This window comes from Neorhizobium huautlense, assembly GCF_030811685.1.
Lineage (GTDB): Bacteria > Pseudomonadota > Alphaproteobacteria > Rhizobiales > Rhizobiaceae > Neorhizobium > Neorhizobium huautlense_A.
The window spans coordinates 461374-576716 of record NZ_JAUSRF010000001.1 but is presented as its reverse complement, the minus strand read 5'-3'; the positions used below and the strand labels follow the sequence as shown (position 1 = coordinate 576716).

Below are 115343 nucleotides of genomic sequence, written 5' to 3'. Positions count from 1 at the left end.
AGGGGGGTAATGCTGGCGCAAATACCGCTTGTCCTGTCTTCGCCGCGCCGTTGCTCACCCCCCTCTGTCACCTTCGGCGACATCTCCCCCTCAAGGGGGGAGATTATTGGGAGCAAGCGGCCCCACCCCAACTCCGTAGGCGACAACCCTGCAACCTGCGAGGAAAGGACGTGAACCTCAACGTCAGGACAAATTACTGCCCCGCATCCTTCACCTTCTGGGCGATATCCGAATCGATCCGCGTAAACGCATCGTCGATCTTCATTTCGCCCGCCAGCGTCTGGCCGATACGCGTCACGATCGCGGCATAAACGGTGTCGGACCAGCGCCAACCCGGCAATTTCAGCGCCGCTTCCGATGTCGTCTTGGTGGATTCCACAAACACATTCAGCGCTGCCTTGGCCTGCGCATTGTCCGACTTGAAGTCGAGACCGCCCTTGTCGACCACACCCTTGTGGCCGGGCAGGAACAGCGTGCGTTCGGAAAATTCCTTGACGATTGCTTCCTGCGCGAACCAGTCCATCACGGTCGCGACATCCTTCTGGTTCTTTGTGTATTTCACCGCAACGAGCGCTGCACCACCGGGCAGGCCGGTGCAGGCGACCGGGCCGCAGGGGCTGCCGACAGCCACCCAATCAAAATTGTCGCCGATCTTGGTGGCGAGGTTCGCCACCTGCCAGGAACCGGAATAATAGAAGGCAAGCTGGCCGTTGATGAAATCGTCCGCCGCAGCGCGATAGGTATTGCCCGCCGCAGACACCCAGACATCCTTGCTGACCGTACCATCTTCCGCCCAGCCGACAAACTTCGACAGGTAATCCTTTGCGCCCTTGTCGAGCGGAGCAGGCTTGCCATCAGAGCCGATATAATTGGCGCCGTAGGAGACAAGCGGCGCGGTGATGCGATGGCCGGAACGGTCGATCGCCATGGCAAACGGCACCTGCTGGCTCTCCTGCACCTTCTTCGAGGCGGCAGCCCAGTCTTCCCATGTCGCCTTCGGGCCGGGGATCGGAACGCCCGCCTGATCGAACAGGGTCTTGTTGGCATAACCACCGGTCAGGGTGATCTGCGTCATGAAGCCGGAAATCTGGTTGGAACCGTCCGGACTCATCCAGTCCGCCTGGAGACCAAAATTGTCGTCCCAGTATTTGGCATCCTTCACCAGCGGACGAAGATCCAGCCAGTGCCGCGCCAAATCCTTGATTGCTGTGACACGCGCAATATCCGGGCCGTTGCCGGCCTCAAGCTGCACCGGCAGCTGTTCCTTGATGACGCTGTAGGCGACATTGTCGAGAATGACGTTGATGCCGGGGTTTTCCTTCATGAAACGCCCGACGAGGTCTTTCATGACCTCACCTTCGACGCCATCGGAATACCACATGATCCGCACGTCACCGGCATGAGCCGCTGTCGAACCGAGAAGTGCGAGCGCCAGGCCCGCGAGAAGCGATTTGGTCTTCATGCGCATTTCCTCCTCTTAAAGGACTAAGGCCTCCCAACCCGTCCGTTCACCACCCAAACATCGGCCTGTTTTGCAGGCTTGCGATGCGCTCTCGAAGTGACACCTGTTCTGTCATCTCAGGCCTGAAGCAGTTTTGCCTCGCCCTTTACACGATAGTCCGACCGCGCAATGACGCGACCTTCCGCCTCGACGCTGCCATCAGGCAGGAAGCGTACGCTACCATAGTCCGGGTCCTCGATAATGATAGTACCATCGGCTGCATGTTCGGCCGCAAGGCCACCGAAACGGTTTTCCACGGAAGCCAGATCACCGGCCTCGCAGACCCTCACGATCCAGCGGGTTTTCTGGCCATATTGGCGCAGTTCGGCACCGGCAGACGGGCCCTCCGTCGTCGCATGAAGCTCGGAGCCGGCGCGCAAAAGCACCGCGCCCTCACCCGAACGGGCCAGCGCCAGACTGCCCGAAACGCGGCTTTCATCGAATTCGGCAACCGGGAACCAGGCATGGGTAAAGTCCGGCTGTTCCTCGTATGTGGTGAATTCCAGCACTGCGAGGCTACGATATTGCTGCACGCGCGGAATGGTGCCGCAACCGCCCCAATAGGACGGGCGACCATAACCGAACTGGATGGTTTCGCCCGGATGATTGATCCAGATCGCCGCTTCCAGCTTGTTCCCGATGCGCAGGTGCAGCACGGTTTCCTGATACCCCCATTCGTCCCAGCGGTAATGCACCGTCGAGCCCATGGCGAAATTTTTGCCCTTGTAGTGATAGAGCGCGGCAAAGGAGTTTTCACCCTGCGCAAACCGCCATTCCTGATGCTGATCACCCTGATGATCGGCTATCTCGGCAAACTCCTCCGGGATCACCAGACCATGGTCACGCAGGCACACCGCCATCTGCGGCAGGCAATGCACGCGGCGGCCATAGAATCCCTTGCCCCACAGCAGGCGGGCAACCGCTGACAGTTCCAGCGAACGACCAGCGCACAGCGTGTGTTCGTAAGACCGGCCCTGCGCCGCCGTCACCATGCCATGATGCGCCGAACGCGCGATGATTTCCGCAAGCCGCACGATCCCGGCCTTGGCGCGGTCGGCGATATCCTTGTCCGGCGAAAGCGCCGCCAGCGCCGTCAGGCCCTTCAGATCGATCGGGAAATAGGGAGCGGAATTGAACTCTGCCATTTCCCAATGCTCGAAATGGTCGAGCCAGGCCCGCACTCTCGCAGCACCAACCTTTGCCTGCTCCGACCCCTTGCGGCCGGAACGGACAAAAGTGGATTCGGGGAGAAGATGACCGGCAAGATAGGCCGAGGTATGAAACAGCAACGCGTGGTTTTCCGAAAAATACCACTGCACGTCATTGCCCGGCTCATCCATCCAGTACCGATAGTTGAGGATGGCGGCATCGATGCGGGCACGCGTCTTTTCGTTGATATCGCCGCCCCATGTGGTGCGCGACCAGATCAACGGCACCAGCGAAAAATCGGCGCAGTCGTGGCAATCCTCGATCGACGGCAGGATTTCCTCGATCATCGCATCGGTATCGGCACCACCACGACCGCTCGCCAGCCGGGCAAAAGCGCGAACAGTGTCGCGCTCGGAATAATCCGAAACCTCGGTCAGCGTGTCGGTAATCCGCTGTGCGAGTGAGGCAGATGCATCGCCCTGGCGCGCCGCGTGGCAGATTTCCACGCCGACCGAACGCGAGGCGATAAAACCGCCGGCATTCAGGGTCACGCGCAGATGGCGAAAATCCGCCGGCGCATTTTCCGACGCGCCGACATTGAGGCTGGCGACACCGGCGGCCAGTTCGAAATCGTAATCGAAGCGTTCACGCGACATGAAATCGCCTTCGATGGCGACATTGACCTTGGCCTCGACCGGCAGGGCCTTGGCGAACAGCACGGTAATATCGCCGCCAAAATAATGCTGGCGGTCGAGATGCATGCCGTCCAGCGCCTCTTCCAGACTGTCCGCCACGTTGCCTTCCACGGGAACAGGCAGTGCGACGTTGACGGCGGGGCCGGAGAGATAATCGAACTGGTAGAAATAGCGGGCATCACGTTCGGCAAGATCATCGAAGAACAGCACGATCTCGTTCAACCCGGCCGTCAGTTCCAGCTCGAATTCCTGCTTGGCTTCGAGATTGCGGCTATAGGGCGCCATCCAGCCGACTTCCGAACCGTTCAGCCACAGAACAGCACCACCGCAGGTGCCGAGCCGGATTTTTGCCGTGCCCGCCGCCTCAGCCTCGATATAGGTGCGTGTCCATGTCGCGAGCCGCGTCGGGCGAAACCAGAAGCCGGACAGATCGAGCCGTGGCGAACCGAAGGGCAGCCACCAGCGCGACGCCTCGAATTCACCGCGCACATCCGGCCTCTTGCCGCGATAGGTGTCGGCAAAGATGGTGCGGCAGGGATATTCGTGCGGAATGAAATTCTTCACCTTGGTGAGGAAGAAGAACGGGTCCATCTCGCCCTTCATCGGCGCGTCGGCCACGTCGAACCGTTCCTCGGCGATGCGGCCAAGCTGCCAGTAACGCAGGGCGTCACCCGGCTTCAATGTCTTGCGCATCCAGTTCTGTTGCGGGTTCATGATCGCCTGCCGCCTTATCTGAGTTCGCTCAAGGCCACCGGGGCCACGTCGTTATATTCCTGGTTTTCGCCGGTCATGCCCCAGACGAAAGCATAGCCGTCCGTGCCCGCCCCCATATGGATGGACCATGCCGGCGACAGCACCGCATCGAAATCCTTCACCAGCAGATGCCGGGTTTCCTCCGGTCGTCCCATCAGGTGAATGACACGTTCTTCCGGCGCGAGATCGAAATAGCAGTAGGCCTCCATGCGCCGTTCATGCAGATGCGGCGGCATGGTGTTCCAGACCGAACCTTCGGCCAGATCGGTAATGCCCATCAGAAGCAGGCAGGAGGGCGCCACCTGCGGATGGATATACATCCGCAAATTCCGCTTGTTGGAGCGTCTGGCCTCACCGAGATCGAGCGGCTTGGATTCCGCCCTTTTGATCAGCCGATGCGGGATATCGGCTCCGGCCGGAACCGAATTCATGTAAAACCGCGCCGGCTTTTCCGCCGAAACGCTGGCGACCGTAATCTCCTGCGCACCCCGGCCGATATAAAGAATATCGCGATTTTCCAGCTCGAAATTTTGGCCATCCACCGTGATCGTGCCGGCACCACCGAGATTAGCAACACCCATTTCACGCGCCGAGAGCAGATATGGCGTGCCGATATCCTCGCCCGAACCGAAGGTCAGCGCCATCGTGCCCGGCACCGCACCACCAAGGATAAGCCGGTCGACATGGGTATAGGTAAAATTCACCTCGCCCGGAACAAAAAGGTCCTCGACCAGAAATTCCTTGCGCAGCCGCGCGGTATCGAATGTCTTGATGTCATCCGGACCGGCGCCATAAAGAACCTTCATCGTCATGCTATCTCCTCGACATGGTGCAACGCCTCGGACAGGCAGAGGATCGCCAGCGCCTGACCGTAACCGGTCGGCTGGATCGGGATGTCGCGATAAAACTGCAGGTCATGACCCATGCGGGTACCGTAGGACACGTTCAGCACCGTGCCGCTCTCATCGATATTGGCAAGCAGCGCCTCGACGGCGCGCAAACCCGCCGCCCGCCATTCCGGCGTGCCCAGAGCCAGTCGGTGGCCCTTGAGCAGGCCATAGCCAAAACCGGCCGTCGCGGAAATTTCCTCATAGGAGGTCGGATCGTCCAGCAGCGTGCACCATGCGCCGGATGCGGTTTGCGTTGTCAGCAGCGCATCCACCTGCGCCACTAGAACACCGGTCAAAAAGTCTTTCACCGCCACGGGCAAGTCGGCCAGATCGAAAAGATCCAGCATGCCGGCGGTGATCCAGGCATTGCCGCGCGCCCAGCGCGCCTCGGCAAAATTGTGGTGCCCCTGAAACGTCCAGCCATGGAACCAAAGGCCGGTCTTCCTGTCGGCCAGATATCGCGTATGGACGAGAAACTGTTTGACCGCCTCATCGACCAGTTCGGTGCGGCCGCTCGCCTGACCATAAGAGGCAAGGAACAGTGCCACCATATAAAGCGTGTCGTCCCACAGCTCGTCGTCATTCACCTTGTCGGAGACGTGATGCGCAAAGGCGCCCTCCTTTGTCCGGCCCATTTCGCTCACGGCACGGTTCGCCCAAACATCCAGAACAGGCTGCCACCGCGGATCGCGGGTTTCGCGCCAGAGAACCGAAAGGCCCAGCATCGGCGCCGTGGTGTTGACGTTCAGTTTTGGCAGACCAGCATCTATACGCGCGGCATACCAGTTCTCGATCACGACTTTCAGGTCATCGCGGCCGGTGAACTGCCACATGCGGATCAGGCCATAAAGGCCCACACCCTGCGGCCATTCCCAGCTATCGAAGGAAATGTAATCGCCGGCCGAGCCATCGAGATTGGGTTCGTGAAAACGGCCGTCATCGCGCAGACCGGTCATGCCGGTGACGAGCAGATCGAGTTTCTCACGGATATGCCGGGCTGAAAGGCCCATCGTCACTCCTCCTTCCACCCTCTTGCGAAGGCAGTCCTCCAATCCGCTTCTCCCGAGCGGTGACAGGAATGTAATCACCGGATTTGCGATTGCGCAATCTGAAAATTTTTTGCAGTCTGATGCCAATTTTCGGAGAGGATCGATGGCGGACGCGACAATTCCCAACAAGCGCGGCAAAAAAAGCCGGCGTGTGCGGCTGGAAGATATCGCTGAAAAAGTCGGCGTTTCGCTAAGCACCGTGTCGCGCGCCCTGACCGGCGAAAAGGGTGTGCGCGACGATATCCGCCAGCGCATTCTCGAAGCCGCAAAAGACGCCAATTATCCGATGCCCGCGCCCGTTCCCGGCAAAAAGATCATGATTGCCGCCTCCAGTGCGGCGATGATCGATTACGTGCGCAACCAGTTCACCCTGCATGTTCTGGAAGGCGCCCGCGACCGCGCCCAGATGCTCGGCCTTGATATCATCACCCGCCCGATTGCCGATGCCAGCGACGAACGCTCCGTTCTCGACGAGGCGGGCAGCGATCCCGACGTGACGGGCCTCCTGTTCCTGACGGTGGATGACGAACGCATGCTGGCCGCCACCCGCGCCTTCGACAAGCCTGTCGTGCTGATCAATGGCGACGATCCGCATATGCGGCTCTCGAGCGTCACGCCCTGCAACCGCTCGGCAGCACAGCTTGCCACTGACCGGCTGCTCGATCTCGGCCACCGCCGCATCCTGTTCCTGATGCGGCCGGGACGGCGCACGATCGAACGCCGCCAGGAAGGTTTTTGGGACGCGCTTCGCCATCGCGGCATCACCCCGACACCGGACATGACCGTCACCGTCGACGATTGGCTGCCGGAACTGGCGACACAGGCGATCGCGGACCGCATCGCAGCAAGCGGCCTCGATTTCACCGCCATCCTCACCGCCGGCGACAGCCTAGCGGCCGGCGCGATGATGGCCGTGCAACAGGCAGGTTACAGCGTGCCGGACGATGTGTCGGTGATGGGCATGGACGACCTGCCGCAGGCCGCCTTTCTCAATCCGCCGCTCAGCACCGTGCATATCCCCATGCGCGAAATCGGCATGACGGCGGTCGACCTCCTGCGCGATCTCTGCACCGGCGTGCCGGCACTCTCACGCCGCATCGAACTTGCCTGCCATGTGGTGGAAAGGCGATCTGTCAGTGCGCCGGCGGGGATGCGGTAGGTTTTCGGCTCATACAGTGGCGACCGTCGAAGCACGCCGCGCAGTGTTTCTTATCCGGCTCGCTGTCGCTCCGCCGGTCTCTCCCCGCTATGGAGGAAATGCCCACGGTAAAACGCCTGATCACGCCAAGGGGGCATCAATGCGCCAACAGCGTCCATTGTGCCTTGTCGGAAATCCCCTAATCTCTTCTCGCCTGACCTTTCGAAATCAGACAGAGGATCAACCTATGGCTGGGATAGATGCCGAATACGCCGATGTTGTTGAATGGCGACGTGACCTTCACGCACATCCGGAGCTTCAGTTCGACGTCCACAGAACAGCCGAATTGGTAGCAACAAAGCTCAGAGAATTCGGCTGCGATGAGGTTGTGACAGGCATCGGCAAGACGGGTGTCGTGGGGGTAATCCGTGGGCAGAGGCAGACCAGCGGAAAAGTCATTGGCTTGCGTGCTGATATGGATGCCTTGCCAATCGACGAGGAGACCGGAGCCAAGTGGGCATCGACCAACAAGGGGGTTATGCATGCCTGTGGACATGACGGACACACAGCGATGCTACTTGGTGCCGCGCGTGCTCTTGCGCGAACACGCGCATTTGACGGCACAGCGATAGTCATTTTCCAGCCTGCAGAGGAAGGCGGTGGTGGTGGTAGGGCAATGGTTGACGATGGTCTGATGGATCGCTTCAAAGTCAACGAAGTCTATGCCATGCATACGGAGCCGGGATTACCAATTGGCCAGTTTACCACTGCGAGTGGCCCTCTAGCAGCATCCGCAGACGGCTTTAGGATCAGGATAGATGGCAAAGGTGCACACGGGGCATCACCGCATGTCAGCGTTGACCCGCTCGTAGTCGGGGCGAATATACTTCTGGCCCTGCAGACAATCGTATCGCGCAACGTCCACCCGCGCCAATGCGCGGTCGTCACTGTTGGTTGGATAAGTGGCGGCAAGGCCGGAAACGTCATTCCCCAGTCCGCCGAAATGGGGGGAACGGCAAGAACCTTTGATCCTGCGACACGCGACCTGATTGAGAAGCGTGTGACTGAAATCGCCACGCATGTCGCGGAAGCTTATGGTGCAAGGGCTACGGTCACATACAAGAGGATGTTTCCGCCAACCGTAAACCATCCAGATGAGACTGCCTTCGCAGTCAATGTGGCGAGATCGATGGTCGGAGCAGAAAACGTGAACGGGGCCATGGAGCCACTAATGGGATCAGAGGATTTCGCTTTTATGCTGGAAGCTCGTCCAGGCAATATCATGCTCATTGGGAACGGAGATGGACCGTCCGTTCACGATGCCCGGTTTGACTTCAACGACGAGGCGATTCCGTTCGGAGTGTCGTATTTCAAGGCCATCGTGGAGCAGGGGCTACCGTTCGCATGACCGGTTTGGGCCGACAGCAGACTTACACATTCCATGTACGACTTCGATGTCGTAAAAAGAACATCATCGAAGCAAAATCCGCTCGCCCTGAAAATATACCCAAGCTAAATCAATCACTTGTAAAATAGTTGGCAACAACTTCGTCCACCCTCCCAAAAGCCATGCCGACAATTCTCCCGTTCCATCGTGGATACACCGGGAGGCGTCCCGGCGAGTTGGAGCCGGCGCTGGTGTTGGAGAAACGACGTAAGTCTCCATCCTCAGGGTTCGCGGAAACTGGTTCTCCTCCGGCGACACGGGGGAGGTGTTGCGGGCGTTAAAACCTCGCAATGCCTCTGAGGCCCGAAAGAAGCGCGCCGGGCGTGCCTGTGCGGCACACATGATCGCCAGTCGGTGGAGCCACCGGGATGGCTTTTGCAGAGGAACCGAAGTCGCGGACAAAAACCGTCGAACGGGGCACTGAGAGGTGTCAATTACTAACTCAATTACGAGGCAGCTTTCAGTGCCCCGACCACATGCCCCGCCCAGAACACAAAATCGCCGCGGGTGTTTTTTGAAAACCGAAGATCACCAAGGGGTGAGTCCGCCCTGTTTGAGCGTGCCCCCATTTCCCCTTGAAAAGTGCTAGGCGATCTCGGACAGCACCTCTTCCAGCGCACCGAGAAACACATCGGCATTGTCTCGACTAAACGGCAGCGGCGGACGGATTTTCAGCACATTGCCTTCTTTCCCCGATGCGCTGATCAGCACGCGCCGATCCCGCAACGCGTTGACGACTTTTAGCGCAAGCGCTCCATCCGGCGCGCGGCTTTGTCTGTCCGTCACGAATTCCAGCCCGAGAAACAGGCCGATGCCCCTGACATCGCCGATCGCCGCGAATGTTTCCTGCAGTTTGCGCATGCCGGCCAGCATGTAATCGCCGGTCGCTGCCGCATTTTGCATCAGACCTTCATTTTCGATCACATCCAGCACAGCGGAAGCGGCGGCAATCGACACATTGTTGGCGCCAAAGGTGTTGAAATAGCGGATATCCTGCCCGAACCGCTCCTGGATTTCCGATGTCATCACGGCAGCCGCAATCGGCATGCCGTTGCCCATCGGCTTGCCCATCACCACGATATCCGGCGTGACGCCATGGCGCACGAAACCCCACATATGCGAACCCAGACGCCCGAAACCGGGCTGAACTTCGTCGGCGATGTAAAGCACGCCTTCGTCTTTCAGCAGGCCTGCGACAGGTTGCAGGAAACCAACCGGATCGGAAAAAATGCCATCGGTGGAGAAGATGCCATCGGCGATAAAGGCCGCCGGCGTGATGCCGCGACGACGAAAATGCGCGATCGCCTTGGCCACATCCTGCGCCAGCGCCATGCCGACATCGCGGCCATCCGCCCGATAGGTATCGGGCGCCGGCACGGTCAGCACATGCTGGCCAAGCGGCATGTTTGGCCCGAGCGACGGCGAGATCTCAGCCGCCGAAGTGGTGACGCCGTGATAGGCGTTTTCCGTGATGATGATGCCGGTGCCGCCGGTGTAATAGCGCGCCAGCCTGAGCGCCAGATCGACCGCTTCGCTGCCGGTGCAGGTATACATCACACGGTCGAGTTCTGCTGGAAACGTCGCCAGAAGCCGTTCGGAATAATCGAGGATCTGTTCGCCGAGATAACGCGTATGCGTGTTCAGCTCCGCCGCCTGACGCGCAATCGCCTGCGTCACATGCGGATGGCAATGGCCGACCGACGGCACGTTGTTATAGGCATCAAGATAGGCCTCGCCATCCGGACCATACAGCCAGACACCTTCGGCGCGTGTGACATGCACCGGCGTTTCGTAAAACAGCCGATAGGATGGCCCGAGCAGCGCCTGCCGCCGTTCGATCAGTTTTCGCTCACGCTCCGGCAGGCTGCCCAGCCGCGAGGCATCGAAACCGTTGACCATGGTCGCAGTCTGTTTGCCGGAAACGGGCTTGTTCATCGTATGGGTCCTTATCGGTTCGCCGCGCGCAATCGATCGATTGCCTGCGACTTCGGAATGGCGTCAAGCCTGGCCAGCTGTTCCCACACGCTGGCACTGCGGATGGTCAATCGCTCCGCATCCTCGGGAAACAACCTTGCCCGCCATTGCGGAATGGCAAGCCGCATGACCAGCCGCATCACGGCGGCGGTATAAACGAGATCGATTTCAACATCGGACAGGGTGCACTCACTGCGATAGCCTCTGATGAGATCGCACATCGCCTCCACCGGATCAGCCTCGGCACCCATCTGATAGGCCGCCGCAACACCGACATCGAAAAGAACCGGAGCAAACACCATGTCACCGAAATCGATGATGCCGGTAATCTCGTCCGGCCTGTCGGGATCGAACAGAATGTTTTCCATGTTGAAATCGTTATGGATCACCTGCGCCGGCAAAGCCGCCATCACCGGCACGATCTCCGTCTCGAAATCGTCGATAGCCTTTTCCAGCCTTGCCCGCTGGCGCGCACCCGTGAAGGCCGGCATCAGATCGTGCATGCCCATCGCATGGGTCATGTCCCAGGTGATGCGATGCGAGGCTGCTTCATGCGAAAAGCTTTTCAGTGCCTTTTGCATGCGCCCCAGCAACACCCCGATTTTCTGGCGCTGCACCGGCGAATGCGGCGCGGTGCGCTGCGCCATGCCGGGCACGAATGTCACCATGCGCACGCCACGCTCGCCGCCATCATCGGCGACGAAACGGAAATCGGCAGCGCCGTCGCGGGTGCGGATGATGCGCTGGACCGGAATGCCGGGGTCCATCGCCTCCACATGCAAAAGCGCCTGGGTATGCATGGAGGTCACCTTCGGATCCTCTGCCGGGTTGAGGATTTTCAGGAGATAGGCCGTGCCATCCGCAAGCGTCAGCCGGTAATTGCTATCCTTTTCGCCCCACAGCCATTCGGCCTTGCCGGTGAGACCATAATGATCGCGCGCAATCCGTTCCGCCTGATCCGGCGGCACGGCAACGGCACCGGTTTCAAGCTCGGCACCGAGAACGCGTGCGGCGGCAGTGTTTGTCATGGTCGTTGCTCCCGCTTGTCCTGCCAGTACACTGGTCGGCAATCAGACGTGCTGGCCACCATTGATGTGGATTTCCGCACCATTGATGTAGGACGATGCCTCGGTGCAGAGGAAATAGATGGTCTGCGCCACTTCACGCGTCGTGCCGAGCCTGTTCATCGGCACCTGCGCGCTCACCAGATCCGCAGTGCCGGGGGACAGGATGGCCGTATCGATTTCACCCGGTGCGATGGCATTGGCACGAACGCCCATCGGGCCGAACTCATGTGCGAGTTCACGCGTCAGCGCCGCCAGCCCTGCCTTGGACGCAGCATAGGCAACGCCCGCAAACGGATGCACGCGCGAGCCGACGATCGAGGTGACATTGACGATCGATCCCTGCGCCGCCTGCAATTCCGGCATCAGGGCGCGGGCGAGAAGCGCTGTCGAGATCAGGTTGACGTTAAGCACGCGGGACCATGTCGAGGCATCCGTATCGGCCACACCGAGACGCGATCCGCCCGGCCCCTTGGGCGATATGCCGGCATTGTTGACCAGAGCGGCCAGTTTGCCGGAGGGCAAACGCTCCCGGACAATTGCCGCCAAGGCTTCGATGCTGCCGAGATCCTCGAGATCCGCTTGAATGTGGCTTTCGCGCGCGGAAGGCCAACGGCATTCCTCCGAAAACGGCTGCCGCGACACAGTCAGGATGCGCCAGCCATGCTCCATGAAAAGTTTCACTGTCGCGTGGCCGATACCACGGCTGGCGCCGGTGAGAAGCATATAGTTGGTGGTCATGGGCACTCCGCATTGCATGCAGTTTAACTGCGATATGTGCATGCTAGCGTGCGGGCTTTCCTTCTCAAGATATTTCTTTACGCGGCTGCGAATGAAAACAACCACAGGAAGTTCGCAACCGCAGCACACACACCTATGAGAGAGCATCAAGCCACAGGCCGTTCGTCGACAACTCAGAAAACCATCCCCAAACGACACCATAAAATTCGCGTTCGCAGAAAATTATTATTCTTTAAAAGGATTAAATGGCAATTTATTGCCGCCAAATGCAGTAGGATTATCAAAAAGAAATTCTAAACAGTCGGTAGATTTTAGTCGTTGGACCCCTCCCGGCACGCTGCATATCGTTCCCCTAACAACAAGCAAGGCCCAAAGCTGACAAGGGGAATACCGATATGAAACGCATTTCCAGACATGTCCTTTCTGCCACGCTTTTCGCAGCGACAATGCTGTCGGGAGCTTATGCGAACGCCGCCGATATCACCGTTATGGGGTATCGCGGACCGTTCGAAGACAATTACAAGAAGGCCGTCATCGAGCCCTTCATGAAAGCCCATCCCGATATCAAGGTGAACTATTACGGTGTCCAGAACGCCGCCACCTCGCTTGGCAACATGCGCGCCCAGCGGGATGCGCCGCAGGTCAACGCTGTGATCTATGACCTTTCGGTCGCGAAGATCGCCAAGGAGGAAGGCCTCGTTGCCGACCTCGATACATCCAAGCTTTCGAACTATGCCGACGTCTCCGATATCGGCAAGGATCTTGGCGGCGCGGCCATTCCGCTGACCTATGACACGTTGACGCTGATCTACAATTCCAAGGCTTTTCCGACCGCACCGACCAGCTGGGAAACACTTTGGGACAAGGCGCAGGCCGGCAAGGTCGTGCTGCCGGCACAGGGTGGCGGCGACATTCAGGCCATCCTTCTGACGATCATTTCCAACCGCCTTGCCGGAGAGCAGGATTACAAGAACACGATCGACCCGGGCGTCGACAAGCTGGTGGAACTGGCGCCGCGCGTCCAGACCTGGGAGCCGAAGCCGGACGCCTACACGCTGGTCGCCAACGGCACCGCCACCGTCTCCATCGGCTGGAACGCCCGTTCGCAGTTCTATTTCGACCAGACCGAAGGCCGCATGGGTTCCGTCGGCCCGACCGAAGGCACCGCCTCGCAGATCAACGTCGTCAGCGCCATCGAAAAGGCATCCGAACCGGAAGCGACGCAGACTTTTATCAACTACGCCATCGGCCCGGAAGCACAGGCCGCCTTTGCCAAGGCGATGTTCTACGCTCCGGTGAACACCAAGACGCAGGTTGACGAAGCAACAGCCAAGCGCATTCCGATGATGGACCCGGCCCAGCGCGAAAAGCTGATCCCGGTCGACTGGATGACGATCGGCGACATGCGCGACGACATTCTGCAGCCGTGGCGCCGCAAGATCATCCCGGCCGGACGCTGAACCCAACACTCCGGGCCTGCAAAGGCCCGGAATCCGTCCACTTTCCCAAGAAAACCCTGCGGCACGCGCCCCCCTGCGCGTGATCGAGCACCCACGCCATCGTGACGGGATTTTTGTCCCGTCGCCCTCGACGACCTTACATCCGCAAACGGTGACGACATGCAAACTCAGGAACTGCGACAGGTAATCCCGGCCGCTGAAACCAACACCGGCGATCAGGCCTTTCTCAAGCTGAAGGGCATCACAAAACGCTACGGCGTCGATTACATGGCCGTCGACGATCTCGATATCGATGTGCCGAAGGGCAAGCTGCTCGGCCTGCTTGGCCCTTCCGGTTGCGGCAAGACCACGACGCTGCGCATGATCGCCGGCCTCTTGGATATCACCAGAAGCAAGATCACCATCGATGGTGACGACATTTCCCACAAGCCGCCGCACAAGCGCGATATCGGCCTCGTGTTCCAGAACTATGCGTTGTTTCCGCATATGACAGTCGCGCAGAACGTCGCCTTCGGCCTCGAAATGCGTGGCGTCGGCCGCGTGGAAGCGCGTGACCGCGTTGAGGAAGCGCTCGAAATGGTGCGCCTGCCGGGTTACGGCGAGCGCAAGCCGAAGGAAATGTCCGGCGGCCAGCAGCAGCGCGTGGCGCTTGCCCGCGCCCTCGTCATCCGTCCGCGTCTGCTCCTTCTCGATGAGCCGCTTTCCAACCTCGACGCCAAACTGCGCGACGACATGCGCATTGAAATCCGCGAAATCCAGCAGCGCCTGCAGATCACCACCGTCTTCGTCACCCACGATCAGGTGGAAGCGCTGACCATGTGCGATCTCGTCGGCGTCATGCACAAGGGCAAGCTTGCCCAACTGGGCACGCCGGAAGACATTTATGAACGTCCCGCCGATCTGTTCGTCGCCGATTTCGTCGGCCGCACCAACATTCTCGACGGCGAGATCGAGGCGCTCGACCGCGTGCGCATCGGCGCCTCGGTTTATCCCTGCAACACGCGCGGCCTCACCTCCGGCAAGGCAAAGGCCGCCATCCGTCCACACCGTATCAGCCTGACACCCAGCCGCGACCGCTCGCTGGTCAGCATGGCCACCAACGCCGCGCACGGCAAGGTGACCCGCGTCACCTATATCGGCGACGTCGTGCAATACGACATCGATATCGGCGGCAACACACTGACGACCGAAGTGCACACCGCCAGCGCCGGCCACAGTTTTCAGAGCGGCGAAAAGCTTCTCTGTGAGTGGAAGCCGCAGGACATGCAGGTTTTCGCTCAAGGCTCAGGGAACTGAACCATGGCAGCGATCACCTCATCCGTCCCGTTTGCAGAGGCACCCGCCCGCCGGAAGACATTTCCCTTCCTGCTGATCGCGCTGCTTCTGCCCATGGCGATCATCAATTTTGTCGCCTTCGTCCTGCCGGTCATTCGCCTCGGCATGATTTCCTTTATCGAAAGCCGCAGCGGCGGTGTTCTGACCAACAATTACACGCTGGAAAACTACGCCGATTTCTTCACCGACAGCTTTAGCATCGAACTTGTCTCGAACTCGCTCATCCTCGGTTTCGGCGTCACGCTGATCACGCTCTGCTGCGCCTATCCCATCGCGCTTTTCCTGCACCGGGTTTCTCCGAAATGGCGCAACATGCTGTTCGTCATCACCGTGTCGCCGCTTCTCGTCAGCAGCGTGGTGCGCACCTATGGCTGGATGGTCATTCTGGGTGATCAGGGCGTCTTTAACGGCATCCTGATGTCATCCGGCATCATCGACAGCCCGCTGCGCCTCACCAACAACACGCTGGGCGTTTTTATCGGGATGGTCGAGGTACTGATCCCCTATATGGCGCTGTCGCTGATTGCCGGTTTCGGCCGCCTCGAAAACGTCTATGAGGAGGCCGCCGCTTCCCTCGGTGCCAACAGCTGGACCCGCTTTCGCCGCGTGATCCTGCCCTTGACCGCCCCCGGTATCGCGCTCGGCTGCCTGCTCTGCTTCGTGTTGTCGATCAGCTCGTTCATCACCCCGAAGCTGCTCGGCGGTGGACGTGTCTTCCTGCTGGCGACCGAGATTTACGACCAGGCCGTCATCCAGCTGGAATGGCCGACGGCCGCGGCAATCTCCGTCATCGTGCTCATCATCTTCGGCCTTGCGCTCGCGGTCTATTCCCGCGTCGTCAAGCGCTTCGATTAAGGAGGAACCTGACATGATCGGCCAACTGACCCTTCCGTTCAGGCTCCTCGTCGCCTGCATCTATCTTTTTCTGCTCGCGCCCATCCTGATCGTGCTGCCCTTGTCCTTCAGCAATGACAGCTACATCACCTTCCCGCCGGAAAGCTGGGGCCTTCGCTGGTATGCCGCGATGTTCTCGCATGCCGGTTTTGCCCAGGCGCTGTGGATCAGCTTTGTCATCGCCATCACGGTGACGATCCTCGGCCTTGCCGCCGGCGTGCCCGCCGCCTTCGCCATCCGTCGCCGCCAGTTCATCGGCCGCGAGTTTCTGCTCAACCTGTTCACGGCGCCGCTTCTGCTGCCGTCGATCGTGCTCGGCCTCGCCATCCTTCTGGTCTTTGTTCAGGCCCGCCTGCTCGGCACCTATACCGGCCTGATCATCGCCCACCTGATCATCACCACGCCTTATGTGATCCGCATCATGCTGACGGCGTTTTCCACCCTGCCGCCATCGGTGGAGGATGCGGCCACCATGCTCGGTGCCTCGCCCTTCACGGTGGTTCGCCGCATCACCCTGCCCCTGATGATGCCGGGTTTCATCGCAAGCGCCGCCCTTTCCTTCCTTCTCTCCTTCGACGAAGTGGTGATCTCGCTGTTCATCACGGGCCCGCGCCTGCGCACCCTGCCGGTCGAAATCTTCGACTATGTCGAAAGCCAGACCGACCCGATGACGGCCGCCGTTTCCGTCGTCCTCGTCGCCGCCACCCTTCTCATCATCTTCCTGATCGAACGCACCCTTGGCCTCTCGAAGACCATCGGCAAGTGACCAAAATTGCAATGGAGACACCTGAAATGGACAATATCGCGCTCTGGATGTCGCAGCCGCATTTCGGCTTTCTGGAAATCGCCAAGACTTGCGGCGTCAGCCAGCTGGTCATCGAACTGGAACACGGCACATTCGACCTCGCCACGCTCGACCAGTTCCTCGCCTTTTCCAAATCGCTCGGCATTCCGGCCCTGACCAAGGTGATCGCGCCGACCACCGAAGCCATCCAGCAGGCTCTCGATTTCGGTTCGGATGGCGTCATCCTGCCGCATATTCTCGGCGTCGATCACGCCCGCGAAGTGACCAAGGCGGCCAAATACCCGCTGCTCGGCATCCGCTCCTATGCCGGTGGTCGCGTGTTCGGTTACGCCCGCCCGTCTTCCGACGCGTTCGAGAAGGAAAACAAGCGGACCAAGTGCTACGCGATGATCGAAACGGCCGAGAGCCTTGCCGATGTCGAGAAGATCGCGGCACTCGAAACGGTCGACGGCCTGTTCCCCGGCCCGTCGGACCTCGCACTCGCCTGCGGCCGTGGCGCCTATGCCTTCAACGATGAAGACCGTCGTGACCTCTCCCGCATCGCCAAGGCCGCCCGCGACGCCGGCAAGACGTGGATCATGCCCGCCTGGACGCCTGCGGAGCGCCGCTTCGCGCTGGAAGAAGGCGCGGAAATGCTGGTCGTCGCCACCCAGAACATGGCGCTGCGCGCCGGCATCATGTCCACCATCAACGCACTCAAGCAGGAAAAGATCGTCGCCTGAGCGACATCACAATTGGAGGAATTTCCCATGAAAATCAGCCTGATCCAGACCAACCCGCAGCAGGACCGCGAAGCCAACCTGAAGATCACCCGCGATCTGATGACGGAAGCCCTGAAAAACGACCAGCCGGATCTGATCGTCCTGCCGGAATATTTTGAAGTCTACGGCACCACGACGGAAGAAAAGCTGGCGCTGGCCGAACCGGCCGGTGGTGCCGCCTACACGATGGCGCAGGATTTTGCCCGCGACAACAAGGTGTTTGTGCATGCCGGCACGATCATGGAAAAGGTCGAGGGCGAAAACCGCATCTACAACACCTCCTTCGTGTTCGACCGCGAAGGCAAGGAAGTCGCGGCTTACCGAAAAATCCACATGTTCGACATCGTCGCACCCGATGGCACGGCCTACAAGGAGTCCGCCACCGTCAAGCCGGGCGAGGATATCGTCACCTATGAGATCGACGGCATGAAGGTCGGTTGCGCCATCTGCTACGACATCCGTTTCTTCGAACTGTTCCTGCAGCTCGAAAAGGCCGGTTGCGACGTCATCGTGCTGCCCGCCGCCTTCACCCTGCAGACCGGCAAGGACCATTGGGAAGTGCTGGCTCGCGCCCGCGCCATCGAAACCCAGACCTATTTTGCCGCCTGCGGCCAGACAGGCAGCGTCACCGTCAATGGTGAAAAGCGCGCCTGCTACGGCCATTCGCTGGTCTGCGATCCGTGGGGCCACACGATTGCCCGCGCTTCCGATCCGGTCGGTTACGTCACTGCCCGCATCGAGCCCAAGGAAATCAAGCGCGTGCGCAACCTCATCCCGATGACCCAGCATCGTCGCCTCGCCTGCGCTTAAACCAAGGAGAATTCGATCATGTACGTCATCAAGGACATGCCCGAGCAGATCCCCCAGGAAGATCTCGATCTTCTCTCCGGCGTCGAAACCGCAACCGTCGGCCATTGGCGGCTGATGGGCTTCATGGACCGGCAGATCCAGCCGCTGCTTCCCGGTCGTCGCGTTGTCGGCACCGCCGTGACGCTCGCCATCGCTGGGCCGGATTCAACTCTGCTGCATCACGCCACCGGTCAGTTGCGCCCCGGCGACATTCTCGTTGTCGATCGTCTCGGCGATGACAAATATGCCTGCTGGGGTGGCGGCGTCACCGTTGCGGCAAAGGCATCCGGCGCGGTTGCCGGCATTGTCGATGGCCCCTGCACAGACCTCACGGAAATCCAGGATTCGGATTTCCCGATGTGGTCGCGCGGCCTCTCGCCGATCACGACGCGGCTTTACGATCTCGGCGGCGGTTTCAACATTCCGGTCAGCTGCGGCGGTGCCGTGGTGATGCCGGGCGACGCCATCCTTGCCGATGAAAGCGGCGTTCTGGTCATTCCGCGTGACGAGGTGCGTGCTGTTTCCGAAGAAGCGCTCAAGCGTCAGGACAGCGGCAAGAAGCGCGAGGCCAGCGTTCGCGACAAGGTCCAAAAGCTCGGCGACATGACGGGTGCCACCGCGAAGGTTCTGGCCAAGCTCGCCTGAGCTGTTTGACAAACGAGGTCCGAGCGAAAGTCCGGGCCTTCTTTTTGCGATGAATGAGCATTCTCTACCGACCCGGCGTTGCCATATCGCCTCCACGGTGTAACCTGACAACCGGGAACATAGTCTGTGTAAAACAACAGCTTACGACAATCTGGACGCGAATAATGCGCATGATCGGTCGATAAAACGGTGAGGCGCGTTCACGCGATGAATATTCGTTTCCTTGAAACCGTGGTCTGGCTTGCGGAACTTCGAAGTTTTCGCGTCACCGCCGACCGCATGAACATCACTCCAGCCGCGATTTCCAACCGCATTTCAGCCATCGAACAGGAACTCGGCATCCGCCTTTTCGAACGCGATACGCGCGACGTGCACTTGACCCGTGAAGGTCGATCCTTCGTGTCCGGCGCCCGCGATATCATCGCCCGCTACAATCGCCTTGTCGCGGATGTTGCGCCACCCGAAACGGTCGAAGGCACCGTGCGTATCGGCCTCGTTCCTTCGATGGCATTGGCCATTCTCCCCGGCATCATGGAAACGCTGAAACAACGATTTCCGCGCGTGCGCGTGTCGGTGACGACAGACGCATCCCAGACCATCCTCTCAAAACTCGAAAAGCGCGAACTCGACATCATCCTCGGCTTTCACGGTCCGGCACTGGAAAAATTCAGGATTGTCGATCTCTGTACGCTCGGCATGTTCTGGATCGCCAACAGCGCCTTTCCTTCCGACGAAGACGCAATGACCCGCGCCGACCTGATGCTCAACCCGATCATTTCCTATGAGGTCGGCACGCAGGCTTACAAGCGCATGGTCGAATACCTGCCGACCAATTCGCTGGGTCAGGGCGTGGTGCATTATTCCAATTCGCTGGCAACGACGATCAGCATGGTGGCCGCCGGTATCGGCATCGCCGTATTGCCGCCAATCGTCATCCAGAACGAGTTGAGGCTCGGCACGCTAAAGGTGCTGAACGTCCGCCATCCCTTTCCGGCAACCGATTATTTCGCCGTTTATCTCGACAATCCGTCGTCGCGGCTATCTCCACTGATTGCCTCGATCGCCTCGAATGTGTCGGCCGAATTCTGTTCCCTCTACGACAATGCGCTCGCCGTTCACCGGTGATATCCATCAAGGAGAATTTCATGGCTCACGAACTGAAAAACGTCTCCAGCCCAGCCGTTCTGCGTAACCTGACGCTGGACAGCAACGCCATCCGCGAAGCCCGCATCGATCTCGCCGCATCCTTCCGCATGGCGGCGAAACTCGGATTACAGGAAGGCATCTGCAACCACTTTTCAGCCGTGGTTCCCGGCCACGAAGACCTGTTTCTGGTGAACCCCTATGGCTGGGCCTTTGCGGAAATCACCGCCTCGCAGCTTCTCGTCTGCGATTTCAACGGCAATGTCATCGCCGGCAGCGGCAAGCCGGAGGCGACCGCTTTCTACATCCACGCCCAGCTTCACAAGACCCTGCCGCGTGCCACCGCCGCCTTCCACACGCATATGCCTTATGCGACGGCGCTTTCCATGCTGGAAGGCGAACCGCTGGTCTGGGCCGGTCAGACCGCGCTGAAATTTTACGGCCGCACGGCGATCGACGAAAACTATAACGGCCTTGCGTTGGATGACAGCGAAGGCCTGCGCATTGCCCGCGCCATGGGCGACGCGGATATCGTTTTCCTGAAAAACCACGGCGTCATGGTGCTCGGCCCGACCATCGCCGAGGCCTATGACGATCTCTATTATCTGGAACGTGCGGCCGAAGTGCAGTTGCTTGCCATGTCCACCGGCCGCGAGCTGAAAGCCGTGCCGCCGGAGATTGCCCAGAAAACCTATCTGGAAATGCGCGAAGGCGACCCGGAAAGTGCGCGCCTGCACATGGAAAGCATTCGCCGCCAGCTGATGCGCACCGAGCCGGAATTCGCCGACTAAACAGATGAGTGACGGAAACCGTTACTCTTTGGCGGATACGGCAAACACCTCATCATGGGTGGCGACAAAAAAATCGCCATCCGAGGTCACCCAGCCGCGGAACATGCCGGCAGTGTTGTAAGGCGCGGCGACCGAACCGTCCGCGCCCACCGCCACCAGACCGGCGCCGATGTTGTACGGCTTGAGTTCTTCCATGATCAGCCCGGTCGCGGCCTGATCGACGTCTTCGCCGAGATAACGCACGCGGCTCGCCACCTCATGGCCGACCGCATAACGGATGAAAAATTCGCCCTTGCCGGTGCCCGATACGGCGCAGACGCCGTCGCGCGCATAGGTGCCCGCGCCTGCAATCGGCGTATCGCCGATGCGACCGGCCGGCTTGTTGTTGTAACCACCTGTCGAGGTCGCAGCGGCGAGATGACCGGATGCATCCAATGCAACAGCACCGACCGTGCCGTGTTTTTCGGATTCGCTGGCCTTGGCGGCCGTGCCGGCGGCAGCATGCGCTTTCATGGCGGCCAGTGCCTTCACCCGCTTGTCGGTGGTGAAATAGGATTGATCGACAACGTCGAGACCTTCGGCCTTGGCAAAAGCGTCGGCAGCAGGACCACCGAGCAGAACGGCATCACCCTTTTCCATGACACGACGGGCTGCCTTGACCGGATTGCGGATATGCCGCGCCAGCGTCACTGCGCCGGTTTCAAGGTTGCTGCCATCCATGATCGAGGCGTCGAGTTCGTGTTCTCCATCGGTGTTCAGCGCCGCCCCATGACCGGCGTTGAAATGCGGGCTGTCTTCCATGACCACGACCGCCGCCTGAACCGCATCGAGCGCCGATCCGCCGGATTTCAAGACTGCCCAGCCAGCCTGCAGTGACCGGTGCAGATCGACCCGCGCCGCCGCCCATTCAGCCTCGCTGAGGTCGTCCTTGGCCATCACGCCGCAGCCACCGTGTATCGCGAGTGCAATCTTTGTCATGGGTCCGTCTTCCACATCTATGCCGGAACATCCGGCCTGCATTGAAAAACACCCCGCACTTTCATGCGGGGTGCGGAATTACGATTTCAGGCCAGTTCGATATCACCGATAACCCGCACACGCACACGCCGCGCGCCACCCGGCAGATAGGCGATCGGGATATCCTCGACCTCCAGCGTCTTCAGGCTTGCACGGCTGGCACCGGAAGCGACGGCTGCGGCCTGTGCCTCGGCTTCCGCCGTGGCCAGAGCTTCGTCGCGGCTGATGCCGGAAAACACCTGGTCGACTTCACCCGAGACCTGCGCCATCGCCGCACCCAGCGCATTGGCGACACCGGCGTTTTCCACACGCAGCACTTCGGAAGCGCCCAAAACCTTTTCCGGGATCAGGAAGGCGCCACCGCCGACAGCGATCAACGGCACGTCCTCGGCAGAGGTCTTCATCTGGTCAAAACTGTCGGTGACCATATCGCGGATCCGCTCAAGGCTGGCCTTGACGAAGGCCGGATCGAGACCCTTCACACGGTCCTTGTCACCCATTTCAATCAGACCGGCGGCAACGGCAACGTCCGATGTCGTCAGCGTGTTGCCGCCGAACACCAGCGCTTCCGAGAGAATGCGGTAACCGACCGAACGCGGACCGATCTTGCCGGTTTCCGGATCGATGATCGTGCCGCCGCCGAGCGCGATCGGCAGCAAATCCGGCATGCGGAACAGCGTGCGCACACCACCGACATGCACGATATTGTTCGCTTCGCGCGGGAAACCGCCGACAAGGCAACCGATATCCGACGTGGTGCCGCCGACATCGACGACCATGGCATCGGTGAGGCCGGTGAGGAAGGCTGCGCCGCGCATGGAATTGGTCGGGCCGGAAGCAAAGCTGTGAACCGGATTGGCCGCAGCCACATCCGCCAGTGCCACGGTGCCGTCGTTCTGGGTGAGGAAGAACGGGGCTGCAATCGAGGCTTCCCGCAGCGCATCCGAGAATGCCTGTACCGTCGTTTTGCCGAGCGATTGCAATGCCGCATTCAGCAGAGCCACGTTTTCGCGTTCCAACAGACCGATGCGCCCAAGCGTGTGCGATAGTGTGATACGGGCTTCCGGGATGATCGAACGGACGATTTCGGCCGCAACCGTCTCGCATTCGGTCGTCAGCGGCGAAAACGTCGCGGAGATCGCGATGGAGGTGATGCCGGCGTCGCGGATCTTCATCGCCGCTTCGCGGATCTCGTCCGGGATCATCGGCACGATCGGGCTGCCGTCATATTCATGGCCGCCATGCACCATGAACACCAGCGGATCGACGGCGTTGCGCAAATCTTCCGGCCAGTCGCACATCGGCGGCAGGGAAGAACCGCTCGGCAGCGCGATACGGATCGCCGCCACACGCTCCAGCCGGGCGCGTTCGACGACGGCATTGGTGAAATGGGTGGTGCCGATCATCACCGCATCGAGCGGGCGCGGCGTGTTGCCGATGGAGCCGGACACATGCGCGAGTGCCGCCTTGACGCCGGACATGACGTCTTGCGTGGTCGGAACCTTGATCGAGGAGAGGATCGTGTCACCGTCGATCAGCACGGCATCCGTATTGGTGCCGCCAACGTCAATACCGATGCGTTTCATGGGAATACCGATGTGAATTCGATGTCATAACCGAAGGCGCGGGGGCCGACGGCGGCGATGCCTGCAGGCGTGGTCAGAAGCTCGGGCGCCGGAAGGGCGACGACCGTGACACGTTGGCCGTAACGCACGGATTCTGTGCCGATGGCGCCGCCGGAAACCGTATCGAGCAGGCAGAGCAGATCCGGTGTCATGGCGACGGGCTGGCCATCACGGAAGGCAACGGCCCATTCGTTCTGGAAGGCCAGTTCCATGCGCGAGCCCTTGTCGGCGTCGATACCCTCGATGACCGTCTTGCCGCGCAAAAAGCCGCCGGTGGTTTCACGTACCACATCGACGATCTTGCCGCGAAACAGCTGCTTGCCGCCTTCATGATCGAGCACGGCCTTGACCGGATCGTCGTGACGCGCACGTGCCTCGATGACGGCGCGGCCGAGTTCGGTTGCCTTGGTGACGGTGTAATGAATGCCCCAGTCCTTGACCTCGCGGCCGGTGCGGGGCGCCTTGCAGGTGGCGGCGGTCGAGCCGACTTCCGTGCAGACCTTTCGGGAAATGCGTTCCATCCACTTCCACGAGGCGGCGCGGGTGACAATCACCTCGTTGTCGCGGATATCGACCAGCGACAGCGGGAACATCGGCAGGTTTCCGATCGCAAACGAGGTCATCTGCGCTTCGGGATAGGCACGGCCCATCGCATCGGCATTGACGACCGGGCGGTCGAGCATGGCCCCGGCAAGGAAGGACGACAACGCGTTGGAACCGCCGATCTCGACGCTCATGATGGCGCGGAACGGGCGGCCGAGATAATCCTCCATCACCTCGACGGCGCGGGCAAGATGGACGGGATCGCTCAGACGTTCCTGACCGACGAGAGGCGCACCCATTTTCGAGACGACGGCGACCATGTCGTCATCGGCGAGATCCATCGGATCGATGATCTGGACGCGACGACCTTCGGCATAAAGCCGGCGCAGATTGAGCGTGGAGATATAGGGATTGCCACCGCCGCCGGTGCCCAGAATCCAGGCGCCCGTGGCGAGCGGTTCGATATTTTCCTCGGGGAATTCCTGAAGCATTTTTCACCCATGCAGTCGATGGCAGAAGCCGGTCCGCACAAAAATGCGGACCGGAAATTGGTCAGAGCAAAACGAAATCAGTTCGCCTTGCAGTCCCAATGGAAGTTCGAAAAATTCAGGTCCCAGCTCTGCATCGGAATGAAGGCGTAACCCTGCAGGCACTTGTTGGCGCCGTAACGACGGTTCGGAGCAACGGCCCAGACATCCGGCTGCAGATCGGCGATCTTGGTCTGCAGTTCCTTGTAGGTGGCATTCTGGGCAGCCACGTCGGTTTCACCGCGCGCCTTGTCGATCAGCGCGTCGACTTCCGGATCCTGCAGCCATTCCATCGACCACCAGGTGCCAGCAGCCTTGGAGTGATACTGGTTGTAGAACATCGCATCCGGCGAAGGGTAGCTCGGCGAGACGTTGACCTGGGTCGAGGCTGGTGTGGTTTCGACCTTGGACGACATTTCGACGATGCGGTTCCATGGCTCCGGCTTGATATCGAGCTTGATGCCGATCTGTTCGAGATTGGCCTGCATCAGCAGCGCCACTTCCGCCTCGAAGGCGAGCGAAGCGACATAGCTGTTGACCAGCCTGATCTCCTGACCGGCATATTTGGACTTCGCCAGTTCTTCCTTGGCCTTTTCGAGATCGAACACGCCCGGCGCGATGCCGTCGTTATGGGCGTCCTTGAACGCATCCGACAGCGGTCCCTTCATGTCGAAGCCGGGATAGATGACTTCCTGAATGGTCTTGTAATCGGTGGCATAAGCGATGGCACGGCGCACATGCACGTCGTCTGTCGGATAGACCTTGGTGTTGAGCTTGATGACGAAACCCCCGGCGGTGCGGGTCTGGATCAGCTTGTAGCCGTCCATCTTGCCGATCGCCTCATAAGTGTCGTTGCCGAGGCCGTGCGAGGTCAGGCCAAGCTCACCCTTTTCGGCCAGCGCCTTGACGGTGGCATCGTCGCTGGTCTGTACGAAGCGCACTTCGTCGATCGGCTTGCCCTTGGTCCAGCCGAGGAAATAATCGGCATTACGGGCGATGACCATGTCGGCCGAGCGGTTGTAGCTGACCAGCTTGTACGGGCCGGAACCGGCGGAATGTTCGCCGACATAGGCTTCGCCCCACTTGTCTTCGGCCTTGGTATTGGCCTCGATCAGCTTCTGGTTCATCGCCATGAAGATCGGCGTCACCGACATGAACGGCGAGAACTGGCGTTCCAGCTTGAAAACGACGGTCTTGTCATCCGGCGTGGTGATGTTTTCCGGCTTGATCAGGCCTACAACGAGGTTGGACGGCCCCTTGTTGATGCCGATCAGGCGCTGCACCGACCATGCGATGTCGGAAGCCTTGACGGGTGTGCCATCCTGAAATTTCGCATCGTCGCGCAGATGAAACGTATAGGTTTTGCCGTCCTCGGACACATCCCAGGATTTTGCCAGATGCGGCACGATCTCGCCCGACGGGCTGACGGTGGTGAGGCCGTCATACATGTTCACGATCGCCATATAGCCGGTGTAATCGGTCACCTTGGCCGGATCGAGCGACGAGAAGATCTGCATCGTGTTGACGGCGATCGACACTTTTTCGTCGGCAGCCGAGGCAGATGCGGAATGCATCGTAAGCGTAAGCGCGGTGCCAAGCGCAAGCGCTGTCAGCCGGGACATTTTCGAATTCGTTTTCATGCCAGTTCCTCTCTTGGATGCGGAACGCCCGCTTATGTTTAGGCTGCCTGAGATGCGATCGACGGCAGCGGAGAAAAGGTGAGTTCGGGATAACCAAATGCTTTTGGCCCGACGACCTCGAGCGCCTGGGCGCTGCGCAGCAGGTCGTGGCAGGGAATGGCGAGCACCGCGACACGCTGGCCGTAACGCAGCATTTCGGTGGTGATCGGGTAACCGGTATCGACATCCAGCAGCACGATCAGGTCCGGTACGGTGACCTCGACCTTGCCGTTGCGGCGGAAGATCAGGAACTCGTTCTGGATGGCGACGCCGGCGGTCTGGCCGGTGCAATCGTCAAAGCCTGCCAGTTCCATTTCACCGACGGCAAAGCCGCCGCGCAGATGGCGCTTCAGATCGGTGATCTTGCCGTTGAAGACACGGCGACCGCCTTCAAGCGCGCAGACGGCGGCAATCGGATCTTCCTGTGCCTTGCGTGCATCGATAACGGCCTGACCGAGGGCAATCGCCTTGGTATAGCTTTTCGGAATGCCGTAACGATGCACGAAATGCGCCTGCATCGGTGCCGTTGCCAGCATCGCGCCGCCGCCCTGCGCCACCACGCAGGCGCGGGCCATGCGTTCGTGCCAGACTTCGGAAACGGCGTGGCTGAAGATGACGGCATTGCCGTGCAGGTCGCACATGACAGATGGCGTCGAGCTGTGGCCGTAGATGGAGAAGGTGGTCATCTGCATTTCCGGGAAAGCGCGGCCCATGCCGTCGCAATCGAGGATCGGCAGACCGCCGAGTGCTGCCGTCACCAGCGGGTTGATGGCGTTTGCGCCACCGATTTCCTCGCAGACGATGGCATCGATCGGCTGGCGGATCAGGTCTTCCATGGCGCGCAGGCAACGCAGGCCCTCACGGCCTTCACGCAGACGTTCCGTGCCGACGACAGGCGCGCCGATACCACCGATGGACATGCACAAGGCGTCCGGCTCGATCTGGTCGGTGCCGAGAATCTTCAGCTCGTAACCGGCCTTTATGGCTTCCAGCGCCAGAAGCTTGCCCTGATAGGGATTGCCGCCGCCGCCGGTGCCCAGAATGCCGGCGCCGATTTCCAGCGCATCGAGATCCCCGACGGTCAGCGTGCGCAGATTGGCTTCGTCGTATTTCAGCTTGCGCGGTTCAGCCACCATGGCCTCCCATTTCTCCAACGACCTTGACGTGAATGCGCGTGGCATTGCCGGGCAGATAGGCCAGCGGCGTGTCCTCGCGTTCGATGACTTCGAGTGTTTCGGCAACGGCACCGGCAGCAATCGCCTTTTCGCGGGCCTCGGCTTCCGCTTCGGCCAGCGCGCTTTCGCGGGTGCGGCCATCGATCAACGAAAACACGCGGTCGGTTTCACCGCTGATCTGGGCAATCGCTGCGCCAACCGCATTGGCAACGGCAAAATTATCCGGGCGGATGACGTCGAGATCGCCGATCTTGTCCGGCATCAGGATCGAGCCGCCACCGACGGCGATCACCGGAACCGGGGTCGAGGAAATGCGGCTGCGCTCGACGCAGGCTTCCAGCATGGCGTCGATCTTTTTCGCCGCGGCTTCCACCAGCGCCTTGTCCACGCCGGCAACGAGTGCCTTGTCGCCGATATCGGCCTTGCCGGAGGCAACGGCGATATCGGTGGTGGTGAGGGTCGAACCGCCGAAGCAGAGCGCATCCTGACGGACACGGTAACCGACCGATTTCGGGCCGATGGTCACGCCCTTGTCGCCTTCAACCACCAGCGAACCGCCACCGAGACCGATGGAGAAAACATCCGGCATGCGGAAATTGGTGCGTACGCCGCCGATATCGACAGTCGTGGATGCCTGACGCGGAAAACCGTGCGACAGCGAACCGACATCGGACGTGGTGCCGCCGACATCGACCACGACGGCATCCTTGAGGCCGGTGAGAAAAGCCGCGCCGCGCATGGAATTGGTCGGGCCGGATGCGAAGGTGAGAACCGGGAAGGAACGCACCACATCGGCTGCCATCAGCGTGCCGTCGTTCTGGGTGATGTAGAACGGGGCCGTGATACCCGCTGTTTCCAGCGCCTTGCCGAAAGCGGCCACCGTGCGGTCGGCCAGCGACAGAAGGCTGGCATTCATGATCGCCGCACTTTCGCGCGCGAGCAGACCATGGCGACCGATATCCTTCGACATCACCACCGGCAGGCCGGGGCAATGTTGCTGCAGGATTTCCTTGGTGCGCTGTTCCATCGCATCGTTGATGCCGCTGAACACGCAGGTGACGGAAGCAGCCTTCAGGCCCTTGGCGCGGATATCGCCGGCGATGCGGACGATTTCGTCTTCATCGAGCGGGGCGATTTCGCGACCGTCGAATTCATAACCGCCGCGCACCTGATAGCCGTGATTGCCGACGATTTCGCGGATATCATCCGGCCAGTCGACCATCGGCGGCAGACCGGCGCCGGAAGGCAGGCCGAGGCGGATGGCCGCGACCTCTTCCATATGCCGGCGCTCGATCACCGCATTGGTGAAATGCGTGGTGCCGATCATCACGCCGGCGATGCGCTGCCGATCGATGCCGGAGGCCTCGATGACCTTTTCCAGCGCTTCGATCACGCCCGAGGTGACATCCTCGGTGGTCGATGCCTTTACGCCGGCAAGAACCGTCTTGCCTTCCAGAACGACAGCATCCGTATTGGTGCCGCCAACGTCAATTCCAACGCGATACACGTCAGCTCCTCTCAATCAGTCGTCTTGACGAGGAAGCGCGTGCGCTCTTCTTCGGTCACGACAGGTTTCTGGCGCTCCTCCTCATCGCTGACGACCGGGATCGCCGCGATGAGCGCGCGGGTATAGGGATGTTTGGGGTCCGCGAAGACGTCAGGCGTCGCGCCTTCCTCGATGATCTCGCCGCGCAGCATGATGGCGATACGCGAGCAGAAATTGCGCATCAGCGACAGGTCGTGGGAGATCATCAGGTAGGTGAGGCCAAGTTCCTCACGCAGCTGCAAAAGCAGTTCGATCACCGTCTTCTGCACCGACACGTCGAGTGCTGCCGTCGGCTCATCGAGGATCAGGATCTTTGGTTCCGCCGCAAGCGCACGCGCAATCGCCACACGCTGCTTCTGGCCACCGGAAAGTTCGTGCGGATATTTGCCGAGATAGGATTGCGGCAGGCGCACGAGACCCATCAGCTCGATCATGCGCGCCTCGCGGGCGGCGCTATCGAGGCCGATCGATTTCAGCGGCAAGCTGAGCGTCTGCTTGACCGTGCGCTTCGGGTTCAGCGAGGTACCGGGGTTCTGGTAGACGATCTGTGTCAACCGTTTGCCCTTGGCAGGCGCCGGCGCATCAATGGCGATCTTGCCGGTGGTCGGATCGATCAGGCCCATGACCATGCGGGCGACGGTGGTCTTGCCCGAACCGCTTTCACCGGCAAGGCCCAGAACTTCGCCTTCGCGCAAGGTCAGGTCGACATTGCGCACGGCGTGGAAACCGGGGCGTTTTCCGTAGATCTTGTTGAGGTTTTCGACCGTGACGATGGGCGGGTGTTCGCTGCCCTTCTGGTCGATGACCCGCGATCCGTAAAGCGGCGGCACAGCATCCAGCAGCGAGATCGTGTAGGGCTCTTTCGGTGCCGACAGGATTTCCGCGCATGGGCCGGTCTCGACGATATCGCCGTGATGCATGACCACGACCCGGTCGGCGACCTTGCGGACGACACCGAGATTGTGGGTGATCATCAGCAGCGCCATGTTCTCCTCGACCACCAGCTGGTTGATAAGGTTGAGAATCTCGTCCTGCGTCGTCACGTCGAGCGCGGTGCCCGGTTCGTCGGCGATCAGCAGTTTTGGCTGGTGCAGGAGCGCCAGACCGATCAGCACACGCTGGCGCATGCCGCCCGACAGTTCGGACGGATAGGCGTTCATGATGCGATCGGTATCGGCCAGCTGCACGCGGCGCAGCACGGCGGCGATGCGGGTGCGGCGTTCGGAGCGCGACGACGACTTGCCCTCGCGCTTGTCGGCAAACCGCATGACGTCATCGAGATGCGTGCCGATCTTGAAGACCGGATTAAACGACGACAACGGGTCCTGCATGATCAGCGAAAATGCGCTGCCCTTCATGCTTTCGCGTTCGCCGCGCGGCATTTCGAACACATTGCGGCCGCCAAACGAAATGGCGCCTGATTGAATGGAGGCGTTTTTCGCCAGCGTGCCGATGATCGCCTTGGCCGTCACCGATTTGCCGGAACCGGTCTCACCGATCAGCGCCACGCGCTCGCCGGCGGACACGCTGAAGGAGACATTGTTGAGAACCTGACGCGTACGGCCATAGGTGGTGAAGAAAACCGTCAGGTTCTCGACATTCAAAAGGGGCAGAAGAGGTGCGGTCATCGCTCAGTTCTCCACATCGAACATGTCGCGCAGGCCATCGCCCAGCAGGTTGAAACCGAGGGTCGTGTAAAGGACGGCCGCACCGGGGCAGAGAACCTCCCACCAGAAATCCGGCATGAACTGGCGGCCATCAGCCACCATCGATCCGAGGTCCGGGATCGGTGGCTTCACGCCGAAGCCGAGGAAGCTGAGGGTTGCGCCGAACAGGATGACGAAGGCGGCATCGAGCGTGGTCTTCACCGAAATGACCGGTACGCAATTGGGCAGGATTTCGCGGAAAAGGATGTGCATCGGACCGGCACCGGCCAGCCGCGCCGCCTCGATATAATCTTCGGACGCGATCTGTTTGGAGACGGCATAGATGAGGCGCGCATGCCAGGTCCACCACAGAAGGGTGATGGCGATCATGGCGTTCATCAGCGTCGGTTCGAGAAGGTTGGAGACCGCCAACGCCATGACGAGAGGCGGCATGGCCAGCATGACGTTGGTCAGGCCGCTGATGAACTTTTCCGTCCAGCCGCCGAAATAACCGGCCATCAGGCCAAGCACCGCACCGATCGGCACGGAAATGCCGAGCACGCCGATGACCAGAAGCAGCGAAATACGCAGGCCAAAAATGGTGCGGGTAAAGATGTCGCGACCGGCCTTGTCGGTACCGAACCAGTGGGCCGCATCCGGCGGCAGATGGCGGGCGCGAAAATCCACCACAGCGCCGACATGTTTCGGATAAGGCGTCAAAAACGGTGCGAAGACCGCCAGAAAGATCACCGAAAAGACGATCAGCGCACCGATGACGGCCGCCGGATTGCGGCTGAAGCGATACCACATCATGTAACCGGCGCTGAGGCCCCGATCACTGGCATCGAGCATCTTGATATCGGCCATCAGCGGGCCTCCTTGCGGCGAAGGCGCGGGTCGATCATCGTGATGAGGACATCAACGATCAGGTTCGCGACGATGAAGAACAGGCCGGCGACGAGCACCACGGCGGTGACGGCGTTAAGATCCTTCTGCAGGATCGACTGCAGGCCGTAGGAGGCAAAACCACCCCAGGCGAACACCATTTCGATGACGAAGGCGTTGCCGATCAGCGAGGCGAATTCCAGCCCCATGATGGTGAGCGGCGCAATGGACGACAGTTTCAGCAGATATTTGAAGATGATCACGCGCTCCGGCACGCCAAAGCTTTTCAGCGTCAGCACATGGTCCTTGCGCTGGTTCTCGATCATCGCCGAACGGGTGATGCGGGTGATCTGGCCGATACCGGCCATGGAGAGCGCGAAAGCCGGCAAAAGCAGATGCTGGAATGCATTCAGCGACACATCCGGGCGCCCCATCAGCAGACCATCGAGGATCAAAAGCCCGGTCGGGCCACCGGTCCAGCCGAGACTGTGGTCGAGCCGGCCGATGATCGGCCAGCCGGACAGGAAACGCGCGGCGATGAGCTGCAGCGTGATGGCGAACAGAAAACTTGGAATGGTGACGCCGGTGAGCGACAGAAGGCGTCCGACATGATCGACGGCGCGATCCCGGTAATGCGCCATGATGACGCCGAGCGGAATGGCAACGGCGAACATGAAGATGACCGAGACCAGAACCAGTTCCAGCGTCGCCGGTACGGTCTGGCCGAGGTCTGCGGAGACAGGACGCTGCGATACCAGCGACATGCCGAGATCGCCACGCAGAGCCTTGCCGATATAATCGACATACTGGATCGCCAGCGGCTGATCGAGACCCATCTGCTGGCGCAGCGCCTCGACCTGTTCGGTCGTGGCGGCCGGGCCAAGCGCCATGCGGGCCGGATCCCCGGGCACGACGCGCGCCAGCACAAAGATCATGATCGAAAGGGCAATCATCACCAGCACGAACGTGCCCAGTCTGGTGAGAATGGCGATCAACGGATGTTGCTGCATCGGCGGATTGGTCCTCGTGCATCACTGAACTGAGGCCAGCATTTCCGAGCAATCGCATGTCAACAATGGCTAAAAAGTATAGTTTTTAACTGTCATGGTATAGGTCATTGGCACTTTTCGCGATATTGCGTGCAGATGCCCAATTCGTTTCCACGCCCGCAGATTGTCGATCGAATTCTTTCCAAAACTTGCGCGATAACATTTCTGCGTGCCCCAGCCGGTGCCGGCAAATCCGTTATCCTGGGCATGCTCGCTGAGAAACTGGGTAACCGCATCTGCTCCATCCATCAGCCGCGCATGGACGATATAAGGGGCGGCATTCTGATCTGGGACGTGCCAGTGACGGCACGATCTGCCCGGCTTCCGGCACAGGCTCTCGACAGCACCAGCCACATCATCATCGCCTGCCGTCCCGAACAGCGGATCAGCGGTCTCGCACGCCGCATCATGCATGATGGGGCGGCAACGTTTTCCGGGCGGGACCTGAGCTTTGGACTGGAGGAACTCACCGATCTCCCGGCAACACAGCGTTTACGCCTGATGGAAGGTTATGCCGGTTGGCCGGGCTTTCTCACCATTGCCGCCGAACCGGATGACGAGACCTGCACAGCCTATCTGCGGGAAACGTTTCTGGCCTCACTATCCCCGGCGCAGACTGCCGAACTTTCGCTCTGGCTCGACAACCCCACACCCGAGGCCGCCGGCGACTGGCGGGATTTTTTGCCGCCGGCATTGACCGGTGCACCCGAGCGGCATGCCGACCTCATGCGCCTTCTTCGTATCGCCGTTCAGGACCGTCTTTCGACGCTGGTCGCCGGTGGCGCAGTTATCGATATCGCCTCCGCACTGGAGCGTGCCGGGCGGCCGCTTGCCGCCATGGACCTGCTTCTCGACCATGGCCATGAAGAACACGCGGCACAAATCCTCGAACGTGCTCATGGCCGCGAACTGATCTATCGCAGCAGCGTGGAGACGTTTCAGACAATCATCATGCGGTTTTCCCAACCGATCATGGCGACCAATGAAACGGTCCTGTTTGCTGTAGCCCGCAGCCTTCTCAAGCAGGGCGAACTGTCCCGCGTGCGACACCTGGTATCGCGGCATATGGGGCATGATTATCTCGATCCGTTGAAAGTGCTGAACCGCAACTCGCGCTTTTCCTTCGCCGCCCGCACCTTTCGTCTCAACCTGATGATCAGCGAGGATTTGACGCCATCAGATGCGATGATTACGCGGCTCGGCGAATTCATGGCCGATTATCCGCTCGGCGATTACGGAAAATGGTCGGGCTATTATAACGCCATCCTCGAATTCGAAGTCCGTCGACGCAATTTTCGCGAGGCGGAAGCCGCCGCGGCCCGCGCGCTCGTTTACCTGCGCAAACGTGGCGGCCAGCCGCTTCTGGAGTTCTTCATCCATTTGCACCAGACCGTGTTGCGGCTGATGAGCGGCGATGCATTGTTGGCACGGCGCGCTGCACAGGAAGCACGCGACCGGCTGGAGGCAGTGCCGCATCAGGCCGAGCAGGAGTTTCGCATGTTGCGACTAGTGGAAGCTTGCCTCGCTTACGAATCCGGGCGCCCGCGCGAGCTTCTGGATTTCGTGCAGAGCGACTTCGAAGCCTTCGCCGCCGCCGAAATCTGGCCGAGCCTGATGCAGTTTGCCCTGCATTACGCCTCGCAGGTTCTGGGCGATCATTTTGCCATGACCATCCGCCCCGGCTTTCTTGACGGTTTGTGGATCCATCTGTCCGAAGGATTGCAGTTCCACGCGATGATGGAGATCCGCACCGCCATCGCCTACCAGAATGCCAATCGCTGGGCCGATGCGAGCGCAACGCTGACCGCCATCCGCATGCCGATCGGCCGCAACTGGGTGGACAGCGCCACCGACGAACTGACCCGCCTTTCCCGCCGCGACGAGATCGCCCATGCCATGGCCTGGTTGCGCGACGCCGTGCACATCGCCACACCGCGCGCCTACCTGCCCCACCAGATCGGTGCGCTGATTGCCAATCCCAAAGTGACCAACCGGGAAAAGGTGGCGTTGCAGCTTTGGCAGGCTTACGTCTCACACCAGCGGCGCGACAATGCCACGGCGCGCGCGCAACTGCTGTCTGCGCTGGAAACCGCGACACGGCTCGGTTGCAACGGCGTGCTTTCCGAAGAACGGCTGTTTCTCTCGCCTCTTCTCAATGACCAGCGTATCCGCGCCTTCATCGAGACCTCGTCCGACGTTCGCATGGCGCTGTCCATCTTCGCTTCCTCCGTCAACTCACCGCAGGCAAAGGCGCTGCATGGCGGACTATCGCAACGCGAAGCGCAATTGCTGCAACTGATCGCCGCCGGCATGCCCAACAAGAAGATCGCCCATACGCTGAGCATTGCCGAGGTGACGGTAAAGTTCCACGTCGGCAACCTGTTTCGCAAGCTTGGCTGCTCGCGCCGGGCGGAAGCGATACGAGCCGCCAAGGCGCTGGGCTGGATATAATTTCAGACGCTGACCATCTTTTCTTCTTCCGAGGCGCGCAGGATCGCGGTGATCAGCCGATGTGCCTTTAATGCCTGGTCACCTGATGCCATGGGCTCGCGGTTGTCGCGCAAAGCTTCGATAAAGGCCTTGTGCAGCGCCAGATGGTTGTGATGCGAAAACGCCATCGGATCTGCACCGATACCACCGCCATCTACGGCGTCGGCCAAATCGATCCGCCGTCCATCCATCAGGGCGACCGTACCGCTATCGCTGCCGAGCCGGGCCGATCCCTTCGTTCCCAGAATTTCTATCTCGTCCGGATAACCGGGATAGGCTGCGGTTGTCGCGCTGAGGGAGCCGACAGCACCATTGTCGAAGCGCATCGTGGCATGCACGAGGTCTTCGGTTTCCATGTCATGCACCGGGCTTGTGACAGCAAAAGCGGAGACCTGCGTCGGCAACCCTGCCAGCGTGATCATCTGGTCGATCGTATGGATCGCCTGCGTCAGCAACACGCCGCCGCCGTCGCGCGTGATCGTTCCCCGGCCCGGCTCGTCGTAATAACTTTGCGGGCGCCAGTTGCTGAGCCGCATCGAGACGGAAACAATCTCGCCGAGTTCCCCTTCGGCCAAAAGCCTTGCCGTTTCGGAAAACGTGCGACGAAACCGCCGCTGAAATACCACGCCGAGCTTGATATTGGCTTTGGAGGCCAGATCGACGATCTGTTGTGAGCGTTCGTAAGTGACATCCAGCGGTTTTTCCAGCAGCACATGTTTGCCCGCATGTACTGCCCGTTGCACCAGTTCAAGATGGGTATTCGGCGGTGTGAGGATGATGACGTAATCGATCGAGGGATCATTGAAAATCTCATCGCCGCTGTCGACCACCGGCAGCCCGAACCGTTCTGCAAACGTCGCACGCCGCTCCGGGCTGGGGCTGAATGCAGCCGCGATATCAACCTCCTGGCCAAGATCAAGCAGGCTTTGCGCATGCGGCGGGCAGGCCATGCCGAGGCCGATGATACCTGCGCGGAATTTTCCGGAACCGGACACGGACAATCCTCCACCGTCGTCGTTTCAGTCGAGACTTACACTAACCGCCAGGTGCCGCCCACGCGACCAAAAAGTCATCATACATCTGATACTTTTTGGTATGTTGACATGATCAATTTTGCCTTTTACCAATTGGGTTCAACCGTAGGAGGAACGGCTGAATTAATCCACTGCTGATGCGTAAGGGCATTGCGACGGATACATCGCGATGGCGTCTCGCCGTGTGATTTTTTGTAGGAGCAACAGCGGACATGCGTCCGCGATCTGGGAGGATGAAATGTTGCATATGACCAAACTGTTGTCCGGCGTCGCCATCGCGTCGCTGCTGATGGTGGGAACGGCTGCGGCACAGACAGTGCTGAAATCGTCCGACACCCATCCGGATGGTTATCCGACCGTCGAGGGCGTCAAATATTTCGGCGAGTTGATCAAGGAGCGCACCGCCGGCCGGTATTCCGTCGAGGTCTATCACTCGGCGCAGCTGGGTGAGGAAAAGGACACGATCGAGCAGGTTCGCTCCGGTGTCATCGAACTCAACCGTGTTTCCATGGCGCCGTTCAACGGCACCGTGAAGGAAACCATCGTGCCGGCTCTGCCTTATATCTTCCGTTCGGAAGAACACATGCACACGGTAATGGACGGCCCGATCGGCGAACAGATCAAGGCCGCTTTCGAGCCGGCAGGTCTTGTTGTACTGGCATTTTATGACGCCGGTTCGCGCTCTTTCTACAACTCGAAAAAGCCGATCAAAACCGTGGCTGACATGAAGGGCCTGAAGTTCCGCGTCATCCAGTCCGATATCTTCGTCGACATGACCGCAGCACTCGGCGCAAACGCAACGCCGATGCCCTACGGCGAGGTCTATTCCTCCGTCGAAACCGGCGTCATCGACGGCGCAGAAAACAACTTTCCGAGCTACGACACCGCCAAGCATTTCGAAGTCGCAAAATATTTCTCCGAGGATCAGCACACGATCCTGCCGGAAGTGTTCGTCATGAACAAGGCCGCCTTCGACAAGCTGACGCCGGAAGATCAGGCCCTGTTCAAGCAGGCCGCCAAGGACAGCGTTGCCAAGCAGCGTGAACTCTGGGCCAAAAAGACGGATGAATCGAGGGCTATCGTCGAAAAGGCCGGAGCCCAGATCAACACTGTCGAAAAGCAGGGTTTTATCGATGCGATGAAGCCGGTCTACGACAAGCACGTCAAGGATGACGTGCTGAAGAAGCTGGTCGCCGACGTACAGGCCACCAAGTAAATTTTGCTCCCACCCCGTTTTAATGGCGGGGTGGGTCCATCGTTTCCGAAACACGCCATCTCGGACTTTCGTCCAACCTTTTCGCATATCGGAAAGGTCAGGAGACGCTTACCCATGTCTGCGCATCTCAAGACAGGATTGCCCATCCTTTCAAAACTCAACACGCTGGTTCTCTACCTTGCCGGCATCGGCCTCGTCGTGATGACGGCGATCGTCGCATGGCAGGTTTTCTGCCGTTACGTCCTGAACGATTCACCGAGCTGGACGGAAGCAGGCGCGGTGATCCTGATGAGCTGGTTCATCTTTCTCGGCGCCGCCGTCGGCGTGCGCGAGAACAATCACATGGGTTTCGACGTGCTGCTCTATGTGCTGCCACCGGCGGGCAAGAAGTGGCTGCGGATGATTTCCGACATTGTCATTTTCGTCTTCGGCATCGGCATGGTCTGGTATGGCGGCAAGCTCATCGGCCTCACTGCGGCAACGACCATGCCGGCACTCGGCATATCCGGAGCATGGGATTACGTGCCCATCGTCGGTGGCGGCGTTTTGATCACGCTGTTTGCGCTGGAACGGGTTGTCGCCCGCACGCTGGGCGCCCCGGTGGATGAGGCGCTGGACGAAATGGCACCGACCGAAATCGCGGTCGAACTAGAAAACATCGAAGACGTTCAGAAAGATGCGGCCCGGCTGAACCTGCCCGGCTCGGCGAAGGGGGAATGATAGAATGGAACTCTGGATCCTCTTCGGCTCCTTCACGCTGCTGATGCTGATCGGTACGCCGATCGCGTTTTGCCTCGGCATTTCCAGCCTGGCGACCGTCGTTTACATGGGCCTGCCGCCGCTGGTCGTTTTCCAGCGCATGAATTCCGGCATGAGCGTGTTTTCCATGCTCGCCATTCCCTTTTTCATCTATTCCGGCGACCTGATGGTGCGTGGCGGCATTGCCGGGCGTATCGTCGCCTTCGCGGCCTCCATCGTCGGCCATTTGCGCGGCGGGCTTGGACAGGTCAACATCGTCACCTCCACCCTGTTCGGCGGCATATCCGGTTCGGCTGTCGCGGAAGCGGCGGCTGTCGGCGGATTGATGATCCCGCAGATGAAGGCGCGCGGTTATGGCGCGGACTATGCCGTCAATATCACCTCGATGGCAGCACTGATCGCGCTTCTTTTACCGCCTTCGCACAACATGATCATCTATTCGATCTCGGCGGGCGGCAAGATTTCCATCGCCGACCTTTTCACCGCCGGTATCATTCCCGGCCTGCTGTTTGCCGCCGTTTTGATGGTGACGGCCTATCTCGTCGCTGCCAAGCGCGGTTATCCGACCGAGCCTTTTCCAGGCCTGATGGTGGCGCTGCATCTTCTCGCTGTCGCCATTCCCGGCCTGTTGCTGATCGCCATCATCTTTGGCGGCGTGCGCTCCGGCATTTTCACTGCCACGGAAAGCTCCTGCATCGCCGTCATCTATGCGCTGCTGATCACCACGCTCGTCTATCGCCAGCTCACCTGGAAGGATTTCGTGCATGCCACGATGGGCGCGGTGCGCACCACCGCCATGGTTCTGCTGATCATCGGTTGCGCCGCCTCCTTCTCCTGGCTGATGGCTTTCCTGCGCGTGCCGACAACGCTGGTCATGTGGATGCAGACGCTGTCCGACAATCCGATCATGATCCTGCTTCTCCTGAACGTGATCATGCTGGTGCTCGGCACGTTCATGGACATGGGCCCGACGATCATCATCACCACGCCGATCTTCCTGCCGATCGCGGTCGCTTATGGCATCGACCCGGTGCATTTCGGGGTGATCATGATCCTCAACTACGGTATCGGCCTCAACACGCCACCGGTGGGAGGGGTGCAGTTCGTCGCCTGCGCGGTCGGAAAGATATCCGTGTGGGAAGCGATGCGCTCGATCTGGCCATTTTACGGTGCCGGTATCGTCGTGCTGCTGCTGGTGACCTACATTCCCGCTCTTTCGCTCTGGCTTCCGAGCGTGTTCCGATAGGAAAAACATATGCGTGCAAACCCAACGGACATGCGCGTGGAACGAAGACCAAAACTCTTCGAAAATGTTGCGCAGCAATTGCGCACACAAATTCTCGCCGGCGACTACCTCGTCGGCGAGAGACTTCCGACGGAAACGCGCATGACCGAACTTTTCGGCGTCAGCCGGACGGTCGTGCGCGAGGCCGTCGCAGCGCTTGCAGCCGACAGCATGGTGGAAGTGCGCCACGGTGCCGGTGTCTTTGTCATCGACAATCCGACGTTAAAAATAAGCGCGATGACCTCCGACATGGGCAACCGCATCAGCCGCGCGGTCAATGTTCTGGAAGTGCGCATGGGTATCGAGATCGAAAGCGCCGGTCTTGCCGCCCAGCGCCGCAGCCCCTCGCAGGAAGCGCGCATACAGGAAGCATTTTTTGAATTCGAAGCCCTGCTGAAACAGGGCGAGCCTACCGGCAAGGCGGATTTTGCCTTTCACCGCGAGATCGCGGCTGCCACCAACAATGAATTCTACGTCGAAATTCTCGATGCGCTGGGCGACCGCACCATTCCCTGCGACCGCAGTTCGCCATGGTATTCGGTGGAGGTTCTGTCGGCCGATTATCTTGGCGGCCTGCAGCGCGAACATCTTCGCATATTGCAGGCAATATCTGCCGGCGATGGCGATGCCGCCCGGGACGCAATGCGGGCGCATCTGGTTGCGGCGAAAGACCGGTATCGCCAGCGGCTATCGGGGCAGCAGGCAGATTATTCCCAAAATCATCTGGACGCAGCGTCTAAACCTGCATTCTGAAAGCCCTATCAGGCACTCGGCGGGCCAATGAAACGCAGGGCCGCCCATGTGCCCGCGCCCGCAGCGAGGGCGGAAACGAACGTGCCCCAGATCAGGTCGGCGATCGTCAGTGAGGTCGACCAGTTTTTCAGCGTCGCCTGATTGGTCAGGTCATAGGTCGCGTAAGCGATGAAGCCCAAAACCGCGCCGTGGATGACACCAGTCCAGACCGATTCCGCCATGAGACCCGGCCGTATCGCCAAAAAGGTCAGACCGCCGATGAAAAGCACATAAAACACGATTGCCGGCGCAAGGCGGAATTTCGGCGCCAGCATGTCGCCCATGACCGGCCGGTACAAGCGATCCGCCATCGTGCTAAGCCAGACGGAATCGACGACGAGAAAAACAATCGCCGCAACGGCATAGGCAGTGACATAGGTTTTCATCGCTTGCTCCTCATAATCCCTGTTTTGCGGTATCGACGACCTTGGTCCACTCGACACTCCTGCAGATGAGCCCCGCAACCACACAGCCCTTCGTGGTCATCCGGTTGCCGTTCACCGTCATCGTCAGTTTGTAGGTCATGTCCCGTTGCGGATCGAACGCGCTGCCCGAGTAGCTGCCATCGGCACCGCGCGCGATCGTCATCACCAGCCTGTCGCCCTTCTTTTCCTTCGGCGTGCCGGGCTTGATCCAGGTGTTGGTGGCGCAGATATCCGAGCCGCAAGGTGCAATCGAAACACGTGCATTGCCATCGCCACGCGCCCATTGGCCATCATAGTCGGCAGCCCCGGCGATGCCGGCAAAACCGACGGTCAGAAACATCGAGATCGCAATCGCATTCTTCATCCCGGTTCTCCTCCACTCACCTTCAGGCGTGCTCGATCGTATAAAGCCCGACATTGACGCTGCCTTCCTCGAAACCCGCTTCGCAGTAGCAGAGGTAATAGAGCCACAGCCGGCGGAAGCGTTCGTCAAAGCCTTGCGCTGCGATGGCCGGCCAGCGCGCCAGAAAGCGGATGCGCCATTCCAGCAACGTGCGGGCGTAGGATTTGCCGAAATGCTCGACTTCGCGAAGTTTCAGACCCGCTGCGTTGACAGCAGCCGCCAAGGCTTGATCCGAGGGAAGGAAACCACCCGGAAAGACGTATTTCTGAATGAAATCGGCCTTGCCGCGATAGGAAGCATAACGCGCAGGCTCGATGGAGATGATCTGCAAGACCGCGCGGCCATCGGCTTTCATGCAGCGTTTCAGGGTATCGAAATAACCCGGCCAATAGGCCTCCCCAACCGCCTCGAACATTTCGATCGATACGATGCGGTCGAATTTTCCATGCACATCGCGGTAATCCTGCAGCCGCAGATCAACCTGTTGCGACAGGCCATTACCGGCAACCGCAGTTCTTGCCCAGTTCAGCTGCGATGGCGAAAGCGTGATCCCCGTCACATTGGCTTTGGCCCGGGCGGCAAGGTCCACGGCAAGCGCACCCCAGCCGCAGCCGATTTCCAGCACGCTTTCCCCACCTTCAAGATCGAGTTTTTCGCGGATGCGATCGAGCTTTTTTCGCTGGGAGGCTTCGAGTGTAGACGTGTCCTCGTCAAAGATACCGGAGGAATAGAGCATCGAGGCATCGAGCCATTCCTTGTAGAAATTATTGCCGAGATCGTAATGCGCTTCGATATTGCGGCGACTTCCGCGTTTGGTGTTGGCATTGAGCAAATGGCCGATGCGGTTGGCGAGCCGCATGACGACATGACCATCGATGGCAGGCGCCAGTGCTTCGCCATTTCGGGCAGCAAGGCGGATCAGCTCCGTCAAATCAGGCGTCGTCCAGTCGCCGTCGATAAAACCTTCGGCAAAACCGATATCACCGGCCGTCACAAGCCGTCTCAACGCGCGCCAGCGACGCATGACGATCGTCGCATCGGGGCCGGGTTCCGGCCCGGTCTTTTCCACCACGGCACCGGATGGCAGCACCACCTTGAGGTGACCATAGCGAAGATGGCGGATCAGCTTTTCCGTCACGCGTCCACCAAGGCCGAGCCGCGCGGTTTCACCTGGGTTAGCAAACATCATCTCGGAAAAATCGTCAGACTGGCTCATTCACTTCGACCTTCCGTGGAGATGGATTATGGCTTGAGGTGGCCCGGACATAAGACACCGGCATTTGCGGAGGCTTGGGTCGAATGCGCAGACCGACACCTTTCGCCCATATTTTCCAAGCTTCCCAATGGATGCCGCCGACCACGCGCAACGTCAGGAACGGGATGGCGAAAAAGGCTTTTAGAAGCGCCGTATCGGTCAGTTCGGTGCGCTTTGCCAGGTGGCGCGCCGTCAGCACCGGGCCGGCGGCATCGAAGGTCTCGATGCGGATGGAGAGTTTTTCCGCAGGCGGCAAAACCCGAAATGTGTAACGCAGATCCATGTCCATGAAGGGCGAGACATAAAACGCCTTGTCGCAATGCTGGACGATCTCACCGCTGGCTCCGTCCTCGACCGGGATCATGTAGCCGTGGCGTTCGCCAAAAGTGTTGTCGACTTCCCAGAGGATGGCGCGCAGGGTTTCATCGCGGCCGTAGCAGAAGAACACGCTGAGCGGATTGAAGGCCCAGCCCAGCAGCCGCGGCATGGTCAGAAGCCGGATCGGCCCGCCATCCGGTTCGATCCCCACAGAGCGCATGGACCGCTCGACCTGGCGTTTGAGATCGGAACCGGTGCGATCGCCGCGGTCCTTGCGATAGAAGGAAAACAGATTGAACCGGTCCACCGAAAACAGCTTCAGTCTTCGGTCGATTTCATCAAGTTCATCAAGATCGAGCAGCAGCGAATAGATGCGATAGGCAAGCCGGTGCTCCTTCGGCTTCAGCCGCGCATGCGTGACATGGCCGGGAAACAAGGCCGATTTCGGGGCCGATTTCTGCCCGGCACTCATGCCGGCACCTCACCCTGCAGATCGATGAGCGGCTGGCGCAAGGGCCGCGTCACCGGCCTGCGCACGATACGCGCGCTTTCCTCTTCCACCTGCCATGGACGCCTGACGCCGCCCAGATCTTCGGCCACCGCCAATCCGGCCTGAATGCCGTCCTCATGGAAACCTGACCCGAAATGCGCCCCGCAGAACCACGTGTTACGCACGCCCTGAAGCGACCAGATATCCTGCTGCGCCTTGTCGGTTTCGAGGTCGAAGATCGGATGTTCGTAAACCTCGCGACGGATGACGGTTTCCTCGCGCGGCTGAATTGAAGGATTAAGCGTCACAAAGGTCGGAGACGCGGTGCCCAGTGGCTGCAGCCGGTTCATCCAGTAGGTGATCGACGGCTGTTGCGTTTCCTTGCCCGTCATTTTCCGCGTATCGGCGACATAGTTCCAGCTGGACCAAGCCGCCCGTCGTTTCGGCATCAGGCTGGTATCGCCATGCAATACCGCTTCGTTGCGGGAATAACGGAAGGCGCCGAGAATGCGTTTTTCACGCTCGCTGGCATCCGACAACAGGCGCAAGGCCTGATCCGCGTGGGTGGCAATCACCACGTCATCGAACTGATGCTGCCTGCCATGGATATCATGAATGTCGACCTTGCCCTCGCCACGGCGAATGGCCGCGACAGGTGTGGACAAGAGAATCCGGTCTTCGAATGTCCGGGTCAGCCGTTTTACATATTCGCGGCTTCCGCCGTTGACGGTGCGCCAGACCGGACGATCCCACAGTTCCAGCAGACCGTGGTTGCGGCAAAAGCGAACGAAGCTGGCGGCCGGATATTCGCCCACCTTCACGGCCGGCGTGGACCAGATGGCAGCGGCCATCGGATAAAGATGATCCTCGCGAAAACCGCGGCCATAACCATTGCGATCGAGATAATCGTCCAGCGAAATACCGTTCATCGCTTCGAGATCGCGTGGCGCATTGCGGTAGAAACGCAAAAGATCGCGCATCATTGACCAGAACCGCGGGCTGACGATATTCGAGCGCTGCGCAAAAAGCCCAAGCCCGGTGCCCCCGGAATATTCGAAACCGCCTTCGTTGAGCGAGATGGCAAAGGACATGTTCGAGGCGACCGTCGGGACTGCCAGCATGCGGAACATCGCCGTCAGGTTAGGATAGGTGACCTCGTTGTAAACGATGAAGCCCGTATCGACCGCCACGGGGCCGCTCGCGCCCTGAAATTCGACCGTATTGCTGTGGCCGCCGACGCGGTCGGCGGCTTCGAAAACGGTCACGTCATGGCGTTGCGACAACAGCCACGCCGCGGAAAGACCCGAAATGCCGCTGCCGATGACCGCAATGTTCAAGCGGTCCCCACCGCTGCCGGTATCGTGAAATGTCATAAAATCCTCGCCGATTTCGTCTGTCATTCATCGCCTGCTTTCCATTACTGACGAGCATCGGTCGCAATAAGTTTCATCGTGTCCGGTTTTTCTCGGCTCAGCAGAGATTTTCCGCACCAACGCGAAACCAATTGTCGCCGTTCCGCGTAGATGCCGTCATGGGCGAGAAAAATCGCCAGACATGAATGCCAGACACGAGGCAATGAATGGATATGATTCTCCTTGTCGGCCTTGCGGTCGGATTGTCGTTGGCCATGACAATCGCATGGGCCGTGCAGCGCCGGACCGGACGCAGCGGCTGGATCGACACGATCTGGTCGCTGGCGGTCGGGCTGGGCGGTATTGCGGCGGCCCTTTTGTCCGATGGAGATTTTGCGCGCCGCATGTCCGCATTGCTGGTCATAACCGCATGGTCGCTGCGGCTCGGCAGTCATATCGGCGCGCGAACCCGCAGCCATGACGAGGATCCGCGTTATGCCAAGCTCGCCGAGGAATGGGGGGACCGCGCCGCGCTGCGACTTTTTCTGTTTCTGCAGATCCAGGCGCTGGCCGCTTTTATTCTCGTTCTGGCGGTCTATCTGGCTGCCACAAACGACGCCGCTTTCCCCGGCCCGCTCGACCTTGTGGCCCTTGTCATTGCCGTCATCGCCCTCTGTGGTGAGGCCATAGCCGACCGGCAACTCGCGCAGTTTCGCAAGACGCCCAAGGCAAAGACCGAGGTATGCGAGACCGGGTTGTGGCGCTATTCCCGCCATCCGAACTACTTTTTCGAATGGCTGTTCTGGTGCTGCTGGCTGCCGCTCGCGGCAAACGGCGGAGCCTGGAGCTGGCTCGCACTGCTGGCCCCGCTGATGATGTACTGGCTGCTGGTCCATGTCTCCGGCATTCCCCCGCTCGAAGATCACATGCTGCGTTCTCGCGGCGAAAAATTCCGCAGTCTGCAAAACCGCGTCAACGCCTTCTTTCCCGGCCCCCGTAAAACCGAACATCATCACCTTGAGGAGACACGCCCTTGAACATGCTGGCCTTCGCCATAAACGCCGCCGAGCGTGCGCCGCTCTCCGATAGCATGACGCTTGCGGGCATCGATTTCCTCTGTGGGCGCACCAAACGAAAGCTCGCCGCCACCCCGGCGGATGTGGAACGCGCCTTTACGCAGACGATGGGACATTTCCCGATCGCCACCCACACGGACGAGGCAAACCGCCAGCATTACGAAGTGCCGGCCGAGTTCTTCTCGCTGGCTCTGGGGCCGCAGCGAAAATATTCCTGCTGCCACTATCCGACGCCTGACACCACGCTGGCCGAGGCCGAAAGCCATGCGCTTGCCAAAACCGTTGCGCATGCGGCGATCGAGGATGGCATGAACATTCTGGAACTCGGCTGCGGCTGGGGTTCGCTATCGCTTTATCTGGCGGAAAACTTTCCGAATTCGCGCATCACCTCCGTGTCGAATTCAGCCTCGCAACGCGACTATATCCTTCGCCTTGCGGCGGAGCGCGGACTGACCAATCTTGCCGTGATCACCTGCGACATGAACGATTTTTCCACCGAAGACCGCTTCGACCGCGTCGTCTCCGTCGAGATGTTCGAACACATGTCCAACTGGCGCGACCTTCTGGCCCGCGTGCGCGGCTGGGTGAAACCGGATGGCAAACTGTTCCTGCATGTCTTCACCCACAGAAGCCGGTCCTATCGCTTCGACCACGACGATCCGGCCGACTGGATAGCCCACCATTTTTTCACTGGCGGCATCATGCCTGCACATGATCTGCCGCACCGGTTCGGCGATCTCTTTCAGGTGGATGATGAATGGCGCTGGTCCGGCACCCATTACCAGCGCACGGCGATGGACTGGCTCGCCAATTTCGACCGCGAGATTGATCGCATCAAACCGATCCTTTCGAGTGTCTACGGAAAGGATGCAACGCTCTGGCAACGCCGCTGGCGGCTGTTCTTTCTGGCGACAGCAGGCCTGTTCGGGCACGATAACGGCGACGTCTGGGGCGTCGGCCATTATCTGCTGGCACCCTCGCCATAAAAAGCAGAGCGAGAATCGCTATAGAACGCCGCCGATATTCTCCGGCCGATGGCGGGAGCTTATCTCGGCACTGCGATAGGCCGGGATGTCAAAAGCCCGGCGGCTCCGTTTCGGTTCCAGCGTCGAGCGTGGACAGCTTTCCGCCAGATCGGCAATCGTATAACAGTCCAGCAGATCACGAACCGCCGCGTTGGCCTCTTCCAGAACAGGCATCAGCACCCGTTTGATGTCACTTGCTCCGATCTCTGAGCCAAGGCTGCCGGGCTGCATGGTTGCAACCACATTTCCCAAATGCAGGTCTTCGGCGGGCACCTTCAAACTGAGGCCGCCGCCGCGGCCGCGCCGCGTCTCGATCCAGCCGGCCTGCACCATGCGCTTGAGGATCTGTGCCGCGTGATCCTTGGTGGCCTGCGCCTCGTCTGCCGCAAGCTCGGTATCGATGACCGACTGCCGCCGCGCGCAGGAGATGAGAATGCTGATGGCGATTTCCGTCTGACGCGTCAGGCGCATGAGCGCTCTCCTCCTCTTGGCATGTTTCCAGGCGACCTAGACGGCCGCCTCTCCCATCATGCCGTTTCGTATTGCCGCGCCACTGATCTGGATGCGCGAAACCTTCTTCATGGCCTTTGGCGTCGTGCCGAACTGCTTGCGGAAGGCGGCAGCGAAGTGACCGAGATTGGTATAACCGACCTGATTGGCGACCGTCGTCACCGACTGTTCGCCCTTCATCAACGCGCTGCGTGCCGCAATCATCCGGCGTTCCTTCAGGTAACCGAAGGGCGTGTTGTCGAAGAGCACTTTAAAGCCCTTCTTGAGCTTGAAGTCGTTGATGCCGACTTCGTGCGCGAGCGCGATCAACGACGGCGGATCGCTGAGATTCTCGCTCAGAATGTCGCGTGCCCGCTTCAGGCGTTCCACATCTGCGGGTGTCAACCGGCAATCGCAATTTTCGATGCTGAGACGCTCCAGGCCGAGCGCCACCAGTTCATAGGTCTTGCTGGTGAGGAAAAGCGACCGCAGCGACACACCGACCGGCGCCGCCGACATCTGATGCAGCACCGACTGGATCGATGCGCAGGAGGTGATTTCACGATAGACGCGTTCGGACGGGTCGTTTTCGACGAAGGCTTTCAGCCCATCGGGGCAAAGCTCGCCAAACACCTTGGCCATATAGGCACGCGGCAATTCCACGAACACCGCCGACAATTCCTCGCTGGCGGACAGGATGGTCGGGCCGAAGGCGAACCCGGCCGACAGCAGCCCCGCATCACCGGCACCCAGCACGACACGACCATGCGGTGCCTTGGCGGCAAGGCTGACGCTGCCGACCGCCACGAACACCATGGTCAGCGCATGGCGGCGCAACGGCAGCGGAAACTTGCGATCCTCGGCAATCTCGCCCTTCACCATGGTGAGCTTGATACCATGATCGAGTTGCATGACTTCGGCATGGAGACCGTCACCCGCTTCATGCTCGAGACCGACGACATTGATGTCGTCAAACTGTCTGATCTGCTGTTTCATGGAACACCCGATGCTAGCTGGAAACCTTGGACAGTGACTTTCCTCTTGCATTGAAATCTGCACGCGATCAGCCGCGTGCCTGTGCGGCGGCAGGATAGGAACCGGCATCGACGTCATGGCGGGATGCGACCCGCGGTTCGGCTCGGTAAAGACGGATGGAGAGCAAGCCGGCGACGATTGCGAGCACGGCAGCAATCGCCACGATGACCGGATAACCGGCAGCACCTGCCACCTGCAGCGCTATTGTGCCCGACAGAAAACCCATGAAGCTGTAAAGGCTGTACTGGACGGTAAAGTCCGTTCCCTCGCTGCCATGAGCGGTGCGATCCATCATGATGGTCAGCATGACGGTAGCGACGGGATTGTAGATGAGGAAGACCAGAACCACGCCCGGCAGGATCACGGACATGGCGGTGGCGCCCGATGCCAGCGGCAGGACGGACAGGATGATGGCCGCCTGAATGAAGGCCGTGGCGATCAGGATCGGCCGGCGCCCGATTTTTTTGATCAGCACACCGGTGACCGAGACAGCGGCCAATCCGACCAGCGAACCGACGATATTGAGCGTGAAACCGACCGCCTCAAGAGACCAGCCGATATCCACCAGCATCGGGCTGAGCATGGCAAAGATCATGCCGACGCCGAGCGGCACGATCATCATCAGCAGCGCCCATGTGCCCATGCCGGGTTCGCGCCAGATCTTCCAGATGCGGGAATAGGGAACACGCTGCTGAACGACACCCGCACTGACCGGAGGTTCCTTGAAAAACAGGATCTGCACGAGGCAGGCGCACAACACGGCGGCCATCAGCAGGAAGCAGCCGGTCCAGCCGATCTGCGGATAAAGCGACAGCGTTGCGCCGCCACCGAGCATGATGCCGATCAGCCCGCCCGCGACCTGAATGCTGTTGCCGATGCCACGGCTTTCCGCAGGCAGCAGCCGGCAGGTGATCGCATCGGTGGCGATATCCTGCGTGGCGGAAAACACGGTCAGCACAAGGCCGAGCATGACGAGGAGCGGGAAATTGCCGAGACCATCGATCTGGCTGATGAGGAGCAGCATGCCGACCATGGCCGTCTGCATGACGATCAGCCAGCCGCGATAATGGCCGAGACGTCCAAACGAGATGCGATCGATCATCGGCGCCCAGAGGATCTTGAACACCCAGACGAAGCCCAGAAGGTAAAGCGCGCCGATTTCTTCCAGCGTCTTGCCTTGCGCACGCAGAATTGCCGGCAGGCCCATGAAGAAGAACGAGACCGGCAGAAACTGCGTCACGTAAAGGCTGGCGATCAGGATCCAGTTGGATGGCTTCATGGGTATGCGTCTCCTAGAGGGTGGCCGGCGCATTTCCGCCGACCATTTTTCTGCGTCTGATCAGGATCAGAACTTGGTGGTCACGCCGATGCCGATCGTGCGGCCACGCGATACAAGGACCGAGTTGATGGAGCCGGTCATGTTGGCACCTTGCTGTTCGAGCTTTTCGCCAATCAGGTTTTCGCCGAACACGTAAAACTCGGTCTGATCGATCTTCAAACCGACACGAGCATCAACGACATGCTGTGCGTCGAGCTCGAAATTGTTGGCGGTATCGCCGGCGCGTTTGCCGACATAACGGTAGCCGACATAACCGGAGAATTCCGAATCACCCTCGACCTGCAGGAAATCCGCCGGGCCGCTATAGGCAATGCCGAGATTGCCGGACCAGCGCGGCACATTCGGTGTCTCGTTCCCGACTTTCGCCGCCAGAACGCCATCGGCCGGAATGCCGGTGATTTCCGAATGGGTGTAGGTTACGCCACCGACAAGGCTGAAGCCGTTGTCGAATTCCTTGCGCACTTCCGCTTCGAAACCATAGTTTTCGAGATCGAAATTCTCGATCGGGAAGCTGGCGGTCAGCGGATCGTAACCGAAGATCGCCTCGTCCTTCACGTCGTTGTAGAAGCCGGCGAATGAGACCGTGGTGCCGGTCTCCGGGAACTGCGCCTTCCAGCCCAATTCGTACGCCCAGATCGACGTGTCGTCATAACCCGTTTCCGGATCACCGGTGGCTGCATTGCCGGTGAAGCGCGGATAGCCGCCAGCCTTGTTGCCTCGGCTGATACTACCGTAAAGGAGGCTGTCTTCCGTCAGTTTATAGCTGATTGACATGCGCCCGGAGAGCATGTCGAAATTGCGTGAACTGTCCTGCGAATAACTCGCGACCGTGCCCGGGAAACCGGTGCCGGTGTAAAGCGCATCGATGCCCTTGCGCTCATGCGTGTAACGCATGCCGCCGCCGATCTCGAATTTTTGACCAAGCGGCTGGGCGATATCGAAGAACACGGCAGACGAGGTCGAGGTCAGGTTTACGTCACGCGTACCGTTGATCGAAGCCGACATGCTGGATGTGCCAAAGGCGTTTTCAGTGAAATCATTATAGGAAAACACACCGCCGACGACCCATTTGGTATCGGCGCCTTCCAGTGATTGCAGGCGTACTTCCTGGTAGAACTGGTTTTCGCGCTGGTTGGTGATGTTGATGTCACCGTCATAGGTATAGGCCGCGACCGGTGTCGGGATTCCATAGGCACCAAACGTGGCGCTGTTGACATAACCGTCGGAATTGTCCGTCCAGTTGTAGATGTCGTAATGGGTAAAGCCGGTCGTCGTTTTCAGCGCGAAATTTTCGAACTCGTGCGACACATTGAGTGTGGTGTAGGCAAGGCTGCGGCGGAATTCCGGCGTTTCCTGCCAGGCATTGCCGTCCCGCAGCAGATAGGGGTAACCGGTTTCCCCCACATAGCGCTCGAAACCGAGGCTGAGCTTGACCTCGGTCGCATCGCCCGGGGTGAACAGGAACGTGCCCTTGGCCGCGCCGAGATCGAAGCCGCCGATATCTTCCTGACCGGGATGATCGTTGGTGACATAGGCACCACGGCTGAGATAACGCATCGAGAAGCGGCCCATCAGCTCCTCATTGATGGCGCCGCCGAGCAGGAATTCTCCCTTGCGATAGCCCTCCGTGCCGATTTCGGCCGTCACCTGACGCACCGTCTCGTCAGTGGGCGTGACGCTGAACACGTTGATCGCACCGCCGGTGGAATTGCGACCGAACAGCGTGCCCTGCGGCCCGCGCAGCACTTCGACCTGACCGACATCCAGCAGCTGTCCATTGGCGGCAAAGGCCGGCATCGGAACGCCATCGACGATGGTCGGCGCCGTGCTGTTATCAGGAGACAGCATGGTCGACAACGTGCCGACACCGCGCACGATCGGCTGCACGGTGCGGGGATCATCGCCATAGTTCGGCATCTGCACACCGACCGTCTTGCCGGCAAGGTCCTGGATTTCGTTGAGGCGCTCTTCCGTGATCTGCTCTTCGCTGACGACGGAAACGCTGACCGGCACGTCGATCGGGTTTTCACCGTAACGGCGGGCTTCCACGGTCACGACATTCAGCACCGTCGTGCCATCCGAAGATTGTTCTGAAGCGTCTTCGCGGACATCCTGCGCATACACGGCACCGGCAACGGCCATCGACAAGGAGAAGGCAACACCTGCCAGCAAACGGGCACGCCGCGAACCTTTTGCGCAAGCCGCCGTTTTTGACAGGGTGCGGACCGGGGCCAGGTTCTGCGGATCAATGTATGCGGACGACATTCGATACTCCAGTCGAACGGGCGAGCAAAGCCGTTGCGGGCCAAAGGCCCACAGCGACAATCACCAGCGGTTTGAAATCAAAGAGAGATTATGGGGTCAGTCCGGTCGCGGCCATAGGGCGGGCTTATGCGAGCGGGCAGATTGCTTATGCGTGAGGATAAATCTCGCCGCGCGCCAGATGTCCCGGCGAATAACCGAAATAGCGGTGAAACGCGGTGGAGAAATTGCTGCCATGGCGATAGCCGGCAAAATGTGCGGCCTGGCTGACCGTCCAGCCTTCACGCTCGATACCCTGCCGTGCCCGGTCCATGCGCACGTCATGCAGGAAGGCGAAAACCGACTGGCCATAAATCTCGCGGAACTTGTTTTTCAGGCTCGAAACGCTCACACCCGCCTCACGCGCCAGCGACGACAGGCTGTGTTCTGCCCCCGGTTCAGCCAGCATGAGTTCGCGAATGCGTGCCATGCGCATGCGATCATTGCCCTTGACGCTTGCGGCATCATCGGGGCTGCGGCGCCCTGCCGCCTCGATCGCGCGGGCCACCAGTTCCAGCGTATAACTTTCCATCAGAAGGCAACCGACCGTGCCGCACAGGCCCGGATCAAACAGTTGTCCGCAGAGTGCATTCATCCGCACATCGGCAGCAAAGCTCAGGATTTCGCTGGCCCGCGTGCGGGTCTCGACGAAATCCGCGAGGTTGATTTCGGAGATCAGGTCCGGACGCAGCTGGATCAGCATGGACTTGCAGCGATGGCCGCAACTGTAACGGCCGGTCGTGTGGGCATCATCGGAAAAACTGAAAAACGCGGCTTCACCCGGCTGCAGCGTCATGGTGCGGCAACCATTGCCGGCATCGAATTCGGAAGGGCGGCCTTCGAGCGACAGGACGATGCTGAGCGAGCGCGGAAAGATGGCCGAATGATTACTATCGCTCAGCGCCGTCATCTGCGCCGTGCTGACATTGATGCCGGTGCTGAGCCTGCGGAAACCGAGCGTGCCTTCGAACAGCGGGTTCTCTTCATCACCGCCAGCCTTCGAGGTGAGCAGCGAATAGTCATCGCAAAACACCATCGATGCCTGTGAAAAGTCCCTGGCAGACACTGCCGAAGAGCTTGGCCGAGAATGGTCCGGCAACTGCGTCATCGCAACAACCCCATTGTTGAAGACCCCACCAACGCATAGGCATCACATCACCGGACATGCCCTTGCGGGCATCCGGCGCTGACGCACCATGCTTTCGAGGCGGACACTAAGTGATGATTCTCAAATTGGCAACAAACATGACAAAAAAAGTCATGATTACCCATTCAACGGCAATTTCCTGCCTTCAGGCATTCTCCTCGACGCGACCGAGCTGCCAGGATGCGGCCTGATTACGCAGATGCCACAGGCGGGCATAAAGCCCCTGTTGCGCCAGAAGATCATCATGTCTGCCCGTCTCGGCAACGTGCCCCTGATCGACCACGATGATCTGATCGGCGTTGCGGATGGTCGAAAGGCGATGAGCTACGACGATGAGCGTCCGATCTGCCACCAGATGTTCCAGTGCAGTCTGGATGGCGCGTTCATTGGTCGGGTCGATGGCGGCGGTCGCTTCATCAAGAAGCACGATCGGCGCATTCTTGAGAACGGCGCGAGCAATGGAGATGCGCTGCCGCTCGCCCCCGGACAATTTGGCGCCGCCCTCTCCCACCTCGGTGGCGTACCCCTTCGGCAGGGCCATAATGAAATCATGCGCCTGCGCCGCTCGCGCCGCCGCCTCGATATCCGCATGGGATGCATCGGACATGCCCGTCGTGATGTTTTCCGCGATCGTGCCGGAGAACAGATGCACATCCTGAAAAACGACGGCGATGTTTGCGGCAAGGTCCTCGAAACGCATGTCGCGCAGATCGACACCGCCCAGCGTGATGTTCCCATCCTCCACATCCCAGAACCGGGAGAGGAGATTGAGAAGCGTGCTCTTGCCCGAACCGGACGGACCGACAATGGCCGTCATCGAACGTTCCGGCACCACGAAACTGACATCACGCAGAACAGGTTTTGCCGTGAGATAGGAAAACCCGACATTGCGGAAGCAGATTTCGAAACCGTCAGGTTTGCGGTGTCGTGCGGATTCAGGAAGCGGAGGCGCATCGAGAATGCGGTCGATCCGGTCTAGTGCGCTTTCGGCCATTCGCGCCGTTTCCATCACACCGGCAAGTGACAGGATGGGAGAATAGAGCGACATCATCAGCCCGAGCCCGATAACCACCGAGCCGGAAGGCATGCCCCCCGCAAAATGGCGATAGCCGATAAAGGCTACCAGCAGTGGCAGACCAAGCATGACGACAGCGGAAAAGGCGACGATCGGCACTGCGAGTGCGGTAATCATCCCGACAGAGATCGCATGAAACCGATCGAGTGCGACCTTAAAACTCGTCCAGCCGTCATCCAGCCGATTGAAGGCGCGGATGACCTTCATGCCCTGCACGAACTCGATCATGCGTGTGGCGGCATCCGCTTGGGCGATCTGCCGCCGGGCCGACAGAGCCGCCAGACGCCGGCTGGACCAGAGAAAAAACGGCAGACCGCAGACAATGGAGACGAGACCGACCAATGCCGCCGGCCAATCGGTGACCGCAAGCAGGAGAAAAGCAGCAAACGGCAGGCCAAGAGCGTGAGCGATGCGCGGAAAACCATCGGCAAAAAAGGTCTCAAGCATCTGGATATCCGCCGTCATGGCCGTGATGGTTTCGCCCTTGTCGCGCGACAGATGAAATCCCATCGGCAGATGCCGCAGCCGCTCCAGCATTTTTAGCCGCAGATCCCCGCCCAAACGATGGCTGGCCAGCCAGCAGGTCTGCATCGCCAGAATGCCAAAACCGACCTGACCCGCCAAAGATACTGCCATGATGAGGACGACCGGCCAGATGGTTTTGGCCGACACGGCGGGTTCACCGATCAAACTCGCCAGAACCCAGAGGACGGTGGCAAAGGCGAGGCCCAGACAGATGGATTGCAACAGACGCAGAAAGAAGCCGAACAGCAGCCGGTTGCGCCATTGACCGGCAAGCGCCAGCAGCCTGCGCAATGCCGCCAAATCGGAACCGATGGCGCTTCCGGGTGATGTCACCTGGGCGGTCACGAGGTATGCTCCATGCGCTTGTCTTTCAGCGGCGTGCGCAAGGTGTTCGACCGCACCGCCTGCCAGTCTTCCCACAGCCGGGCATAGTGTCCTTGCCGCTGCAGAAGCATGCGGTGATCGCCCTCCTCAACGATCCGCCCTTCCGACAGAACCAGAATTCGGTCAGCCGCCGCGATCGTATGGAGGCGATGGGCGACGACGATCAACGTCCTGCCTTCAGCGAGAGTGGAGAGAGCCTGCTGAATGGCGGCCTCGCTGTCGGGATCACAAAAGGCGGTCGCTTCGTCCAGCACGAGGACCGGTGCGTCCTTCAGAATGGCCCGCGCAATGGCAATGCGCTGCCGCTCGCCACCGGAAAGAGTGATGCCCGACGCGCCGATGCGGGTCTGATATCCCTGCGGCATGGCCGTGATGAAATCATGCGCCTGCGCCGCCCGTGCCGCTGCCTCGATATCCTCGTTGCCGGCACCTGCCTTGCCGAAACCGATATTGGCGGCGATCGTATCGTCGAACAGAAACACATCTTGAAACACGAAGGATATTTCCCGCATCAACTGGTCGCGGCCGATCTCGCGCAGATCCACGCCACCAAGAGTGATGCGGCCCAAGGCGACATCGTGAAACCGCGCGACCAGAGAAGCCGCCGTGCTTTTGCCGGAACCCGAAGGCCCAACCAAGGCGGTGACCGTGCCGGTTAGGGCCGTGAACGACAGGTCATGCAGCACGGTGCGGCCGCCATAAGCGAAAGACACGTTTTCAAAGGTCATGTCACGGTTCTCCAGCGTCACGTCCCGGCCGGTATCCGGCTGGGCGGACGTGCCCAGCACCTCCTCGACCGATTTCGACGCCACGGAGACATGGGCGATATTCTGGAACAAATGGAAAAGTTTGGTCAGCGGCAGGCTGTAACCCGCGCCGAGAATGACAAAAAACGCCAGCGTCGCGGTATCGATCTCCCCCGATTGCAGCAGCAACAGCCCGACCGGCAGGATGATGGTGACATTGGCAAGCACCAGCGCGCTGAAAGCACCACCGAGCGGCACATAAGAGCGCGCGATATCGAGCTCGATATCGACATAATCCCGTACCGCCGTCGAGGCGCCGGCGACGGTTTCGCCGCTGCGGTTGAAGATTTTTACCACCGGCATGCCCGCGACATATTCCAGCACGGACGCATTCATGCGCCGGTTCGCGGTCTGGAACGCGACCAACTTGCGGCTGGACCGCATCGTGGCGATGACGATCATCAGGAAAGCGACCGGCGTCAGGAGCACAGTCGCAAGCGACATGCGCCAGTCCACAGCAAACAGCCAGACCGAAACCACCACCCAGGTGGCGAGCGCGCTGCTGGCCTCGGGAATGCCGTGCGCGGCCACCACTTCCAACCGTTCAGGCTCGTCGATCACCAGCGTCTTGGCCTCGCCGAGGCTTCTGTCGGAAAACCAGCCGAGCGGAAGCCCGACGAGATGCGTGGCGACTGCAAGCCGCAAGCGGTGAATGATGCCGAAGGCCGCGATATGCGCCTTGGCCACCGAAGCGCCCTGCGCGGCATAACCGGCAAGAACGGCGAACGCGGCAAAACCGGCAGTGCTCAAAAAAACCGAAAACGTGGCCTTGGCCTCGATGACATCGACCACAAGGTGCCAGAGCAACCACAAGGGCACAAGCTCCAGCCCTGCTGCAACAATGGCAAGGACAACGGATATGGCGATGGTGAACCGGTTCCCACCGGCATGATGCCAGAGCAGATGCAGGCTGGCGAAATAATCGATCTTCGTCTCGTTCGTGCCCGGACAGTTCTCGTTACCGGCACCGGCACTCATCATTTCAACCACCACGCACACCCAACCCGCACCTTGAAACCGGCGCGGCCACTCACATCAGACGGGCATCCACGCGCCCGCGCTTTCTTCAAGCACTATTCTCGCCAGACGAAAGGGCAGCCGGGCAACCCGCACCGGCCGCCAAACTCCGCTTTCGGCTGAATTGGCTCCCCAGCGGAGCGGTCAGTACCCGCTGGTTCGGTGTCTAAGGGAGGAGACAATGCCGCCATCGCCATGATGGCGCGCAGACGAGTGCCGTAATGCTGGAGGTTGCCATGACTGCTGAACCCATCGCGATCATAGGGATGACCTGCCGCTTTCCGGATGCGCCTGATATCGCCACCTTCTGGCGTAACCTGACCAAAGGCCACGAAGCCGTGCGGCCGCTGACGATAGCGGACATGGAGCGGCACGGCATAGACCCGGCGCTTATGGACCACCCGGATTACGTCAATGCCGGCACGGTGGTCGACAATGCCGATCATTTCGACCCGGCCTTTTTCGGTTATTCGCCGCGCGAAGCCGAGCTGATGGACCCGCAGCATCGTGTGTTTCTGGAGGAATGCCGAAAACTGCTGGATATCGCCAACCTGACCCGCAGCGAGCTGAAGATCGGCGCGTTTGCCGGTTGCCGCCAGAGCACATACCAGCCGCTTCTGCCACCCATCCGCGCCGAAGAAATCACCCGCACCGACAGTTTTCAGCAGCTGATGGGCAATGACAAGGACTATCTCGTCACCCGCGCCGCCTACAAGCTGAACCTCACCGGCCCGGCCATGACGGTGCAGACGGCGTGCTCCAGCGCGCTCGTCGCAGTACATCAGGCGGTGCAAAGCCTGATCAGAGATGAATGCGATGCGGCACTGGCCGGCGGCGTGGCGATCTCCTTCCCGCAGGGCAGCGGCTATTTCCGCCAACAGGGCATGATCTTCTCCGAAGACGGTCATTGCCGTCCGTTCAGCGCCGATGGCACAGGCATCGTCGCCGGCAACGGCATCGGTCTTGTTGCCCTGAAGCGGCTCAGCGATGCCGAGCGCGACGGTGATATCGTGCATGCCGTCATTCTCGGCTCGGCGGTTTCCAACGACGGCAGCACCAAGATCGGTTACACCGCCCCCGGCCGCGCCGGCCAGCAACGTGCCATCCGTGACGCACTTGCCCGCAGCGGCGTTTCGCCGGCCGGTATCGGCATGCTGGAAGCCCACGGCACCGGCACGCCATTGGGTGACCCGGTCGAGATCGATGCGATTTCCGAAGTCTATCGCGCCGCCGATGTCGAGCCGCAAAGCGTCGCGATTGGTTCGGTGAAAGGCAATTTAGGGCATCTCGATACCGCAGCCGGCATTGCCAGCCTGATCAAGACAGTGCTTGCGGTGAACAGCGGATCGATCCCCGCCAGCCTGCATTGCAACCCGGCCAATCCGCGCATCGGTTTTGCCACGACACCGTTTTCGCCGGTCGAACAGACGATGGAATGGCCGACCCGTTTCGAACGCCGCATCGCCGCCGTCAGCTCCTTCGGCATTGGCGGCACAAATTGCCACATGATCGTCGGTGCAGTCGAACAGGCTACGCCGATTGCGGTGGACGGCAATTCGGACGAGCAGGTTTTTGTCTGGTCGGCCCAGAGTGAAGCGGCATTGCAGGGCGGTTTACCGGCTGTAGCGGCCTCTCTTGGTAAGGCCGGGCTTGCTGCCCAAAGCGCAACGGCGGCTTTGCGCCGCCAGCATTTTTCCCATCGTATCGCCGTGAGGGGTAAGACCGCCGACGAGATCAAAACCGCCTTGTCGTCAGCGAAAATCACCAAGGCAGCGGCCGGTGGCCGCGTCGCCTTCATGTTCAGCGGTCAGGGCAGCCAGTTTTCGAGCATGGGTGCGGGGCTGAGGCGCGATAATGCCACCTTCCGCAAGGCATTGGAAACCTGCCTTGCGGGTTTTGCCGCCAATGGCATTCCCGACCTCGACGCGGTGATCAGCGATCCGGCGCGGGCCACGGATCTCGACCGCACGCTCTACACCCAGCCTGCGCTGTTTTCCTGGCACCATGCCTTTGCCAGCATGCTGCAAGCGTGGGGCCTGCGGCCGGACCTCGTTTTCGGCCATTCCATCGGCGAATTCGCCGCCGCCGTGACTGCCGGTCTGCTGACACTTGATGATGCCATCCGGCTGGTGGCAAGCCGTGCACGCCTGATGGAAATGGGAACCGAGACCGGTGCCATGCTGGCAATCGCCCGGCCGCGTAACGAGATCGATACCATCCTTCAGGCTCACCCGGATGTGGCGATTGCCGCCATCAATGGTCCGGATCGTTTCAGCCTCAGCGGCCGCATCGCCGATATCGATGCGCTTTCGGCCGATCTGACACAGCAGAAAATCGCCCATCGCCGCCTCGGTGTGAACCGCGCTTTCCATTCGAACACGATGGAAGCGATCGAACTGCCGTTCAGGTCCGCCTGCCCTGCCCCCTCCTTCGACGCCCCCAACTGCGACATGCTTTCGACGCTGAAATCGGACCTGCTGGAACCCGGCATGCTTGATGCCGATTACTGGTATCGCCAGCTGCGCGAGCCGGTGCATTTCCTCGACACGGCGCAGCGCCTGGCCGATTTCGAAATCGATCAGGTGATCGAGATAGGTCCCGATGCGAGCTTTGCCAAGTTGCTGGCCGCTTGCGACATTGCGGCGACGACTGCGGTGCTTATCGACAAAGGCAATAACAGCCAGGCAGCCGTGATCGCCGCGCTCTTCCGCGCAGGTTACGAAACGCCGCTGGAGAACCACTATCGTTCCCAGAAATTAGGTCTCGCCACCTTGCCGCCGGTCAGTTTTGCGAGCATCCGCATCTGGCCCGAAAAATTGCCGCCAGAACAACGACCCGCTGAGAATCGGTCTGCGCTGGAAGCTCTTCTCGGTCCGCTCTGGACGCCCGTCTCGGCACGCGGCAGTGCCCTGCATTTTGCCTTCGAACACCCGTTGCCGCTCGCGGCAAAACCTTCGGCCGCCAGCGACGAGCGCGGTTTCCTCGGCAAGGGAACCGTATCGCTCGACCTGAAAACCGGAACGGTTTGCGCAGACTATCGTCCGCTCACCGCTCCCGATCTGCCCGATTTGGGAACCACGCCGTTGAGCGAGTGGCTGGCCGCAACAGCACACAGAACCATCAGCAATGCCTGGCTTTCTCCGCAATGGAGTCAGGCGACCGATGTGCGTGAGGTCGAAAACCGCGCCTTCCTGTCCGATGGCAAAACCTGCGTCGGCTGGCTGGATCTCGCAGAACCCGCCACTGAAACCGAACAGATGCCGGTGCAGCTTTGGCGCTGGCGCTGGAACGAGGTTGCACGCCTCTACCAGCAGAAACTCAGCGCCTCCTCCATCGCCACCCGCGAGGACTGGTTGATCGTCGGAAGCGGCGCGGTTGCCGACGAGCTTGCCGCCATGGGTCGCTGGATCGGCCATAACGTTGTGCGTAGCAACGAGCCGCTCGATGGTGCGTTCAGCCAGATCGTCGATTGCCGGCCGCTTGCCGATGTCGCCGGTTTTTCAGGTGGCACCGCTGCGGTCACCACGGCGCTGGACCGCGCCCTCGGCTGGCTGCGCCACGGGGTTGATCATCCGGCCTGCCGCATCACCACGCTTGTTTCGCATGCCTGCGATCCGCAGACGGCAGCGATCACCGGTCCCGGCTGGGCAAGCATGCAGCTGTGGCGCAGCCTGCGCAACGAGCATCCACACCTGCCGATGACCTGCGTGAACATCGATGGACCAAGGGATGTGGAAGCTCTTGCCGGTCATCTCGATCATCTCCACGATCTCGGCACGGTTTTGGCCCTTCGCGGGGCGAAGCTTTACGAACCCGCCATCGAGGCGACCCCTGCCCGCGAGGATCATCTGCCGCTCGACTGGAAGGACCGCGACGCGACGCTGATCGCCGGCTTTGGCGCAGTCGGCCGCGAACTCGCACTGTGGCTGGCGGGTCAGGGATGCCGGCATCTGGTGATCGTTCTCCACCGCGAGCCCGATACGGCACAGGAGGCCTGCATCACCGAATTGCAGGGTCACGGCGTCACCGTCGATATCCTGCGTGCCAGCCTGACCGATGCCGATGCCCTGCGCACTGCCATCACCGGTCTCGATGTGCCGATCGGACAGGTCTTCCATACCGCCCATGGCGGAGGAAGTGCGCTTCTTTCGGAAGAAACGGCGGAACGTTTTGCCACCGGCGTCAACGTCAAGATCGAGGGCAGCCTGGCGCTTCATCAGGCGGTTTCCGACCAGCCGCTGGCGTTGTTTTGCCTGTTTTCCTCGGCCGCATCGCTGCTGGCCATGCCGGGTGCGGCCTATAACGTCGCCAATGCCTGGCAGGATGCCTTCGCCCAGAACCTGCGCGATCAGGGCGTACCGGCGATCTCCATCGCCTGGGGGCAGTTCGCCATGGACCGTCGCGCCGAAAAACTCGAACAGCTGGGCAAGACCAGCCTCAAGCCCATCCCGGCGACAACCGGCTTTGCCATCATGAACGGCCTCTTGAAGGACGGCGCGACCGGGCTTGTGCCGATCTCAGTCGATGCCGCAGCGCTCGCAGCCGCCACCGGCGGCATGCCGGCCACAAGAGGGCTTTTGCGCCCGCTTCTCGACACCCGCAAGGATGTGACTGAAGAGGTGGAATTCGAACTCACGCTCGAAAACCTTTCCGAAACCGAACGGTCGGAAAAAATCGCCGCCTATCTGCGCGCCATTATCGGCAAGCGCCTGAAATTCGACAGCGACGCGCTCGACATCAACCGTGCGCTGACAGAACAGGGCGTTGACTCGCTGGTGTTCCTCGAGCTGGTGCATATCATCAACGGCCGTTTCGCGCTCTCGCTGCCGCCGACCGCGGGTTACGAGTACGGCACGATCGCAGCGCTCGCCGCCCATATCGCCAGCCTGACGGCAGCCGTCACCGACGACATCGATTTCTCCCGACAGCTGGGCAAGGGCAATATCGAAATCATCGACCGGCCGGACGAGCGTTTCGAGCCTTTTCCGCTTACCGACCTGCAACAGGCTTTTTGGGTTGGCCGCAAGGGCGGCATGCGGCTCGGCGCCGTGTCCTGCCACGAATATCTGGAGATCGAACTCGACGATCTGGATGTCACGACGCTCGAAACCGCCTGGAACCGGCTGATCGCCCGCCACGAGATGATGCGCTGCGTGATCACCCCCGCCGGCCAGCAGCAGATCCTGAAAAAGGCGCCGCATTACCAGATCGCCCAGCGTGACCTGACAAGCCTTTCCGATGCGGATCGCGAGGCGACGCTTGGCGAAATCCGTGACCGGATGTCCTATCAGGTTTTTGACCCGCAGGTCTGGCCGCTGTTCGAGCTGACGGTCAGCCATTTGCCCGGCGGCATAACCCGTATCCATCTCGACATGGATCTGCTCGTCTTCGACATCCAGAGTTTTCGTGTTGTCTTCGGAGAGCTGGCAACGCTGCTGGCTGATCCGAAAGCCGCCCTGCCACAACTTTCGCTGTCCTTCCGCGATTATGTTCTGGCGGAGGATGCCGCCCGTCAGGGTCCGCAATGGGAAAAAGCCAAAAATTTCTGGCTGGAAAAGCTCGACACCTTCCCGCTCGCCCCGGAACTGCCTCTGTGCCGCAAGCCGGAAGACGTGGCGCGCCCCACATTCCGCACGCTCGATCACAGGCTGTCCTCCTCGCACTGGAAACAGTTCCAGGCGCGTGCGAGCGAACGCGGCCTGACCGCCAGCGGCGCGCTTCTGACCGCCTTCACACAGGTGCTTTCCACCTACAGCAAGGCGCCGGAATTCACCCTCAATGTCACCTATTTCAACCGCAAGAACGTGCATCACCAGGTGATGGACATTTGCGGCGACTTCACCTCGCTGATGCTTCTGCCGGTCGAGGCACGCACCGAGGAAACCTTCATCGATGCGGCCAAGCGCACCCAGACCGATCTCTGGCAGGCGCTGGCGCATCGCGAATTCAACGGTATCCGCCTGATGCGCGAGCTTGGCCGCCAGCGCAGTGGTGGTGCCGATGGCATCGACATGCCGGTCGTCTTCACCAGCATGATCGGCATGGACTTTGACGATCCGAACCGCGCCGACTGGCCGCTGACCAGCCGTCAGGTTTTCCAGATCAACCAGACACCGCAGGTCTGGCTGGATTATCAGGCCACCGAATATGGCGGCGCGCTGGTGACCCGCTGGTTCATCGCCGACGACCTGTTTGAACCGCGCCTGATCGACGGCATGTTCCGCGCCTATACCGATTTTCTGCAAAAACTGGCCGTGGACGACACACTCTGGGGCGCGCTGGTGCCCGACATGCGCCCGGAAGGTGATCGCTTGCTGGCGGCAGGCACGCAGACGGTCGTGGAGCGGCCGCAAGGCATGCTGATGCCGGACCTGCTGCAAAACTCGGCCGATGCCATAGCCGGCAATACCGCCATCCTCAGCCCGCAGGGCAACCGCAACTATGCGGACTTGCGCAAGGATGCCAACCGCCTTGCCAACCACCTGATCGCTCTTGGCCTGCAGCCTTCACAGCCGGTCGCCGTCGTCATGTCGCGCCAACCGGATGCGGTTCTGTCAGCACTCGCCATTCAGGCGGCCGGTGGGTGTTATGTGCCCGTCAACGGCGATTATGAAAACGAGCGACTGATCGCCATCCTCAAAAATCTGTCGCCCTTTGCCGTGTTGACAAACGGCCCAACCCCGGCGCTGCCACCGGAGTTCCGCCGCATCGATCTGGCCGAGCTTTCGCTGACTGATCTGCCCGACACCGTGCCGGAACGCCGCCAGTCGGAAGAAGACCTCGCCTATATCATCTATACATCCGGCACGACGGGCCAGCCTAAGGGCGCAATGCTCGATCATCGCGGCCCGCTCAATACGATTTTCGCGCTGATCCGCCGACTGGAGGTAACCGCCAACGACCGCACCCTCTCGCTCTCCGCCTTCCATCACGACATGTCGGTCTTCGACATTTATGCCATGATGGCAACCGGCGGCGCGATCATCCTGCCGGATAGGGATCGCTCCAAGGATGCCATGCATTGGCTCGATCTCGTCCGCGAACACAAGCCGACCATCATCAATGCCGTTCCCGCCTTCGTTTCAATGCTGCTCGATGCGCAGGCGTTGAAACAGGTCGATCTGCCGGCCCCACGTCACGTAATGATGGGCGGCGATTGGATTCCTCTGGAACTCGTGCGTCGCCTGAAAACGCTATGGCCGACATGCGAAATCCATAGCATCGGCGGGCCGACAGAAACCGCCATCGTTTCCGCCTATTACCACCTGCGCGAGATCGACCCGAACTGGACAAAAATCCCCTACGGCCGTCCGCTGGAAAACCAGACATGCCGCATTCTCAACACCACCGGCCAGGATTGCCCGATTGGCGTGGTCGGCGAGATCTGCACCGGCGGCATGGCCATGTCGCTCGGTTATTTTGGCGATGATTCTCGCACGGCGGAACGTTACCGCATTCACAAGGCGAGCGGCAAAAAGCTGTTCCACACCGGTGATCTCGGCAGGCTGAACCCGGATGGCGAGATCGAAATTGTCGGACGTATCGACAACCAGCTGAAGATCAGCGGCATGCGCATCGAGCCGAGCGAGATCGAGGCGGTGCTGGGCGAACACCCGTTCATATCCGATGCTGCCGTGATCTATGGCGGTTCGCCGCCGAAACAGCTGCATGGCTATTTCACGCCCTCCAGCGATGCCCCGGCGAGTGGCTCCGATGCCATCGGCGATAACGGCTGGCACCGGGCGCTGACGGTGGGCGACTGGGCCTGCAACGACCTTTCCGAAGATTTCAATCTCGACGATTACGGCAGCCATTTCGACAATATGGAATTGCTCAGCACCTGGGTGATGCTGGCGACAATGCAGTCAGCCGGGCATTTCCGAAATGAAGGCGACACGCCAACCGCCACCGACCTGATCGACGCGCTGAAGGTGACCGAAAAATACAAAAAACTGTTCGTCAGCTGGCTAGATGTGCTCGAAGCCGACGCCTACCTCCAGCGTGATGGCGACACCTATCGCGCCACAGACCGAATCGCGCTTGCCGAACGCCTGCCGTCACTGAAGGCCCGCATCGCCGCCCGCGCTACACAGGGCGCCGACTATGACCGCCGTATCTGGTCGCTTTACGAGCGCTGCATCGCCGAATCGCAGGCGCTGTTGCAAGGCCGGCTCAACCCGCTGGAACTGATGTTCGAAGGCGGGCGGACCGACTTCGTCGAAAGCTGGTATCGCGAAAACCCGGTCTCGAAACACTTCAACATCGTGGCCGGCGAAACAGTACGCGGCCTGTTCGAGGATGCCGATCCCGGCCGCACAATCCGCATTCTCGAATTCGGCGCGGGCATAGGCAGCGTCACCCACGATATCCTCAAGGCCCTGCCACACGAGAACTTCTCCTACGCCTTCACCGACCTGTCGCGTTACTTCCTCGACAATGCGGCAAAGATGTTCGCCGACTGGCCACAGATGCACTTTGGCCTGTTCGACATCAACCACGACCCGGCCCTGCAGGGTTTCGACCTCGGTTCCTACGACCTGATCATCGGCGCCAACGTTCTGCATGATGCGATCGACGTCAATCGCAGCAGCCGGCTGGTGCGGTCCCTGCTGAAACCATCCGGCCATCTGCTGCTGGTCGAAGGCACGCGCAATCCGCGTTTCCAGCTCGTCAGCCTCGGTTTCGTCGAGGGTCTCAGCCATTACGAGGACGAGCGGCTGGAAACCAACCTGCCGATGCTGGATGCGAGCCGCTGGCAGGTGGTACTCGGCGGTGCGGGTTTTGCCCTGCAGGCGGCATTGCCGAAACCGGGCAATCCGGTGGAGCGCATGAATTATCACGTCATCCTTGCCCAAAATGCGGTGACGGCTACCGTGATCGACCATGCCGAACTCGATTTCTGGCTGAAGGCAAAACTGCCGGATTACATGGTGCCGCAACGCTGGCACCAGCTTTCCGCCATGCCGCTGACCTTGAACGGCAAGGTCGACCGCACCCGCCTGCAACAGGCAGTCGAACTGGAAGTGCAGCCGCCGGAACAGACCGAAGACCCACTGATAGAAGGCCTACAGACGCGGCTGGCTGGTCTCTGGCAGGAAATGCTCGGACAGGAGATTGTCTCGGCATCGGCCAACTTCTTCGTACTTGGCGGGGATTCACTGCTGATGACCCGGCTTTCCAGCCTGCTGCAACACCACTTTGGCACCGCCCCCGATCTCGCCTCGCTGCTGCGCAATCCGCTCTTGAAGGATCAAGCACGCCTGATCGCCGAGATTTCCGATAACGCACTGGAAGACGACGAAACCTTCGAAAGCGGGGTTATCTGATGGACGCTGCTGTACCGATGACATTGAACGAGCTGCGCCGGCAGATGCAGGAAAACCGCATCCGCCTGTGGGTGGCGGATGGCGAGCTGCGTTACGCCGCCCCGCAGGGCAAGATGACGGCGGCGCTGCGCTCCGCGCTTGGGCATCACAAGAAAACGCTGATCGGTGAGCTTTCCCGCGAGGCGGTGACCATCACCGCCGAGCCGGATAAGCGCCACCAACCCTACCCGATGACCGATCTGCAGCAGGCCTATTGGGTGGGCGAACATGGTGGTTATGCACAATCCGCCATTCCCTGCTTTTTCCACGATTGCCGGTTTGACCGCATCGAACCGGAGGTGGTGCAGCAGGCACTTTTGCGCCTGCAAACACGTCACGAAGTGATGACGGCGCGCTTCCTGGCGAACGGAACGCAGGTCGTGCCGCCACCGGGGGAAAATCCCTGCATTCTTGCCGTTGAAGATTTTCGCGCTCTCACGGAGGACGAGGCTGAAAAGCGTCTCGGAACCCTTTGCGAAACCTATCCCGAAACGCTGCCTTCGCTGGAACAGGGACCACCGCTGGCAGCAACACTTGCGCGACTGGCCGACAGCGACCGGCTGCTGATCGCCTTCCGCCTGATCGCCATCGATGGCCCGTCTCTGTCGATGATCTTTCGCGATCTGCTGCGCTACTTGTTCGTACCGCAGGGCGAAACGGAAACGCCACCGCTTCTCAGCCACCGCGACTATGTTCTGGCACTCAAGGCAACATCCTCGCCGGAGAGTGCCGCCTATTGGGACCGCACCCTCAAAACCCTGCCGCCACCGCCGGAACTGCCGTTGACCGGCCATTCGCCTCAATGGTCACGTTTTCGCCGCCTTGCCGGCAAGCTGGAAGGTGAGCGCTGGCAAAAACTGAAGGCGCTCGCCGCCGAACATGGCGTGACGGCAAACGCCGCCATGCTGGCGCTTTATGCCGCCATGCTGCGGCCATTCGCGACCCGACCGGATTTCACGCTGAACGTGCTCGCCAATTACCGCCCGTTTTCGCACCCTGAGATCGGCGAGATGACCGGCAATTGCTCCAATACCTCGCTGATCGATTGCGCCGATGGCGGCAGCTTTGCCGAACAGGCACGCCGCATCCAGACGCTGATGGCCGAACGGCTGGCGCATGCTTCGGTCAGCGGCGTCTCGCTGATCCGGCGGCTGCAACTGGCAAATGAGACCGATAAACCCGCCGCCCCCTTCGTTTTCACCAGCGGCATCAGCAGCGGCCGCCCCAGCCTGCCGGCCGAACACACAAGCCGCTTCGAGCTTCTCGGCAGCCATCTGCGCACACCGCAGGTGTGGATGGATCATCAGGTGATCGAGAACCACCAAGGTCTGATTTATTATTGGGACTATGTCGAAGACATTTTTGTTGATGGCGTGCCGGAGGCGGTTTTCGAGCGTTACCGGCAGACGTTGGATCGACTGGTGAACGACCCGTCCGCCTGGCAGGATACGGATCCTTCCGGCGAGCAGGCACAGCTTTCTCCATTGGTAGCCGATCACCCGCAGGATCGGGCAGAAACACTGCCGGAGACATTTCTGGCAACAGCTGCCCGCACGCCTGATGCCGTCGCGCTCCTTTCGAACGATGAAACGCTGACCTATGCGCAACTGCGCGCCCGCGCCGAAAACATCGCAACTGCGCTCGTTAACCGCGATGCAAAGCTCGGCGAGATCGCGGCAATATGCCTGCCTAAAGGTGTGAGCCAGATCACCGCCGTCATCGGCGTCAGCCTGGCCGGTCTCGTCTGGCTGCCGATCGACAGCCGCATGCCGGCCGAGCGCCGCGATGCCATTCTTCGTCACAGTGGTTGCCGCTGGCTGATCGCGGAGAAAGCAGATGATCTGCAGGAAGGCGTTTGCCACCTGTCGCCAAAGGATTTTGCAGAAGCATCGGATATGCCGTTTGCTGCTCCGGCCACGCAGCCCTCCGACCGCGCCTATATCATCTACACATCGGGTTCGACCGGCATGCCGAAAGGCGTGGTCATCACCCATGGTGCAGCGCTCAACACCATTCGCGATATCAACCGGCGTTTCGGCATTACGGTGGATGATCGCATTCTGGCGCTGTCGGCGCTGAGTTTCGATCTTTCGGTCTTTGACATCTGGGGCGCGCTCTCAGCAGGCGCGGCCATCGTTGTGCCACCCGACAGCGAATTTCCCGATCCGGCGGCGACGCTCGCCATCAGCGCCACCCATGGCGTGACCGTGTGGAACTCCGTCCCGGCACTTCTCGACATGGTTCTGTCCGCCGCAGGCGAAACGCCGGCCCGCGAACTGCAAATGCTGCGCACCATCATGCTGAGCGGCGACTGGATCCCGCTGACGCTTGCCCGAAAAATTCTTGGCGATTTTCCGGAGGCAAAACTCTTCAGCCTCGGCGGCGCCACCGAAGCGTCCATATGGTCGAATTTTTATCCGGTGACGAAAATCGATCCGGCCTGGAAGTCCATCCCCTACGGTTTTGGCCTTTCCGGCCAGCAATTGCATGTGCTCGATACCCACGGCCGACCTTGCCCGGTCGGTGTGACCGGCGAAATCCATATCGAAGGTTTTGGCCTTGCCGAGGGCTATCTCAACGACGCGGAAAAGACGCAAGCCAGCTTCTTCATCCATGACAGCGGCCGAAGGCTGTATCGCACCGGCGATCTCGGCCGGGTTATGCCGGATGGCGCGATTGAATTTCTCGGCCGCAAAGATTTTCAGCTGAAAATCCGCGGCCACCGTATCGAGGCCGGCGATGTCGAGACCAATCTGATCCGTCATCCCGAGATCGATCAGGCGCTGGTCTTCGCCATGCCATCCGCCGACCGCCACCCGATGCTTGCCGCCTGCCATACCGGCCGACCGATCCCGGCAACGGACCTCAAAGCATGGCTAGGCGAGCGCCTGCCCCGCTACATGGTGCCGGACCTTATCGTTCGTGTCGAAACCCTGCCGCTCAGTGCCAATGGCAAACGTGATCGCAAGGCTGCAGCAGCGATTGTCGCCGCCACAAAGACCGTTGTTTCGGACGAGACGGCAGCACCAGCCACCATAGCCCACGATCTCGCGCTGCTAGCCGATCTCTGGGCAAACGTCACCGGACGCCGGCCGTCCTCACCGCAGGACGATTTTTTCCAGAGCGGCGGCAATTCGCTTCTGGCGGTGCATCTGTCGCGGGCGATCGCCAAAACCTTCGATGTCGAGATCGGCCTCGCCGCCATTTTCCGCGCCCCGACGCTTTCCGGCATGCGCGAAGCGATTGCCGCACAAGCCTCCATCACCTCATCAGCTCAGAACCGTGGAGCCGCGCAATGACCTGCCTCCCCTTCAAGACCACCAAATCGCACGCCACCATCGATCTGTTCTGCCTGACCTATGCCGGCGGCAGTTCGGCGGTCTATCGCGATTGGGACCGGTTGTTTCCCGCGTGGATTTCGGTGCGACCGATCGAATATCCGGGACGCGGCACGCGCATGGGCGAACAACTGCAAAGCGATCCAGATCGTCTCGCACGCGAGCTTGCCAATGAACTGCAACAGCATCTCACACGCCCGTTCGCGATCTTCGGCCACAGTCTCGGCGCGGCACTCGGTTACCGCATGACCCTGCTCCTGCAGCAGAAGACGCCGCCACTCGCCTTTTTCCCCTCCGGCCGCCATAGCCCGGATTGCGCGGACCCGGCACCACAACGCGCGCACCTGTGCGACGACGATCTGCTGGACGAGGTGAAGTCGCTGAACGGTTCTCCTTCCGAAGTGCTGGAGAACCGCGAATTGATGGCACTGCTTCTGCCCATCATCCGCAACGATTTTCGCATGAGCGAAGCGATCCGCGCAGAACGTGACGCCCGCAGCATCACATGCCCCATGCATGCTTTTGGCGGTTTGAACGATCCCGAAGTGCCGCCGCAGGGCATTGCTCAATGGCATAACGTTGCCGCTGATGCGTTTTCGACGACGATGTTCGATGGCGACCACTTTTTCCTCCACCACACGAAACATGTGCAGGCGATTGCCGCCCGCATTGCTGAAATCCTGATGCCGCTTGCATCCGGGCAAGCAGAGACGCGCCGTCGCGCCTGAAAAGAGGAGACACCATGTCCCGCACCTTTTGCCAGATCGTCGGTTTCGGTCCCGCCTGTACGAGCTTTCTCGTCAGCGCCGACCGCAACGGCCTTTTGGCCGACCTTCTGGAACGTGGCCTCGTCATTCACGAACGGCGGCCGAGCATAGAAAAACTGCTGCATGCCGGCGTCAATTACGACATCCCGTCCAACTCGGATGCCAGCGATTTTCTCGACGGCATTGCGCCGGATGGCATTTTTGCACCCGTCCTCGACAGCATGCCGGCCCGCCTGATCCGCGCCCGCGGCACGCAATCGGTGCCGCTGCAGCTGGTGGCCCTGCTGACGGCGGAACTGCGCCGGGTGTTTCTGGCCGCCGCCGGCCGGTTTGCGAATTTCGAACTGCGTCTCGGGCAGATGGTGCGCGAAACCGTGCAGACCGGCAACGGCTGGGTGATGCGGTTCGAGGACGGTTTTGCTCTCGAAAGCCGCCTCGCCATTCTTGCCGCCGGCAGCACACCGCATCTGCCGCCGGAGCTTCGCCGGGACGCCGAACAGCGCGGCATTCCGCTTATCCATTCGGACAGCTTTTTGCGCCCGGTCGATCTCGGCGATGTTCTGCCGGAGGATGCACGGCGCATCACCGTGATCGGCGCATCGCACAGCGCCTTTTCCGTCCTGCACAAGCTGGTCGAAGCACTGCCAGGCCGCGCCATCAACCTGACGCTGGCGCATCGCACGCCGATCCGCCGCATGCACCGCTCGGCCGAACTTGCCATTGAAGCAGGCGAAATCTTCGATCCGATACGCGACGTCTGCCCGTCGAGCGGCCGGGTCTTTCGTTTCCAGGGCCTCTATACCCGGTCAAAGCTGCTTTACGAACAGATCCTCGCCGGTCGCCATCCCAATATCACGCTGCATCGTTGTGGCCATGCGGATGAGGTGACCGACCTCATGCGGATATCCGACATGGTGATCGCCGCCACCGGGTATCGTCCCAACCTGCCGCTGTTCAGCGATGCGGCGGAGCGGCCGATCCGGCTTGGGCGAAACGGCAGCGCCGCCAATGTCGATGCCACCGGGCACCTCTGCGACAACCAGGGCCGTGCGCTTGCCGGCCTTTTCGGCATCGGTCTCGGTTTCGGCCGCATGCGTTCCGATATCGGCGAGCCCTCCTATCGTGGCGCGCCTGTCGGCATCAACATCTTCCAGGGCCCGGATGGCGACGCGCTCTGTGACAGCATTTTCTCGACACTCACACAAAAGGCAGGAGAACCTCTTGGCAAAGAGTATTCTTAAGGAATGGGCCGGTCGCTTCCGCAGCGATGCTACCGGCGTTTCGGCAAAAACCGAATGGGCCGACCAGTTGACCCGCGCCCGCAACGCCGGGCCGCGGATGACCAACCAGACGACGATCGATCCGAAAAGCCACGGCCCCGGTACGCTCGCCGTGCATGCCGGCACCTATAACGACCCGATCACCGGCGCCGTCGGCACGCCGGTCTTCGCGGCCACCACCTTCCTGTTCCAGAAGGAAAGCTACGAAGCCTTCGATCAGGGCATGATCCGCGACTACCCGATCTACACCCGTTACGGAAACCCCAACCAGTGGGCCGTGCAGGAAAAGATCGCAGCACTCGAACACGCCGAAAGCGCCATCGTGTTTTCCTCCGGCATGGCGGCGATCAGCACGACATTGCTGGCGCTCACCAATCGCGGCGGCCATATCGTCACGGCTTACGATCTTTACGGCGGCAGCTACAATCTGATGCGCGAGGACATGCACCAGTTCGGCCGCGAAGTGACCTTTGTCGACCCGATGGATATCGGCGCCATCGAGGCGGCGATAAAGGACAATACCGAGGTCCTGTTCTTCGAGACGCTGACCAATCCGCTCCTGAAATTCGCGCCGGTGCGCGGGCTCGCAAAACTTGCGGCGGAACGTAACCTGTTCCTGATCCTCGACAACACATTTCTGTCTCCCTGCTGCCTGACGCCGATCGATGACGGCGCGCATGTGGTCATCCATAGCGGCACGAAATACCTGAACGGCCATAGCGATCTGGTGGCCGGCACTGCCGCCGGCAGCCGAAAATATCTCGACATGATCTGGGCGCAGATGCTGAAGCTGGGCGGCAGCCTCAATCCGCAGGATTGCGCAATCCTCGAGCGCGGCATGAAAACGCTGGCACTGCGCATGCGGGCGCATAACGAAAACGCCGAGGCGCTGGCGCATTGGTTGGCGGCACACCCGGCCATCGCCCGCGTCTATCACCCGGCCCTGCCGGACTACCCTTACGCATGGGCAGCGGAAGCGCTCACCAGGGGAAGCGGCGGCATGGTTTCCTTCGAGGTGAAGGGCGGCGACAAGGCCGGCCTGAAACTGATGGACGGTCTGAAACTCGTGCATGCCGCCACCAGCCTTGGCGGCGTCGAATCTCTCATCAGCATGCCGTTCAACACCAGCCATAGCAGCCTGATCGACCGCCAGCGGCGCGAGGTCGGCATCAATCCCGGCCTGATGCGCCTGTCGGTCGGCATCGAGGATCTCGATGACCTGAAGGCCGATCTCGACCGGGCCCTGCGCGCAATCGGAGACATCAAACCATGAAAAACGGCATCAACGTTGCCGCCGTCAGCGAACTCGTCCACGAGATCCGCAAGGTCGCCGGCGAAGGCGAGATCTTTTACGGCGTCGACCTGGAATGGCTGGGCGGCCTGACCATGGATATCCATACTCGCCCGCTTCGCTTCGGCAGCAAGCGGCTGGGCCGCGATTTCGCCTTCCGCGTCAGCCATCACGACGACCCGAGCCCGCAAGCGCCGCCGACGCCGGCCGATTATTTCACCACCGGACTTGGCGCCTGCGTGGCCAACATTCTCGTGCAGGGCGCATCCTACAAGGGCCTGACGATCGACAAGCTGCAGGTGGAAACGGCCACCAAACGGAGTGGCGGCGCACTGTCAGATACCGCCATCTCGGTCAATCTCGACGCGGATGGCAGCTGGCTGCAATACAAGCAGATGATGATGAACGTGGCGCGGTTTTCGCCCAACTACATCACTGTGACCTTGCCCAACAAGATCGAGGTTTCCTACCGCCACCTGCCTTCGAATTTCCGCCGCACCAATGGCGCAGCCAATGACGCAAAGCTCAACGGCACGGCAACCCCGACGGCTCAGGCCGGCTCCAATGCGCCGATCCATCTCGGCGTCGATATCGCCTGGCGCAATGCCACCCAGTTCGATGTCAGCCTGCGCGACCGCCAGTATCAGGAGGAAAGCTGGAGCCTGCCCGCGACGTTTTCTGTCGATCAGCCGGCACCGGCCGCGGGCTTGAACGAAGCGCCCAATCCGCAGGAATATCTGCTGGCGGCAGTGCTTTCCGATCTGGCTCAGCAGCTGGTGATCCTGTGCGAAAAGGAAGGCAAGCCGCTGCTCAAGCTTTCCGCCTCGATGCGGTGCCGGCTCGACATGCGCGGTTGCTTCAACCTGTTCGACAAATCCGCCGTGCAGCTGCAGGACAATGTCATCGAGATTTCCGCCGTCAGCGACAATACGGAGGAAGAAATGCAGGCGTTTCTGACTCGCGCGCAAGAGGCTTCGGCCTGCTGGCAGGGTTTTGTCAACGCGACGCCGGCAAGCCTGGAACGGGTGGCCTGATACCGCAAAGGGCCACGTCAAGATCGTCAGCGCTTCGGCATACGGCGATCTGCGGCGGTTCACCACTCGCGGCGAGGCCAAGCATATGCGCCTCGTCCAGCCGGTGCCACAAACCACCGAGGTTCATCGCATCGATGGTCAAAGCAAAACCGTCGCCCTCACCGGCGACGGTTATCGCGTTCGGCATGATGGCAAATCCGGCACCGTGGGCCTTCAAGCCAGCCTCCTTGGCGGTCCAGATCTTTAAAAAATCGCCGCCATCAGCAACAGCCAGTTCGGCGGTTGAAAGAAACGAGCTGGCAATTTCCCGCCAGAAGGCGATCGGCCGCTCCGCCTCGACATCGACGCCGATCCGGCCTGACCATGAGAAACCGGCAATGACCCAATCGCCGCCATGAGAGATATTGAAATCCGGCCCTCTCTCCCCGAGCAAAAACGGCTTGCCGCCGTCATGACGGCCGAACCGCAAATCCTGCGGCGGAAGGTCGGTCGCCATGCCCAGCAGGTGACGTTTCAAAAGATGCGCGGCGCGATACCGCCTTCCATCCTCGGCACGCACGAAACGCGCGGCCTGCGCTTTTTCCGCGTCATCGAGCACATCTTCTCCAGCCAAGGCCTCAAGGGTCGCTTGAACCGTCACGGCGATCACGCAGTCCGCCGCCGGCTGCCGATCAGTTCGTCCAGAAAACGAAGTTTTCATCCGTCAAGTCACTCCGCGCACGGCACTTAATGCTCCGCGTCTGGCCGGACAGAAAGTGTGGCCCAGCCTAATATGCGACATGCGAAGAAACAAGATTTTTCGACAATTTTCGCAATGGAATCATCCGTTTAAAAGAGCGGAGCACAACATGCTTTCGATTTTCCACGCCACGACCGAAACAGGCAGTCCACGCCCGATGCACACGGGTGCCGCCACGTGAGCGGGCAGGATGCAGGACAGTCGAGCGAGCGCATCGCCATCATCGGCCTTGCCGGGCGCTTTCCCGGCGCGGGCGATGTCAATTCGTTCTGGGCGATGCTGGAAAAGGGCCATTCGGGTCTGAGCAAGCCGCCTGAAGACCGACGTCAAGTGGTGACCGCGTGTTTCGCGCTGGCCGACAAGGAATGCTTTGACGCCGAGTTTTTCGGTTTCGCTCCGTCCGAAGCAGCATTGATGGACCCGCAGCAGCGCGTGTTTCTGGAAACCGCCTGGCATGCGATGGAAAATGCCGGTTACGGTGGCGGAAGCGACCGGATGACCGGCGTGTTCGCCGCCTCCGGTTTTGGGGATTACGTGCTCAAGCATGTGGGCCTGCGCAGTTATGCCGATAGCGCCGCCGAACATTTTGCGATGCTGATCGGCAACGACAAGGATTTTCTGGCCTCCCGGGTTGCCCATCATCTCGATCTCAAGGGTCCTGCCGTGGTGGTGCAAAGCGCCTGCTCCAGCGGGCTTCTGGCCGTGCATCAGGCCATCCAGTCCTTGCTCTCGGGCGAGATCGACATGGCGCTTGCCGGCGCCGTCTCGATCTCGATGGATCTGGAAGACGGTTATCATGCCGATCCCGGCGGCCCGATGTCTCCGACCGGCCGGATCGCGCCGTTTTCCGCCGGTTCAGACGGCATTGTCGGCGGCAATGGTGTTGCAGCGCTTGTGCTGAAACGGCTGGATGATGCCCTGCGTGATGGCGATGCCATAAGCGCCGTCATTGAAGGCTCCGCCGCCAATAATGACGGCGCCGAACGCGGCAATTTCACCCAGCCCAGCGTGTCCGGCCAGAAGCGGGTTTTGCATGAAGCGCTGGCGCTGAGCGGTCTCGATCCCGCCGATATCGGCTATATCGAAGCCCATGGCACCGGCACGCCGATCGGCGATCCGATCGAGATGGAAGCCATTCGCGCCGTTTACGGCGACGCCGAAACGCCCTGCCTGATCGGTTCGGTGAAAGCCAATGTCGGGCATCTCAACGCCACCGCAGGCCTTGCCGGGTTGATCAAGGCGATCCGTGTCGTCCAGACCGGCCGTGTGCCGGCAACGCTGAATTTCGGCAGCGCCAATCCGCTGCTGGAACTTGATGGAAGCCGTTTTGCCATCTGCGACCGGCTGACGGATCTGTCGGCTGCCGATGTGCATAACGCAGCCGTCAGTTCCTTCGGTTTTGGCGGCACCAATGTTCATGTCGTTCTCTCCAGTCCGCCGCCTCGAACGGCAGTCGCTGCAAAAAATACACCTGCCTTGCTGGCATGGTCGGCACGCAACGACGACGATCTCGCCGTGATGGAACAGGCATTGGCCGGGTTCTGGAATGAACCGACAGAGCGCTCGTTGCTCGATGACGCCGGCACGCTGCTGACCGGCCGCAAGACATTTTCTGCAAGACATGCACTGGTCGCCGGCAATCATATGGAAGCCGCAGCAAAACTCTCGGCCGGCAGCGTGCTCCGCCCGAAGGCAGACGGCCCTTCGGACGTTATTTTCCTCTTCCCCGGTCAGGGAACGCAGTTCGCCGGCATGGGCAAACCATTCTACGATACGCTGCCGACGTATCGCGAGGCGATCGATCAATGCTCGGCGATTGCTCAGCCGCTGATCGGACAGGATATCCGTCCACTGATTTTCGGCGATGACAGCACAGCACTGAAGCCGACGCTGCTGACCCAGTTGTCGCTGTTTGCCACCGAATACGCGCTGGCCCGAAGCCTGATGGCCGGCGGACTAAAACCCGTCGCCCTGCTTGGCCACAGTATCGGCGAATATGTCGCCGCCTGCCTTGCCGGGGTGTTTTCGCTGGAAGATGCGCTCCATCTCGTTTGCGCACGCGCGCAACTGATGACGGGCCTGCCGGAAGCGGCCATGCTGGCGGTTCAGGCAAGCGCAGACACGATCCGCACGCACCTGCATGATGGCTTGTCGCTGGCGGTGGTCAATCGGCCCGATCGCTGCGTCATCTCAGGGACAACCGACGACATCGAAAAGCTTGCCGGCGAACTGACTGGCCAAAACGTTTCGAACCGTCTTCTCGATGTTTCGCACGGTTTCCATTCGCACCTGATGGATCCCATTCTCGAAGCGTTCGCCGCAGCCTGCCGCAATTTGCGTTTCTTTGCGCCCCAAATTCCGGTTCTGAGCAATGTCAGCGGCACCATTGCCGATCCATCTGCAATCGCCAATCCGGATTACTGGGTGAGACATCTGCGCCAGACCGTGCTGTTTGCCGATGACATGCAGGAGATCGCCCGGACATGGCCGAACGCTCTCTGCGTCGAACTCGGGCCCGGCACGAGCTGCACCGGTGCTGCCAGAGCCGCCGGCCTTTCCTGCCTGCCGACAATGGTTTCATCGGACAGCCAGACAACCGACCTTTTGACGGCACTCGGCACGCTCTGGGTCGAGGGCCATTCGGTCGATACGAATCTGCTGATGCTGGGGCGGCCATGGCGCCGCGCCGCACTGCCCGGTTACCCGTTCCGCCGCGTGCCGCATCTCCTGCCCGCGCTGGATCACAAGGCCGGATTGTCAGCGGTCGCGCCAAGAGTGCTCTCGCCAGAAAAATGGTTTCACACGCCGACATGGCATTCGCTGCCGATGTCACGTTCCTTGGGCGACGGGCCGGATAAAACCATGCTTCTGTTCATGCCTGAAGAGGCAGAGGCCACCGAGGGTTTTGAAGGCAGTATCCGCATTTTTCCGGGGCATGCCTATGCGCAGAACACTGATGGCACTTACCGCCTGCGGCCCGGCAATGCCGGTGATTTTGCCCGGCTGACGGACGATGTTCGCGCGCGAAAAATCAAGCAGGCGACCTGCGTTTTCGGTTGGTTGCTCGCCCCTCATACGCCAGCGACGTCATATGGTCACGACAGCCTTGTTCGGCTGGCGCAAACACTCGTGCCTGCCGGCCTGATCGATCACGTCGTGCTCGTTACGAAAACACTTGCCCCGATCATCGGTGCAGAGCAACCCGATGCCGAACAGGCACTGGCCCTTGGCGTATTGCGGGCCATGCCGTTCGAGCATGACGGCATAAAAGCGAGCTGGCTGGATGCCGACCGTTTACCGAGCCGCGAGGAATTCGGCCGGATCGAGACCCTGCGGGCGCAGGATGACAGCCTGCATGCGATTTCGATCGGCATGCGCAACGGCCGTTTCTGGCAACGTCATATCGATCCGGTTTCAGTCGGCTCCGGTCTCGCCACCGACGTGCTGGCACCGGGCGGCACCTATCTGGTTGTCGGCGGCAATGGCAATCTCGGCCGCCATCTGGTCAGACAACTGCGCGCGCTGAATTGCGATGTCATCACGCTGGGTCGGTCGGCGCCGCCAACGGATGCCACATCCGACGCCGAAAGCGGCACCGGCGGCCTGACACATGTCACCGGCTCCGCCGCCGACCGCGTCCTTCTGGAAGGGATGTCGCGCGGCCTGCGCGCCAAGGGAAAAACACTCGACGGTATTTTCAACCTTGCCGGCCGGTATGTCACCCAGACGCTCGCCGACCGCACACTTATGGAAACCGACGGTAACCGCGCCGCCAAGGTGGATACGACGGCGGCGCTTGCTGCCATTTTCGCCTCCCACCAACCGGAATTCCTTGTCGCCTTCTCGTCTCTGGCGGGCGAAACGTCGGGTTACGGCAACTCGGACTATATGTCCGCCAATCTCCATCTCGATTTCCTGGCCGCCGCCGGCACATCGGCCTTGCCCGTCATCAGCATCGGCTGGGACAATTGGCAGGCCGACGGCGCCTTTCATGGCATCAAACAGGATGGTCGTGCGCTGTTTACCGGCGAGGAGACCGAAGCGATCGATCTGGAACGCGGCTTTGCGGCTTTGTGGCGGATCATCACCAGCGGCCTGCCGCATGTGATCGTCACGCCCCGTGCAATCGACCAGCGCCTCGCCGAGATCAGCGAAGCTGCAAAGGCGCGTCTTGCCCGCAAGCCGGACGCCAAAAACAAGGTGATCGCCGCCAATGACGGCTCTCCGCTCGAACGGTTCGCCCGTTTGCTGTTCGCGCAGACGCTCGGCATGCCGGAGATCGCAGCAGCCGACGATTTCCTCCAACTCGGCGGCGATTCCATTCTGGCCGTGCGGCTTCTGTCGCGCCTGCGCCGTGTCTTCCAGATCGAATTCGGCCTGCCGGATTTTCTGGCCGCCCGCACGCCGCAACAGCTGGCCCGCCGGCTGGAAACTTTCGACGGCACCGAGCAGACGGCACTCGCCTACCTGCATATCCACACCCTTCCCGATACCGACCGGCAGGCACTGCTGCGCCGCTCGGCAAGCGCCTGAGGTGAACCGAAAATGTCGACCAGCACCTCGCTCAACGCCCTGCCAGCCTTCGATCCGGACCTGCTCAGCCGGCTTGCCGGGCTCGATGACGATCCGGTTTTCGAGGCCAGCGATGATGCCGCGCGCCACGACCCGTTTTCTCTGACCGAAATCCAGCGCGGTTACCTGATCGGCCGCAACCCCAACCTGCCGCTCGGCGGCGCCGCCTGCCAGTTCTATTACGAACTCGATTGCGAGGTGCTGAACATCGAGCGCTATCGGGATGCCTGGCGCAAGGTGATGCAGCGGCACGACATGTTGCGGGTGAAAATTCTCGATGCCGAAAGTCAGCAGGTGGAGCGGGATATCCCCGAACCCGCGATCATCATTCACGATCTCACCGAAACCGATGACCGCGAAGATCGGCTGACACGCATCCGCAATCGGCTGGCACGCGACCTTCCTTCCTCCGACAAATGGCCGATGATCGACATCGAACTCAGCCTGATGCCGGGCGGGCGTGTGTTCATTCATCTGCGATTCGATCTTCTTGTCGCAGACCAGCAAAGCATCCTGATCCTGCTGGACGAGGTGGCGCGGTTTTACCGCAACCCGGCACTTCATATCGCAGAACCCGGCCTGACATTCCGGGATTGCGTGATGGCGGAACGCGCGAGCGACGATGCCGCCAAGGCTCGCCGCTACTGGCGCGAACGCGCAGCCGACATGCCGGATGCGCCGGCCCTGCCGCTTCTCACACCGATCGAAGAAGCCGGCCTGCCGGTCTATGACCGGCTGTCGCACACATTGGCCAAACCGCAATGGGACGCACTGAAAGCGATGGCCGCGCGGCTTGGCGTGACGCCCTCCGCCGTTCTGTTGTCGCTGTTTGCCGAAACACTTTCGGCCTGGGCGGCGACACCGCATTTCTGCCTGAACCTGACATTGTTCAACCGGCCGCCCATTCATCCCGATGTCGACCGGGTGATCGGCGATTTCACCACCAACCTCCTGTTAGAGACTGACCTGCGGGCACCGGAAACCCGGCGGCTGCGCATTTCCCGGCTGCAGGCAACGCTGTGGAAGGACATGGAACACAGTGCGGTTGGCGGCACCGAGGTGCAGCGGCTGATGGCGACCGCACGCGGCCATCTCGACCGACCGCTGATGCCGGTGGTTTTCACCAGCACGCTGACGCAGAACGACACAAAACTGTTTACCGATGCGAGCGCCCAGCCGGGCAAGCCGGTGCTGGCGCTGTCACAGACGCCGCAGGTCATTCTCGACAATCAGGTGATGGAATGGGGCGGCACACTGGCGATCAACTGGGATATCGCCGTCAACGCGCTGGATATCCGCGTCGCCCGCAGCCTTTTCGAAACGTTCGTCAGTCTGGTCGAGCGTTTTGCCGACCAGCCGGACATGCTGGACGAGACCGTCGCGGCGGTTAGCGATCCATCGGAAGAGATGATCACGTCAGCGATTGTCGCTGAAGGAGCGCGAAATGAGCGTCTCACCGATCTGTGGCTGAAAAACCTGCCGGCAGTACTGGAAAAGCCGGCCATCGCCACGCAGGATCGGACCATCAGCCATGCAGCACTTGCCCAGCAGGTTGCGGGTCTGGTCGGTCGGTTCACCGACAACGGCATCGGACCGGGTGCAAAAATTGCCATCCGACTGCCGAAATCGCCGCAACAGATTGCCGCCACCCTTGCGGTTTCGATTGTCGGTGCCGCTTATGTGCCGATCGATACCACGCAGCCGCTGGCCCGCCAGGCACGCATTCTGACCGATCTTGAGCCTGATGCCATCATCGGCGAAGGGCCGCTTCCGGCCGAGCTTGGCGACATGCTGACGGCTCAAGTCATCGATATCAATCTCGTGCCGCTCGGCTCCATCGACCGCCTGCACGCGGCACAGGGCGCGGCGCCGGATGATCTTGCCTATGTGATCTACACATCCGGTTCCACCGGCAATCCGAAAGGCGTGATGGTCAGCCATGCGGCGGCCGTCAACACGATTGCCGATGTCAGTCAGCGTTTCGAAATTTCTGGCGATGACCGCGTGCTCGGCCTGTCGCAGCTGCATTTCGATCTTTCGGTCTATGACATTTTTGGCGTGCTCGGCGCCGGTGGCACCATCGTGCTGCCGGATGCGGCGGGACAGAACAACCCGGCGCATTGGCAAGCGCTGTGCCTGCAACATGGCGTGACCTTGTGGAACACCGTACCCGGCCTGTTTTCGCTGTTTGTCGATTTTCACGAGATCGGCGGCGAACGCGCCACACCACCACTTGCCACGGTGATGATGAGTGGCGACTGGATCGGTCTCGACCTGCCGGACCGGGCGAAAAAGATCTGGCCAAAGGCAAAGCTTTTCAGCCTCGGCGGCGCCACGGAAGCGGCGATCTGGTCGATCTACCATCCGATCGAAACCGTCGATCCGGCCTGGACCAGCATTCCTTATGGCACGGCGCTCGGCCGCCAGCAGGTCTTTGTGCTGACGGAAGACATGGCAATCGCGACACGCGGCCATACCGGCGAGCTTTATATTGCCGGTGACGGCCTGGCCTTCGGTTACTTCGGCGATGCGGAGAAAACCGCCGCGCATTTTATCGCCCATCTCCGTACCGGCCTTGCGCTTTACCGCACCGGTGATCTCGGCGCTTACGACGCCGACGGCACGATCATTTTTAAGGGCCGCGCCGATGCGCAGTTGAAGATCAACGGTTATCGCGTCGAACCCGGCGAGATTGCCCGCGCCCTGCAGAACCACCCGGAGATCGAGGAAGCGCAGGTTCTGGCCGTCGGTGACCGCAAGACCCCACGGCTTGCCGCGTTTTTCCGTGGCGGTGACATTTCCCCGAAGGCAATCGAAACATATCTGCGCGGCGAATTGCCCGCCTATATGGTGCCGGCGCTTTTCCGTCAGGTCGAGCGCTGGCCTTTGACATCGAACGGTAAACTGGACCGCAAGGCCCTGCTGGCGATGATCGACGATGCCGAACAAACCGGCACAGCGGTCGCGACAACCGGCAAAACCGATCTGGCACTAGCCCAATCCGTTCTCGCCATGGTCGCCGAAATCCTCAAGCGGCCATCCGTCTCGCTCGATGACAACCTTGTCGCGCTCGGCGCCTCCTCGCTGGAACTGATCGCGCTTGCCAGCCGCATCGAGGTGCTGAGCGGCAAACGCCCGCCGCTGACCGAACTGGCCCGCGCCGTGCGCATGCCGGATCTGGTGGCGCTGGTGAGCGCCCTGATGCCGGACACCGCGAAGGCGACATCAGGCCCATCCCTCTGGCCCGGCGAAGATGTTTTGCGCGATTACCTTGCCCGCCATCCGACAATCACCGATCCGGTAGCCAGGCGACTGTTCAAGACGCGCCTGCGTCAGTTCGAAAACACCAATGCCATCGCGCTGGAGGCGCAACCGGGTATCGATCTGCCGACACTGGCAGACCGGCGCAGTTGGCGCGATTTCTGCGATCGTGCGATATCATCTACCGAATTGGCAACATTGCTCGGGCCATTGCGCCGTCATTACGCGGACGGGCAGGAACGCCGGCTTTATGCCTCGGCGGGCGGGCTTTATCCGGTCGAAATCTATCTCCTGCTACAGCCGGGTGCCGTCGACGGCATGGAGGCCGGCGGTTATCGGTACGATGCCGAAAACCACGCGCTGGTGCCTTGCGCCTCTCACGAAACACTGGGCGATATCGCCGATCTCAGTTCCGGCAACCACGATCTGCTGGCGGCAAGCAAAATTCTCGTCTGCTTGGTGTTGTCGCTCGATGCCATAGCACCGCTTTACGATACGGCCAGCCTGCCCTTCGGCATGATCGAATGCGGTGCCATCTGCCAGCTGCTGGAACAGACTGCGAGCAATCAGCCGATCGGCCTTTGCCAGATCGGAGACATGCCGCTTGGCGAACTCGGCCGTCGTCTCGGTCTTTCAGAGGACCGCATCTGCCTGCACACCGTGGCTGTTGGCGCATTGGACCGCAGTCTGCAGACAGCCTGGCAGGCGACCCCGAAAACTCACGAACAGGACATGATGGAGGGCGAGTTGTGAGCCTTTCCGCGCTTCTCGACGAACTTGAACAGACCGGCATCCAGCTCTGGGTGGAAAACGGGCAATTGCGTTTTCGCGCACCGGCCGGTGCCATGACGGCACCGCTCAAGGCAAAGCTGACGCAGCAGAAACAGGCCTTGCTTGCCCGGCTATCCGAAACTCCCGCCGAACCGGCTATCGATGCCCATCGTTTTGAGCCTTTTCCGCAGACCCCCATCCAGCAGGCCTATCTGGTGGGCCGCACCGGCGCGCTCGATCTCGGCGGCGTTTCCGCCAACAGCTATCTCGAATTCGAATGCCCGGATCTCGACACCACCCGCGCCGACGCATGTCTTGCCGAGGTGATTTCCCGCCATGACATGCTGCGCACCGTGCTTCTGCCCGACGGTTTACAGGTCGCGATGCAACGCGTGCCGGATTATCACGTCCCGGTCAGCGATATCAGCGGCCTCGATACGGCACAACAGACGGCCCGACTTGCCGAATTGCGTAAGAATATCAGCGAGCGGGTGCGCGATCCTTTCACATGGCCGCTGTTCGAACTGCACTGGGTGCGGACGAACGAAAAGCTCCTGCTTCTTTCCTGCGTCGATCTGATCGCGCTCGATGCATGGAGCAGCCAATTGTTTCACCGAGAATGGTTTGCACTGATCGACGGCGAGCAATTGCCGCCGGCACCCGGCATCCGGTTCCGCGACTGCGTGGTTGCCGAGGAAAATGACCGGCACAGAGACGAAGCATGGTCATACTGGCGCCGCGAACTGCCGCTTCTGCCGCCTGCTCCCCATCTGCCAGCGAGCCGTGCGTCGGGCCAACCGGGCCGTTTCCACCGCCTTTCCGGTCATATCGATAAAAGCCGCTGGCAGGCGCTCAAGGCGGCCTGCAAGGATCGTGGCGTTACCCCAACCAGCCTGATCGCCACCGTTTTCGCCAATACGCTGTCTTTGTGGAGCCGCAACGAGGACGTGACGCTGAACATGACGCTGTTCAACCGTCCCGCACAACACGAGGACATGCGGCGGGTTCTCGGCGAATTCACCAACACAACGCTTGTCGGTTTTGCCGGCATGGAGCGTCCGCTTGGCGAACAGGTGCAGCAAACCCAGTCGAGCCTGCTGGAAAGGCTGGAAAACAGCGCCGTTTCCGGCGTCGATCTGCTGCGTGAGCTGGCCCGGCTGAAGAAGGATTATTCCGGCTCGCTGATGCCGGTCGTCTTCACCAGCCTGCTGATCGGCGAAGAGGCGGCAAGCGATGACGACCGCCGCTGGAAACAGATCGCCGGCATCAGCCAGACGCCGCAGGTTTCTCTCGACCACCAGCTTTTCGAGGAAAATGGCGGCCTGAGTTTCAACTGGGATGCCGCTGAGGCGACTCTCGACCTCGATGCCGTGAAGGCGGCATTCGAGCGCTACGTGCAGATACTGACCAGCCTTTGCGACGATGCCACCAGCTGGGGCAGGCCGCTCACGCGGCTTCTGCCGGAAGCGCAAAAAGCTGTCCGTGATGCTATCCACGTCCCACCGACAACTGCGCTGGACGCCAGCCTCGATATCACCGCCGGTTTCTGGAACGGTCTGGCCGCAAATGCCAAACGTGATGCGCTGTTGTGGAGCGATGGGCGCATGTCGCATGGCGAGCTTGCAGCCCGCGCATCGACACTTTCCGAACGCCTGAAAAACGCCGGTGTTCAGGCAGGGGATCGCGTATTCGTGCGCCTGCCGAAAGGACCATTGCAGGTCGTCGCCGTGCTGGCCGTCCTTCATGCCGGAGCGATCTATGTGCCGGTGGCGCCCGACCTTCCAACAGCGCGCGTCGAGGCCATGCGCGCGCAGGTGACGCCGGTTGCGGATATCGTCGAAGCTGGTCTCGGCGGCGAAGACCATCACAAACACATCGCCGTGTCGCTGACTGACCCGATTTCGGATATTTCTCCGGACAGCCGCTTCCGACCGAGAAGCAGCGACACCGCCTATATCATCTTCACCTCCGGTTCGACCGGTGTGCCGAAGGGCGTGGCGATGTCGCATGGCGCGGTTGCCAATACGCTCGATGACATGGCCGCCCGTTTTGGCATGGCGGCAAGCGACCGGGTGTTTGCCCTTTCGTCGCTGAGCTTCGACCTTTCCGTCTACGACGTCTTCGCACCACTTTCGCATGGCGCGGCCATCGTCATCCCCGATCCCGGGCAGGAGCGCAATCCGGCCCATTGGCACTCCATGCTCGAAACACATCGGGCGACGATCTGGAATTCCGTGCCGATGCTGCTCGACATGGCGCTGGTCTGGTGCGCCAGCATGAAGGTCACACCTCCAACATCGCTTCGGTTGGCGCTGGTGAGTGGCGACTGGGTGCCGCTCGACCTTCCGGCTCGTCTCGCATCTGCTGCCCCACAGACACGGCTGGTCGCGCTCGGCGGGGCGACCGAAGCGGCAGTCTGGTCCAACTGGCAGGACGCCGGGAAGATCGAACCGCAATGGAAATCCGTTCCCTACGGAAAACCTCTCACCAATCAATATTTCCGCGTGCTCGACCGTTACGGTGCAGACAGGCCGGACCGCGTGGCCGGGCAGTTGTATATCGGCGGCCACGGGCTGGCCGATGGTTACTGGGGTGATTGCCAAAAGACCGCTGCCGCCTTCATCACCACAACGGACAGCGGAGAACGGCTTTATAAAACCGGTGACCTCGGCTGCTTCTGGGAAAACGGAACGCTTGAGTTTCTAGGCCGCGACGATGGTCAGGTAAAGGTCGGCGGGCATCGCATCGAGCTTGGCGACATCACCCATGCGCTGCAAAGCCATACCGGCGTCGCCCGCGCCGTTGCGATCACGCAGGAGACGAGCGGTGGCCGCCAGATCATCGCCCATATCGCCACCGCAGGCGACACTGCACCGACTGAGGAGACATTGCGCCAGCATTGCCGCAGCCTGCTGCCGACCTACATGGTGCCGGCCCGTATCGGCATTCATGCCAGCCTGCCGCTTTCCGCCAATGGCAAGATCGATATCCGCGCACTGCCGGCGATCACCGAGCGCCGCCCGGTTTCCACGCCGATACGTTCCAGCCGGGTGCGCACAGTGTTTGAGCGCGTTCTCGGGCGTCGCGGCCTGCCCGCCGACATCAATTTCTTCGAGCTCGGCGCCACCTCGATCCGTCTCGTCGAAGCGCATGCGGCGCTGCGCAACGAACTCGGCATCGACCTTCAGGTGACCGATCTCTTCATGCACACCACGATCGCCGCGCTGGAGGCCCATGTCGCCGGCCTACAGGCCAGCACCGAAACGAATTCGGAGAAGGTTCACTGACATGCAGCACGCTCCCGCAAAGATCATGGTCGCCGAAACGACCCCGTCTTACCTGTCGCAATCCGATCTCATGAACCGCGCCCTGTTCGTATCGCCAAATACCCGCATGCTGGCGAGCGGAATGGCGGCTTGCAGCGACCCGGGGACCGGCGATCTGCGCAGCACTATCGACCGCTTGTTCGCAATCGCCCGCGCCGGCGGCCATCCGCCGATCGTGGTCGGCGCTATTCCCTTCGATACCGGCGCCAGCCCTTCGCTCTATGTGCCGCGCCAGATCGAGGAACCGTTGCTGGCAGACTGGCAGGCCTTTGGTTTTGCACCGTCCCGGTATGCAGCACCAAAGATCACAGACATGCGGCAGACACCGTCGCCTACCGACTATCGTCACGCCGTCGCCGAAGGCGTGAAACGCATTGCCGGTTCACCGCTCGAAAAACTGGTTCTGGCCCGCCGCCTCGAAATCGACCTCGACAGCGAGCCGGATGTCATCCGCCTTCTGGCAACGCTAATGAAGCGGCACAAGGCGAGCTTCATCTATTCCATACCGCTGGCTGCCGACGCAGAGCGCGATGCAGGCCTTCTGGTCGGTGCCAGCCCTGAACTGCTGGTTTCGAAACGCGGCAACAAAGTTTTAGCCAATCCGCTGGCCGGCACCATAACCGCCGATCCCGATCCGAAACGCAATACCCGCAACATCGCTGAGCTGATGGCCTCGCCGAAAGACCGGCGCGAACATGCGTTCACCAGCCGCGCCGTCGGCGAAGCGCTCAAACCCTTCTGCACATCGATCACCGTGCCGGACGAGCCGAGCGTGCTCGCCGCCGGTCCGGTCAACCATCTGTCGACCGTAATCGAAGGCGAACTCGCTTCTCCTCACACAAACATTCTCGATCTTGTGCTGGCTTTGCACCCGACACCGGCCGTTGGCGGCGTGCCGCGCAATGAAGCGCTGGCCGCGATTGCCGATCTCGAAAAATTCGATCGCGGTCTCTACGCCGGCATGGTCGGCTGGTGCGATGAAAACGGCGATGGCGAATGGGCCGTGACCCTGCGTTGCGCCGAAATCCGCAACCGCCAGATCCGCCTGATGGCCGGCGCCGGCATCGTCGCGGGCTCCGACCCGGATGCCGAATTCCGCGAAACCGAAAACAAGTTCAAGACCATGCTCCAGGCACTCGGCCTCGATGCGAACGCGATCTGACAGACAGGAGGAAGCCATGACGGGCGAAAACCACACCGATATGCCGACATGGCCACAGGAATTTCGCGAACACTATGCCAACGAGGGCTTCTGGCGTGACGAAACCTTTGCCGGCACGATCGATCGGCTCGCAACTGAATACGATGAAAAAACCGCACTGATCGATGGCGACCACCGGCTGACCTATGCCGAACTGCAGCAGCGCATCCATGCGCTGGCGGCCGGCCTATCGGCCCTCGGCCTGTCACGCGGCGACAAGGCGGTGGTGCAGATGCCGAACCGCAGCGCCTTTGTCGAGATCGTCTTTGCGTTGATGCGCCTCGGTGTCGTGCCGGTTCTGGCCCTTCCCGCCCACCGCCATCTCGAAATCGGCCGTTTTCTCGAGTTCACCGAGGCCAGCGCCTTCTTCGTCGCCGATCGGGCGGGCGGGTTCGATTATCGCGGCCTCGCCCGTGAGCTGAAACCCAACCTGCCATCGCTTGCGCATGTCGTTGTTGATGGCGATGCGGAGGAGTTTTTGAGCCTCTCATCGCTTTACCGGCATGGCGAAACCGTGCCCGACGCACCCCAACCGGACGATGTCGCCGTTTTCCAGATTTCCGGCGGCACGACGGGTGTTCCAAAGCTCATCCCGCGCCGCCACAACGAATATCTCTACAATATCCGCACCGCCGCCTCCGTCAGCGGTATGGGCGCAGTGACCGTCTATCTCTGCGCGCTGCCGGTTGCCCATAATTTCCCGCTCGCCTGCCCGGGCATTATCGGCACGCTCATGAACGGCGGCACAGTGGTGATGGCTCCGGATCCGGGCGCCGATACCGCTTTTGCGTTGATGGATGCCCACAAGGTGACGATATCAGGCGTTGTGCCGCCGCTTGCACTTTTGTGGATGGAAGAGGCGGAAAAGCGCCGCTACCGGCCGAGAAGCCTGCAGGTTCTGCAGGTGGGTGGCGCCAAGATGAGCGCCGAGCCGGCCCGGCATGTCAAACCGAAACTCGGCTGCACGCTGCAGCAGGTTTTTGGCATGGCCGAAGGGCTGATCTGCTTTACCCGACTGGATGCCCCTGAAGAGGTGATCGTCAACACACAAGGCCGGCCGATGTCGCCCGGAGATGAAATCCGCGTGGTGGATGCCGATGGCAATGACGTCGCGCCGGGCGAGACCGGCGAATTGCTGACCCGCGGCCCCTACACGATCCGGGGCTATTACCGGGTGCCGGAACACAATGCCCGCGCCTTCACGGCGGATGGTTTTTACCGCACCGGCGACATCGTGCGGCTGGCCTATGGCGGCAATGTCGTGGTGTCGGGTCGCGACAAGGACCAGATCAATCGCGGTGGCGAAAAGATCGCGCCGGAAGAGGTGGAAAACCTGCTTCTGGCCCATGACGATATCCACGATGCCGCCGTAGTCGGCCTGCCGGACCCGGTGCTTGGCGAGCGTATCTGCGCTTTCGTGATCAGCCGCAGCGGCCAGACGAAAACTTTGGCGCTCAACCGTCACCTGCGCGGCCGCGGCCTCGCCTCCTTCAAGATGCCGGACGATTTCGTGTTCGTCCCGAGCTTTCCCGAAACCGGCATCGGCAAGATCAGCAAGAAGGAGCTGCGTGAAAAACTCAAAGCACTCCATCTCGAACAGATATCCATCAGCAAGGCCGGATGATGATGCTCACACTCCAGCAACTCGGAATAAAGGCGCTGACGCCGGCGGATTGCCAGGATCTCGGCGATATAAGGCAGGCGATCGACACGCTCGATCACGCGGTGGTGGACATGCTCGGCCTGCGGCTGGGTTATGTGCTGGAAGCCTCGCGTTTCAAGCCGAATGCAGCCGCCATTCCCGCCCCCGAACGGGTCGCCGCCATGCTGCCGGAACGGCACAAATGGGCAGAGGAAAACGGCCTCGCCCCTGATTTTGTCGTGCCGCTGTTTGCCCAGATCATCCAGTGGTTCATCCAGCAGCAGGTGGCCTTCTGGCAGGAAAAACACGAAACCAGCGGGCAGGTGGAATAAGAATGGCAGAGCCTGCACGGACCGGACACGACCTTGCCGAGGCGCGCGATGCGACAGCCACGCGCATTCATGCGATGGTGGCGGCGGAAATCGGTGCCGAACCGGATGAATTCGGCCGCGACGAAAACCTCATCGAACTTGGCCTTGCCTCGATCGCGCTCATGCGCCTGCAGGCGGCGTTTGCAGCAGATGGCGCGACCGTGCCCTTGAGTGCGCTGATCGCCGAACCGACCGTCGATGCGTGGACGGCGCTTGTCATGGAGAGCCGCCCGCAGCGCCAGACTGAAAACGACACGACCGTCGCGAAGCAGGAAACGGAAGAGGCCGGCTTTCCGCTCACCGATATCCAGCGCGCCTATTGGCTGGGCCGCGAAACCCATTTCGAACTCGGCGGCACGGCCGCGCATGGTTATATCGAAGCACGCTGCGACGATCTCGATATAGACCGGCTGGAAGATGCGCTGAACGCTACGATTGCCGCCCATCCGATGTTGCGCGCGGTCATCGGCGCGGATGGCATGCAGCGCGTGCTCGACGACGTGCCGCGTTTCCGCATCGACCACGCGGATTTCAGCGCAGATGACGAGACCGGGCGAGAAAAGGCTCTGCAGGCCATTCGCGACGAGATGGAACAGCAGGTGCTGCCGGCCGATTGCTGGCCGCTCTACCGGGTCCATGCCAGCCGGGTTTCCGAGCGCACCCATATTCTGCATCTGAGTTTCGATATTCTCGTCTTCGACCTGAAATCGCTGGAAATCTGGCTGGGAGAATGGTGGAAACGTTACAGCGATCCGACCGCAACCATTCCTGCCCCGACGGCGCGGTTCCGGGATCATGTCACGGCCCTTGAGGCGCGTGCGCGTTCGGAAGCGACAGAAGAGGCTCGACGTTACTGGCGCAAGCGCGTCACCTCGATGCCGTTAGGCCCTGCCCTGCCACTCATCCGCCCGCTGGAGGCCTTGACCCCGCCGCGCTTTGCCCGCCTGCAGACCGTGCTTGATCGTGACGACTGGCAAAACCTGCAGAATGCCATCCGCGAGCGCGGGCTGACGGCCTCCGCCGTGCTTCTGGCCGCCTATGCCCGTATCCTGTCGTTCTGGAGCGAAAACAGCCATTTTTCGCTGACGACGACGCTTTTCAACCGACCGATGGGACCGGCGAGCGACAATGTCATCGGCGACTTCACCTCGCTGACACTGGTGGAAACCAATGGCGTGTCCGCACCGGCGTTCCTGAACTTCGCCCAGCAGGTGCAGGCACAGTTATGGCGCGATCTCGACCACAGCGCCGTGAGTGGCGTCGAGGTGCTGGGCATGGTTGCCGGCGTTCATGGCCTGCATAACCGCGCGATCATGCCTTATGTCTTCACCAGCGCGCTCGGCACCGGTCGCAGTTATCTCGATGCCTTTTCCGGTTTCGGAGAGATCACCCGCGCCGCCGTGCAGACGCCGCAGACCCTGCTCGACCATCAGGCGCTGGATCACGGCGGAAAACTGGTGCTGAACTGGGACCATGTCGAGGCAGCCTATGCGCCCGGCCTGATCGCCGAGCTGGCCGACATGCATCTGGAATTACTGCGAAAACTGGCAAACCAACCATCCGCCTGGGACGTGGCCACGCACGCGACATTGCCCGCCGTTCAGGCCAACAGGCGCGCAGACGCCAACGACACGACATGGCAGGCGCCGACAAAAGCCGCAGCCCTGCATGAACCGTTCCAACAGCAGGTTTTGGAACGCCCAGATGCGATTGCCGTCATTGCCGATGGCAAAAGCTGGACCTATGCCGGGATCGACCGCGCCAGCACACGCCTTGCCCAGTGGATCGCCGCCTGCCAGACGGATCGCAGCCTGCCGGTTAGCGTGCTTCTGCCAAAAGGCTGGCAGCAGGTGGTCGCCGTTCTCGCCATTCTGAAAGCGGGTTTTGCCTATCTCCCCATCGATCCGGCCTTGCCGGACGGGCGCATAAAAACACTGCTGGAGGAAAGCGGCAGCGAACTGCTTCTGGCCCTGCCGGGCAACACGGCCGAGCCGATTTTTGCGCGCAAGGTCATCGGCGTCGACGACGATATTTTCGACGAGATCACGGAAACGGACATTTCCACCTCCTTGCCGCAGGTCGGTGAAAACGATCTCGCCTATATCATCTTCACCTCCGGCTCGACCGGAAAGCCGAAGGGCGTTGCCATTCGCCACGGCGCCGCACTCAACACCATCCTCGACATCAATGCGCGTTTTGGCATCGGACCCGCTGACCGTTGCCTGATGGTGTCGTCCCTGAGTTTCGACCTCTCCGTCTACGACATTTTTGGCCTGCTGGCGGCGGGCGGCACGGTGGTCGTTCCGCCTGTCGCCATCGCGCCGGACCCGGACATCTGGCTGGATCTGATTGAAAACCACGGCGTGACACTGTGGAACAGCGCGCCGGCACTGATGCAGCTGTTTCATGATCGGCTGACCGATCGCCGTCGTATCGCGGCACTCTCGCAGCTGCGGCTGGTGATGCTGAGCGGAGACTGGCTGCCTTTGCCCTTGTGCCGATCGCTGATCGCTCTCGAATACGCGCCAAAACTGGTATCGCTCGGCGGCGCTACCGAAGCGGCCATCTGGTCGATTGCCCATGAGGTCGATCAAATCGATACTAGCTGGACGAGCATTCCCTACGGTCGCGCGCTCGCCAACCAGACCATCCATGTGCTCGATGAAAATTTTGCAGAACGCCCCGATCACGCCATCGGCGAAATTTTCATCGGCGGCATCGGTCTCGCAGACGGCTACTGGCGCGCCCCCCAAAAGACGGCGGAGCGTTTTCTCACGCATCCGACCACGGGCGAAAGGCTCTATCGCACCGGCGATTTCGGCCGCTGGCACCCCGATGGCTTTGTCGAATTCCTCGGCCGCCGCGATGGTCAGGTCAAGGTCAACGGCCTGCGTATCGAACTGGGCGAAATCGAAACGGCCATCGCCGACGACAAAACGATCCGGCAGGTGAGTGTCGTTGCCAGCGGCATGGCCGGCAAGGGCAACCGGCTGGTTGCCTTCCTCGCATGCCACGAAAACGGCGGATACGACGAAGCGGCGCTACGCCGTGTGCTCGGCCAAAAACTTGCCGCAGCGATGATCCCCACCACGTTCGAAGTGCTCGACCATCTGCCGCTTTCCATCAATGGCAAGGTCGATCGCAAGGCGCTGGAAAGACGCGCGCAGGAACTGGCATTACCGAGCGACGACAAGCCGGCGCAGCCAGTATCCGAAGTGGAAAGCCGCATCCGAACAATCTGGCAGGATCTGCTGGATCACCCGATCGAATCCACTGTCACCAGCTTCTTCCAGGCCGGCGGCAATTCGCTTCTGGCAACGCGGCTGGCCGGCAGGCTTTCCCAGGCATTCGACCGTCCGGTCTCGGTCATCCGCGTTTTCGAACACCCGACGATTGCCGGACAGGCTGCGTTTCTGGCTGCAGATGGCATGTCGGATGCACCACCAGCAACAAGCCCTGCGCCGACACGCATCCGCCGGTTCCGCGAGCGGGCGCGCGCATATGAAGGAGACGGACGATGAGCCACGGTTTCATCCATCCCGCAGCGCTGGCCATCGTCATGGCGGCAACGAACGTGATCACGCCGGCAATGGCACAGGAACAGCCGGCCGTCGCATCAGCAAAACTGCCTGCCATCGTGATCACCGAGGTTTCTGAGCGTGCCATGACGGATCGGGTTCTGGCGAGCGGCACCATCCGCCCGCTCAATGAGGTTTTTGTCCAGCCGCTGGTCGATGGCTTGCCGATCAAGGCGCTTCATTCCGAGATCGGCGACCGGATCGAGGCGGGCAGCGTGTTGGCCGTGCTCGACAGCGATGCGCTGGTTTTGCAGCAAAGCCAGTACCGGGCCAACAAAGCAAAAGCGGTGGCAGCGCTCGCACAGGCACGGGCACAGGTGGTGGAGGCGCAGGCGAGTTACGACGATGCGATCCGCCAACGCGATCGCACCAAACGGCTCGGGCAGAGCGGCACCAGTTCCGTCTCGCAGATGGAACAGGCCACAGCGCAGGCCGATGTGGCCGATGCCAAGCTGAAGGCAGCGGCACAAGCCGTGGAAGTGGCGGAGGCCGATATCCGCGTCGTTGATGCCCAATTGGCCGATGTCGATCTGCAACTCAGGCGCACCGAAGTGCGATCACCGGTTTCGGGTATCGTTTCGGTAAAGAATGCCAAAGTCGGCGCGGTTGCCGCTGGCAGCGGCGAACCGCTGTTCAATATCATCCGCGATGGCGCCATCGAACTGGTCGCGGACATAGCTGAGGCCGAAATCAGCAAGATCAGGCGGGACCAGAAGGCAAACATCCGCGTGGCCGGCAATCGCCAAGGCATTGAAGGTGTCGTTCGCCTCGTATCCCCGACCATCGATGCCGCAACCCGTCTCGGTGCCGTGCATATCATTGTCGATGCTAAAAGTGTGGCCCGTTCCGGCATGTTCGCTGGTGCCGAGATCATCGTTTCCGAGGTCAAGACGCTGACGCTGCCGCAATCGGCGGTGACCATCGGCCGCGATGGGCCGACAGTCCGCAAAGTCGTACAGACTGCCGATGGTGATGTCGTGCAACAGGTGCCGGTCGAGACCGGCATTCAGGATTCCGGTTTTGTCGAGATCGTCAGCGGTCTTGTCGCTGGCGAAAGCGTCGTCGCGAAGGCCGGAGCCTTCGTGCGCGATGATGACCGCATCACACCCGTGACGGCGTCCCAACAGGCGCAATCGTCATCGATGACGGCCACGAACTGAAGGTTTTCTCCATGAACTTTTCCGCCTGGTCGATCCGCAATCCGATCGCGCCGATCCTCGGTTTCGTGCTCTTGATGTTCGTCGGCATTCAGTCGTTTTATTCCCTGCCGATCACCCGTTTTCCGAATGTGGATGTGCCGGTCGTTTCGATCACCGTGCTGCAAAGCGGTGCGTCGCCTGCCGAACTGGAAATGCAGGTGACCAAGGAGGTCGAAGACGCGGTTGCGGCGATCAGCGGCATAGACGAGATCCACTCCACCATCGTGGACGGGCAATCGACCACCAATATTCTCTTCAGGTTCGAAAAACCCACGGCCGAGGCGGTTCAGGACACCAAGGACGCCATCGACCGCATCCGCAGCGATCTGCCCGCCGATGTCGAGGAACCGGTCGTCACCAAGGTCGATGTCGAAGGCCAGGCCATCCAGACCTTTGCCGTCTCCTCCCCCAACATGACGCTGGAAGAACTGTCGTGGTTCGTTGATGACACGGTCAAACGTGCGCTTCAGGGACAGGCCGGTGTCGGCCGTATCGACCGTTATGGCGGCTCGGACCGCGAAGTGCAGGTCATGCTCGAACCCGGCAGGCTCGATGCCTATGGCATTACCGCGGCGGAAGTGAACGAGCAGCTGCGCGGCACCAATGTCGATCTTGGCTCCGGTCGCGGCCAGATCGGCGGCAACGAACAGGCCATTCGCACGCTGGGTGACGCCCGTGATGTGGCGGAACTTTCCAACACCACGATCACGCTGCCCACCGGCAATTTCGTCAAGCTGTCGCAGCTCGGCCGTGTCACCGACACCTATGCGGAGCAAAAATCCTTCTCGCGCTTCAACGGCAATCCCGCCGTTACCTTCGCAGTCTTCCGCGCCAAGGGTGCAAGCGAGGTCTCGGTTGCCGAAACGGTGGCGGAGAGCCTCGATCAGGTGCGATCAGCACATCCCGATGTCGCCATCCAGATGGTCGATGACAGCGTCTATTTCACCTATGGCAATTACGAATCCGCGCTGCACACGCTGGTGGAAGGATCCATCCTTGCCGTCATCGTCGTCTTCCTGTTTCTGCGCAACTGGCGCGCCACGCTGATCGCCGCCGTCGCCCTGCCGCTGTCGGCCGTGCCCACCTTCTGGATCATGGACGTGATGGGCTTTTCGCTCAATCTCGTCAGTTTTCTGGCACTGACGCTTGCGACCGGCATCTTGGTCGACGATGCGATCGTCGAGGTGGAAAACATCGCCCGCCATATCAAGATGGGCAAGACGCCGTACCGCGCGGCACTTGAAGCAGCCGATGAAATCGGTCTCGCCGTCATCGCCACCAGCTTTACCATCATCGCCGTCTTCGTGCCGGTCTCGTTCATGCCGGGCATTCCGGGCCAGTATTTTATCCAGTTCGGCCTCACCGTCGCATTTTCCGTATTCTTCTCGTTGCTGGTAGCGCGCCTCATCACGCCGCTGATGGCCGCCTATCTGATGCGGGCGGAAGACGCGATGGACGACCATCAGGACAATGATGGAAGGCTGATGCGCGCCTATTCCAAGGTCGTCTCCGGCACCACCCACAAATGGTACTGGCGTTATGCGACGCTGCTGGGAGCTATCGGTTTCCTGATCGCATCGATGGCGCTGCTGTCCCAGGTGCCCGGCAGTTTCATGCCGCCGGAAGATTCCTCGCGTGTCGTGCTCTCCGTCGAACTTCCACCCAGCGCCACGCTCGATGAAACCGACCTGACCACCACAGACATTTTCAAGACCATCCGGGCGATCGACGGCATAGACAGCGTGTTCGTGCTCGGCGGAGCTTCTCCCAAGGGCGACATGGAACTGCGCCGTGCGACCATTAACGTCATCCTGGGCAACATGGATCACTCGCTTTGGAAAACCATCGTCAACAAGGGTTTTGGCAATATTCCGCTGATCGGTCCGTACCTGCCGAAGGTGACGGATCATGGCCGCACCAGACCACAATGGGATATCGAAAAGGAACTGTTTGAAAAACTGCGCAGCATTCCGGATGTGCGTATATCGAAAGTGAATGACCGCGCCGAGCGCGAACTGGCCTTCAACTTTCTCTCGAATGACAATGACAGGCTCGATGAAGCGGCGGCTCTGCTGGAAAACAACCTTCGGGCCTCGCCTATTCTCGTCAACGTGTCGTCCGAAGGCGCCCTGCCCCGCCCCGAACTGCAGATCCGTCCGCGCAAGGACGAAGCCGCCCGTCTCGGCGTCACGCCACAGCAGATCGCCCAGACGGTTCGTGTCGCCACGATCGGCGATATCGATGCGGCCCTGACAAAAATCTCGCTGGATGGCCGTCAGATTCCCATTCGCGTCCAGACCTCGCTCGACACGCGGCGTGACCTTGGTCGTCTTAAAACTCTCAAGGTGAAAACCGCATCCGGCACCGCGGTGCCGCTCTCAAGTGTTGCCGATATCGATTATGCGGAAGGGCCAAGCTCGATCAAAAGGTACGATCGCAACCGCGTCGTTTCGATCGGCTCCGACGTGCCACAAGGCACGGCGCTCGAAACCTCGACGGCCGAGTTCAAGCGCATCGTCGATGAAACCACCCTGCCGGAAGGTGTGCGTCTGGTGGAGAGCGGTGACGCCAAGGTTCAAGCGGAGATGCAGGCGGGTTTCGGCAATGCGATGCTGCTCGGGCTGCTGTTGGTGCTTGTCGTACTGATCCTGCTGTTCAAGGACGTCATCCAGCCTTTCACCATCCTGTTCTCGCTGCCGCTGGCCATCGGCGGCGTGGCGGTGGCTTTGATCATCACCCAGAACGCGCTGTCCATGCCGGTCCTCATCGGCATTCTCATGCTGATGGGTATCGTCACCAAAAACGCCATCCTGCTGGTCGATTTCGCCATTGAGATGAAACATGCCGGCATGAACCGTGTCGATGCCATGGTGGAGGCCGGCCGCAAGCGCGCGCGCCCGATCATCATGACCTCAATCGCCATGTCGGCCGGCATGCTGCCATCCGCAATGGGCGTCGGCGAAGGCGGCTCGTTCCGCGCGCCGATGGCGATTGCGGTGATCGGCGGCATCATCGTCTCGACCGTGCTGTCGCTTCTCGTCGTGCCTGCCTTCTTCCTGATCATGGACGACCTCTCGCGTCTTCTGGCCCGACTGTTCGGCCGTTTGGTCGGAAAAAAGGACGAGGAAGAACAACCGATGTCGGAAGAGGCGCTCAGCCGCGCGACGCGCGAGCAGGCGGCAGGGCTTGCCGCCTTGGAAGAACGCATCGCCCGGATGGAAAGACAAAACGACAGGCTGGCGGCAGTCGTTCAGGGACGTGACCGGAACCGGCAATCCCCATCGGCTGCCGAATAAACTAGGCGGCGAGCGTATTTCGAGAGAAGGCGGATCATCCCGCCTTTTTCAACAGGGGTTGCGGCATCTGATCGCCATCCTTCAGGCCCTGCACCAACTTGGCCAGCCAGTCGACAAAGACCCGCACCTTGTTGCTGAGATGGCGGGTCTGCGGATAGACGATGTAAAGCGGCAGTGTCTCACAATCCCAGTCGGTCATGATCTCGACCAGATCGCCGCGTTCGATCGCATCATTGACCATGAAGCCCAGCGACTGGCCGATGCCGATGCCTGAAATCATTGCGTTGAGATAGGAACGCGCGTCATTGACCGACACGATATAGCGCGGATTGATCTCGACCACCTCATCTCCACGGCAGAACTCCATGCTCAGCACACGGCCGAGTGTCGCATTGAGATAACCAACGGAAAAATGCTTGTCTTCCAGTTCTCGGGGGTTTGTCGGTTCACCGAAATTTTCGAGATAGAAAGGCGCGGCGAAGGTGCGCAGCTTCAGTTCGCCCACCTTGCGGGCAATCAGCGACTGGTCGGTCGGCGTGCCACCGCGCAGGGCGCAGTCGACGTTTTCGGCGATATAATCGACAAGGCGATCGCCGACACCGATATCCAGCTGGATCTGCGGATAACGTTTGTAGAAATCACAAAGGTTGGGGATGACCACCAGATCGGCAAAGGCACCGGCCATCTCCACACGCAGGCGCCCGGATGGCTGTGCCTGCGAATTCGACATCGAGCCATCGAGTTCGTCGATTTCGGAGAGGATCTGGATCGCCCGCTCGTAATAAAGCGCGCCATCGGTTGTCACCATCACACGCCGGGTGGTACGATTGAGCAGCGTGGTGCGCAGATGCGCTTCCAGCGACTGGACCATATTGGTCACCGTCGTTTTCGGCATGTCGAGCGCGGTCGCCGCCCTTGTAAAATTGCCGGTCTCGACGACCCGGACGAAAACACGCATTGCCGATAGCTGATCCACGAACGGTCCTCCGGATGCATCGCAGCATTATCCGCGAATTCGGAATAGTGTTGCCGCAAAACGCATGCTTGTGCGTTTTGAATGGAACAATAATATCAGGATCAGAATTTTCGGCAACCCAATCCGTGTTCAGACGATGCGGTTCGAGGCAATCATGACAGCGCAATGGGAAAACATCGTTTTCGACAGGTCGGTGACACCGCCTGTGCCCATGCGCCTTTATGACGGCGCGCGTGCAGCCAAGCTTGCGCCGATCGTGCTTTACCTGCGCGGTCGCGCCTTTCTGGACCGCGACCGTGGCGAGGCCGAGCGGCCGATCGCCAAGGCACTGGCGGAAACCGGTGCCGTGGTGCTGGAGGCGGATTATGCGGTCGCCTCGCAGAACATGTTTCCGAAGGCCATGGACTGTGCCTTTCAGGCGCTTGCCTGCCTTTCGGGCAAGCGCAAGCAGTTCGGCAGCGCCAAGTCTCCGCTTTTCGTGGCGGGCGATGAGGCCGGCGGCAATGTGGCAGCCGGCGTGGCGTTGAAGGCACGGGATCTTTTGCCCGGCGAATTGAAAGGCCAGATGCTTTTTTCGCCGATGATCGATCCGAAGATGACGTCGGCATCGTTTCGCGAGGCCGACAAGGTCGGAATGCGCGAAAAATGGTCGGATGGATGGAGCCATTATATCGGTTCCTTTTTCCAGCACCCTTACGCTGCACCCTGCCTGTGTTCGCGCCTGAACAATCTGGCGCCGGCGTTGATCATCACGTCCGAAGACGATCCGCTGCGTGACGAGGTGATTGGTTACGCGGATCGCCTGAAGGCAAGCGGTGTGACCGTACGCCAGCGTATCTTTTCGGCCGATTGCGGCTGGACGAGTGTCTACAAGGAGGGAACCGGCAAATGGCTTCCCTCCCTGTGCTCAGAGTTTACCGGGTTTGTCGAAACGCTGCACTGACAGTGGTTTTACGACCCAACCCATTCAGGCATGAAAATTCCAAGGTCGAAGGAGACCCATCATGAACAGTGCGGAATTTTAGATTTTAAGCTGAGGCCCTGATTTCCCATCAGGCCAATCCCGGCATCAAGGACAAGGAACTCACGGAGGCATGTCATGCCGCCGACGGTCTCTCTTTGTCCTGTCAGGGCCTCAGCGACATTTGAGTTGAACGATCAGGCGGCAAAACGTCCGCCAGGAGAGAAAAATGACATCGAAGATCAAGAACTGGGCCCTGTGGGGTTCCGGACTGAGCGTTGCTGCGCTCATCGCAGGCGCATCCTTCTATCTCGACGCACCGAAAGGCGCTGTCGCCGCTCCGGCAACGGCCGCCGCTCCGGCAGTCCCGGTCAAGGTCGCGTCCGTCGAGCCACGCAGCGTCACCACATGGCAGGAATTTTCCGGCCGTCTGGAAGCCGTTGACCGCGTGCAGCTTCGCCCGCGCGTTGCAGGTGCCATCCAGTCCGTGCATTTCCGTGAGGGTGGTCTGGTAAAGGAAGGCGACCTGCTGTTCAGCATCGACCCGGCTCCCTATCAGGCAGCGGTTGCCGAAGCGCAGGGCCTTGTTGCCTCGGCTGAAGCCAAGCTGGAACTGGCCAATACCGAACTGGAACGCGGCAAGACACTTTCGGCGAAAAACACCATTTCGCAGAGCGATTTCGCCCAGCGCCAGAGCACCCAGCAGGATGCGATGGCTAGCCTGCAATCGGCCAAGGCGGCGTTGAAAGTTGCCCAGCTCAACCTCGACTACACCCAGATCCGCGCCCCGATCTCCGGTCGCGCAGGTCGCATCGAGGTGACCGTCGGCAATCTCGTGGCTCAGGGTTCCGCCTCCACGCCACTGACGACGATCGTGTCGATCAACCCGATTTATGCAAGCTTTGACGCCAGCGAGGAACTGGTCGCCCGTATCCTGTCGGAAGTACCGGTCGAGAACGGCATTCCGGCCCTCGACAGGGTTCCGGTCGAAGTAACGACACTGGCCGCCAATGCTGAAGCGATCCGTGGCAAGCTGCAGCTGATCGACAACCAGGTGAATGCCGCCAGCGGCACGATCCGGGTACGTGCCGAGTTCGGCAACGTTAATGGACGCCTGATCGCCGGTCAGTTCGTGCGGGTGCGCATGGGCCAGCCGAAGGAAGAATACCATCTTCTGATCAGCGAAAAGGCCGTCGGCACAGATCAGGACAAGAAATTCGTCTTCGTGCTCGATCAGGGCAATACGGTCGCTTACCGCCCCGTACAGCTCGGTTCGGCTGTTGATGGCATGCGCATCGTCGAAAGCGGTTTGAAGCCGGGCGATCGCATCGTCACCAGTGGTCTGCAGCGTATCCGTCCCGGCGCCGTCGTGGCCCCGGAAGAAGACGCCAAACTGGCATCGAAATAACAGCATAACGACCGGCGGCAGTCCGGTCGGTTTTCCACCCTTGAGGTTCTGGTTGCCCGCAGTCAGCTGACTGCGGGATGGAGACCTCTATGCCTCGCTTTACCCCTGGAGAGAGGGTTTCGTCATGAACATTTCCAGATTTTTCATCGACCGACCGGTGTTTGCCGGCGTGCTGTCGGTGCTGATCGTGGTGGCCGGCCTGCTTGGCATGCGCGCGCTGCCGATTTCCGAATATCCCGAAGTCGTGCCGCCATCCGTGGTGGTGCGCGCCACCTATCCCGGCGCCAACCCGACGGTGATCGCCGAAACGGTGGCAACACCGCTGGAAGAGCAGATCAACGGCGTCGAGGACATGCTCTACATGTCCAGCCAGGCGACATCCGACGGCGTGCTGACGCTGACCGTGACCTTCAAGCTGGGCACCGACCCGGACAAGGCACAGCAGCTGGTGCAGAACCGCGTGTCGCAGGCGGAGCCGCGTCTTCCAACGGAAGTGCGCTCGCTCGGCATCACCACGATCAAGGCCTCGCCGGACTTCATCATGGTGGTCAATCTCGTGTCGGCCACCGACCGTTATGACCTGACCTACCTGCGCAACTATGCGACGCTTAATATCAAGGACCGTCTGGCCCGTATCGAAGGTGTCGGCCAGGTACAGGTCTTTGGTTCCGGTGACTATTCCATGCGCATCTGGATCGATCCGCAAAAGGCCGCCGAACATTCGCTGGCCGCCAGCGACATCACCAATGCCGTGCGCGGTCAGAACGTGCAGGCCGCCGCCGGCATTATCGGTGCATCGCCGAGCCTGCCGGGCGTCGATCTTCAGCTGAACGTCAATGCGCAGGGCCGCCTGCAGACTCCGGAAGAATTCGGCAACATCATCGTCAAGACCGGCGAGAACGGCGAAATCACCCGCCTGCGCGACGTCGCCCGCATCGAACTTGGTGCCTCCGATTATACGCTCCGCTCGCTGCTTGATGGCCAGCCGGCCGTCGCCATTCCCGTGCTTCAGGCACCGGGCTCCAACTCCATCGAAATCGCCGACACGGTTCGCGCCACCATGGACGAATTGCAGAAGGCCATGCCGGAAGGCGTGAAATACGAGATCGTCTACGACACGACCGAATTCGTGCGCTCGTCGATCGAAAAGGTCATCGACACGCTGCTTGAAGCCGTGGCGCTGGTCGTTCTCGTCGTCATCATCTTCCTGCAGACATGGCGCGCCTCGATCATTCCGCTTCTGGCGGTTCCGGTCTCGGTCATCGGCACATTCGCCGTCATGTACATGTTCGGCTTTTCGGTGAACGCGCTCACCCTGTTCGGGCTTGTGCTTGCCATCGGTATCGTCGTCGATGACGCGATCGTGGTGGTGGAAAACGTCGAGCGAAACATCGAGAACGGTTATGCGCCGCGTGAAGCGACATACCGTGCCATGAAGGAAGTGTCGGGCCCGATCATCGCGATTGCGCTGGTTCTGGTCGCCGTGTTCGTGCCGCTCGCCTTCATCTCCGGCCTGTCGGGCCAGTTCTACCGGCAGTTCGCGCTGACGATTGCGATTTCGACCGTCATCTCGGCCATCAACTCGCTGACACTGTCTCCGGCACTGGCGGCCCTGCTCCTCAAGGGCCACCACGCGCCCAAGGACAGGCTGACACGCGGCATGGACTTTCTGTTCGGCTGGTTTTTCCGTGGCTTCAACCGTGTGTTCGGCGCCGCCTCCAACGGTTACGGCCGCACGGTCGGCGGGCTTCTGTCGCGCAAGAGCCTGATCATGGTGATCTACCTCGCCCTGGTCGGCCTCACCTACAGCATGTTCAATGCCGTGCCGGGTGGTTTCGTACCGAGCCAGGACAAGCAGTATCTGGTCGGCTTCGCACAGCTGCCGGACGGCGCAACGCTTGATCGCACCGAAGACGTGATCAAGCAGATGAGCGACATCGCTCTGAAGCAGCCGGGCGTAAAACATGCCATCGCCTTCCCGGGCCTCAACATCAATGGCTTTACCAACGGTTCCAACTCCGGCGTCGTGTTCGCCGTGCTGGACGACTTTGAAAACCGCAAGACGCCTGAACTTTCCGGTGATGGTATCGCCATGGCGCTGAACGGCCAATATGCCGGCATCAAGGATGCGTTCATCGCCATCTTCTCGCCGCCGCCGGTCAACGGTCTCGGCACGACGGGCGGTTTCAAGCTGCAGATCGAGGACCGCTCGGGTTACGGCTACCAGACGCTGGACGAAGCCACCAAGGCGGTCATCGCCAAGGCTTACCAGACACCTGAACTGGCCGGTATCTTTTCCAGCTATCAGATCAACGTGCCGCAGCTTTACGCCGATCTCGACCGCGCCAAGGCCGAACAGCTCGGTGTATCGGTGACTGACGTCTTCGAAACGCTGCAGATCTATCTCGGCTCGCTTTATGTCAACGACTTCAACGCCTTCGGCCGCACCTACAGCGTCCGCGTTCAGGCCGATGCGAAATTCCGTGCCAAGGCGGATGATATCGGCAACCTGAAGGTTCGTTCGCAATCGGGCCAGATGATCCCGCTGTCGGCGCTTCTGAAGGTCGATGAAGCCGCAGGCCCGGAACGCACCACGCGTTACAACGGCTTCCTGTCGGCCGACATCAACGGCGCACCGGCACCCGGCTTCTCATCCGGTCAGGCACAGGCCGCGATGGAAAAGATCCTCACTGAGACCCTGCCTTCCGGCATCGATTACGAATGGACGGACCTGACCTACCAGCAGATCCTTGCCGGCAATTCGAGCATCATCGTTTTCCCGCTGGCGCTGCTTCTGGTCTACCTTGTGCTGGCCGCCCAGTATGAAAGCCTGACACTGCCGCTGGCCATCATCATGATCGTGCCGATGGGCGTGCTGGCAGCCCTCACCGGCGTGTGGCTGACTGGTGGCGACAACAACATTTTTACCCAGATCGGGTTGGTGGTGTTGGTGGGGCTGTCGGCGAAAAACGCGATCCTGATCGTGGAATTTGCCCGTGAGCTGGAGTTCGAAGGACGAACGCCATGGCAGGCCGCGGTCGAGGCAAGCCGCTTGCGTCTTCGCCCGATCCTGATGACCTCGATGGCCTTCATCATGGGTGTCGTGCCGCTGGTCATCTCCACCGGTGCGGGTGCGGAAATGCGCGCCGCCATGGGTGTCGCGGTGTTCTCCGGCATGATCGGCGTGACCTTCTTCGGCATCTTCATGACACCGGTCTTCTACATGCTGGCCCGCGCCATGACCGGCAACCGGCCGCTCACCCAGCACAAGGATGAGCACGAGGGCCAGCACAGTTCGGAGGCAGCTCCCGCTCTCTCTCCAGCGGAGTAAAACGGCTGCCTTCCCGGTCGGGGTCACGTGCCTGTCTGCCGCAGGCGCGTGAAGCCAGCCCCGATCTGCCGCGCGGGTCTTCCACCGCAGACCCGCGCGGCATCGTCTTATTTCCAGCTTTTAAAGTCGCTAGCCGTGCAGCCGTAAGGCGCGTTCTGATCACCAAACCGCTTCTGCAGCTGGTCGCAACCCCATTCGTTCATCGGGCCGGGCAACATGTTGTTGATCTCCATGCCGGCCTGCATGAACTGCGTATAACCGGCGGTCACATACCAGTACCAATAACCGAGCACCAAACCGGCGATCACGAGAATGATGGCGAGGAAGCCGAGAATGGCACGCAAGAAGCGGCCTTTCTTCACCGGTTCGCGCAAGGACGACTGTTCATCGGCAACCGTCTCGCGCGCTGTCGCGATCGAGGCCAGTGCTGAAGCGCGTTCCTCGTCCGTCATCTTGATGCGCTCAAGCCCGGCATCGAGCAGGACCGGATAGGCGGTATTGCCATGGCGCACTGCAAGCCCGACGGGCGAACCATCTTCGGCCTCGCCGATAATGATCGGCTCCTGTCCCTTGGCGAAGCGGCTATAGGCGCTGCGCTTGGTCATGTCCTCGGCGATCTTGTCCGCATAGGTCACGAACAAACGCCCAAAACTTTCCTTGTAGGTCGCGATTTCCACCGGCACCGGCCTTAACAATGCCGGCGTCGTCAGCCGGCTGCGCGCATAGGACGTGCGCACGCCGAGAACGATGGAAATCAGGCAGATGAGTGCAAACACACCAAACAGCACGCCGAAGGAGATGAAGCGGTTTTCGAGCTTGTCCAGCCCGAGGCTGAGCGTTGCCAATTCCGGATTGTCCGCCGAAATGACGATATCGGTTTCATAATTGCCGGAATGGGCATCCACGAAAAAGATATGCGTATCGCTCTCGTAGCTCTTGCCCTGATATGTATAGGCGACACGGGCATCGCAATCGGTGAACACGCCCTTGCGGACCTTGCATTCGCCGTCCACCAGCCGGCCATCTTCCATCACCAGCGGGTTCTGGCTGATCTGGTAGTCGCGCCACAGGTTCGGCACCTGCCAATAAAACAGCATTCCCGTCAACAGGAACACAAACGGCAGCGATATCGCATAACCGCGCGGCAGCGACAGCGAGGATTGTTTCAACGCCAGCGGACGGCTTGGCAGCGAAATGTCGGGAAAGGTCATGATGCCTCTCAACTGCGCCGGGCGCAGTTCATGAATGCGGGCAATGTGAAAATTGCCAATGGAGGGGAACAGGATACCGAGCAGAAATGTCGGCATCCCGGTTGGGAATGGCATAACAGCCAGCGCCGACATAGCGCACTGGCGAAAATCGACAACCCGAAGATTAGCAGATGCGGTTTTTACCCTTCACCGCCCTCACGCGCATCGATCATCGCCGTCAGTGTCGAAAGCCGGTCGGCATCACGCGGCAGCTTGTCCTGCCGCAGCCGCGCGATGCGCGGAAACCGCATGGCGACGCCGGATTTGTGGCGGCTCGACCGGTTGATGCCTTCAAAAGCGACCTCCAGCACGAAACCGAAATCCGGCTTCGCCTTCACGGCCCGCACCGGACCGTAGCGATCGACCGTATTGTCGCGCACGAACTTGTCGAGCACTTCCAGTTCGGCATCGGTAAAGCCGAAATAGGCCTTTCCGACCGGCACAAGCTGCTCGCCATCCGGCCCGTCAGCCCAGACACCAAACGTGAAATCGGAATAATAACTCGATCGTTTGCCATGACCGCGTTGTGCATAGAGCATGACGGCATCGATATTGAACGGATCGCGCTTCCACTTGAACCACGGCCCCTTCAGGCGACCGGCCTGATAAACGCTGTCCTTTTTCTTGATCATCACCCCTTCGATGACCGGATCGGGCGGGTCCCGCCGCAGGGCCTCAAGCTCGTCCCAAGTCTTGAAAGACACCAGATCGGAGAGGTCGAAGCGATCATGCGGGGCACGGGTGAGGATGTCCGAGAGACGCTCACGGCGCTCAAGAAAAGTCTGCGCGCGAATGTCGTCATCGGATTGGAACAGCAGATCGTAGGCACGCACGAAAGCCGGATATTCCTCCAGCATCTTTGCCGTGACCGTCTTGCGGTTCAGGCGCTGCTGCAGATCGGAAAACGTGCGGGTCGGATTGTTGGAACGCGCCGTGCCGCCGACCAGCAGCTCGCCGTCAATAACACCATCGAAATTGATGGCATCGACGATATCGGGAAAGGCGCCGCTGATGTCGTCGCCGGAGCGTGAATAGAGCTTTTTCGTGCCGCCGTAACTCGACATCTGCACACGAATGCCATCCCATTTCCATTCGGCGGCATAATCGGCGGGATCGAGCTTTGCGAGATCACCGTCTTCCACCGGATTGGCGAGCATGACCGAATGAAAAATGGCAGGCGTGGCCAGAACCGGCTTTTCCGCCCCGCCCTCCAGCCAGGCGAACAGCGGTTCATAAGGCGGCTCCAACCCATGCCAGAGCGTTTCGATCTCGGTGACATCCTTGCCCGACATGTCTGCCAGTGCCTGCTTTGCGAGCCGGGCGGACACGCCGATGCGCAGGCCCCCGGTCGCCAGTTTCAGGAAGGCGAAACGGGCGGACGGATCGAGATGATCGAGCAGGTCACGCACGGCGGAGCGCACTTCGGTGCGGCCGAGCGCATTCATGCGGGTGACGACGTCGCCGAGGCGCGGCTGCTTCGCATCGTCGACCCGTTCCCTGGCGCCACCATCCCAGACCAGCGCGATGGTTTCGGCAAGGTCACCGACATAATCATAGGAATAACGGAACAACACCTCGTCCATCCGCTCCATGACGAGTTCGCGCAGCATGGCGGGTTTGACGCTTTTGAGATCCAGCGTGCCGGCAATGGCGGCAAGGCCATAACCCCGGTCCGGATCAGGCACCGTGCGAAAATAATCGGCGAGCAGTTTCAGCTTGCCGTTGCGGGACGGGGTGAGGACGAGGCGGTCGAGAAGGGTGGCGAAGGCTTTCATGGGACCACCACAGTATAGCTCGTTAGAGAGACACCCCCCTCTGTCCTGCCGGACATCTCCCCCTCAAGGGGGGAGATTGGATGGACGCACCGCCCTGTCCAGAAACCCGGCGTTCCGAGAAGACGTGACGGCAGTGTGTCGCGAAGGTCTACCCGCTTGCGATCTCCCCCCTTGAGGGGGAGATGCCCGGCAGGGCAGAGGGGGGTAAAGCCACGATCACCAACACCGCCCATCATCAATCCCCCTCGTCTTCATAACCGACCAGATGCAGCGGTTTTGCCGGAAGACCCTGCAGCTCGCACCAGCGCACCAGCGCCTCCTCGCGCCCATGCGTGACCCAGACTTCGGAGGGCGCAATCTCCTTGATGGTTTCCAGCAGTTCCGGCCAGTCGCAATGGTCGGAAATCACCAGCGGCAGCTCCACGCCGCCCTGTTTGGCGCGTTGCCGAACCATCATCCAGCCCGAGGCAAAGGAGATCAGCGGCTCGTTGAAACGCCGCGCCCAGCGATCCTGAAAGGCCGATGGCGGGCCAACGACGATGGCGCCCTTGAACAGATCCGGCGTGCTCTTGTCGATCGTTGCCGGACGCAGGTCACCCAGTTCGATCCCCTGCCCCGCGTAATAATCACAGAGCTTTGCCAGAGCACCGTGGATATAGATCGGCTTGTCCCAGCCGCAATCGCGGATCAGCCGGATCACCCGCTGCGCCTTGCCGAGCGAATAGGCCCCGACCAGATGCGTGCGATCCGGAAACTGCTCGATCGAGCGCAGCAGTTTGGCGATCTCGCCGCGTGGTTCGGGGTGGTGGAACACCGGCAGGCCAAAGGTCGCCTCGGTGATGAAAACGTCGCATTTCACCGGCTCGAATGGGGCGCAGGTCGCATCTACCCCGCGTTTGTAATCCCCGGACGCCACGATGCGCAGGCCATCCTTTTCAACGGCGATCTGGGCCGATCCCAGCACATGCCCGGCGGGAAAAAAGCTGACCGTGACACCACCGACATCCAGCACTTCCCCGAACTCGGCCCCCTGCTCGCTCTCGCAAAAATCCTCGCCGTAACGAATGCGCATGATGTCGAGCGTCTGGCGCGTCGCTAGCACATGGCGATGACCGGCGCGGGCGTGGTCGGAATGGCCGTGGGTGATCAATGCCCGCTCGACAGGACGCACAGGATCGATGTGAAAACCGCCGGCGGGGCAAAACAATCCGGCGGGCGTGGGATGAAGCAGGGCCTCGGGTTTCATCCAAACGAGATAGGGCGACCCCGAGGTTTTGATAAGGGTGGTTCAGCCGCGAAACGGCAGGCGGATATTCTTCATGGCAATGGCAGCGATGAGTCCCAAAGCGGCAATGCCGGATGCGGTGAGGAACATGTTGGTAAAGGCCCCCGCATAAATTTCGGCGACCGCGAGGCGCGAGGCCTCCGGCAGCGCCGCCATCAGTTTTGGCGTCAGCGAATGAATGTCGGAAACGCCGGGGATCGCCACCTGTGCGCCCCGAAGACCGGCCGCGATGATGGCGCCGTATATGGAAATGGCGATCGCCGCCCCGCCCATGCGCATCAGCGTCACCGTGCCGGTGGCCGTACCGATATCGCCTCTGGGCACCGAATTCTGGACGGCGATGACGGGAGCCTGCTGGCCGAAACCGACCGCCAGTCCCTGAAACAGCATGACCAGCAAGATGACATAAAGCGAGGTACCGGCATGCAGTTGCGAAAAGATGCCGAGCGAGACGCAGTTGAGCGAAAGACCGAGCACTAGGAACGGCTTGTAGCGTCCCGTCATGGCAATCAAGCGACCTGCAGAGATCGAGCCGATAACGAGACCCACGGTGACGGCGATAAAGAACGATCCGGCCACCGTCGGCGAAAGTCCCGTCGTCGTTTGCAAAAACAACGCGAAATAATTAACCATGCCGATCGCCACCGATCCGCTGGTGGCGGAAATGATCAGCGACAGCGTGAAGGTCGAATCCTTGAATAGCCGCAGCGGCACGATCGGTTCGGCCGCACGCTTTTCCACCGCGACCCAGAGGGCGATGCAGACCGCGCACAGAGCCACGACGATTGCGCTCTCAACGGAGATGATCGAGCCAAACAGTTCGCCGCTGTCGGCAAACAGCACGAAACACGAGATGGCGGCAGCCAGAAGCACGGCACCGAGGTAATCGATTTTCGGCTGACGTTCCGGCCGCTTGTAGGGAAGCAGAATAACGAGACCGGTCAGCACGACGATGCCGATCGGCAGGTTGATGAGAAAGATCGAACGCCAGCCGAACAGATCGCTCATCGTGCCGCCGAGCAGCGGCCCGACACTGCCCGAGGCCATGATCACCAGACTGGTATAGCTTTGATATTTGGCGCGTTCTCGCGGCTCAAACAGGTCGGCATTGACGGAAAAGATCGACACCAGAATGCCGCCGCCACCAAGCCCCTGAAACACACGGGCAGCGATCAGCGATTCCATCGACCATGCGAGACCGCAGATCAGTGAACCGATGGTGAAAAGCGTGATCGCCGCGATCATCACATATTTGCGACCGAACAGATCACCGAGCTTGCCATAGACCGGCATGACGGCGCTGCTGGCCAGAAGATAGGACGAGCCGATCCAGCCGAAACGCTCCAGCTGTCCGAACTCCCCAACGATGGTGGGCAGCGCGGTCGAGACGATCTGGTTATCCAGCGTCGCCATGAACATCGAAAACATCAGGAAGAAAAAGAGAAGCAGGCGGCGTTTGGGATCGGCCACCAGCGACTGAAACGCCGGCTGAGACATGTCCATGAGGGAACTTTCGCTAGAACTGGCAAATTTATGTGCTTTTAGCATATAATAGTCAACAGCACATTTTTGCGATCAGCATTTACATGTTCACCATCACATCAAGATTTGCTACAAGGCGTCATGACCAAGACCACACCGCCCGCCATGTCCCAACCGCAGCAGCCGACGGATCGACCCGAACACGGTGACTCGATCATCGATATCGGCCAGACGCTGACGCGCATGCGTTTCCTGATTGGGCGACGCATTGTCGGCCGCATCGCCATTGCCAATATCGCGCCGGGGTTGGAACTGACGGATCTCGACGTGCTCGACGTCAGCCGGCGCATTGCGCAGGCGGGTGGCGAGGTGACGGTGGGTGCCATTGCCGATGCCATGCGCATCGATCCGTCACGCGGCAGCCGTCTGGTGGCGGATCTGGTGACACGCGGAATTCTGAGGCGTGATGCTTCGCAAGAAGACGGCCGCCGCTCGCTGATCGCACCAACGGAGCTTGGCGAAACGCTGTTGCGCGAAATCCGCAGCGTCAAACACGGGTTGATTGAACAGATGACCGATGACTGGAGCGCTGAGGACCGACAGGATTTTGCGCGGCTGTTTGCGCGCTTTGTCGACGGCTTCGAGGATGTCTATCAGGCGACGGACAAGACCGGCGAGCCGGCGGGCCTGCCGCCCGCTTCTGACAAGATCATTGCCCGCTAAATCCCCGATCCATCCGCCAGCAGCGGATGGGACATGCGCAGACAATCCCGGCCATGCCCCTTGGCCTCGTACATGGCCCGGTCGGCGCTTGCCAGCAGGCTTTCCGGCGTGTTTCCATCCTGCGGAAAGAACGCGGCCCCCATGCTGCAGCCCGGCCGTATCAGGTTATTCTCCACAACGACAGGCGAGGACAATGCCGATCGCAGCTCCTGCAGGCGGCGAACGACGCCCGGCTCATCCTGAAAGCTGTTGGGGAAGACGATGGCAAACTCATCGCCGCCGAGGCGCACCAGGAGATCACTGGCGCGTATGCAGGTTTTCATGCGGGCGGCCAGCACTTTCAACACTTCGTCCCCCGCCGCATGGCCGAAACGATCGTTGATGTGCTTGAAATTGTCGAGATCGATATAGGCGACGGTCACCTTGTTTCCCGACCTTTTGGCTTCAAGCAGAACACGGTTGAACTGTGTCCAGAACAATGTCCGGTTCGGCAAGCCCGTCAGAGCATCGTGATGCGCCATGTGGCGAATACGCTCTTCGCTGCGTGCACGTTCGATGGCGATGCCGGCAATGTCCGTGGCCACCGCCATCAGTTCCAGCTCCAGTTCGGTCGGCTCGCGCACGCTGCGGGCATAAAGCGCAACGGTGCCGAGCACTTCGCCATCGGGCGCCATGATCGGATTGGACCAGCAGGCGCGAAAACCGAAAACCAGCGCCAGATCGGCAAACGAATGCCAGAGCGGATCGTTCTCGATATCGCTGACGATGACACGCGACCGCCGCCAGGCGGCGGTGCCGCAGGAGCCCATGCGCGGACCGATTTCGACACCGTCGATCAGTTTCACATAGGTGTCGGGCAGGCTCGGTGCAGACCCATGGCGCAACCGGTCCGAACCTTCCTCCATCAGCAACACCGATGCCGAAACATCGCTCAACTGCTGCTCGACCAGTTGCGTCAGCGCATCCAGAACTTTTGGAAGCGGCTGGCCACGCGCGATCATTTCCAGAAGCGTGGCATGACACCGCCGCAATTCTTCCTGCCGCTTGCGCTCGGTAATGTCGCGCGACAAGCCGAGAAGGCCGATCACCTCGCCTGCTTCATTGCGCAAAGGCGTCTTCGTCGTCAGCAGCCAGATCGGCTCGCGATCCAGCACTTCGATGAATTCTTCGCGCGCAACCACGCCGGTTCCGACCGACATGAGCTGCTGCTCGACCATAAAAATCTCTTCGGCCTTTTCCAGCCGGATATGGTCGAAAATCGTCGTGCCGAGCATACCGCCGGCAACATAATCCCCGCATGCCACAGCGGCAGCGGCGTTTACATAAACGTATCGGCTGCGACGGTCCTTGATATAGAAATATTCAGGAAAATCATCGAGAATGCTGGCAGCTTCCAGCGCTCGTTTCAGAAGCTCTCTTTGATCGTCACCCAGTTCACCGGAGGTGGAAATTCGGAGCAGTTGATAGCGGAGTTCATCCAGCGCATCGAGATGGTCCTCCGAGACGACCTCCCGCAACATGGCACTGCTCATCCATGCTTCTCCTTCTGACAATCATCGTCGGGGAGTCCCACCGCCCACATGAGGAATGATGGGCGACAATTCCTTATCCTTAATTAAGAAGATCGGAACATTTTGAAACTTTTGCGGGCTAACGAAATCGATATCCGCCTATCCGTGTATCGAATTGGCACGACAAATCACTCGCAGAAATATGGTGGGACCGTATGAACGCAAAGTTAGTCATGTCGCGCCGCATGGCACTCACGATGACCGTGACGAGCGCCGGTCTGTTGCTCGCCGAACGAATCACCATGGCCGCATCGCAGCCTGTCATCGGCACCACAAATCTGCGCGGCGGCATTGATGCGGGCTCGGCCGGCATGGTGCCCGGAGCACCGGACGAACAAGACAAAAGGCTTGCCGACATCATCACCGCAGCCGCGCGCGAAAACCAGCCGGTGTTTCTGCCACCCGGCACCTATCGTGTCTCTAATCTCGATCTGCCGGATGGTACGCGGCTTCATGGGGTGGGTGGCGCAACGAAACTTATTCATGACGGCAGCGGCCATTTTTTCCGCGCAGATGGGGCAAGACGCATCGAACTATCCAACCTCGTGCTCGACGGCGCGGGCCGTGCGCTTGGCGATGAGGCACCGGCAATGGTCCACATGCGCAATGTCGGCGAGGTAATCATCGACAATTGCGAAATCATCGGCTCCACCAAGACAGCCATTCAGCTGGAACGCTGTGGCGGCCGCATCGATCACTGCCGCATCACCAGTGCTGCCGATTACGCGGTGCTTGCCATCGAAAGCACCGGCCTTGCCATTACCGGCAACACGGTGGCCGATTGCGGCAATGGCGGCATCCTCGTGCATCGCTGGACCAAGGGGCCGGACGGCACGCTTGTCAGCGGCAACCGCATCACCGGCACGCGCGCCACCAATGGTGGCACGGGCCAATATGGCAACGCTATCAACATCTACCGTGCCGACAATGTGCAGGTGACGGGCAACCATATTTCCGCTTCCGCCTTTTCCGCCATTCGCTCCAATGCCGGATCGAACGTGCAGATCGCCAACAACCAGTGCCTCGCTTCCGGCGAAACGGCGATCTATTCCGAATTCGGTTTCGAAGGCGCGATCGTCAGTGGCAATCTGGTGGATGGCGCCGCCAACGGCATCTCCATCGTCAATTTCAACGAGGGCGGACGGCTGGCGACGGTCAGCGGCAACATCGTGCGCAACCTTTCGCTCACCGCGCCCTATGAACAGTCCGACACGTTTTTCGGGCTCGGGATCAGCGTCGAGGCGGACACTGTGGTGTCCGGCAATGTCATCGAAAACGCACCGCGTTTCGGCCTGCTTCTCGGCTGGGGGCCTTACCTGCGCAATGTCGTCGTGAACGGCAATGTGGTGCGACAGGCAAAGACAGGCTGTGCCGTTTCCGTGGCGGAAGGCGCCGGCAGCGCCGTCATCAGCAACAACCTGTTCGAACGCGTGCCGGGCGGTGGCGTGATCGGCCATCGCTGGCATGATGTTGCGAGCAGCGAACTGGCGCATGATGCGGCAGGATTTCCGCAACTGACGGTGATGGGCAACCGTGTGGTCTGAAATTGCTAGCGGCAAACCCATCGCAAGATTTCATGGGTCGCGCACGCCGATTGATCTTCCCCTTGAAGCATCCGCCCCATAGCTTGTGCACCATCAATCATGGAGGATTCGCATGCTGACGATCTATGGTGTCTACCGCTCGCGCGCCACGCGCCCGCTCTGGCTCCTTACCGAACTCAACCATCCTTTCCGTCTTTCCCCGGTTATTCAGGCCTATCGCATCAGTGAACCCTTGCAGCCGGAAGCGCCGCTCAACACGCTTTCCCCGGATTTTCTGGCCGTCAATCCGATGGGCTCGATCCCTTCCATGGATGACGACGGTTTCGTTCTGCATGAATCGCTGGCCATCAGCCTCTATATCGCCCGCAAATATGGCGGCGATCTCGGGCCGAAGGATATCGATGAGGAAGCGCTGATGGTGCAGTGGTCCCTTTTCACGGCCACCAGCGTGGAAACCCCGGCGCTCGATATTTCCAGCACGATTGCCCGAGGAGAACAGGAAAGCGAAGAGGGCAGGACGGTGATCGACGTTGCCGCCCGGCGGCTGAAGCGGCCGTTCGATGTGCTGGAACAGCACCTGTCCACCAACAGCCACATGGTCGGCGGTCGCTTTACCGTTGCAGATATCAACGTAGCGGAATGTGTTCGTTACGCGCAGGGCCATGCGCCGCTTCTGGACGAGCGCCCGGCGCTGAAGACGTGGCTGGAAACCTGCCAGAGCCGCCCGGCCTTCAAGACCATGTGGGAAGCCCGCAACAAGGAACCGGCATAACCGGACAAAGCGCCGCGCATTGATCGATGGGCGGCGCAAGACGCCAGAGTATGATGGGGCGATCCTTTTCACGATCGATATCCATTCCTGCTCAAATGAATGGGAGCAACCGGTCCGGAATGAACATCATCATGCTGTCTGGTCTGGACGGGACCGGGAAATTTTTCTCCGAGATCGAAGAGCTGCTCGAGACGGTCCATAGCCCTGTCGTGATCGAATACCCCACGGATTTGTATCGATATGAGGATCTCCGTTCATGGGTAGAGGACAGGTTGCCCGAAGGCGATTTCGTGATTGTCGCCGAGTCCTTTTCCGGGCCGCTCGCAGCCATGATTGCCTCTCGGAAACCTGCCGGGCTAAAGGGCGTGGTGTTTGTCGCGACCTTCGCCAGAACGCCGGTCACCTTACCTGCATGGATGA

At 60.6% G+C, this 115343-nt stretch carries 76 protein-coding genes (1 of these 76 running past the window's edge); 40 read left to right on the top strand and 36 right to left on the bottom strand.

All coding sequences use genetic code 11. The annotated features are described in order from the left end of the window. Window positions 1-193 precede the first annotated feature (193 nt). The 4 genes from J2T09_RS02395 to bglB all read right to left on the bottom strand — a co-directional run bounded on the left by J2T09_RS02395 (window position 194) and on the right by bglB (window position 5998). A complete protein-coding gene (locus J2T09_RS02395; protein ID WP_306830646.1) occupies window positions 194-1462 on the bottom strand; it encodes an ABC transporter substrate-binding protein in 1269 nt (422 codons plus the stop codon). 116 nt (window positions 1463-1578) lie between these two features. After that, the gene (locus J2T09_RS02390; RefSeq protein WP_306830644.1) at window positions 1579-4059 is read right to left on the bottom strand and encodes a hypothetical protein; all 2481 of its coding nucleotides are present in this window, start codon (window positions 4057-4059) and stop codon (window positions 1579-1581) included. Between the two features lie 14 nt (window positions 4060-4073). After that, window positions 4074-4910 (bottom strand): 5-dehydro-4-deoxy-D-glucuronate isomerase, encoded by an 837-nt coding sequence (gene kduI / locus J2T09_RS02385; protein ID WP_306830642.1) that lies wholly within the window; start codon window positions 4908-4910, stop codon window positions 4074-4076. Beyond that, on the bottom strand, window positions 4907-5998 hold the full coding sequence (gene bglB, locus J2T09_RS02380) for a beta-galactosidase BglB (protein ID WP_306830640.1): 1092 nt from the start codon (window positions 5996-5998) through the stop codon (window positions 4907-4909). The genes kduI and bglB overlap by 4 nt, the downstream gene beginning before the upstream one ends. A 142-nt stretch (window positions 5999-6140) precedes the next feature. Here bglB and J2T09_RS02375 point away from each other — a divergent pair, with 142 nt between their 5' ends. Both J2T09_RS02375 and J2T09_RS02370 read left to right on the top strand, forming a co-directional pair. Next, complete coding sequence (locus J2T09_RS02375) at window positions 6141-7196, top strand: LacI family DNA-binding transcriptional regulator (protein ID WP_306830638.1); 1056 nt, start codon at window positions 6141-6143, stop codon at window positions 7194-7196. Window positions 7197-7422: 226 nt separating this feature from the next. Beyond that, the gene (locus J2T09_RS02370) at window positions 7423-8583 is read left to right on the top strand and encodes a M20 aminoacylase family protein (RefSeq protein ID WP_306830635.1); all 1161 of its coding nucleotides are present in this window, start codon (window positions 7423-7425) and stop codon (window positions 8581-8583) included. Window positions 8584-9207: 624 nt separating this feature from the next. On the opposite strand, the gene J2T09_RS02365 is transcribed toward J2T09_RS02370, so the two are convergent. Genes J2T09_RS02365 through J2T09_RS02355 form a run of 3 tightly spaced genes read right to left on the bottom strand, consistent with a single transcriptional unit; the run spans window position 9208 to window position 12401 of the window. Continuing rightward, window positions 9208-10521: an aspartate aminotransferase family protein gene (locus J2T09_RS02365; RefSeq protein WP_306830806.1), complete on the bottom strand. Its 1314-nt coding sequence runs from the start codon at window positions 10519-10521 to the stop codon at window positions 9208-9210. Window positions 10522-10568: 47 nt separating this feature from the next. Next, window positions 10569-11624 (bottom strand): phosphotransferase, encoded by a 1056-nt coding sequence (locus J2T09_RS02360; RefSeq protein ID WP_306830634.1) that lies wholly within the window; start codon window positions 11622-11624, stop codon window positions 10569-10571. A gap of 42 nt (window positions 11625-11666) precedes the next feature. Further along, window positions 11667-12401, bottom strand: a complete 735-nt coding sequence (locus J2T09_RS02355; RefSeq protein WP_306830632.1) for an SDR family NAD(P)-dependent oxidoreductase — start codon at window positions 12399-12401, stop codon at window positions 11667-11669. A gap of 395 nt (window positions 12402-12796) precedes the next feature. On the opposite strand from J2T09_RS02355, the gene J2T09_RS02350 reads away from it, so the two are divergent. From J2T09_RS02350 to J2T09_RS02310, 9 genes are all read left to right on the top strand, one after another. Continuing rightward, window positions 12797-13861, top strand: coding sequence for an extracellular solute-binding protein (locus tag J2T09_RS02350; protein ID WP_306830630.1), 1065 nt, complete (start codon window positions 12797-12799; stop codon window positions 13859-13861). 159 nt (window positions 13862-14020) lie between these two features. Next, window positions 14021-15157 carry an ABC transporter ATP-binding protein gene (locus tag J2T09_RS02345; RefSeq protein WP_306830628.1) on the top strand — a complete coding sequence of 379 codons (1137 nt, stop codon included), beginning with the start codon at window positions 14021-14023 and terminating at the stop codon, window positions 15155-15157. A 3-nt stretch (window positions 15158-15160) separates the two neighbouring features. Beyond that, a complete protein-coding gene (locus J2T09_RS02340) occupies window positions 15161-16051 on the top strand; it encodes an ABC transporter permease (RefSeq protein WP_306830626.1) in 891 nt (296 codons plus the stop codon). Between the two features lie 13 nt (window positions 16052-16064). Then, window positions 16065-16856 (top strand): ABC transporter permease, encoded by a 792-nt coding sequence (locus tag J2T09_RS02335; RefSeq protein ID WP_306830624.1) that lies wholly within the window; start codon window positions 16065-16067, stop codon window positions 16854-16856. A gap of 26 nt (window positions 16857-16882) precedes the next feature. Next, window positions 16883-17617 carry an HpcH/HpaI aldolase family protein gene (locus J2T09_RS02330; RefSeq protein WP_306830622.1) on the top strand — a complete coding sequence of 245 codons (735 nt, stop codon included), beginning with the start codon at window positions 16883-16885 and terminating at the stop codon, window positions 17615-17617. 27 nt (window positions 17618-17644) lie between these two features. Continuing rightward, complete coding sequence (locus J2T09_RS02325) at window positions 17645-18466, top strand: carbon-nitrogen hydrolase family protein (RefSeq protein WP_306830620.1); 822 nt, start codon at window positions 17645-17647, stop codon at window positions 18464-18466. Window positions 18467-18484: 18 nt separating this feature from the next. Next, entirely contained in the window at window positions 18485-19150 is a 666-nt protein-coding gene (locus J2T09_RS02320) for an RraA family protein (protein ID WP_306830619.1), read from the top strand. A 207-nt stretch (window positions 19151-19357) separates the two neighbouring features. Further along, window positions 19358-20275: a LysR family transcriptional regulator gene (locus J2T09_RS02315; protein WP_306830617.1), complete on the top strand. Its 918-nt coding sequence runs from the start codon at window positions 19358-19360 to the stop codon at window positions 20273-20275. Between the two features lie 20 nt (window positions 20276-20295). Then, window positions 20296-21084: an aldolase gene (locus J2T09_RS02310; protein ID WP_306830615.1), complete on the top strand. Its 789-nt coding sequence runs from the start codon at window positions 20296-20298 to the stop codon at window positions 21082-21084. A gap of 21 nt (window positions 21085-21105) precedes the next feature. Here J2T09_RS02310 and J2T09_RS02305 read toward each other — a convergent pair whose 3' ends face one another. The 9 genes from J2T09_RS02305 to J2T09_RS02265 form a co-directional block, all read right to left on the bottom strand. Beyond that, a complete protein-coding gene (locus tag J2T09_RS02305; protein WP_306830613.1) occupies window positions 21106-22062 on the bottom strand; it encodes an isoaspartyl peptidase/L-asparaginase family protein in 957 nt (318 codons plus the stop codon). Between the two features lie 86 nt (window positions 22063-22148). After that, entirely contained in the window at window positions 22149-23687 is a 1539-nt protein-coding gene (locus tag J2T09_RS02300; RefSeq protein WP_306830611.1) for a hydantoinase/oxoprolinase family protein, read from the bottom strand. After that, on the bottom strand, window positions 23684-24760 hold the full coding sequence (locus tag J2T09_RS02295; protein WP_306830609.1) for a DUF917 domain-containing protein: 1077 nt from the start codon (window positions 24758-24760) through the stop codon (window positions 23684-23686). The genes J2T09_RS02300 and J2T09_RS02295 overlap by 4 nt, the downstream gene beginning before the upstream one ends. 77 nt (window positions 24761-24837) lie before the next feature. Beyond that, window positions 24838-26436, bottom strand: a complete 1599-nt coding sequence (locus J2T09_RS02290; protein WP_306830607.1) for an ABC transporter substrate-binding protein — start codon at window positions 26434-26436, stop codon at window positions 24838-24840. Window positions 26437-26474: 38 nt separating this feature from the next. Further along, a complete protein-coding gene (locus J2T09_RS02285) occupies window positions 26475-27608 on the bottom strand; it encodes a DUF917 domain-containing protein (protein WP_306830804.1) in 1134 nt (377 codons plus the stop codon). Continuing rightward, window positions 27601-29157, bottom strand: a complete 1557-nt coding sequence (locus tag J2T09_RS02280) for a hydantoinase/oxoprolinase family protein (protein ID WP_306830605.1) — start codon at window positions 29155-29157, stop codon at window positions 27601-27603. Before J2T09_RS02280 ends, J2T09_RS02285 begins: the two co-directional genes overlap by 8 nt. 11 nt (window positions 29158-29168) lie before the next feature. After that, entirely contained in the window at window positions 29169-30824 is a 1656-nt protein-coding gene (gene nikE / locus J2T09_RS02275) for a nickel ABC transporter ATP-binding protein NikE (RefSeq protein ID WP_306830603.1), read from the bottom strand. A 3-nt stretch (window positions 30825-30827) separates the two neighbouring features. Next, complete coding sequence (locus J2T09_RS02270; RefSeq protein ID WP_306830601.1) at window positions 30828-31709, bottom strand: ABC transporter permease; 882 nt, start codon at window positions 31707-31709, stop codon at window positions 30828-30830. Further along, complete coding sequence (locus J2T09_RS02265) at window positions 31709-32737, bottom strand: ABC transporter permease (protein ID WP_306830599.1); 1029 nt, start codon at window positions 32735-32737, stop codon at window positions 31709-31711. The genes J2T09_RS02270 and J2T09_RS02265 overlap by 1 nt, the downstream gene beginning before the upstream one ends. A 135-nt stretch (window positions 32738-32872) precedes the next feature. On the opposite strand from J2T09_RS02265, the gene J2T09_RS02260 reads away from it, so the two are divergent. Beyond that, on the top strand, window positions 32873-35227 hold the full coding sequence (locus J2T09_RS02260) for a helix-turn-helix transcriptional regulator (protein ID WP_306830598.1): 2355 nt from the start codon (window positions 32873-32875) through the stop codon (window positions 35225-35227). A gap of 2 nt (window positions 35228-35229) precedes the next feature. Here J2T09_RS02260 and J2T09_RS02255 read toward each other — a convergent pair whose 3' ends face one another. Next, a complete protein-coding gene (locus J2T09_RS02255; RefSeq protein ID WP_306830596.1) occupies window positions 35230-36261 on the bottom strand; it encodes a Gfo/Idh/MocA family protein in 1032 nt (343 codons plus the stop codon). 286 nt (window positions 36262-36547) lie between these two features. On the opposite strand from J2T09_RS02255, the gene J2T09_RS02250 reads away from it, so the two are divergent. The 4 genes from J2T09_RS02250 to J2T09_RS02235 all read left to right on the top strand — a co-directional run bounded on the left by J2T09_RS02250 (window position 36548) and on the right by J2T09_RS02235 (window position 40313). Then, window positions 36548-37516: a TRAP transporter substrate-binding protein gene (locus tag J2T09_RS02250; protein ID WP_373458360.1), complete on the top strand. Its 969-nt coding sequence runs from the start codon at window positions 36548-36550 to the stop codon at window positions 37514-37516. A 114-nt stretch (window positions 37517-37630) separates the two neighbouring features. Continuing rightward, window positions 37631-38236, top strand: coding sequence for a TRAP transporter small permease (locus tag J2T09_RS02245; RefSeq protein WP_306830592.1), 606 nt, complete (start codon window positions 37631-37633; stop codon window positions 38234-38236). 4 nt (window positions 38237-38240) lie between these two features. Further along, window positions 38241-39521 carry a TRAP transporter large permease gene (locus tag J2T09_RS02240; RefSeq protein WP_306830590.1) on the top strand — a complete coding sequence of 427 codons (1281 nt, stop codon included), beginning with the start codon at window positions 38241-38243 and terminating at the stop codon, window positions 39519-39521. Between the two features lie 9 nt (window positions 39522-39530). Beyond that, entirely contained in the window at window positions 39531-40313 is a 783-nt protein-coding gene (locus tag J2T09_RS02235) for a FadR/GntR family transcriptional regulator (RefSeq protein ID WP_306830588.1), read from the top strand. A gap of 8 nt (window positions 40314-40321) precedes the next feature. Here J2T09_RS02235 and J2T09_RS02230 read toward each other — a convergent pair whose 3' ends face one another. The 5 genes from J2T09_RS02230 to J2T09_RS02210 are packed head-to-tail and all read right to left on the bottom strand — an operon-like array spanning window position 40322 to window position 44616. Then, entirely contained in the window at window positions 40322-40738 is a 417-nt protein-coding gene (locus J2T09_RS02230; protein ID WP_306830586.1) for a DUF2177 family protein, read from the bottom strand. A gap of 10 nt (window positions 40739-40748) precedes the next feature. Beyond that, on the bottom strand, window positions 40749-41141 hold the full coding sequence (locus J2T09_RS02225) for a DUF2147 domain-containing protein (RefSeq protein ID WP_306830584.1): 393 nt from the start codon (window positions 41139-41141) through the stop codon (window positions 40749-40751). A gap of 22 nt (window positions 41142-41163) precedes the next feature. Then, window positions 41164-42396: a class I SAM-dependent methyltransferase gene (locus J2T09_RS02220; protein ID WP_373458352.1), complete on the bottom strand. Its 1233-nt coding sequence runs from the start codon at window positions 42394-42396 to the stop codon at window positions 41164-41166. Continuing rightward, entirely contained in the window at window positions 42383-43225 is an 843-nt protein-coding gene (locus J2T09_RS02215) for a DUF1365 domain-containing protein (RefSeq protein ID WP_306830582.1), read from the bottom strand. Before J2T09_RS02215 ends, J2T09_RS02220 begins: the two co-directional genes overlap by 14 nt. Beyond that, a complete protein-coding gene (locus J2T09_RS02210; RefSeq protein WP_306830800.1) occupies window positions 43222-44616 on the bottom strand; it encodes an NAD(P)/FAD-dependent oxidoreductase in 1395 nt (464 codons plus the stop codon). Before J2T09_RS02210 ends, J2T09_RS02215 begins: the two co-directional genes overlap by 4 nt. A 206-nt stretch (window positions 44617-44822) precedes the next feature. On the opposite strand from J2T09_RS02210, the gene J2T09_RS02205 reads away from it, so the two are divergent. Then, the gene (locus tag J2T09_RS02205) at window positions 44823-45632 is read left to right on the top strand and encodes a DUF1295 domain-containing protein (protein ID WP_306830580.1); all 810 of its coding nucleotides are present in this window, start codon (window positions 44823-44825) and stop codon (window positions 45630-45632) included. After that, window positions 45629-46657, top strand: a complete 1029-nt coding sequence (locus tag J2T09_RS02200; protein ID WP_306830578.1) for an SAM-dependent methyltransferase — start codon at window positions 45629-45631, stop codon at window positions 46655-46657. Before J2T09_RS02205 ends, J2T09_RS02200 begins: the two co-directional genes overlap by 4 nt. An 18-nt stretch (window positions 46658-46675) precedes the next feature. Here the strand turns inward: J2T09_RS02200 and J2T09_RS02195 are convergent, their stop codons facing one another. The 7 genes from J2T09_RS02195 to J2T09_RS02165 all read right to left on the bottom strand — a co-directional run bounded on the left by J2T09_RS02195 (window position 46676) and on the right by J2T09_RS02165 (window position 56778). After that, window positions 46676-47167 (bottom strand): Rrf2 family transcriptional regulator, encoded by a 492-nt coding sequence (locus J2T09_RS02195; RefSeq protein WP_306830576.1) that lies wholly within the window; start codon window positions 47165-47167, stop codon window positions 46676-46678. Window positions 47168-47203: 36 nt separating this feature from the next. Continuing rightward, window positions 47204-48181: a helix-turn-helix transcriptional regulator gene (locus tag J2T09_RS02190; protein WP_306830574.1), complete on the bottom strand. Its 978-nt coding sequence runs from the start codon at window positions 48179-48181 to the stop codon at window positions 47204-47206. A gap of 67 nt (window positions 48182-48248) precedes the next feature. Continuing rightward, complete coding sequence (locus tag J2T09_RS02185; RefSeq protein ID WP_306830572.1) at window positions 48249-49499, bottom strand: MFS transporter; 1251 nt, start codon at window positions 49497-49499, stop codon at window positions 48249-48251. A gap of 66 nt (window positions 49500-49565) precedes the next feature. Continuing rightward, window positions 49566-51824, bottom strand: coding sequence for a TonB-dependent receptor (locus J2T09_RS02180; RefSeq protein WP_306830570.1), 2259 nt, complete (start codon window positions 51822-51824; stop codon window positions 49566-49568). 145 nt (window positions 51825-51969) lie between these two features. Further along, complete coding sequence (locus J2T09_RS02175; RefSeq protein WP_306830568.1) at window positions 51970-52968, bottom strand: helix-turn-helix transcriptional regulator; 999 nt, start codon at window positions 52966-52968, stop codon at window positions 51970-51972. A gap of 184 nt (window positions 52969-53152) precedes the next feature. Next, complete coding sequence (locus tag J2T09_RS02170) at window positions 53153-54952, bottom strand: ABC transporter ATP-binding protein (protein ID WP_306830565.1); 1800 nt, start codon at window positions 54950-54952, stop codon at window positions 53153-53155. Next, entirely contained in the window at window positions 54949-56778 is a 1830-nt protein-coding gene (locus J2T09_RS02165) for an ABC transporter ATP-binding protein (RefSeq protein WP_306830563.1), read from the bottom strand. Before J2T09_RS02165 ends, J2T09_RS02170 begins: the two co-directional genes overlap by 4 nt. Before the next feature lie 272 nt (window positions 56779-57050). On the opposite strand from J2T09_RS02165, the gene J2T09_RS02160 reads away from it, so the two are divergent. Genes J2T09_RS02160 through J2T09_RS02135 form a run of 6 tightly spaced genes read left to right on the top strand, consistent with a single transcriptional unit; the run spans window position 57051 to window position 73889 of the window. Then, window positions 57051-66140, top strand: a complete 9090-nt coding sequence (locus tag J2T09_RS02160) for a non-ribosomal peptide synthetase/type I polyketide synthase (RefSeq protein ID WP_306830561.1) — start codon at window positions 57051-57053, stop codon at window positions 66138-66140. Next, entirely contained in the window at window positions 66140-69478 is a 3339-nt protein-coding gene (locus tag J2T09_RS02155) for a non-ribosomal peptide synthetase (protein WP_306830559.1), read from the top strand. Before J2T09_RS02160 ends, J2T09_RS02155 begins: the two co-directional genes overlap by 1 nt. Continuing rightward, window positions 69475-70245 carry a thioesterase II family protein gene (locus J2T09_RS02150; protein WP_306830557.1) on the top strand — a complete coding sequence of 257 codons (771 nt, stop codon included), beginning with the start codon at window positions 69475-69477 and terminating at the stop codon, window positions 70243-70245. The genes J2T09_RS02155 and J2T09_RS02150 overlap by 4 nt, the downstream gene beginning before the upstream one ends. A gap of 14 nt (window positions 70246-70259) precedes the next feature. After that, window positions 70260-71525: a SidA/IucD/PvdA family monooxygenase gene (locus J2T09_RS02145; RefSeq protein WP_306830555.1), complete on the top strand. Its 1266-nt coding sequence runs from the start codon at window positions 70260-70262 to the stop codon at window positions 71523-71525. Further along, on the top strand, window positions 71506-72837 hold the full coding sequence (locus J2T09_RS02140) for a trans-sulfuration enzyme family protein (protein WP_306830553.1): 1332 nt from the start codon (window positions 71506-71508) through the stop codon (window positions 72835-72837). Before J2T09_RS02145 ends, J2T09_RS02140 begins: the two co-directional genes overlap by 20 nt. Further along, window positions 72834-73889 (top strand): OsmC family protein, encoded by a 1056-nt coding sequence (locus J2T09_RS02135; RefSeq protein ID WP_306830551.1) that lies wholly within the window; start codon window positions 72834-72836, stop codon window positions 73887-73889. Before J2T09_RS02140 ends, J2T09_RS02135 begins: the two co-directional genes overlap by 4 nt. Here J2T09_RS02135 and J2T09_RS02130 read toward each other — a convergent pair. Beyond that, a complete protein-coding gene (locus tag J2T09_RS02130; protein ID WP_306830548.1) occupies window positions 73852-74538 on the bottom strand; it encodes a 4'-phosphopantetheinyl transferase family protein in 687 nt (228 codons plus the stop codon). The genes J2T09_RS02135 and J2T09_RS02130 overlap by 38 nt on opposite strands. Window positions 74539-74805: 267 nt before the next feature. On the opposite strand from J2T09_RS02130, the gene J2T09_RS02125 reads away from it, so the two are divergent. The 9 genes from J2T09_RS02125 to J2T09_RS02085 are packed head-to-tail and all read left to right on the top strand — an operon-like array spanning window position 74806 to window position 97845. Continuing rightward, entirely contained in the window at window positions 74806-79161 is a 4356-nt protein-coding gene (locus J2T09_RS02125; RefSeq protein ID WP_306830546.1) for a type I polyketide synthase, read from the top strand. A gap of 12 nt (window positions 79162-79173) precedes the next feature. Beyond that, window positions 79174-83214: a non-ribosomal peptide synthetase gene (locus tag J2T09_RS02120; RefSeq protein ID WP_306830544.1), complete on the top strand. Its 4041-nt coding sequence runs from the start codon at window positions 79174-79176 to the stop codon at window positions 83212-83214. Then, the gene (locus tag J2T09_RS02115) at window positions 83211-86519 is read left to right on the top strand and encodes a non-ribosomal peptide synthetase (RefSeq protein ID WP_306830542.1); all 3309 of its coding nucleotides are present in this window, start codon (window positions 83211-83213) and stop codon (window positions 86517-86519) included. Before J2T09_RS02120 ends, J2T09_RS02115 begins: the two co-directional genes overlap by 4 nt. A gap of 1 nt (window position 86520) precedes the next feature. Further along, window positions 86521-87720 (top strand): isochorismate synthase, encoded by a 1200-nt coding sequence (locus J2T09_RS02110; RefSeq protein ID WP_306830540.1) that lies wholly within the window; start codon window positions 86521-86523, stop codon window positions 87718-87720. Between the two features lie 16 nt (window positions 87721-87736). Further along, a complete protein-coding gene (locus J2T09_RS02105) occupies window positions 87737-89383 on the top strand; it encodes a (2,3-dihydroxybenzoyl)adenylate synthase (RefSeq protein ID WP_306830538.1) in 1647 nt (548 codons plus the stop codon). Further along, a complete protein-coding gene (locus J2T09_RS02100; protein ID WP_306830534.1) occupies window positions 89380-89733 on the top strand; it encodes an isochorismate lyase in 354 nt (117 codons plus the stop codon). The genes J2T09_RS02105 and J2T09_RS02100 overlap by 4 nt, the downstream gene beginning before the upstream one ends. Before the next feature lie 2 nt (window positions 89734-89735). Beyond that, window positions 89736-93293 (top strand): amino acid adenylation domain-containing protein, encoded by a 3558-nt coding sequence (locus tag J2T09_RS02095; RefSeq protein ID WP_306830532.1) that lies wholly within the window; start codon window positions 89736-89738, stop codon window positions 93291-93293. Beyond that, a complete protein-coding gene (locus J2T09_RS02090) occupies window positions 93290-94510 on the top strand; it encodes an efflux RND transporter periplasmic adaptor subunit (RefSeq protein WP_306830531.1) in 1221 nt (406 codons plus the stop codon). Before J2T09_RS02095 ends, J2T09_RS02090 begins: the two co-directional genes overlap by 4 nt. Before the next feature lie 11 nt (window positions 94511-94521). Continuing rightward, window positions 94522-97845 carry an efflux RND transporter permease subunit gene (locus tag J2T09_RS02085; protein WP_306830529.1) on the top strand — a complete coding sequence of 1108 codons (3324 nt, stop codon included), beginning with the start codon at window positions 94522-94524 and terminating at the stop codon, window positions 97843-97845. Window positions 97846-97879: 34 nt separating this feature from the next. Here the strand turns inward: J2T09_RS02085 and J2T09_RS02080 are convergent, their stop codons facing one another. Next, complete coding sequence (locus J2T09_RS02080; protein WP_306830527.1) at window positions 97880-98821, bottom strand: LysR family transcriptional regulator; 942 nt, start codon at window positions 98819-98821, stop codon at window positions 97880-97882. A gap of 154 nt (window positions 98822-98975) precedes the next feature. Here J2T09_RS02080 and J2T09_RS02075 point away from each other — a divergent pair, with 154 nt between their 5' ends. The 3 genes from J2T09_RS02075 (at window position 98976) to J2T09_RS02065 (ending at window position 104521) form a co-directional block, all read left to right on the top strand. Further along, window positions 98976-99764 carry an alpha/beta hydrolase fold domain-containing protein gene (locus J2T09_RS02075; RefSeq protein ID WP_306830525.1) on the top strand — a complete coding sequence of 263 codons (789 nt, stop codon included), beginning with the start codon at window positions 98976-98978 and terminating at the stop codon, window positions 99762-99764. A 247-nt stretch (window positions 99765-100011) separates the two neighbouring features. Next, the gene (locus J2T09_RS02070) at window positions 100012-101190 is read left to right on the top strand and encodes an efflux RND transporter periplasmic adaptor subunit (RefSeq protein WP_306830523.1); all 1179 of its coding nucleotides are present in this window, start codon (window positions 100012-100014) and stop codon (window positions 101188-101190) included. Between the two features lie 124 nt (window positions 101191-101314). Further along, window positions 101315-104521 (top strand): efflux RND transporter permease subunit, encoded by a 3207-nt coding sequence (locus J2T09_RS02065; RefSeq protein WP_306830521.1) that lies wholly within the window; start codon window positions 101315-101317, stop codon window positions 104519-104521. Between the two features lie 107 nt (window positions 104522-104628). Here the strand turns inward: J2T09_RS02065 and J2T09_RS02060 are convergent, their stop codons facing one another. From J2T09_RS02060 to J2T09_RS02045, 4 genes are all read right to left on the bottom strand, one after another. Next, window positions 104629-105846, bottom strand: a complete 1218-nt coding sequence (locus J2T09_RS02060) for a hypothetical protein (RefSeq protein WP_306830519.1) — start codon at window positions 105844-105846, stop codon at window positions 104629-104631. A gap of 65 nt (window positions 105847-105911) precedes the next feature. Beyond that, a complete protein-coding gene (locus J2T09_RS02055) occupies window positions 105912-107546 on the bottom strand; it encodes a cisplatin damage response ATP-dependent DNA ligase (RefSeq protein ID WP_306830517.1) in 1635 nt (544 codons plus the stop codon). A 235-nt stretch (window positions 107547-107781) separates the two neighbouring features. Further along, entirely contained in the window at window positions 107782-108792 is a 1011-nt protein-coding gene (locus J2T09_RS02050) for a ligase-associated DNA damage response exonuclease (RefSeq protein WP_306830514.1), read from the bottom strand. Between the two features lie 42 nt (window positions 108793-108834). Then, window positions 108835-110334, bottom strand: coding sequence for an MDR family MFS transporter (locus tag J2T09_RS02045; RefSeq protein WP_306830512.1), 1500 nt, complete (start codon window positions 110332-110334; stop codon window positions 108835-108837). Window positions 110335-110478: 144 nt separating this feature from the next. Here J2T09_RS02045 and J2T09_RS02040 point away from each other — a divergent pair, with 144 nt between their 5' ends. Continuing rightward, a complete protein-coding gene (locus J2T09_RS02040) occupies window positions 110479-111036 on the top strand; it encodes a MarR family winged helix-turn-helix transcriptional regulator (RefSeq protein WP_306830797.1) in 558 nt (185 codons plus the stop codon). Here J2T09_RS02040 and J2T09_RS02035 read toward each other — a convergent pair. Further along, window positions 111033-112568, bottom strand: coding sequence for a diguanylate cyclase domain-containing protein (locus J2T09_RS02035; RefSeq protein ID WP_306830510.1), 1536 nt, complete (start codon window positions 112566-112568; stop codon window positions 111033-111035). The genes J2T09_RS02040 and J2T09_RS02035 overlap by 4 nt on opposite strands. Window positions 112569-112762: 194 nt before the next feature. Between J2T09_RS02035 and J2T09_RS02030 the strand changes: the two genes are divergently transcribed. From J2T09_RS02030 to J2T09_RS02020, 3 genes are all read left to right on the top strand, one after another. Beyond that, complete coding sequence (locus J2T09_RS02030; protein ID WP_306830508.1) at window positions 112763-114151, top strand: TIGR03808 family TAT-translocated repetitive protein; 1389 nt, start codon at window positions 112763-112765, stop codon at window positions 114149-114151. Window positions 114152-114263: 112 nt separating this feature from the next. Next, complete coding sequence (locus J2T09_RS02025; RefSeq protein WP_306830506.1) at window positions 114264-114923, top strand: glutathione S-transferase family protein; 660 nt, start codon at window positions 114264-114266, stop codon at window positions 114921-114923. A gap of 119 nt (window positions 114924-115042) precedes the next feature. Next, window positions 115043-115343, top strand: partial view of an alpha/beta fold hydrolase gene (locus J2T09_RS02020; protein ID WP_306830504.1) — the 5' portion only. Its footprint extends 413 nt past the window's final position; 301 of the gene's 714 nt are visible here — the first part of the coding sequence; its start codon is at window positions 115043-115045; the stop codon falls past the right edge of the window.

Bases quoted from the DNA above. Each gene is read 5' to 3' on its own strand.
- J2T09_RS02395 (WP_306830646.1), bottom strand. From the start codon at position 1,462: ATGAAGACCAAATCGCTTCTCGCGGGCCTGGCGCTCGCACTTCTCGGT.
- J2T09_RS02390 (WP_306830644.1), bottom strand. From the start codon at position 4,059: ATGAACCCGCAACAGAACTGGATGCGCAAGACATTGAAGCCGGGTGAC.
- kduI (WP_306830642.1), bottom strand. From the start codon at position 4,910: ATGACGATGAAGGTTCTTTATGGCGCCGGTCCGGATGACATCAAGACA.
- bglB (WP_306830640.1), bottom strand. From the start codon at position 5,998: ATGGGCCTTTCAGCCCGGCATATCCGTGAGAAACTCGATCTGCTCGTC.
- J2T09_RS02375 (WP_306830638.1), top strand. From the start codon at position 6,141: ATGGCGGACGCGACAATTCCCAACAAGCGCGGCAAAAAAAGCCGGCGT.
- J2T09_RS02370 (WP_306830635.1), top strand. From the start codon at position 7,423: ATGGCTGGGATAGATGCCGAATACGCCGATGTTGTTGAATGGCGACGT.
- J2T09_RS02365 (WP_306830806.1), bottom strand. From the start codon at position 10,521: ATGGTCAACGGTTTCGATGCCTCGCGGCTGGGCAGCCTGCCGGAGCGT.
- J2T09_RS02360 (WP_306830634.1), bottom strand. From the start codon at position 11,624: ATGACAAACACTGCCGCCGCACGCGTTCTCGGTGCCGAGCTTGAAACC.
- J2T09_RS02355 (WP_306830632.1), bottom strand. From the start codon at position 12,401: ATGACCACCAACTATATGCTTCTCACCGGCGCCAGCCGTGGTATCGGC.
- J2T09_RS02350 (WP_306830630.1), top strand. From the start codon at position 12,797: ATGAAACGCATTTCCAGACATGTCCTTTCTGCCACGCTTTTCGCAGCG.
- J2T09_RS02345 (WP_306830628.1), top strand. From the start codon at position 14,021: ATGCAAACTCAGGAACTGCGACAGGTAATCCCGGCCGCTGAAACCAAC.
- J2T09_RS02340 (WP_306830626.1), top strand. From the start codon at position 15,161: ATGGCAGCGATCACCTCATCCGTCCCGTTTGCAGAGGCACCCGCCCGC.
- J2T09_RS02335 (WP_306830624.1), top strand. From the start codon at position 16,065: ATGATCGGCCAACTGACCCTTCCGTTCAGGCTCCTCGTCGCCTGCATC.
- J2T09_RS02330 (WP_306830622.1), top strand. From the start codon at position 16,883: ATGGACAATATCGCGCTCTGGATGTCGCAGCCGCATTTCGGCTTTCTG.
- J2T09_RS02325 (WP_306830620.1), top strand. From the start codon at position 17,645: ATGAAAATCAGCCTGATCCAGACCAACCCGCAGCAGGACCGCGAAGCC.
- J2T09_RS02320 (WP_306830619.1), top strand. From the start codon at position 18,485: ATGTACGTCATCAAGGACATGCCCGAGCAGATCCCCCAGGAAGATCTC.
- J2T09_RS02315 (WP_306830617.1), top strand. From the start codon at position 19,358: ATGAATATTCGTTTCCTTGAAACCGTGGTCTGGCTTGCGGAACTTCGA.
- J2T09_RS02310 (WP_306830615.1), top strand. From the start codon at position 20,296: ATGGCTCACGAACTGAAAAACGTCTCCAGCCCAGCCGTTCTGCGTAAC.
- J2T09_RS02305 (WP_306830613.1), bottom strand. From the start codon at position 22,062: ATGACAAAGATTGCACTCGCGATACACGGTGGCTGCGGCGTGATGGCC.
- J2T09_RS02300 (WP_306830611.1), bottom strand. From the start codon at position 23,687: ATGAAACGCATCGGTATTGACGTTGGCGGCACCAATACGGATGCCGTG.
- J2T09_RS02295 (WP_306830609.1), bottom strand. From the start codon at position 24,760: ATGCTTCAGGAATTCCCCGAGGAAAATATCGAACCGCTCGCCACGGGC.
- J2T09_RS02290 (WP_306830607.1), bottom strand. From the start codon at position 26,436: ATGAAAACGAATTCGAAAATGTCCCGGCTGACAGCGCTTGCGCTTGGC.
- nikE (WP_306830603.1), bottom strand. From the start codon at position 30,824: ATGACCGCACCTCTTCTGCCCCTTTTGAATGTCGAGAACCTGACGGTT.
- J2T09_RS02270 (WP_306830601.1), bottom strand. From the start codon at position 31,709: ATGGCCGATATCAAGATGCTCGATGCCAGTGATCGGGGCCTCAGCGCC.
- J2T09_RS02265 (WP_306830599.1), bottom strand. From the start codon at position 32,737: ATGCAGCAACATCCGTTGATCGCCATTCTCACCAGACTGGGCACGTTC.
- J2T09_RS02260 (WP_306830598.1), top strand. From the start codon at position 32,873: ATGCCCAATTCGTTTCCACGCCCGCAGATTGTCGATCGAATTCTTTCC.
- J2T09_RS02250 (WP_373458360.1), top strand. From the start codon at position 36,548: ATGACCAAACTGTTGTCCGGCGTCGCCATCGCGTCGCTGCTGATGGTG.
- J2T09_RS02245 (WP_306830592.1), top strand. From the start codon at position 37,631: ATGTCTGCGCATCTCAAGACAGGATTGCCCATCCTTTCAAAACTCAAC.
- J2T09_RS02240 (WP_306830590.1), top strand. From the start codon at position 38,241: ATGGAACTCTGGATCCTCTTCGGCTCCTTCACGCTGCTGATGCTGATC.
- J2T09_RS02235 (WP_306830588.1), top strand. From the start codon at position 39,531: ATGCGTGCAAACCCAACGGACATGCGCGTGGAACGAAGACCAAAACTC.
- J2T09_RS02230 (WP_306830586.1), bottom strand. From the start codon at position 40,738: ATGAAAACCTATGTCACTGCCTATGCCGTTGCGGCGATTGTTTTTCTC.
- J2T09_RS02225 (WP_306830584.1), bottom strand. From the start codon at position 41,141: ATGAAGAATGCGATTGCGATCTCGATGTTTCTGACCGTCGGTTTTGCC.
- J2T09_RS02220 (WP_373458352.1), bottom strand. From the start codon at position 42,396: ATGAGCCAGTCTGACGATTTTTCCGAGATGATGTTTGCTAACCCAGGT.
- J2T09_RS02215 (WP_306830582.1), bottom strand. From the start codon at position 43,225: ATGAGTGCCGGGCAGAAATCGGCCCCGAAATCGGCCTTGTTTCCCGGC.
- J2T09_RS02210 (WP_306830800.1), bottom strand. From the start codon at position 44,616: ATGACATTTCACGATACCGGCAGCGGTGGGGACCGCTTGAACATTGCG.
- J2T09_RS02205 (WP_306830580.1), top strand. From the start codon at position 44,823: ATGGATATGATTCTCCTTGTCGGCCTTGCGGTCGGATTGTCGTTGGCC.
- J2T09_RS02195 (WP_306830576.1), bottom strand. From the start codon at position 47,167: ATGCGCCTGACGCGTCAGACGGAAATCGCCATCAGCATTCTCATCTCC.
- J2T09_RS02190 (WP_306830574.1), bottom strand. From the start codon at position 48,181: ATGAAACAGCAGATCAGACAGTTTGACGACATCAATGTCGTCGGTCTC.
- J2T09_RS02185 (WP_306830572.1), bottom strand. From the start codon at position 49,499: ATGAAGCCATCCAACTGGATCCTGATCGCCAGCCTTTACGTGACGCAG.
- J2T09_RS02180 (WP_306830570.1), bottom strand. From the start codon at position 51,824: ATGTCGTCCGCATACATTGATCCGCAGAACCTGGCCCCGGTCCGCACC.
- J2T09_RS02175 (WP_306830568.1), bottom strand. From the start codon at position 52,968: ATGACGCAGTTGCCGGACCATTCTCGGCCAAGCTCTTCGGCAGTGTCT.
- J2T09_RS02165 (WP_306830563.1), bottom strand. From the start codon at position 56,778: ATGATGAGTGCCGGTGCCGGTAACGAGAACTGTCCGGGCACGAACGAG.
- J2T09_RS02160 (WP_306830561.1), top strand. From the start codon at position 57,051: ATGACTGCTGAACCCATCGCGATCATAGGGATGACCTGCCGCTTTCCG.
- J2T09_RS02155 (WP_306830559.1), top strand. From the start codon at position 66,140: ATGGACGCTGCTGTACCGATGACATTGAACGAGCTGCGCCGGCAGATG.
- J2T09_RS02150 (WP_306830557.1), top strand. From the start codon at position 69,475: ATGACCTGCCTCCCCTTCAAGACCACCAAATCGCACGCCACCATCGAT.
- J2T09_RS02145 (WP_306830555.1), top strand. From the start codon at position 70,260: ATGTCCCGCACCTTTTGCCAGATCGTCGGTTTCGGTCCCGCCTGTACG.
- J2T09_RS02135 (WP_306830551.1), top strand. From the start codon at position 72,834: ATGAAAAACGGCATCAACGTTGCCGCCGTCAGCGAACTCGTCCACGAG.
- J2T09_RS02120 (WP_306830544.1), top strand. From the start codon at position 79,174: ATGTCGACCAGCACCTCGCTCAACGCCCTGCCAGCCTTCGATCCGGAC.
- J2T09_RS02110 (WP_306830540.1), top strand. From the start codon at position 86,521: ATGCAGCACGCTCCCGCAAAGATCATGGTCGCCGAAACGACCCCGTCT.
- J2T09_RS02105 (WP_306830538.1), top strand. From the start codon at position 87,737: ATGACGGGCGAAAACCACACCGATATGCCGACATGGCCACAGGAATTT.
- J2T09_RS02100 (WP_306830534.1), top strand. From the start codon at position 89,380: ATGATGATGCTCACACTCCAGCAACTCGGAATAAAGGCGCTGACGCCG.
- J2T09_RS02095 (WP_306830532.1), top strand. From the start codon at position 89,736: ATGGCAGAGCCTGCACGGACCGGACACGACCTTGCCGAGGCGCGCGAT.
- J2T09_RS02090 (WP_306830531.1), top strand. From the start codon at position 93,290: ATGAGCCACGGTTTCATCCATCCCGCAGCGCTGGCCATCGTCATGGCG.
- J2T09_RS02085 (WP_306830529.1), top strand. From the start codon at position 94,522: ATGAACTTTTCCGCCTGGTCGATCCGCAATCCGATCGCGCCGATCCTC.
- J2T09_RS02075 (WP_306830525.1), top strand. From the start codon at position 98,976: ATGACAGCGCAATGGGAAAACATCGTTTTCGACAGGTCGGTGACACCG.
- J2T09_RS02070 (WP_306830523.1), top strand. From the start codon at position 100,012: ATGACATCGAAGATCAAGAACTGGGCCCTGTGGGGTTCCGGACTGAGC.
- J2T09_RS02065 (WP_306830521.1), top strand. From the start codon at position 101,315: ATGAACATTTCCAGATTTTTCATCGACCGACCGGTGTTTGCCGGCGTG.
- J2T09_RS02060 (WP_306830519.1), bottom strand. From the start codon at position 105,846: ATGCCATTCCCAACCGGGATGCCGACATTTCTGCTCGGTATCCTGTTC.
- J2T09_RS02055 (WP_306830517.1), bottom strand. From the start codon at position 107,546: ATGAAAGCCTTCGCCACCCTTCTCGACCGCCTCGTCCTCACCCCGTCC.
- J2T09_RS02050 (WP_306830514.1), bottom strand. From the start codon at position 108,792: ATGAAACCCGAGGCCCTGCTTCATCCCACGCCCGCCGGATTGTTTTGC.
- J2T09_RS02045 (WP_306830512.1), bottom strand. From the start codon at position 110,334: ATGGACATGTCTCAGCCGGCGTTTCAGTCGCTGGTGGCCGATCCCAAA.
- J2T09_RS02040 (WP_306830797.1), top strand. From the start codon at position 110,479: ATGTCCCAACCGCAGCAGCCGACGGATCGACCCGAACACGGTGACTCG.
- J2T09_RS02035 (WP_306830510.1), bottom strand. From the start codon at position 112,568: ATGAGCAGTGCCATGTTGCGGGAGGTCGTCTCGGAGGACCATCTCGAT.
- J2T09_RS02030 (WP_306830508.1), top strand. From the start codon at position 112,763: ATGAACGCAAAGTTAGTCATGTCGCGCCGCATGGCACTCACGATGACC.
- J2T09_RS02025 (WP_306830506.1), top strand. From the start codon at position 114,264: ATGCTGACGATCTATGGTGTCTACCGCTCGCGCGCCACGCGCCCGCTC.